Genomic DNA, 98,945 nt, shown 5'->3' with positions numbered 1-98,945 from the left:
TCACGGATGAGCCTCGTAATGGGAAAATAGGGCAGGTTGGTGCCTGTGAGTCCGAAAGACGGATAGTTGCAGATTTGTTGCCATGCATACCATATGATCATGGCTTCATTTGAATAGCAACAGTGACCTTAGTCACTGGGCAGCCGGCAATAGGCGCATTAGAATCTAAAGGAAATTGGTTTGAGAAAAATAGTGGATAGCGTGTACCAAAACTCCTTAGCCCAGAACGTTGAAGGCATGACCGGATACTTGGCTTGGGCCATTGTCTGCTACTTAACCCTCAGTTCTGAGCCGGCCGATACCTTGGCAGGCCAACTCAAGTTATTAACCATCGTACTCTGCCTATTACTGTTTATTCTTGGTTTTTACTTCACCACACGCGAACAGCCCTTTAAACGGATGGACAGCCGAATTCGTCAGCTGTCGGTGGTGGGCCAATTGATTGCCATTTTACTGATCCGCACCCTAACCAACTCAGGGGTGGTGTCGATATTGGCCGTCGCCCTAGCGGCCCAGTTACCGATTCGGTTTAATCACTTGCCGGCGCTAATGGGTGCGTTAGCGCTGATTGCTATCGACTACTTTTACAATGCGTTCTACTGGCAAACGCCTGATGCCTTGGTATGGACCGCTCTAGGTGGGGCTTTTAACCTATTTGCCTTTCGCATGAGTCAGCGGGTTATCCAAGAACAGGAAGCACGCGATGAAATCACCATGCTCAATCGCGAGCTGATTGCCACCCAGGCGCTGTTACAGGAATCAACCAAACAAAGTGAGCGACTGCGCATCTCACGTGACCTGCACGACGGTTTGGGACATCATTTAACGGCTCTGATTCTAAAATTACAGTATTTAACCTATACCACCGAAGGTGAAAACAAGGCCCATGTCGTTGAGGCCCATTGGGTCGCCAAACAATTGCTTACCGATGTGCGCGAAACGGTGCACGAGATGCGTGAAGGCTCCAATATCGGGCTTAAGGATGCATTGGATGCATTGGTCGCGCAAATTCCACGCTTGAAGATCGATCTCGTCGTGGCACCCAATTTTAAGCTCAACGATGCAAAAACCGCCGAAACTCTGTTTCGCTGCGTCCAGGAGGCAATCACCAATACCTTGAAGCATGGCAATGCCAGTGAAATGCATATTAGTCTGGCTCAGCAGCCCCATCAGGTTGAACTGGCGGTCAAGGATAATGGTCATTGCCAACTGAGCATTCACGAGGGTAACGGCCTAAAAGGGATGCGCGAACGCATCGAGAAATTACGCGGCCACATCGATATTAACACCGCGAGGGGCTTTGGCCTGAACATCCGCATCCCAACCATGGAGGCACTATGACTGCTACAGCGCAAAAAATGATTAGAGTAATGTTGGTCGACGACCAAAACCTCGTGCGCGAAGGGATTAAATCCTTACTCAATCTGGCGGGGCATATCGATATAGTCGGCGAAGCGGGTGATGGCGAAGAGGCCCTGAGTCTGTTTGCACCGCTCGCGCCCGATGTGGTGCTGATGGACATCCGAATGCCCAAACTCGATGGTGTATCGACCCTAAAGCAGATGAAAGATACTGGCATCGACATCCCCGTGATTATTCTCACCACCTTCGATGATCACGAGCTGGTGTTAAATGCCATACGAGCCGGCGCGCGAGGCTTTCTGCTAAAGGATGTGTCACTTGAGTCTCTTGTCGAGGCGATCGATTGCGTCCACCGCGGGGAAACCATGATTCAGCCAGCGGTAACGGAACGGGTGATAAAAGGCTTTACCGAATTGCAGAAAGACGGTGGCAGTCGCGTTGAGAAAGATCCGGTGCAAGATCCCTTAACCCAACGTGAAATTGAAATTTTACGCCTGATGGCCGGAGGCTACTCTAATAAAGAGATATCGCGCGCCATTTTCAAATCGGAAGGCACCATTAAAAACCATGTCTCCAATATTTTGGCCAAGCTGGGCGTCCGAGATCGGACCCGGGCGGTACTAAAAGCGTTAGAGCTCGGGATCATATAGGTTGTAAGGCATTAGAGCATTTTCCTCTTGGATCTTTAAATATCGCTCTAAAAGACTACAGTGTAGACGAAATTACCGATATACTCTGATATCAGTCGGCCCTCGGGCCTATTACCAACCCATTTTTTACTGGATAGTTGAATTGTTATGGCCAGGCCACGTTACCAACTCAATGCCAGAGACTGGCTCGATTGCCTCGACTGGCTCGATTATCAGTTGACCCTGCCGGATTGGCTTGGCCACCCGGAGCATCCTATTCATCGCACCGGGATTGCCAGTCTTAAAACGCATCTGAGCCATTGGCGCAGCATTGACCCGCCCGATGACGAACTCTATCAGACGGCTCAAGTGGTCCTAATCGAGGCGCTCGAGGATGACGATTGGGGTCGATTGCGGCGTGCCTTATCGGCCAAAAAACGGCGCCGACGGGACCGAAGACTCGACACCCAACCGGTCAATATCACCCTGAGTGCTCAGGCCCATAGGCTGTTGCTCGATTATAAATTTCTTTCAGGCGCCTTGACGCTCAGCGATGCGATTGAGCAAGGGCTGCAACCGGGGATGCTGGAACTCGAACAACAGCATGAACAGGACTTGTTCGCCGAACTGTTGCAGCGAATGGATCAGTTCAAGGCCTCCGATCTGGTCAAAATCATCGAAAACTATCTAAACCTCGCAGTGACACGGCGCAGCTTGGCTAATTCCTGCAAGATCGCCCAAAAGATGTTCCTCACCCGGCCAGATCGCACCGCCTATGAAATGATGATGGAACGTTTTGTCGAAGATCTGGTCTGGAACAGCGTCCACCTTAAAATCTCCTATCAAACGCTGGAACCCCTGATTGTTGATCCGCAGTCCAGCCCGGTACCTGAAATCGCCGAGCAGGCCCCAGTTGTTGGGCCCGTCTAGCGCGCAACTTGATTGCTGGGCCTGGTTGGGAAAACTTCCTAATGGGCCGCGCGATGGTTATTCTGTATCTCCCTGGACCACAAACGAAACCAGTTTATGAAGCCAATGGCCTTGATCACCGGTGCCTTCCTCGATGTATCCGGCGGTCGCTGAGGTCCAAGCGAACAAATAACCTTTAAAGGAAAGAGGAACAGGGCATGGAAAAACCTAAGATCATGGCTGGGCCCCTGCTGCTGGTCGTAACTATCAGCCTAGTGGCCCTGGTGCAGCTGCTGTCGCCGGTCGATTTGCGCGCTTTTGGCCTACAACCTCGCAGCCTGCACGGTTTCCTCGGGATCCTTACTATGCCGTTTTTACACGGCAACCTGGCGCATTTTTTGGGTAATATTGGCCCACTTGCGGTATTGGCCATAATGGTCAGTGCCAGTCAACGCGGTCGCTTCTATTCGATTACCATCAGTCTCATTGTCACAACGGGCGTCTTTACTTGGCTGCTGGCCAGTCCGGGCTATGTGGTCGGGGCATCGGGACTCATTTTTGCTTATTGGGGTTTCCTTATTGCAGCGGCGTGGCATCGCAGGGATTTAAAATCAATCGTCTTTGCGGCGGTAACGATTCTGATTTACGGTTCGTTGCTGCTGTCGTTAACCGAAATACGCCAGGGTATATCCTTTGCTGCACATTTCTCGGGTCTGATCAGCGGGCTCTGGCTGGCTAAATACATGGCCAAATAGTCTAGGATAGACAAAGGGGCAGGGTAACGGCATTCGACTTAAAGCGCGCCAGAGCATAAAAGAACCCAGCCTAGGCTGGGTTTAATATCTGCGCGGCGGCTGCGCTAGGCAACCTTTTCTTTCGCAGGCTTTTTCTGCGCCGGCCCCATCGGGACTTCCGGAATAAAGACGGTGAACAGTAGACCAATAACAATAATAAAGAAGCCAAACCAGAATATCTGCCGGGTCGCATCGGCCCAGAGCACCCTGAAACTGCGTTGCAGTGTGTCCACCTTTGCCATGGCCTGAGCCTGAGCGGTTGGTTCGGTCACCTGTTCCTGTATCGACCGCCTCAGTTGATCAAAATCGAACGATGCGGCCTGACTCTTGGTATGGGATTGGGCTTCCTCAGCACTCATATCAGAGGTCAAAGCCACCTTAAACTGGGCCGGGATCTGCGGTTCAATCTGAGTTGCAAAACCCATGGCCAGATGCGCGCTGAACACCGTACCGAGAAAGGCTAAGCCCATGCTGCTGCCCATTTGGCGCACAAAGGTCGCCGATGACGAGGCAACCCCCATCTTCTTGCGCGGTGCCGTGTTGATCATCATCTGGGTATAGAGCGGAATGGTCGGCCCTAACGCCATGCCTAAGACCACCAGTTTGATAATAACATTGAGCTGGGTCTGATCCGCGTCGAGGGTTAGGGCTAGCCACAGATAGCTCAGCATCAGAACCACCAGGCTTGGAATCAAGACCGGCTTATAGGAGCCAATGCGGGAGACTAGTTGACCACTGACCACATTACCAAACACCAGACCCAGGGTTAGGGGCGTCAGGGTCGCACCGGAACTGGTCGCGCTGACGCCCAAGACATTGACCATATAGAGCGGAATGAACACGATCGAACCTAAAAAGACGGCACCCAAGGAAAAAGAAGCCAATGCGGTCAGGCTGAAGGCACGATCCTTAAAGAGATCGAGGTCCAGTATGGCACCGTCGTGTTTCAGCTCATGGCGAATAAAGACAAAGGTGGCTAGGAACGATAGGGCAAACATCGAGAGGATCTCCAGCGAGTTCCAGGCATAGCTGACCGGTGCCAACGATAGCGCGATAAGCAGTGGCACAACCGACAACAGGAGCAGGGCCGCACCATAGAAATCGATCTGTTGCCCGGTGGTATGGCGCAACAGCGGCATCCTCTTATAGATAAACCACATGGCCACGCCGCCGACCGGCACATTGACCAAAAATACCCAATGCCAACTGATGTAATCGGTCAAGAGTCCGCCAATCCAGGGGCCAATGACCGAACTCAAACCAAACATGGCACCGAACAGCCCTTGATATTTGGGCCGGTCGCGCGGTTCAAAGAGATCGCCGACAACGGCAAAGGCATTGGCAAAAATAGCCGCAGAGCCGGCGCCTTGCATCGCGCGAAAAATGACTAACTGCAGCGGGGTTTGCGATAGGCCGCAGAGCACCGAGGCCACCACAAAAATGCCCAAACCCCACATCAGCATCGGTCGGCGACCATAGAGGTCGGACAACTTACCCCAGATCGGCAAGAGCGCGGTGCTGGTTACCAGATAAGAGGTGGTTAACCAGGTTATCCAATTGGTTGGAAAGGCCAGATCTTTGATAATCATCGGGGTCGCGGTGGAAACGATGGTTTGGTCCAGTGCGGCCATAAAGAGAGCCAATAAAACACCGACCAACGCTCCTTTGCGTTCGGCCGGGCTGATAACCGGGCCCTGTTCTGTTGTAGTCATTTCTTCTCCAAGTCACAAAAAAGGCGGATGCCGATTTTTAGAGTAATCGATAAAAAAATACCTATACGTCCGGAATCCTATGGAAATAGGGCGGTTTCAGGCTAATACTGCCGTGCGATGATAGATTTTTTCCGTCTGGGCGCCCTAGTGAAACAGTCTTGACACGCATTCTGACCGCCTCAGCGAAGCTACCCTAGGATGCGCGGCCTTACCGCTGATCTGGGCCGGGCATTGGGGACACTCGGCCATAACTTAAGGCCGGACGGTTAAAGCTTTTGTTTGAGTTGCTCTATACGGTTCCACGTTTTGCCATTGATTACCGGATCAAAGCCCATTCGCTTCAGTTCTTCCAGGGCCATCGACGAGCGCATACCCGAAGCACAGCAGACAATAATCGGCACGCTGAGCGTGGCAATCTGGATCTGAGCATTGCCAATGTCGGTGTGGGCTATATTAATAGCGCCGGTAACAGAACCGGAACTGAATTCAGCCGCGGATCGAACATCGATAATGCTGGCGCCTTGGCGCAGTGCATCGAGGAGCGCATCGGTGTCGTCGGCAAATAACTTCTTTAAGAATCCAAACATAGTCTACAGCCTGTGGATTGGGTTAGTATCAACATAAGGTACGCCTAATATAGGGGTAAGAGAAGCTGATTAATCGGTTCATTTTGCTATTTCCTGTAATAAAGATTACAGGAAATAGCGATATATGGTGCTGGTACTCTTCTGGGTCATGGCTGGGTCATACTTCGATCCTGGTCGATTTCGGCATAATTCCTCGGCTTGTCGATGATTATCGTTCACGCCACATCCTTTATCGCTTAAATATAGTCTCTTCGACCGCGCAGACGTGCCAATACAAATTGATATGATGTATCATTTCATTCATCTTACTAACCGAGTGTTTCCCTGTGCGGTTTTTTTACGCTGACTTAAAATATCGACTGCTCTTGGTCTTGTCCTGCCTCGCGATCCTCTGCCTATTGGTTTGGGGCGCGCTCTAATGTTGACCTTTGAGAACCTCACCCTAGGTTACGATCGTCATCCGGCGGTCCATCATCTCAATGCCACCATTGTTGAGGGTGACTTCATCGCCTTGGTCGGCCCCAATGGCGCTGGCAAGTCGACGTTGCTTAAGTCGATTTTAGGCCAATTGACGCCTATTGAGGGTCGGGTGGTCTTTAATGGCATCGGCAAAAACGATATCAGCTATCTGCCCCAAGCTAGCGCGGTCGACCGCACCTTTCCAATCACCGCCGAACAGTTTGTCGCGACCGGGCTGTGGCAGGAATTGGGTGCCTTTGGTCAGGTCAAAAAACATCACCGTGAGCGAATTCATCTGGCCTTGGTTAAGGTCGGTTTGGCGGGCTTGGAGCATCGCACCCTAGATGCCCTATCCGGCGGCCAGTTTCAACGCCTGTTATTTGCCCGCAAGCTGATGCAGCAGGCGCGCTTGCTGCTGTTAGACGAACCCTTCAGTGGTGTCGATGAACAGACGGTTGAGGATCTGATGCAGGTCATCACCGACCTGCATAGTAATGGTGCGACCATTGTCGCGGTGATTCATAACTTGAGTCTGGTCAGACGCTACTTTCCCCGCGCCCTGCTCCTGTCCCGCGAGCTGATCGCCATGGGTGACACGGCGCAGGTGCTAACACCCGATAATTTAAATCGCGCCAGTAGCCTCGGCTTTGCGGACGAGTTAGACCCTGAAATCTGTGCGGTACACGACCATGCTTGATCTATTAATCGGTCCCTTTATCGAATTTGCCTTTATGCGCCGCGCCCTGCTGGGCACCCTGGTTCTATCGGTTAGCTCCGCGCCAATCGGGGTGTTTTTAATGTTGCGTCGGATGAGTCTGACCGGCGATGCCATGTCTCATGCCATCCTACCCGGCGCCGCCGTTGGTTTTTTGTTTGCTGGCCTGTCGGTCACGGCCATGACCATCGGCGGGCTGATTGCCGGCAGTCTGGTCGCCCTACTCTCGGGTTTAACCGCGCGTAAAACCGGCACCGGTGAGGATAGCAGCCTGGCGGCCTTTTACCTGACGTCGCTGGCGATCGGGGTGATGATTATTTCTATGTCGGGCAGCAATGTTGACCTGATGCATGTCCTATTTGGCTCGACCCTGGCCTTGGATAACACCGCTTTGATTCTGCTCTTAAGCATCTGTGCCATCACTCTGATTGCGCTGACCCTGATTTATAGGCCCTTGGTGATGGAGTGCGTCGATCCAGATTTTCTCAAGTCTATCAGTCGCTTCAGTTCCATCGCCCACTATGGCTTTCTGATGCTCGTGGTCTTAAACCTGGTCAGTGGTTTTCACGCTATGGGCACCCTGATGTCGGTCGGCCTGATGATATTGCCCGCCTCGATCGCGCGCTTTTGGGTACGGCAACTGGAGTCGATGATCTTACTGTCGATGTTGCTCGCCTTTGGGGCCTGTGTGTCTGGCCTGTTATTTTCCTACTATATCAGTGTGCCGACCAGCCCGATGATCATCACCAGCCTGGGCGCCTGCTATATTGTCTCGATATTTTTCGGCCTCAACAAGGGCATGTTGACCACCCTAATCAATGCCAAGCGCAAACACCTAACGGTATAGATGCCCGTTAATAATCAATAACTTATAACACATAGTTAATCTTATTTATTAAGATTAACTCGCTTCAGGTTACGTGCTGTCCTTACTGATATAACGCCTCATAGTAGTGTTTCCGACACATCGATACATAGCGTTCATTGCCGCCAATCTCCACTTGAGCTCCGTCGGTCAAGGCCTTGCCGTTTTCATCCATCCGCATCACCATGATAGCCTTGCGTCCGCAGTGACAGACCGTCTTCAGTTCGGTGAGCTTGTCGGCGATGGCCAATAGGCGTTCAGACCCGGTGAAAAGTTCGCCGCGAAAGTCGGTGCGTATGCCATAACAGAGCACCGGTAATTTCATGGTATCCACCATAAAGGCCAGATCATCGACCTGCTTCTTGGTCAAGAATTGGGCCTCATCGATAAAGACACAATCGACCGGATTGCCGTCTTTGTACCAGGCGATCAGATCGGTTTCGTTATTGAAGGTGTCAGCTGGCTTTTCCAGCCCGATCCGGGACGCAATGCGGCCATCACCAAATCTATTGTCGAGTTGGGCCGTCAGTAGGCGCGTTGTCATGCCCCGTTCGTGATAATTGTAGTCCGATTGCAGCAGCGCAGTGGACTTGCCAGCGTTCATTGCCGAGTAGTAAAAATAAAGTTGAGCCATAAGAATGCACACTGTTGGTATTAATTTGGGATCGAGTCGTCAATAATAACGGTCTTCCCTCGTTGGTCTCAATGGTAATCGCGTCTAATGAAAATTATTTCCTTTAATATCAATGGTATCCGCGCCAGATTTCATCAATTGGCCGAACTCAAAACGCGCCACGATCCCGATATACTCGGTCTCCAAGAGATTAAGGTGCACAGCGATATGTACCCGCACGAGGATGTCCAGGCCGCATCCGGCCTGGTGTCTCAGGTTTGGGGTCAGAAGGCGCACCATGGCGTGGCGACGCTGAGCCGCAGTGCCGTAGAGCATCAGTGTGGTTTCCCCACGGATGTCGAGGACGATCAACGGCGCCTCATTATCAGCCGCCATCCGACGCAGGATGGCCGTATTCTGACGGTGATCAATGGCTACTTCCCGCAAGGCGAAGGCGACAGCCACCCAACTAAATGGCCGGCAAAACGCAAGTTCTACGCCGACCTTCTGGACTGGCTGAATAGCGAAGCCAAGCCCGATGACCTGTTAATCGTCCTGGGCGATTTCAATATTGCCCCGGTGGATGAAGATATCGGTATCGGCGAGAAGAATGCCAAGCGTTGGCTTAAGGAAGGTAAATCAGCCTTTTTGCCTGAGGAACGGGTCTGGTTTGAAAAGATCCGCGCGTGGGGCTTGGCCGACTCCTATCGAATTGCGCATCCGCAGGTCAATGATCGGTTCAGTTGGTTTGATTATCGTTCGAAGGGCTTTGCTGATGAACCTAAACGGGGTTTGCGCATCGACCAACTTATGATCTCTGCCCCGCTGATTCCATTGATCCGAGCGACGGGTATCGATTATGACATCCGCGCCATGGAACGACCGAGCGATCACGCGCCGGCTTGGTTGGAATTGAATTTAGACTTGGTTTAACAAAAAAATCCGGCGCCGGAAGGTTACAACCGGCACCGAATGAGTAGCTACGGCTTAGATTTTTTGCCAATCGAAGCCAGCGTCCGCCAGTTTTTGAGCATTTTTGAGATCGGTCACCACCGCCTGTGATCGGTTCTCGGCGCCCAAATAGCGTTCTGCAACGCTCTGAATTTGCTTTTTATCGACCGCAAGCAGCCGTTCACGATAGGTTTCTCGGAACGCATCGGTGCGGTTGAAGAGCCGGTTTTGATAGGCACCCTTCGCCTCGCCTGCGGGTGAACCCGGTCTATCGAGCGACCCCATCACCCCCAAGACCGATTCTTCTACCTGGGCATCGGTCAATTGACCGCTGCTCAACCAGTCCAAACTGCCACTAAAGTCCTGCAGCGTTTCCTCTAAGCGCGGGTCACGATAGGAATAGAAGCGGAACACACCATTGCTGTTATCGTGCGAGGCCCCGCCGCCATAGGCACCCCCCTGCTCGCGAATCGTGCGATGCAGATAATTATTGCGTAAGACCCCGCCCAAAACCGTCAAAGCCGCCGAATCCGGATGACTGGCAGAGACGGTCTTATAGGCCGCCGAACAGAAGTTCACCTGAGTTTCCGTGCTCCAGACAATTTGCCGATCGCTCGACTGGCCGATCTGCTGCCGTTTGGAATGGTTTTCCGCACCCAGCTCGATGCCATGGCGCAATAATTCCTGTTCCAACCCAGCCAAACGAGGGGCTTCGCCAACCAACAACCCGTGCGCCGGCTGGGCCTGAAACTTGTGATGCAAGGCGATCAACTGCTCCAGCCAGACCTCTAACAGCGCCGGATCAGCCTTCCAGTCGCTAACCCAGTTCTGTAGCCGCCGAATCGCCGGCAAGCCGGTCGCATCATAGGTCAGGGAGTTGCCCAGGCTATGACAGGCGGATGCCGCTTGCATCGCCAAACCGTGGCCGCCACCGGTAATGCCCTGAACGCGGCGTGAACTCATTAAACTGAGATAATCGGCGATTCGAGTGCGCTCATCAAAACGCGCCTCGAGCCAATGACTTTTCATAATCTGCGACAGGTCGCCGGCATTGCGCTCCAACGCCTTGCCGGTGAAAACCAGATAGCCATTGATCGCATCGACATCGCCTATTTCCGGCTTGTAGAGGGAGTACAGATTAACATTACCGGTTTTGGCGGCCTGACGTTGCTGGGTGGCCAGGTAATCGAGTTTACCGGCACCGAGTTCCGGCAGCAGCGCAGTATAGAGCGGTAATAGGCGGCGTTCGGCGTCGGTCAGATCGGGAATAGGCCAGTACCACTGCTGATACACCAAACCGTTGGTGCCCGCGGCGTACTGAATCATCGGCCGCTCCTGCACGGAGGTTTGCCGTTTCACGGCCGGCTTGACATCACTGAGCGTGACCTTGGGTAGGATTTCGCTATCGTCATCCTGTTCCTGGCGGGCCTTGAGGGCTAAGGAAGCATCGACTATTGCCTGAGCCTCAGCGTCACTCAGCTGGGCTTGAATGGCATCCAAACGAGCCCGTTCATTGGCCGCTTGGCGCTCTGAGTAGAGCGGATCCGGACGCATAATAAGGCGTACACTGTGGCTGTTATCGAGTAATAGACGATGGATCAGGTCACTGATATAGCCCGGTTGGGCCGATGCGACGCGCAATTGTGCCAGGGCCTTGTCAATATCCAGCGACTCCATTACCGAACCGCCATGAGTGGCCGCACCGGTGACTGAAAAGATCAGCTGTAAACCATAGGGCTGGCCATCACCGGTAATTTCCCGTTGAGATAGCTCCAACTGATGCAGCATGGCATCAACATCGTCCTGACTAACGCCCTGCTCGGCTATGTCGGTCAAGGTTTGGATCACCAGCGCTTCAAAGGCATCGGCTTGGTCGCCATTGCTGCCTTCAATGCCACACATAAACATCATTTCACGATTCGAATCTTCCAGGCCGCACAGGGGCGAGGGATTGGTGCCCAAGCCGCTAGTTTCTAAAGCATGGCGCAGCGGGGATGCGCTGTTATCGAGTAATAGATCGGAGAGCAGATGCGCCTCCAGTTGGGCGAACAGATCGGTACTTTCGCCTAACAGCCAGCCGAGCGATAAGAATGTCTTGTCAGCCACATCGCCTTCGGACGGATAGGCATCTTCGACGCGCAACTTGCGATTGAAGCGTTTTTCCAGCGGCACCGACAGCTTGTGGTTGAGAGGTTCAAAGCGATCTAAGGCCAACGTCTCGATCCGCGCCTGGATATCAGCGGCGGGCCGGTTACCAAAGGTGAAAAAGGTGGCATTGGACGGATGATAATGGGTCGTATAGAACGTCTTTAACTGTTCGTAGGTAAGATCCGGAATATGTTCCGGGTCGCCGCCACTATTATAGTGATAGGTATTGGACGGAAACATATGGCTTTTGAAGACCTGATACAGGTGCGATACCGGCGAGCTCATCGCGCCCTTCATCTCATTAAAGACCACACCCTTGTATTGTAAGGGTGTGCGAGGGTCGCTCATATCTTCAAATTCCAGACGATGCCCTTCCTGCAGGAAATCCAGTTTGTCGAGCCGCGAGAAGAACACCGCATCGAGATAGACCGAGAGCAGATTCTCGTAGTCTTTGCTATTCTCACTGGCAAAGGGATAGGCCGTCCAATCGCTGCTGGTCATGGCATTCATAAAGGTGTTGAGCGAGCGGCGGGTCATCATAAAAAACGGGTCGCGCACTGGGTATTTCTGCGAACCACAGAGCGCGGTGTGTTCCAATATATGGGCCACGCCGGAGGAATCTTGGGGCATGGTGCGTAATGACACCATAAAGACATTTTCGTCGAGATCGCTGGCCAGGTGGAAATGTTCGGCCCCGGTTTTTTTGTGACGATAATGCTCCAAACGTACATTGAGGGATTCAATATAGCGCGAATCCACCGACTCAAACGCGTCGAATGGGGATAGTTCGGTCATCTTAAGATTCAATTCGGTCATAGTTCCTCTATGTTTTAATGACTCAGGTGGCGACGGAATGGCCGCGAACCTGGCTTAGTTGCCTGCTAGCTTAGGTCGGTAAGGCCTTAAGATGCAAGCTTGGCGGGCCTAATGCGGGTTCGATAATGGCTTTGGGCCTTAGCCGGCGCCAAACAGTGCGCTCTTTAGCCGGAAAACGGGGGTTCGATACTCTTTTCGGCCTTTCATAGTTGGTCAGAATAAGTAGAATACCGGCCCTTAATAGTCTGAGAGGTCAATATGACGCAATTCGTGCAAGGTCAACGTTGGTTAGTCGACAGTGAGCCTGAATTAGGCTTGGGTCTGGTTCAGGGGTTGGACCCGCGTGCGGTCAGATTGTTTTTCCCGGATTGCGACACCGAACGTCAATATGCCTTGCGCGACGCTCCGCTCACCCGACTGGTCTTAGAAATAGGCGATACCCTAGAGCACCGTGAACAGGGGCCGATGGAGATAGCCGAGGTCCATCACCTAAACGGTTTGATCATCTATGAGACCACCACCGCTCAAATGGTCACCGAAACCGACCTGGCCGATACGGTCAAGCGCAACAACCCGGTGATGCGCCTGCTAACCGGGCAAACCGATCATCCAAACTGGTTTTCGTTCCGCTCTGCCCTAACCCGCGGTATTCAAGCCATTTGGAATGGCCATATGAACGGCCTACTCGGCACCCGTTCGTCATTGCTGCCGCATCAGCTCTATGTCGCCAAGAAAGCCACCGAACACACCCATGTGCGCGCCCTGCTCGCCGATGAAGTCGGTCTGGGCAAAACCATTGAAGCCGGTCTGATCATCAACCGTTTGGTGCATCAGGGTCGCGCCAAACGGGTTTTGATCGCCGTGCCTGAAGCCTTGCAAGCCCAGTGGCTGGTGGAATTGATCCGCCGCTTCTCGCTCTACTGCGAGCTGTACCAGAGTGAAGAGCACGACTTCGGCATCGGCCAGGTGCATCTGATCAGCCATCGAGAATTGAGCAACATCGACTGTCTGGCGCAAATCATGGAGCAGGAGTGGGATATGCTGGTGGTCGATGAAGCCCACCATCTGCCCACCGAACCCAATGCCGAATTGTTGCATTGGACTATACTGGCCGAACAGACCCCGCATCTTTTGTTAATGACCGCTACGCCGGAGCAACTGGGCATGAATGCCCACTTTGGTCGGCTACAGCTGTTGGATGCCGGCCGTTTCACCAGTATAGAAAAGTATCAGCAAGATGAGTCGAGCTTTACCGAACTGTCCGGTCTGGCACGCGCGCTAGATGACGATAATGTGACGCCGGCCCATATTGCCGAACTGGAAGCCTTGGGCATTCAATGGAATAACGACAATCAACGGGCGCTCAGCGCCCTGCTCGACCGCCATGGCACCGGTCGCGTGGTGTATCGCAATACCCGTAAGGGCGTCGCCGGGTTCCATTCCCGTCAAGCCGATCTAACCCTGTTTGATGATGAGGCTGGCCGTATCGCCGCCCTGGCCAAATGGCTGTTGCTGCATCGGGACCAAAAAATCCTCTTGATCGCACACGATATGGACACCGCCAAGGATGTCGCCTTTCAACTCTTTCAAAAACACGGTCTGGAGGCGACCTCCTTCCATGAAGACCTGGACCTGATCGAACGCGATCGCGCTGCGGCCCATTTTGCCGAAGCCGATGGCGGCGCGCAGATCTTGGTTTGTTCCGAGATCGGCGGAGAGGGACGCAATTTTCAATTTTGCCATCATCTTATTTTATGGGATCTGCCGACTCACCCCGATATGCTGGAACAGCGTATCGGCCGACTGGACCGTATCGGCCAAACCCAAACCATCCAGATTCACGCCTATCTACTGGCCGAATCCGATGATCAACAACGCTTTGAGTGGTATCACAACACATTGCGCTGCGTCGAACAGATTCAACCGGCGGCCAGCGCAATCCATGAACGCTATGCGGCCCAGTGGTTTGATGCACCATCCGATGATTTGAAAGAGCAGATTCAGGGCGAATTAAAAAGTCTGGCCGAACAGCTCGAAAGCGGTCGAGATATATTGCTCGAGCTAAATTCCTGTCGCCAGCCCGAAGCCGATGAGATCAAGGCCGTCATCGAACAGCTGGAACAACACCATCCGCTCGATGTGGTCGAAATGGCCGCCAATCTGCTCAATCTGCATTTTGAGTCGATCGCCGATGGGGTTTATGAATTGATCCCATCGAGCAATATGTTGATTCCGACCCTACCGGGCATTCCCGAAGGCGGGGCCGTGGTCACCTTTGACCGGGCACGCGCCAGCGCACGGGAAGACACCCTGTTTTTATCCTGGGAACACCCCTTTATCCAGGGTCTGATGGACATTCTGCAAGGAACCGAATTGGGTCAAGCGAGCATCGCGGTATTGCAGACCACTCAGGTGCCGGCGGGTCAGTTGCTGATGGAGGTACAGTGGTCTATATCCATGCCCGAACGCTTTGGCCATGCCATTAAGCCCCATATGAGCCACAGCCTGTTCCGAACCTTAGTGTTAGAAGGTGGTGATAAGGATTTGGATGCGGTCTTGGCCGAGGACAGCCTGCAGGCCCAGATCAAGGCCCTACCGGTTAAGTTGGCGCGTAATATGATTCGTCAGGCCAAAGATCGCATCGCACCCCTGTATGAAACCAGTCAACGCCTGGCGCAACTGCGTTTTGATCAGGCTATGACCGAGAGCGGCCAATCGCTAAAACATAGCAATCAGGCCCGCATCGAGCGTCTGACTTATCTGCAAACGGTCAACCCACTGGTCAGCCTCGACGATGTCTCTGCCTTGATCAGCCAAACGGAACAAGAATGGGCCGCACACCAGTCGTGCGAATTTATAACCAGTGGCGTGCGTTTAATTCTCTGTGCCCCACCGGGTTCGCTCTAAGCGTTGGTAGGCCTTGTCGGCCGGCGCCAGCAGAGCCCAAAGGTTCTGTTGGCGCCGCCGGCTAGTCAGATCGGGCTACGCTTCCTGCTCCAACGCTGCTGCCAGAAATGGAATCAACTGGGCCATGACCTGTTCGACACTGGTATCGATGCCGGTATCGGTCTGGGCCATACTTCTCAATACCTCAATACTCGACATGGTGAACACCGCCGCACCGATGGCAAAGTGCAAGCGCCAGAAGATGGCTTCGCTGGATAGATCCGGATGGGCGAGTTTCAAATAACCGATAAAGCGGCCATAGACCTCGGCATAGTTTTCATACAGAAAGCGCCGTAAGTGGCCCTGCGCCTGGGTATAGGCCAGACCGAGCAAGCGCATAAAAACCGATAACTTGTTGTAGTGATCGTTAGGGGCAACGCCGGTGAGCATGGTACTGGCCAGCACCCCTAAGACATCCCGAAAATCCGGATCCCGTTTAATGGCCACGACGGCATCCAGCTCCTTGCTTAACTTGAGCGTAAAGGGTGTTAAAAAACGGGCAAAAACCGCCTGAATCAATTCCTTTTTAGACCCGAAATGATAGTTAACCGCGGCCAGATTGACCTTTGCGCGGGTGGTGATCATGCGCAAGGACGTCTCGGCAAAACCCTTTTCAGCGAACAATTGCTCAGCCGAATCGAGGATGCGGGTTACGGTGTCGGCTTGGCTCATACTGAGTCCCCACTGAATTCAAACGATCGTTTAAAACAATGAGAGTAGTCTTTTTCACTCACTGTTGCAGTACTTTTTTGCCTAAATAACGACCCTTCACCCCTAAAAGGCTGACGTTTACAACGTATAACAACGGAAATAGAATTCCGGCGAGTAAATAAATGGCATAAGTACAGCATAATGCTTGAACAACACCCCTGTTTTGAAACAGACTAGACATAACCCTTGAAAGTAACGGTTCTGACCCGCACTAAGGGAATGTTAACCTGAAGTAATAATTTGGAGGCGTCTTAAATGGCCCAATACGATCAAATCGCTACGGCTCGTCCCGAGTCGGCACTGGCGACCAACAAAGTCTTGCGCAATACCTATATGTTGTTGTCTATGACCCTGCTATTCAGTGCAGCCACGGCGCTTATTTCTATGGCCATGGGCTTGCCTCAGGGTGCATCGATGATCATGAGCCTGGCGGCCATCGGAATTGTCTGGTTCGTTTTACCCCGTACTTATAACTCCAGCATGGGCATCGTCTGGACATTCGTCTTTGCCGGTCTGTTAGGCGCTGGTCTTGGGCCAATGCTGAATCATTATCTAGCCATGGCAAACGGTCCTTCAATCGTTGCCCAAGCGCTCGGTGGCACCGCCATCGTAACCTTTGGTTTATCCTTCTATGCGGTCACCACCAAAAAGGATTTCAGCTTTTTAGGCGGCTTCCTGATGGTCGGCATGATCGTCATGGTTGTGGCGATGATTGCCAATATATTCTTCGCCATCCCGGCCATGAGCATTGCCATCTCCGGTGGTGTTGTGCTGCTGATGTCGCTGATGATCCTGTTTGATACCAGCCGAATTGTGAATGGCGGTGAAACTAACTATATCCGCGCCACCGTTAGCTTGTATCTGGATATCTACAACCTGTTTGTCCATCTGCTGGTTCTGGTTGGTTTTCTGAGCAGCGACGACTGATCGACAGTAATTGTCAAAGGGGCCGCATTTGCGGCCTTTTTTTTGGCTCGCAAAACACGGTAAAAGCCCCCAAACTGGCGCAACCCCGGCTCAGACGGCGAACAAACCGTTCTATTCCGAGCCCGCTCCGTTATAATTGCACTTTGTGTTACGGGCTATTTCATCGATGCGTTTCCAACTCAATGTTTATGGTGCACCCTGGGCGGCCAATAACGCCGCGGATGTGCGCTGCTTTGTCGAGGCGGCCTGGACTGCCGGTCATGATATAGCGCGCGTGTTTTTCTTTTTTGATGGGGTTTATCATGGCTTGCTTAGCCAATCACCGGCCAGCGATGAAGCCAATCCGTTGGCCTATTGGCAGTCGCTGGCGCTGGCCGATGTTGATCTGCTCCTGTGTATCGCCGCCGCCAGCAACCGCGGCGTGCTCGATGAGGCCGAGAGTGCCCGTTATCAGCAAAGCGTGACAACCAGCGCGGCCTGTTTTGAACTGACGGGTTTGGGCCAGTGGGCCACCGGTTTCCACGATGTGGACCGAATTATCACCTTTAAATAGAGTCCTGCATGAGCTTTAACCTGATTATTATTAAACAGAGCCCCTACCAAGGACGCCAAAGTCATGAGATTTTGGAGGCCATCATGAGTTTGGCTCTGTTCGATATCGACCATCGTGTGGTGTTCTTTGAACAGGGCATCAGTTGGCTGTTCGCCCAACAGGCTCCTACAGAGCAGAAATCCCTGGAAAAGCAGCTCTCTGCCCTGCCCCTCTATGGCAGCGAAGCGCTCTTTTATTGTCAGGAGCATCAAACCCTACTGTTCCCCGACCAGCCGCTCCAACAATCGGTGCAACCCCTTGCGCTGCAGGACTTGGCCTTGTGGTGCCAACAGGCCGATCACGTGGAGGTTTTTTAATGCAATTGCTAACGCTCACGCAGATCCCAAGCGAGCTCGAACAACAGCTGTTTCAACAACTACTTGTGGCCGATGATGTGCTGTTACTGACTGGCCGGGCCTTACCCCTATGCTACCGTGCCCGGCCCTATGCGTGTCAGGCGATGGTTCGGCAAGTCGAGATTGACAAGCTCGGCGGTCAACCCGATGGCGACTGGACCCTGATCGATGATGCCCGTTGGGTTGAGCTCAGCGCCCTCAGTGCTAAAACGATCGTATGGTGAGCACATGAGTTTAACCACCGATCACCAGGGTTTTCTGCTTGATGCCCAGCACTGGACCGACGACTGGGCCGGCGCCACCGCCGGCGCGCTCGGCTTGCCCTGGCAAGAGCTTGACCAACAGTTGGTAGCGGCGTTGCGGCAGTTCTATTTCACCTTTGACCTATCCCCGCCGATGCGGCCACTGGTAAAACACATCAAAACCGAATTTGGTCCAGATATAGGCAACAGTATCTGGTTAATGCATCGATATGGCGAGAGTCCAGCCCGAGCGCTGGCGCTCTTGGCCGGCCTCCCCAAACCAAAGAATTGCCTCTAATGACAAATCCGAACACCCTAACCGAACAATACACCATGCCCGCCATGATTCGCGCCCTGGGGCGCGGTAAGAGTGGCTCTCGGAATTTGAGTTTCGATGAGGCAGCCTTTGTAATGGGCGCTATTTTGAACGAGACCATTACACCCGCCCAACTGGGTGCCTTTCTAATGTTGATGCGAGTTAAGGAAGAAACCGCCGAAGAATTGGCCGGCATGGTCAGTGCCTGCATTCAACCGCTAACGCTTGCTCCGACCTGCTCGGTCGATGTCAATTGGCCGGCCTATGCCGGTAAAAAGAAGCAACCGTCCTGGTATCTGTTGGCCGCTCGACTGCTGGCGCGCAATGGCATTTCCATCTTTATCCACGGCGGTGGCGAACACACCGCGGGCCGGCAATATGCCATCGACGTCTGTCGGGTGCTCGATATTGCGGTGGTTTCCAGCCTGAACGCGGCGCAGGTCGAGCTTCAGCGGACTAACATCTGCTATATGGCGTTAGCCGATATTGCGCCGGTACTGTCCGCGCTTATCGATATGAAGGCGGAGCTGGGTCTGCGCTCGCCGGCCAACACCTTGGTCCGACATATCAATCCGTTACAGGCGGGTTTAACCCTTCAAGGCATGTTTCATCCCGCCTATATGGCACTGCATCACCAAACGGCGATTCTTCTGGGCCAGAACAATAACCTGGTGCTCAAGGGCGATGGCGGTGAATTTGAGGTCCGGCCAGACAGCCTAACGGCTATTGCCAGCCATGCCGGCGCTCAGAATGACCAACAAAAGCTTGAACCGGTCTTGGCACGCCGGGCTTTGCGGCCCGAAAAAGCCCAGCTGGATCCGCTCTTGGCGCTCTGGGACAATAATGAAGGGGATGGTTATGGCCAGGCGGCCGTGTTGCAAACGGCAGCCCTTATTGTCTCGGCCTTGCAGCGGATTACGCTGGCCGAGGCCCAGGCCACTGTTGCCCAATGGTGGGCACAGCGCCATTAGTCGCCAGGGCCCTGAGCTGTGGATTGCCCATGGGCATCGTTAGAGGTCGACGGCCCAAACCAACTCAACTTGTCGTGTAACGAGACCACCTCACCGACTATGGTTAGCGTCGGGGCCCTGGGCTTTTCACGTTCGACGATCCCCGGCATGGTCGCCAGGGTACCAATAAAGACTCGTTGCTCAGGGGTGGTACCCTTCTGGATCAGAGCTATCGGGGTGTGCGGATCACGACCGTGCTCGACAAGCTTTTGGCAGATGGTACCGATGCCACTTAAGCCCATATAGAAGACCAGCGTTTGACTGGTTGAGACCAGCTCCGCCCAGGGCAAATTCGCACTGCCATCTTTCAGATGCCCGGTCACAAAACGCACCGATTGGGCGAAATCCCGGTGGGTCAACGGAATACCCGCATAGGCGGCACAGCCCGATGCAGCGGTAATGCCCGGCACCACCTGAAAGGCAATGCCCTGTTCCGCCAAGAGGTCGATCTCTTCCCCACCCCGGCCAAATATAAAGGGATCGCCACCCTTAAGGCGCAACACCCTATTGCCCAGCAAAGCCTGATCCACCAAGAGTTGGTTTATATCGCCTTGTGCAAGGGTATGTTGAGCTCGACGTTTGCCGACATAGATGCGTTCGGCATCGCGCCGAACCAGCTCCATGACCGCATCGGAGACTAAGGCGTCATAAACCACCACATCGGCCTGCTGCATCAGCCGTAAGGCCTTAAAGGTCAATAGATCCGGATCTCCGGGACCGGCGCCGACCAAATAAACTTCCCCGCGCTTGCGCAGCTCCGGATTATGCAGTGTGGCCACCAAACTCTGCTCAGCCTGAGCCATCCGGCCGGCGTAAACGTGTTCGGCGGTAACGCCATTGAGAATTTTCTCCCAAAAGCTGAGCCGATCGGCCGAACGGCTAAAGGTTGCTTTTACCTCGGCACGGAAGCGTGCCGCCAGCGCGGCCAGTTGGCCATAACTGGCTGGGATGGTACTTTCCAGCTTAGCCCGAACCGATCGTGCCAGTACCGGCGCCTGACCGCTCGAGGTAATGGCGATGACCAGCGGATTGCGATCTACGATGGAAGGAAAAATCACATTACAGAGACTGGGCGAATCCACAACATTGACTAATAGCCCCTGAGCCCGGGCCAGAACGCTAATATGACTGTTGAGGACACCATTGTTGGTGGCTACAACCACGAGCGAACAATCCTGAATATCCCTATCGATGAATTCGCGCTCGATACACTCACAGGAGGCGCGGTTTTTGAGCGCAGCCAGGATGTCCGGGGCAATAACTCGAATCCGCGCGCCGCTCTTTTCGAGCAGGGTGATCTTGCGCAGCGCAATGGTCCCACCACCGACTACCACTATTTGTTGATCCGCAAAGCGATGAAAGAGCGGAAAATAATCCACGACGTTCTCCTTTTAAAAAAACGGGCAAGCCAACGATGTTCACTGGAGGCTTAGGGCGGCCCTAAAAAAACCCCTTTCGGGGTTTTTTAGCGGAGCCAAGGCACTTTATTGGGCAACGTACGGAATAAAGGTACAGCCACCCATATAAGGCACCAACGCCTCTGGTACGCTCAAACCAGCCTCTGACTGATAGTTCTCCAATACCGCAACCAGTGTACGACCCACCGCCAAACCCGAACCATTGAGCGTATGGACCAGCTCAGTCTTATTGGTTGTCGAATTGCGATATCGCGCCTGCATGCGTCGTGCCTGGTAGTCAGACATATTCGAGCAGGATGAAATTTCTCGATAGGCGTTCTGGGCCGGCAACCATACTTCGAGGTCATAGGTTTTGGCAGAGCCGATACTCATATCACCGCCACACAGGATGACTTTGCGATACGGCAAACTAAGCTTCTGCAAGATGGCTTCGGCATGGCCGGTCAACAGTTCCAACGTCGCCGTGGCGTCCTCGGCTTTAACGATCTGCACCAATTCGACTTTCTCGAATTGATGCTGGCGGATCATGCCGCGCACATCACGCCCATAAGAGCCGGCCTCGGCGCGAAAACAGGGGGTGTGAGCGACCATCTTAATCGGCAAATCCTGCTCGTTCAGGATGGTGTCGCGCACCATATTCGTCAGCGGCACTTCGGCGGTCGGAATCAAATAGTAGTCTTGATCGAATTCAACCTTGAACAGATCCTCGCCGAACTTAGGCAACTGACCGGTACCAAACAAGGAGTCTTTATTAACCATAAAGGGCACGGCGGTTTCCAAATAGCCATGCTCGAGGGTCTGGACATCGAGCATAAACTGACCCAAAGCCCGGTGCAGCCGAGCAATTTGGCCCTGCATCACGGCAAAACGACTGCCAGTCAACTTGGCGGCCATTTCGAAATCCAAACCATTGAGGGCCGCACCGACATCGACGTGATCTCGAATTGGAAAGCTGAACTCGCCCGGCTGACCCCACTTGAGCACCTCGACATTGTCTGCCTCATCCTTTCCAGCGGGCACCGAGGCGTCCGGTAGATTGGGTATTGAGTAGAGCATATCGTCCAATTCGGCCTGAACCGCTTTGAGAGCGACCTCCTTCTGACCCAGGGTCATGGCGATCTCGTCGAGGACCTGTTGAACCTTGGTTTTAGCGTCGTCGGTGCTCATGCCCTGGCGGATGTAATCACCGATCGCCTTGGACGCTTTTTTACGCTGCGCCTGAAGATCTTCGGTCTCAACCTGTAAGGACTTTCGACTGGACTCCAGCGATTGAAAAGAGACCACATCGAGGTGGAATCCTTTGGTCTTAAGTATCAGTGCTATCGCTTCCGGGTCTTGTCTGAGCTGCTTAATGTCAAGCATCTTGCTGAGTCCTTAATTAGAAAATAAATTTGCCCAATCCGTATCCGGCCGAGACGGCGATCATGCAGACGATCACCGATGCCACGAGATACATCAGGGCTAGAGTTAGCTGTTGCTGTTGGAACAAGGATAACGCTTCCAGGGCAAAACTGGAAAAGGTGGTAAAGGCACCTAACACCCCGACGAGCACGAAAGCGCGCCAGGTACCGGGTAGCTGTGGGTATTTTAGGGTGAAAAAAACAAAAGCCAAGCCCATTATAAAGCTGCCCACGACATTTACGCTGAAGGTGCCCCAGGGAAATTGACTACCGTGTAGTCGATTTAACCAACTGACCGTGGCAAAGCGCGCCATGGCACCCAGGCCGCCGCCCAATCCGATAACCAACCAATGCCAAATTGTTAACGTACTCATCAACGACTGTCCTCTGACCCGGCGGCCTGATCTAGACTGCGGAGGAAATCCAGTTTCTGACCAATTTTGGCTTCTAGGCCACGCTCGACCGGCTGGTAAAATTGCTCACTCTGTAACGAGGGCGGCAGATAGTGCTCCCCTGCTGCATAGGCATGGGGCTCATCGTGAGCATAGCGATAGGCCTGGCCGTACTCCAGATCTTTCATCAGTTGGGTCGGCGCATTGCGTAAATGCATTGGCACCTCTTCGCTCGGCGCACTGCGCACCTGCGCCATCATGGCATTAAAGGCCTTATAAACCGCATTGGATTTGGCCGCACTAGCCAAATAGACAGCCGCCTGTGCCAAGGCCAGTTCGCCCTCGGGACTGCCCAGACGTTGCTGACTGTCCCAGGCGCTGAGCGCCAGTGTGAGGGCCCGCGGATCGGCATTACCGATGTCTTCAGAGGCAATGCGCACCATCCGGCGGGCCAAATAGAGCGGTTCGATGCCGCCATCGAGCATGCGGCATAACCAATAGAGCGCACCGTCGGGCGAGGAGCCCCGAATGCTCTTATGAAAGGCCGAGATTTGATCGTAAAAGTTCTCACCGCCCTTATCGAAGCGCCGCGGTTGCGCCTGCAGCAGATCGCCAATGCTCTGTTTGGTCACCTGTTGGCCGGGCTCGAAAAAATCCAAGGCGATTTCGATCATATTGAGAAAGCGGCGAGCATCGCCATCGGCGTATTGGCACATCAATCCGATGCTGTCGCGGTCGAAATCGATGGCCGCCAGTCTGGGCTCCAAGTCTTGCGCCCGCCGCCACAACTGTTGTAACTCCTCATCACTAAAGGATTTCAAGACATAGACTCGAGCCCGCGACAATAAGGCCGAGTTCAATTCAAAACTGGGATTTTCGGTCGTGGCACCGATAAAGATAAAGGTACCGTCTTCAACATAGGGCAAAAAGGCATCTTGCTGGGCCTTATTGAAGCGATGCACCTCGTCGACGAAGAGCACCGTGCGATCGCCATGACCTTGCGCCTGACGGGCTTTTTCGGCAGCCAGCTTAATATCCTTGACGCCGGCTTGGACGGCCGAAATGCTCTCAAAACGGGCATCGACGGTATGCGAGATAATCTTCGCCAGCGTTGTTTTGCCGACCCCAGGCGGGCCCCAAAAAATCATCGAGTGCAGATTTTTTTGTTCTAGGGCTTTGCGCAACGGCTTGCTCGGTCCCAGTATATGACTTTGTCCTATATAGCCGCTTAGGTCACTCGGGCGCAGCATTTCAGCCAGCGGCCGATAAATATCGCCCTTAGCGAACAGGTCGGCCATTACATTTGCTCGAACATGTCGGTGCCGGGAGGCGGATTAAAAGAAAACAGCGCGTCGTCGAGCGGCGCATTGGCCACCACATCCGTCAGGTTGATCAGCGTTTGTTGACCCAGGCTGTCGAGAATGCGGATTTCGGCGATCAAATTTTGTTTAAAAGTCAGGGTCAGCTCGCTAAACACCGAATTGGTATCGAGCGGAAACAGCCGGTATACCACTAAAGCGTCGGTACTGGCCTCGAGAACGTCATACTGTTGGGTCAGTACTTGGCGCGGTTGTGACAGAATCATCGCTGGAGACTGCTGCACCGAGCTTCCTACGGGTTGATAGGTCGCCTGCTCTAGATCGGGATCAAAGACCCAGAGCGTTTCACCGTCGGAGATCACCTGCTGTTCAAAGGGCTCAAAAACCTGCCAAGCAAAGCGCATCGGTTTGGCGATGCGCATCAGCCCGGTCGACAGGGTCACCGAATTCTGGCTTTCCGAGAAGGTTCGCTGTTCGAAATTGGCGCTTAGGGTTGTCGGTGCCTCCAGTCGTTCGATCAACTGCTGCCGGGCGGCGTCATCGGCCCAGACATTGGTGCCAAGCCATAAAATTTGACTGGTCAGCAACAGTTGGGTCAACAAGTTATTACGCATAAGACTCTCTTCTAATTTGAGGGCGGCGGAGGTGCCAGCACCTCACGTGCGCCGTTATGGCCCGGCGGACTGACAATGCCGGCCGACTCCATGGTTTCAACTAATCGGGCGGCACGGTTGTAACCGATCCGAAGCTTGCGCTGAACCGATGAGATAGAGGCCTTTCGACTCTGGGTTACAAACTCCACTGCCTGATCGAACAGCGCATCGGCTTCGCCATCTTCATCTTCGCCCTCAAAACCCGATGTCCCGGCGGCGTCCTGTTCACTGGCTAGGGCGATTGCCGAGAGATAATTGGGGCTGCCGCGTTTTTTCCAATCGGCAACGATGGCATGGACCTCATCGTCGTCGACAAAGGCCCCGTGCACGCGCACCGGCAGGCTGGTGCCAGGCGGCATATAGAGCATATCGCCATGACCGAGCAACTGCTCTGCCCCACCCTGATCGAGAATGGTTCGGGAGTCAATCCGCGAGGACACCTGAAAAGCGATGCGGGTTGGAATATTGGCTTTAATCAGACCGGTAATGACATCGACCGAGGGTCGCTGGGTAGCCAGAATAAGATGGATGCCGGCGGCCCGGGCTTTTTGGGCGATCCGGGCAATCAGCTCTTCAACCTTCTTGCCGACAATCATCATCATGTCGGCGAATTCATCAATCACCACGACAATAAAGGGCAAGGACACCAGGATCGGGGCCAATTCGGTAGGGTCCATGGCTTGGCTGGGATCATAGAGTGGGTCGCGGATCGGCTCGCCATTCTTACTGGCTTCGGTGACCTTCTTATTAAAACCACCGATGTTACGCACGCCCACTGAGGCGAGCAGCTTGTAACGCCGCTCCATTTCGGCCACGCACCAGCGCAAGCCGCCAGCAGCTTCTTTCATATCGGTAATCACTGGTGTTAACAGATGCGGAATGCCCTCGTAGACCGATAATTCGAGCATCTTCGGGTCGACTAGAATCAGTCGAACCTCTTCGGGCGTGGCCTTGAACAGCAGGCTGCAGAGCATCGAGTTGACGCCCACCGATTTGCCGGAGCCGGTGGTGCCGGCGACCAGCAGGTGCGGCATTTTGGCCAGATCGGCGACCACCGGAGTGCCCCCTATATCATGCCCCAAGCCCAGGGTCAGAACGCTTTTCGAGTCGTCGTAAACGCTGGAACCGAGAATATCACTGAGGCGCACAATGGCCCTTTGCTCATTGGGAATTTCGATCCCAACGGTAGTTTTGCCGGGAATGATTTCCACCACCCGGACACTGACCAGGGCCATAGAACGCGCCAAGTCCTTCGCCAGATTGGTAATCTTGGACACCTTGATGCCAGCAGCGGGCTGAATCTCAAACCGGGTAATAACCGGGCCTGGGGCGACCTCGGTCACCTCGGCCACAACGCCAAAGTCCTTCAATTTAATTTCTAACATGCGCGACATGGCTTCGAGCGCCTCAGCGCTGTAGCCACTGCGTGGGTCCCCGGCCGACGGGGTCAACAAACTGATCGCTGGCAAGCGGCCAGACGGTTCGCTGTCCTCAAAGAGCGATTGCTGCTGCTCTTTGACCACTCGGGTGCTCGGCGCCACGTCTTGCTTAATCAGAGGCTTGATCTGCGGCGGCACGCGCTTGGATTGGATCTCCAGCTGCACCTCCAAGTTCTGCTTGCGCAGCTCAACAACCTGCTTGACCTGCGTTTGTTCAGCGACGGCTTTGCGGTGCAGACGCCAGCGCTGGCTCCAATGGTCTACCTGGGTGAAGATAAACAGACCGATCGCATCAACCACCGCCAACCAGGATATATTGGCCGCTAGGGTCAGGGATAAAAACCCGACTAAGACCAGAATCATCGTGCTACCGGTTAAACCAAAAATCGGAAAAAACCAGTCTGAGAGGGCCAGTCCAAGCCAACCCCCAGCATGGCCGGGCAGATCGCTGGCGGTGTGCACCGCGACCAGGGCACAGCCGACGGCGATAAAAATTAACCAGCCAAGTGCTCGAATCAAGGTAATGAGTGGATTCCAACCCAGAGGATGGGTACGCTCACGAAACACCATCCAGGCTTGGTAGAAGCAAAAAATCGGCAAGAAATAACTGAAGATGCCTATTCCGCTAATCAATAAGGATGCCAGCCAGGCGCCTGCTGAACCCGCCAGGTTGACCACCTGCTGATTGGCGCCGACGATGGCCCAGCCCGGATCTAAGGCGTTATAGGTCATCAAGGCCAGGGACAAAAATAGCCCCACCGTCAACGCGATAATCCACAACGCGTCGAGGACAAATCGATTTTTTATCTCTATCAGCCGATCATCTGCATGATAGGACTTTAGTCTTTCAGCCAAGAAATCACCCTTGTTGCTGTATTGCACCGGAAATTGGTCATAATATACCACAGTATGGCTGCCAACTTATTGAAATAGTGACACTTTTTATGAACCATCTGCACTGGCTCGATCCCCAACTCGATCCCCTATTTCCGAGCATCCATCAGGCGCTCAGCGAACCCAGTGGCCTACTTGCGGTAGGCGGAGCGTTAACCACACCCTGGCTGTTGGAGGCCTATCGACACGGCATATTCCCCTGGTTTAATGACGGCGAGCCGATTCTCTGGTGGTCGCCGACGCCGCGCATGGTAATGCTGCCCGGCATGGCGCATCGCTCCAGGACGCTGCGCAAATTGTTTCGCGCCAGCCAGATTGAGATCACGGTGAATCATTGCTTCGAGCAAGTCATGCACCACTGCGCGCAAAATGACCTGCGCAATGACGGCACCTGGATCACCAGGCCGATGAAACAGGGCTATTTGGCTTTACACCGCGATGGTTGGGCGCACTCGATCGAGGTTCACGATCGTGGCCAATTAGTGGGCGGGCTCTATGGTGTGGCGATAGACCGGGTATTCTTTGGTGAGAGCATGTTTTCTTTGAGCCCCAGCGCCTCAAAGTTTGCCTTCGTGGCATTGAGCGAATGGACGCGGCAACAGGGCATGGCGCTGATTGACTGTCAGCTCTATAATCCCTATCTGGATTCGCTCGGGGCTCAATTGGTCGATCGCCCAACCTTTGAAAGCAACCTACCCCGCACATTAACCCGTCTGGCCATGCTGGATCCGAACGTCCTTCAGCAGCTGTTCGAGCAAAAGATGAGAGCGCCCCACGATGACCGATCCTGAAACCCTGCCTGAGGGCTCGATAAAGTTATTTCGGACCACCGAGCACGATTGCAGCTACCTGGCCGATCGACAGTCTCGCACCCTCTTTCTCGATCCGGACCTGGCTGTCACCCTGGATCTCTACGAGCAATTGACACAGGCCGGCTTTCGGCGCAGCGGCAAACACCTGTTTCGGCCGGACTGTAAAACCTGTCACGCCTGTATCCCATCTCGCGTCCCGATTCAGGATTTTCAGAAGAAGAAATCTCAGCAGCGTATTTGGAACAAAAATCAAGATATTCAGGTCAGCGTTCAGCCCTGCGTCTTCCGCCAGGCCGACTATGACCTGTTTGAACGCTATATCGCGCAGCGCCATGCCGACGGTGAGATGTTTCCGGCGTCCGAAGCCACCTATAGCGATTTCCTGGCGATTAACAATGAATTCAGCTTTCAGCTGCATCTGACCCTCGATGACCGATTGGTTGGCGTTGCCGTGACCGATCAGCTGCCCACTGGCTTGTCGGCTGTTTACACTTTTTTCGACCCCGATCTAGATAAGCGTTCTCTGGGTGTCTTTAGCATCCTGAGTCAGATCCATCTGGCTCAGCAATGGGGCCTGCCCTACCTATATTTAGGCTACTGGGTGCCCGGCTGTCGTAAGATGCAATACAAGACGCAATACCAGCCCACCGAACTATTGATCGATGGTCAATGGCAGGCGCTAGAGCAGCGCGCGTAAATCCGACCCGCTGCTGGCTCAAAATCAGCCACTAAATCTGGTTCCAGTAAAAAAGGTTGCATATTTTTTGCTAATTGCCGTTTTTTCAGGCAGAATGCGCGCCGTTATGAACTCAAAGGTTTCTATAGGAAATATGGCAAAAGAAGATGTGATTGAAATGGAAGGAGAGATCCTTGATACCCTTCCAAATACTATGTTCCGCGTAAAGCTTGAGAATGGTCATGTTATTACCGCTCATATTTCCGGAAAAATGCGCAAAAACTACATCCGTATCTTAACGGGTGACAAGGTGAAAGTTGAACTCACACCTTATGACTTAACGAAGGGTCGCATCGTTTATCGCGCGCGTTAATCACTGCTAAGCCAGAAACCAAAAAAAGCACCCTAGGGTGCTTTTTTTATTGCCGCGCCGGTCACCCGGCGGTCAATTTAAGCTTCAGCCAGCTCGCCGATAACGCTGACATCCAACTCCCCGTCTTTTAACGACACCAAGACAGAGCCGCCGTGGCTGGCCAGCGGTCCAAACAGGATCAGATCGGCCAGTGGCCGCTTGATCTTCTCTTGGATCAGTCGGGCCATAGGACGTGCGCCCATCGCCTTGTCGTAGCCGGTCTCAGCCAGCCATTCGCGCGCATCCTTGTCGACTTCCATATGCACCCGCTTGTCGTCCAGCTGGGCCTGCAACTCAACCAAGAACTTATCGACCACATTCATCACCACATCACGCGACAAGGCGGTGAACTGGACCGTACCGTCCAAGCGATTGCGGAACTCCGGCGTAAAGGTCTTTTTAATCATCTCCATGCCATCGGTCGAATTGTCCTGGGTGGTAAAACCAACCGATCGGCGGCTCATCTCTTGCGCGCCGGCATTACTGGTCATAATCATGATGACATTTCTGAAATCCGTCTTACGGCCGTTGTTATCGGTTAAGGTGCCATGATCCATGACCTGCAACAGCAGGTTGAAAACATCTGGATGGGCCTTCTCAATTTCATCGAGCAGCAACACGCTGTGCGGATGCCGATTGATGCCATCGGTTAGCAATCCACCCTGATCGAAGCCAACATAGCCCGGTGGCGCACCGATTAGCCTGGACGCGGTATGGCGTTCCATATATTCAGACATATCGAAACGCAGCAACTCCACGCCAAGGGACTCGGCCAGCTGCTTGGTGACTTCAGTCTTACCCACGCCGGTAGGGCCGGTAAAGAGAAAGGAGCCAATCGGCTTGTCGGCCGATTTCAGACCCGCTCGCGCCAACTTGATCGCGGAGGAGATATTCTCAATCGCTTCATCCTGGCCAAAGACGGTCATCTTCAGATTGCGTTCCAGATTGGCCAGCAACGACTTATCGTCCTTGTTAACCGATCGCGCGGGTATGCGCGCAATCAATGCGACAACGCGTTCAACATCGCTCACGCCGATCGACTTCTTGCGCTTACTTTCGGACTTGAGTCGCTCGGCAGCGCCGGCTTCGTCAATAACGTCGATAGCCTTGTCGGGTAAATGGCGATCAGTGATGTAACGGTCGGATAACTCAGCCGCGGCACGCAGAGCCTTATCGGTATATCGTAGGTGGTGATGGTCTTCAAAGCGGGATTTCAAACCCTTCAGGATACGGTAGGTCTCTTCGACCGACGGTTCATTGACGTCGATTTTTTGGAAACGGCGGGTTAAGGCCGAGTCCTTCTCAAAAATACCGCGAAATTCCTGATAGGTGGTCGAACCAATGCAGCGCAGTTCACCGGAACTCAACATCGGCTTGAGCAGGTTCGATGCGTCCATAACGCCACCGGAGGCCGCACCGGCACCGATAATAGTATGGATTTCATCGATAAATAGAATCGACTTGTCACGCTTCTTTAACTCGGCGAGCAAACCCTTCAGACGCTTCTCAAAGTCACCGCGATATTTGGTACCCGCCAGCAACGCGCCGAGATCGAGTGAATAGACCTGGGCACCGAGCATAATATCGGGCACTTCGCCGTCTTCGATCCGTTTGGCGAGGCCCTCAGCGATTGCCGTCTTACCCACGCCGGTCTCACCAACCAGCAGAGGGTTGTTCTTACGCCGACGAGACAGTATCTGCACCACCCGATCAACTTCGTAGTCACGCCCAACTAGGGGATCAATACGACCTTTCTTGGCTGCCTCGTTTAAATTGGTGGCAAAGCTATCCAATGGATTACCGCCACTGGCTTCACCGCCGGCCTCTTCTTGCCCTCCATCCTGTTGAAAGTCCTGCTGTTCCGGATCATCCGACTGGACCTTCGAGATACCATGGGCGATGAAATTGACCACATCGATACGCGAGATACTCTGTTGTTTCAGGAAGTAGACGGCCTGACTCTCTTGCTCAGAGAAGATCGCAACCAGCACATTGGCACCGGTCACTTCTTTTTTACCCGACGACTGGACGTGGAACACGGCCCGCTGCAGCACGCGCTGAAAGCCGAGTGTCGGTTGCGTTTCACGGTCTTCATCACCGACCGAGATCAAGGGCGTGGTGGAATCGATAAACTCGATCAAATCCCGGCGTAACTGGGGAATATCCGCCGCACAGGCATTTAACACATCGGCAGCAGCGTGATTGTCCAACAGTGCAAGTAGCAGGTGCTCAACGGTCATAAACTCGTGCCGCTTCGCCCTAGCCTCCTTGAATGCACTATTTAGGGTTAACTCTAAATCTTTACTCAACATATGATTCACCCTTCCTCGACGAAATCAATCGTCTAACTCTTCAACTTCACACATCAGTGGATGTTGGTTCTCACGCGAATAATCGTTAACTAGCGCAGCTTTTGTCTCAGCGATATCTTTAGTGTAGACGCCGCATACGCCTTTACCTTGAGTATGCACTGCCAGCATCACTTGGGTAGCCTTTTCTCGATTCATTGCGAAAAACTGCTCCAGAATGTGCACTACGAATTCCATCGGTGTGAAATCATCGTTCATGAGGACAACACGGAACAACGATGGTTTCTTTAATTCAGGATCCACCGGTTGCACGGCGACATCACCGGTACCATCGGGCGACGATTGACCGTCGTCCGATAGTCTTGTACCCAGAATCACACCAAGGGACGTTGGCCTAGACATTGTTTTGATAGTAGGACGAAATGACATTATCTATAACTCTATTAATGAATACGAACGTCAGAGAATATGGATCGAATAGTTTAGAACCAATCCTCAATTCTAACGCCTGATCGATCATAACTTGATTAAATGGGGGTTGACTTGAAAGTTTCAACGGTATTCCATAGTAGCACGTCGCAATTGTTAGGGATTGAACGTAAATATCCTTCGACATCGGTTGCGCGCAGTTGTTGACAGTTCGGTTCAAGCAGTACGGCAGATCAGCGGTATATCTTAGTATAGTTAGGTCGTAAGGGGTCAGTTATGCCTGTAGGGAAAGTAAAATGGTTTAATAATGCCAAAGGGTTTGGCTTCATCGTTTGTGATGACCATAAGGAGGACTTATTTGCACATTTCTCTTCTATCGAAATGGAAGGTTACAAAACGCTAAAAGCTGGACAAGAAGTGGAGTTCGAAACGGTCAAGTCTGAACATGGTATTCACGCCGTCAATATCCAGGTTGCCAAATCGGAAGCGACTGTCGGAGCATCCATTGCACCTAAGACCACTGCGAAAGAGCCAAACTAGGTTCTGAGTGAGACGAAAAAGCCCGGTTTATCCGGGCTTTTCTGATTTTGGGGGTGACCTTACTTACACCCCAGCAACGCCGATTGGCTTAACGAATGGCGTCCAATATGGCGTTAAAGGTTGCGCTCGGTCGCATTGCCGCAATGATTTTGGCCTTATTCGGTCGATAGTAGCCACCGACGTCTATGGCCTGACCTTGAACGGCGTTCAATTCCGCAACAATAACCGCTTCCTGACTGACTAACGCCGTGGCTGCGGCACCAAAGGCGGCCTTCAATTCCGCATCGCTGTTCTGAGCGGCCAAGGCTTGCGCCCAATACATCGCCAAATAGAAATGACTGCCGCGGTTATCGAGTTCGCCGGTTTTGCGCAACGGGCTCTTATTTTGGTCCAGGAACCGGGCCGTCGCGCTGTCGAGCGTATCGGCTAATATCTGCGCCTTGGGATTGTTAAAGGTCAGTGCCAAGTGTTCCAACGAGACGGCCAGCGCCAAAAACTCGCCCAATGAGTCCCACCGCAGATGGTTCTCCTGGTTAAATTGTTCGACATGCTTGGGGGCGGAGCCACCTGCCCCGGTTTCAAACAGGCCCCCACCGTTCATTAACGGCACGATAGACAGCATTTTCGCCGAGGTGCCTAATTCCAGAATGGGGAACAGATCGGTTAGATAGTCGCGCAACACATTACCGGTCACTGAGATGGTGTTGTCACCCGCTTTCAGACGCGCCAAGGTATAACTGGTGGCGGCAAAAGGTGACATGATCTGAATGTCCAGACCCTGGGTATCGTGATCTTGCAAATAGTGCTGAACCTTTTTAATCAATTCACGATCGTGAGCACGTTGCTCATCGAGCCAGAAGATTGTTGGCCAGCCGGTTGCACGCGCGCGCACGACGGCTAATTTGACCCAATCCTGAATTGGCGCGTCCTTGACCTGGCACATACGGAAGATATCACCGATAGCGACGGCCTGGGACAGCAACAACTGACCGTCTTGATCAACGACCTTGACGGTGCCGGAGGCTGCCAAGATAAAGGTTTTATCATGTGAGCCGTATTCTTCGGCCTTTTGCGCCATCAGACCGACATTGGGCACGGTGCCCATGGTAGTTGGATCGAAGGCGCCGTGCTCGCGGCAAAAATCGATGGTGGCCTGATAGACTCCGGCATAGCTTCGATCCGGCACAACGGCCTTGGTATCCTTAGGCTGACCATCTGGCGCCCACATTCTGCCTGAGGTGCGAATCATCGCTGGCATGGAGGCATCGATAATGATGTCACTTGGGACATGCAGGTTGGTGATGCCCTTATCAGAATTGACCATTGCCATCTCAGGCGCGTGGCGATACACCTCGGCGATCTCGGCCTCGATCTCAGCTTGGCGGGCAACGGGCAGCAGATGCAGTTTGCTATAAAGATCGCCCAAGCCATTATTGACGTCGACACCAATTTGCGCCAACTCTGCACCGAACTTATCGAACACAGACTGATAAAAAACCGTGACGGCGTGACCAAAGATAACCGGGTCACTGACTTTCATCATGGTGGCTTTGAGATGCAATGAAAACAGCAGGTCCTGCTTCTTACTGTCGCTAATTTGCTCAGCATAAAAGGCTCGCAAGGCACTTCGGCTCATTACGGCCGAATCGATTATCTCGCCGGCTAACAGCGCAGAGAATCCTTTCAGAACCGTTACGGCGCCATCGTCTGCATGCAACTCAATCTGGTATTGAGTCGCGGTCTCTAGGGTTATGGACGTTTCCGAGCCATAGAAGTCCCCGGCTGACATCGAGGCCACGTGGGTTTTAGACTCAGTGCTCCACGCGCCCATACTGTGCGGATTTTTGCGCGCATATTGTTTTACCGAAGCGGGTGCGCGACGGTCGGAGTTACCCTCCCGCAAGACCGGATTGACCGCACTGCCCTTGATTTTATCAAAGCGGCTGCGGATATCGCGTTCGGCATCGTTGGTCGGTTCTGCCGGGTAATCCGGAATCTGATAGCCTTTTGCTTGCAGTTCCTTGATAGTAGCGATCAATTGCGGCAAAGAAGCGCTGATATTGGGCAATTTGATAATATTGGCATCCGGCTGCTTGGCCAGCTCACCGAGCTCGGCCAAATCGTCCGAAATACGTTGGTCTTCCGCTAAAAATTCAGAAAAACTGGCGATAACCCGCGCCGCAAGGGAAATGTCTCGAGTTTCGACGGCAACATCGGCGGCCTTCGTAAAGGCAGCCACGATGGGTAACAGCGAGTAAGTTGCTAAGGCTGGTGCTTCATCTGTTTCCGTATAGATTATTTTAGCTTTTGAATCAGTCATGGAATTTCCTAGTAGTCTGCAGAAAATGTCGGCAAAGAGCGCTTACCCACACGTCAATCGCTGTAAATTTGCGCTGGATAATAGCAGCTGAAGGCGCGAAAGTAATCGGACTTTAGGCTAATTGCACTAATAGACCCGTCGCCACACGAGGAAGAAATACCCATTTATGCCGCGCTACCTACTCTTTAATAAACCCTTTCAGGTATTAACCCAGTTTACCGATGATCGTGGCAGAGCGACCTTGGCCGACTATATCAGGGTACCCGACATCTACGGCGCCGGCCGACTGGATTATGATTCTGAAGGCCTGCTGTTGTTGACCGACAATGGCGCCCTGATTCACCGCATGATGCACCCCCTGTTCAAGGTCGCGAAGACCTATCTGGCCCAGGTGGAAGGTCAGGTCACGCCCGCTCAGCTGGCGCAATTAAGCCAGGGCGTGACACTCACCGATGGAGCCTGTGCACCCTGTCGGGCAGAGGCCATAGAACCACCCCTTTGGCTATGGCCGAGAACACCGCCGATCCGCAGCCGACGCCTTATACCAACCAGCTGGATTTCACTCACCTTGACGGAGGGCCGTAACCGGCAGGTACGCCGGATGACGGCCGCGGTTGGGCTACCGACCCTGCGCTTGATCCGATCGGAATTGGCTAACCTGTCTGTCGTTGACCTAATGCCCGGCCAGGTTAAGGAATTAACCGAAGATATGCTCTTAGATAACGGTATAAACTGTGAAGCCAAAAAAGGGGGCCCCAAGGCCCCCCCATCACAGGTTGCGTCGACTAAACGATCGGGTCGACCTCCGCAGCGTAGTCGACTCCTTCAAAACCAAAACCAAAGAGGCGGAAAAACTCGGCCTGGTAACCGTTAAAGTCGGTTACCTCGGTCAGGTTTTCGGTGTTTACCTGCGCCCAGAGCTCAGCAACTCGTTGCTGGACCGAATCCTTTAATTCGTTATCCTCCATACGAATTCGGCCGGTATCGTCCAAATTGAGCGCTTGGCCAGAATAGAGCTGATGGTACATCAGTCCAAAGATCTGCTCGATGCAACCCTCATGGGTGCCCTCTTCCTTCATAACCTTATACAACGCCGATATATAGAGCGGCATAACCGGAATGGCAGAGCTCGACTGCGTAACTAAAGCTTTTAAGACTGACACATAGGACTGGCCGTTTACGCTATTGGCTAGACGTGTGCCAATTGCAGTCGAGGCGCGGTCGAGGTCTTCCTTAGCCTTGCCGATAGTGGCGCCACCATAGATTGGCCAGGTCAGGTCTTTACCGATATAGGTATATGCAGTGGTCTTGGCGCCATCAGCCAGGACATCGGCCGCCAATAAGGCTTCGATCCATAGTTCCCAGTCTTCACCACCCATGACCTTAACGGTATTGAAGATTTCCTCATCGCTAGCAGGTTCTAAGGTGATATCCGACACAACCTTGGTATCGGTGTTTAAATTCTTGCGCGTTACCTGCTGACCAATCGGCTTCAGCGTGGAGGAATAGACCTCACCCGAGACCGGATCCTTCCGCCGGGGGGCGCCCAGACTGTAAACGACAAGGTCAATCTTACCCATATTGGCTTTGATTTCTTCAATCACCGCCGTTTTGGCTTCGTTCGAAAAGGCGTCCATATTCAAAGCCTTGGCAAATAGGCCCTGTTGCTGAGCGGCCTTTTCCAGCGCAACGGTGTTGTACCAACCGGCTGAAGCCGGGCGGCGTTCACTCGGCTCTTTCTCAAACATCACGCCCAGAGTATTGGCACCAAAACCGAACGCGGAGGTGATCCGTGAGGCGAGGCCATAGCCATTGGAACAGCCGATCACGAGGACATTTTTGGGTCCGTCAATGTCGGCCTTATGAGCTTGAACATAGTCAATTTGCTCTTGAACATTTGCCGCACAGCCGGTGGGATGGGCCGTGGTGCAAATAAAACCTCGAATTTTGGGCTGAATGATCATCGATAACTTCCTTTATTTAATCACCTAGGGTGTTTGGCATCGCCAATAACGATACGATTTAATCTATACTTTGTGGTTAGTTTAATGGAACTGCTGACAAAAATCGTCCCGCCACTTGCATAAGACTTGTGAATCCATTGCTATATTCGCTGTTGAATGAAACGATAATCAGCATTAGCTCTACAAAATAGGATTCTGTCCATGTCATACCCTCACCTCACCGTCGCTGTTGTCTGTCTACAGGACAACAAAATGCTTATGGTAAACGAAATAGATAACGGTATAAATTGTTGGAATCAACCTGCCGGTCATGTCGAGGATGGCGAAGATCTAATCGCCGCCGCACAGCGCGAGGCCCTCGAAGAAACCGGCTATAAAGTTGAAATTACAGGTCTCCAGGCGATTTACCAAGGCATTCATGGCACCAGCGGCACGCACTATCTGCGGATTTGTTTTCATGCCGTGGCCCTAGAGCGGTTGAGCGAAACACTCGATCCAGACATCTTGTCGGCTCAATGGCTCGATCTAGACGACCTGCAGGCTAATAAGTATCAATTAAGAAGCGAATTAACACGCCAAACCCTTGAAGATTGCCCGGATGCGCCCATTTACCCTGTCAACCTTATTCATGACCTGTACCTGGGAGATCACCAATGACCACCAATGGCTCAACAACTGTAATAGTCGGCATGTCTGGCGGGGTAGACTCTTCGGTCACCGCCGCCCTGCTGCTGGAGCAGGGCTATCAGGTTGAGGGTCTGTTTATGAAAAACTGGGATGAGGATGATGGCACCGATCATTGCACGGCCAAAGTGGATTTAGCCGATGCCCAAGCGGTCGCAGACAAGCTGGGCATCAAGCTGCACAAGGCCAATTTTGCCGCCGAATACTGGGATGAGGTGTTCGAACACTTTCTCACCGAATATAAGGCCGGTCGAACGCCCAATCCGGATATCCTCTGTAACCGCGAAATCAAATTCAAAGCCTTCCTCGACTATGCCCTCAGCCTAGGCGCTGACAAAATCGCGACCGGCCATTATGCCCGAACCGCGCTGGTGGATGGCCGCGCTCAGCTGCTACGCGGGCTCGATGGCAATAAGGATCAAAGTTACTTTCTCCATGCCGTCGGCCACGAGCAATTTGCCAAAACCCTCTTCCCGGTGGGTGAGTTGGAGAAACCGGTGGTCCGCGCTATTGCCGAAAAATACCAATTGGCCACGGCGAAGAAGAAGGACAGCACAGGCATCTGTTTCATTGGTGAGCGGCGTTTTGCCGACTTTCTAAAACAATATCTGCCGGCCCGGCCGGGTGCCATCGAAACCATCAATGGCGAGACCTTAGCGCAACACCAGGGCCTGATGTATTACACCATTGGCCAACGCCAGGGCTTGGGCATAGGCGGCACGCATTATGGTGAAGCCCCTTGGTTTGTGGCCCATAAGGATCTAGATCGAAATGTGCTGGTCGTCGTGCAGGGCACTGACAACGAGGCCCTATTCACGCAGCATTTACGCATGGATTCTGTCTACTGGGTAGACGAAACAGGCCCCAAATTGCCGATTTCCGTGACTTGCAAGCACCGTTATCGCCAACCAGATCAACATTGTGCGCTGAGCAAAACAGCCGATGGCCATTATGTTGTTGATTTTGATTTGCCACAAAGAGCCATTACACCAGGCCAATCCGCTGTATTTTACAGCGGCGATCGATGTCTCGGCGGTGGTGTAATCGAATCGACCTGGCTTTAACTGCATGGCAAAGGATACCTAATGTCTACCAATCTCTCGCACCAAACCATGGCTCTGGCAGGCATTTTCCAGGCCGCCAGTTTGGTTGATCAACTGGCCAAGTCTGGAGAATTGGACAGCGACCAGCTGACCAATGCGTTAAAGACCGTCCTCAATCTGGCGCCCAGCTCGTTCGATGATGTATTTAATGGCCCGGCCAGTCTCGATCATGGCTTAACCATCTTAAACACCGCCCTGGCAAAGAACGGCCGAGGCGTCGGCCGGGAGGTGTTGCAGTACGCCATGGCTATTATGGCCGTTCAGGCCAAACTCGATAAGCGCTCCGACCTGATGAACGAGCTGTCCAAGGCCTTGACCCGAACGGCTGAACAGCAACGCTATTTCGACAGCTACAGTCATGAAGCCGTGATCGGCTCTGCCGCGCGTTGTTACCAGAACAGCATCAGTCAATTAAACTTTCGCATTCGCGTCACCGGCAACCCAACCCACTTACAGAACCCCAAGGTCGCTGAAAAGGTCCGCACCCTTTTGCTCTATGGCGTCCGCTGTGCCCTGTTGTGGCGACAGTCGGGCGGCCGGCGCTGGCACCTGATGTGGTATCGACAAAAATTGCATCGCGCCGCTCAAGCGATGATCGACGTGGCCTAATGGCGCTTTTAAGGTATACTCGCCGCGTTTTTTCCGCTTGGTTTTAAGGTAGGCTTTAATTATGGATCTGTCAGCACTCACCGCTATTTCACCCATCGACGGGCGATACGGTAACAAAACGACCTCCCTGAGGCCCTATTTTAGTGAATTCGGTCTAATTCGATATCGGGTCGAGGTGGAAGTCCGCTGGTTACAGCAACTCGCGAATCATCCCCAAATTCCGGAGTGTCCGGCGTTTTCTGCCTCCGCTACAGCCTATCTCGATGCGATTGTCAGTGATTTTTCGCTTGCCGATGCGGCCGCCATTAAAGCAATAGAGGCGACCACCAATCACGACGTCAAAGCGATCGAATATTTCCTCAAAGCCAAGTTAACGGCCCAGCCCGAACTGGCGGCCTTGCAGGAATTTGTCCACTTTGCTTGTACCTCTGAAGACATCAACAATCTATCCCATGCCCTGATGCTTAAAAATGGCATGCAACAGGTGATCGTTCCGGCCCTAGTAGAGGTCGCCAACGCGATCGAGCAGGTCGCCCTAGACCTCGCCGATCAGCCGATGCTCAGCCGCACCCATGGCCAAACAGCTTCACCGACCACCGTTGGCAAAGAAATGGCCAATGTTGTCTACCGACTGCGGCGCCAGATCAAGCAGGTTGAACGTATAGAGTATATGGGTAAGATCAATGGTGCCGTGGGTAACTACAATGCCCACCTTGCGACCTACGCCGATATCGATTGGCAAGCCACGGCCGCGCAATTTGTGAGCGATCTGGGTCTTACTTTTAATCCCTATACCACCCAGATCGAACCGCATGACTATATCGCCGAGTTGTTCGACAGCCTGGCGCGCTTCAACACCATATTGATCGACTTCGATCGAGATATCTGGGGTTATATTTCCTTAGGCTATTTTAAGCAGCGCACCATTGCCGGTGAAGTGGGCAGTTCGACGATGCCTCATAAAGTTAATCCGATCGATTTTGAAAACTCCGAGGGCAACCTGGGCATCGCCAATGCGATCCTGGGCCATCTGGGCGCCAAGTTGCCCTTGTCTCGCTGGCAGCGCGACCTGACCGACTCCACGGTACTGCGTTCGATGGGGGTCGGCCTGGCACACAGCCTGATCGCCTATCAGTCATCCTTAAAAGGCATTAGCAAACTTGAGGTGAATCGGGTTCGCATCAACGCCGATTTGGACAATGCCTGGGAAGTCATGGCCGAGGCTATTCAAACGGTGATGCGCCGCTATGGCATCACCGAACCTTATGAAAAACTGAAGGCCTTTACCCGAGGCAAGGCTATTACCGAGGCCATGATGACCGATTTTGTGCAGCAGCTGGACTTGCCCGATGAAGCCAAGTCTCAACTGCTTGCCATGACGCCTGCGTCCTATATCGGCAATGCGGTTACTCAGGCGCGCACGATCGGCGACTACTAGCACCACCCTCCCCGCTCTGGGTCATCGCCGCAACGACGACCCAGGGTTTTGAGCACAGCGTGATCCACTCAATCAAACATCTCCTGCCATTCAAGCCCAAGCCCTTTGAGTCTTCAAAGCCGTTCAATTCTGCTAGACTACCATCACCTAAAACCGGTTAGGATCTGACTATGACAAGACCTTCGATAAATATTGACGCCGATGCCTTTCTGTCGACCTATTGGCAACAGAGTCCCCAATTATTGCGCCAGGCCTTTAACCCTGAGCAACTCATTTCGGGCGACGAACTGGCCGGTTTGGCGATGGAGCCGGAAGTTGAATCTCGTCTGATCAAACATCTACCGGAATCCGATGAATGGTTACTGCGCCATGGCCCCTTCGCCGAAGAAGACTTCGCCGAGTTGGGGCCAGAAAACTGGACCCTCTTGGTACAGGCTGTGGATCACTGGATTCCAGAAATCCGCACCCTATTGAGCGGCTTTAATTTTCTGCCTCAGTGGCGCATTGACGACATCATGGTGTCCTTTGCAACCAAGGGCGGTGGCGTTGGCCCGCACTTTGACCAATATGATGTGTTTCTACTCCAGGTTGAGGGCACACGTGAATGGAGGACCGGCCAACTCTGTGATGAAAACAGTGAAATAAACGCTCAGCTGCCGGTGAAAATCCTAACCGACTTCGAAGAGCAGGACCGATGGGTTTTGCAGCCCGGTGACATGCTCTATATACCGCCCGCCTTCGCCCATTGGGGCACTGCCTTAAGCGACTGCCTGACCGTCTCGGTCGGGTTTCGAGCGCCAGCACACAGTGATCTGATCAGCGATTTTGGTCATTTTTTGGCCAGCAAGGTATCCGATTTCAATCGCTATGCCGATCCAGAGCTTGCCAATCGCAGCAGCGCGCCACATGAAATACGGCCCGAAGATATAGTCCGGCTGCAGACCATTTTGCACGACTACGCCGACAACGCGGCGCTCTTAACCAACTGGTTTGGACAGTATATGACCCAGCCTAAATACGACGATCAGGCGGTTGAAACCGGCGATTGGGCGGTTGAAGAATTTATAAGCCATTGGCGAGCCAATCCGATTTATCGTAATGCCTCCAGCCGCCTGGCTTACACCGACACGGTCTTATTCGTCGACGGTCAGGCCATGGTGACGGACTTAACACCGGAACAGCTCAACAGCCTTTGTGATGGCGATGTCTTTACGCACGCCGCATACGCCGAATCCGAGCCTATGCAGAAGGTACTGTGGTCATTGATTAACCTGGGCGCGGTTTTCTTTGAGGGCTAAGCTGGCCGCTCTGGCCAGCCTACTGATTTACCTTGGCCTAATGTCAGGCGCGACAGGCGCAGAGCTGTTCATCTACCTGTCGCCGACCGGGAACCGAGTGGTCACCGATCGGCCGATCGATCTGGCGGGTTTTGTGCTTGAACAAACCAATATTGATGCGCGTGCCGCAGGTCGGTCGTTGCGTTATCAGGATACAGAAAAGAATCGTGACCTAATCGACCGTTACATTCGCAACGCGGCGTACCTCTATGATATGGATGCGGCCCTGATCCGGGCCGTGATCGCGCAGGAGTCGGCGTTCAAAATCGATGCCCGATCGCCTAAGGGCGCGCTGGGTTTGATGCAACTCATGCCGCCGACCGCGCGCCAATACCAGGTGCAGAATATGCTCGATCCGAGAGAGAATATTAATGCTGGCACCAAGCATCTAAAATACCTGCTGCAACGCTTCAGCAGTCTATCGTTGGCCTTGGCGGCCTATAACGCCGGTGAAGGCGCGGTGGCCAAATACCAGGGCATACCGCCCTACCCGGAGACCGAAAACTACGTTACCCAAGTGTTGGGGCGCTATCAAGACTACCAAAGCAACTGATTGGACCGGTGTGCATTACTGCTAATGCAGACTGGTTTCATCGGAACGTTCATGTTCGGATTCAGACTCGTCTTCGAAGGGTCGATCTGACAGGAAATTGGCTGCTTGAACGCCAGCACCGATCATCGCTTGCGCTACCTGAGCTATCTGATCTTCTAATAACCGCTCCGCTTCGGCAGAAAACTCAATTCGCACCAGGGGTTTCTCGTCTTGGTGTTCTGGGCTCTGCAGCACAAAAGCACCATCCGTCAATTGCACTATTTCCCAATATTTCGCCATAAGAGGTTCCGTTCAATCATAATTATTTAAACTTCGGCTGCTGAAGACCAGATCGGCAAAACCCTGCAACCAGGACACACAGTCGTTCGGGCGGCGCGCAAGCTCCCGATCGACCATAGGAATGAGCTGCGATTCGGTCGGATGTACCACCACCTGGGGTGCCACGGCGGCTGGTTGAAAGCAATGCAGCCGCGCGCTGGACCAGTGATACAGCCAGTGACCGATATCTTGCTGATCATTGCGAATGCTGCTAACCAGAGCGGACCGGCTGGTGTCATCGTCTAGCTCGAGCAACAACGCACTCAAGCCGCCATCGTTGCGAGCACTATCAACTGGCGCCGCCAATTCCCTAATCAGCGCACAGAGGCCCTGCTCCAATAGCAGTATAAAGCTATTTAGCAGAGCAGGCTGAGCCAGGGTATTCGAGGTTGCCTGTAAGGCGACCAGCTGGATCAGCTGGCTGTGAATAATATTAGTCCGTGCGATGGGGCTCATAGGCTTTAGTAAGTCATCCGAAAGCCAAGATGGTAGGTTGAATCGACAACGATATTGCCGTCTGTCTCATAGTTGGCGGTGACATCGTGATAACCGAAGAATATCCGCGCTTGCGGTAATATCTTATAGGTGACACGACCAACGGCCTCATAGGCCGAGTTTAAACCGCCAAAACTCAAGATACTCGGAGCAAAGTAGGTTTGCCCTTCAAATCCGAGCCCATTCATAAACTCAGGCTGCCAGCGCAGGAAACCACCCACTCCGGCGGCAACGGAAAATTCATTTTCCACAGTCGAGAGCAGCAACATCTTAAAGCCGACACCGCCAATGAATTCCTTACTAGACATGCCGGCATCCACGGCATTAAAACCGGCCATAATGGCCCAGTTTTCGGTGTTTTCGTTGTACAGACCACCGAGTGATACATGCGCTCCGGTACCCACTAACACAGCATCGTGTTCAACCCGGATAGAGCTTTGTGATAGGCCCAGATCGATTTCACCGCCGGCCAAAACCGGTGTGGCTGCTAAAATCAATGTGCCAGTCGCTAGAATTTCTTTAAACATGCAGATCACTCACTATAATTTTGCCACATTGTAACCAAAGCTACCCATAACTACACCCCTAACGAACCCCAAGTTGCCACAAGCGACTTGGCGCATTGGCCGCGTTGGGGCTAGGCGCATAAAAAAAGCCACCTAAGAGGGTGGCCTAGTGTTGAGCTAAGGTGAGAATTAGCCCATCATTTCCAAGAGCAGCTTGTTAAGACGGGTGACAAAGCCCGCTGCATCTTTGAGGTTGGAGCCCTCCGCCAGACGAGCCTGCTCCAGTAAGATACTGGCCAGATCGGCAAAGCGGGCTTCGTTCTGTTCCAATTCCAGGCGCTGAACCAGCGGATGCTCTGGATTTAACTCCAGAATTGGCTTGCTGTCGGGCACCTGTTGTCCGGCCGATTCCATAATGCGGCGCATCTGTGCACCCATATCGTTATCGCCGACGACTATACAGGCTGGCGATTCAACCAGTCGATGGGTCATACGCACATCTTGGACCTCGGCTTCGAACAGACCTTTTATGCGCGCCAATAAATCCTTGTGCTCATCATTGGCCTTAACCTGGGACTCTTTCTCTTCTGGGCTTTCGATATCGCCTAAGTCCAAGCCACCCCGGGCCACATCGGCGAATTCGGTGCCGTCGAAGTCTTGCAGGTAGCCCATAAGCCACTCATCGATGCGGTCGGTCAATAACAAAACTTCGATGCCTTTCTTACGAAACACTTCCAGATGCGGGCTGTTCTTCGCAGTCTGGTGGTTATCGGCGCAAACGTAATAGATCTTCGCCTGGCCTTCTGCCATGCGTGCAACATAGTCGCTCAAGGCAACCGTTTGGGCCTCATCGCCGCTCTGGCTGGAGGAGAAACGCAACAACTTGGCGATCGTCTCTTTGTTTGCCATGTCTTCAGCCGGGCCTTCTTTGAGGACCTGACCGAACTCATCCCAAAATTCTTGATATTCTTCAGGCTTTTTCTTGGCCAGTTTGCTGAGCATATCTAGGACGCGCTTACCTAAGCTCGCCTTGATGGTTTCGATCGTGGCATCGTTCTGCAGAATCTCTCGACTGACGTTGAGCGGCAAATCATTCGAATCGACAATACCCTTCACAAAACGCAGATAGAGCGGCAGAAACTGCTCAACATCGTCCATAATAAACACGCGATTAACAAACAATTTCAAGCCGCGCACGCGCTCGCGGTTCCACATATCAAAGGGGGCTTTCTTGGGGATATACAACAGGCTGGTGTAATCGAGCTTACCTTCGACCTTATTGTGGCTCCAAGAACGCGCATCGCCAAAGTCATGCGAAATATGGTGGTACAGCTCTTGGTATTCCTCGTCCTTTATGTCGCTGCGCGGGCGCGTCCACAGGGCCTTGGCACTGTTAACGTTATCCCAGCTTGGCGCCACGGCTGCAGCCTCAACTTTAGGCTCGTCACCCTCAAGCTCGGCATCAGCGTCAGCGTCAGCCGGGTGGTTTTCTTGCAACATCTGTACGGGCACGGAGATATGGTCGGAATACTTCTTGACCAGGCTGCGCAGGCGCCAGTTGTCGACAAATTCGAGTTCATCGGCTTTCAAATGCATAACGATGCGGGTACCGCGTTCTGGCAGTTCAACATTACCGATGGTGAATTCACCCTCGCCCGCGCTGTGCCAATGCACGCCCTCGGAGGCATCAAGACCGGCTTTACGGGTATAGACATCCACCGCCTTGGCCACGATAAAGGATGAATAGAAGCCAACACCGAATTGACCAATCAGCTGACTGTCTTTGCGTTCGTCACCGGAGAGGTTTTGCAGAAATTCCGCGGTTCCCGATCGTGCGATGGTGCCAAGGTTTTGTACCACCTCGGCACGACTCATGCCGACACCATTATCTTCGATCGAAATGGTATTGTTTTCTTTATCGACACTGATGCGAATGCGCAGATCCGCGTCATCAGCCATCAGGGCGTTATCCTTGAGCGCCTGAAAGCGTAACTTATCACAGGCGTCGGACGCGTTGGAGACAAGTTCCCGGAGAAAAATTTCTTTATTGGAATAAAGAGAATGGATCATCAAATGCAGAAGTTGTTTTACTTCCGTTTGAAAACTGAGCGATTCCTGCTTTGTATCAGACATGTTGCCTCTCAACCTTTGTTTATCGACCATAGACTGGCAATAAATGGGGATAATCAGATAGAATTCAAGGTCTTAGTTGAATATCGCCAGCCCCTGTTGTGAACTCATTGGCCTCGGACTAGGCCATAGGGCACACTAACGGTGACCTAAAAAACAACGGGATACGGACCATGATCGGAAACAAGCCGACATTGGCGGTAAAAAAGCGCGAAATATTCGGCTGGGCCATGTATGACTTTGCCAACAGCAGCTATACAACCGTTGTGGTGACCTTTATCTATTCGGCATTTTTTGTCAATTACATCGTGCCGCCGGAGTTGGCACATCTCAAAAACACGTTCTGGTCCATCGCCGTCGCGCTATCGACCGCCCTCGCCATAATCCTCGCGCCCTTTGTCGGTGTATTGTGCGACTTTAGCGGTAACAAGAAACAGTTTCTCGCCTGGTGCACCCTGGCCTCTGTTTTGGGCACCGCGGGCTTGTTCTTCGTCGACCCGGGCCAGGTTGGGCTGGGTTTGCTGTTTCTGGTGATCAGCAACACCGGCTGGATGCTCTCTGAGTCCTTTATTGCCAGTTTTTTACCGGAGTTGGCGACTCGAAAAAATATCGGCAAGGTATCGGGTATTGGCTGGGGTATTGGCTATATCGGCGGCCTGCTGAGCCTGTTATTAATGTTTCGCATCATTACCAGCTCCGCACAGTTGGATGTTGCGGCCTATATCGATGAAAATCAGCTGGCGATGATTTTTATCGCCCTCTTTTATGCCCTTGGCGCCCTACCCACCTTCCTCCTCGTTAGGGAGCGCGCGCAACCGCAACCGGGTTTTGCCAACGCCAAACTCACGACTCTGCTTAAAGCCGGTACCGAGCGCATTTTGGCGATGAAAGGGTTGGTTGAGGAATACCCGGTGCTCTTTCGCTTTTTTATCGCCTTTATGGTCTATAGCGCGGGTATTTCGGTTGTGGTGAAGTTCTTTGGTATCTATGCGCAGGAAGAAATCGGTATTACCGGCAGCACGCTGGTCTTAATCGGTGCAACCTTGCAGCTAAGCTCGATGATAGGCGCTATCGGTTTTGGCTTTTTGGAGGACAGGCTGGGCTGTAAAAGCACCATACTGCTGTCACTGCTCTGGTGGCTACTGGGCATTATCGGTATTTACGGCCTAACACCGCTGGCCACGCTCTTTGGTTTAAGTCAGGAAAGCATGTTTACCGTCCTCGCCTTTGTTGCCGGCAGCGCCTTGGGTGCCACCCAATCGGCCAGCCGGGCTTTAGTGGGGCTATTGGCGCACCCTAAGGATTCGGCTCTGCTATTTGGTCTGTGGGGCACCTTTGGCCGTTTCGCGATCATTATCGGCATGAGCTTCGGCCCGATCAGCGACCTCTTGGGCCGGCATACGGCTCTGCTCTTTATCATGCTTTACTTTATTCTCGGTGCCCTGATGTTGATGGCTGTGCCGATCGGTAAGGCCCTGCGCTCAACTGTCAATGATGTGTCGATATGACTAATGACCCCCGGCTTTTCCTTGAAAAGTAACGCCGTTGGTTTCACTATGGTGTTCAAACGTAATAGACGCATTCGAATATGATACGACAATTGAAGTTTTCCTTTAATCAACGCCCAGCCTGGCAGCGCTTTTTAATGATCGGCGCCACCCTGGTGTTGACCGCGACCCTGTTCTGGATCGGCCTGATCGTCATATTCAGTTTGGCTTTGGTGGCATTGGCCGTTGCCATGGTGAATCGCATCAAGGTGAAATTGACTGGCCGACCGTTATTTGCCGCACCGAAGCATTTTCATCGCTACCAGTCTCAGTTCAACCAAAACCGCGATATAGAAGGTGAGGTCATCGAAGGCGAGGTGATCGAAAAGACGGATAAACAACCTTGATGATGCTGAAGCGCGTGCTGGGCGTCGACAAGATATAAGCTAATACCCTCGCGCAGGCCCTGGGGCTCAAGACGCAAAGCAAAAAAAGGCGACCTAGGTCGCCTTTTTATATTGTACCCGCCTTACCAGCCGGTAATTTCTTTCAGTGCATTACCGATCTCAGCCAACGAACGCACGGTTTTCACACCGGCATCTTCTAAGGCTGCAAATTTCTCATCGGCCGTACCGGTGCCGCCGGAAATGATTGCGCCGGCATGGCCCATACGCTTGCCGGCTGGTGCCGTAACGCCTGCTATATAGGACACCACAGGCTTGGTGACATGGTCTTTGATAAAGGCAGCTGCCTCTTCTTCGGCCGTGCCGCCAATCTCACCGATCATTACGATCGCTTCGGTGGCAGGATCGTCTTGGAACATGCGCAAGATATCGATAAAGTTGGCACCCGGGATCGGGTCGCCGCCGATACCGACACAGGTCGACTGGCCAAAGCCATGATCGGTGGTCTGCTTGACCGCTTCGTAAGTCAGGGTGCCAGAGCGTGAAACGATGCCGACCTTGCCAGGCATGTGGATATGGCCGGGCATAATACCGATCTTACATTCACCCGGTGTAATAACACCTGGGCAGTTTGGCCCGATCATACGGACGCCTTTGCGATCGACATATTCTTTTGCATAAAGCATGTCGAGCGTTGGAATGCCCTCGGTGATACAGATAATCAGTTCTAGACCGCTGTCGGCCGCTTCAACGATGGCGTCCTTACAAAACGGCGCCGGTACATAGATAACCGTTGCCTGAGCGCCGGTAACTTCCACCGCTTCGCGCACGGTGTTAAAGACCGGCAGGCCCAAATGGACCGAACCGCCTTTGCCCGGAGAAACACCACCGACCATTTTGGTACCGTATTCGATAGCCTGTTCACTGTGGAACGTGCCCTGTGAACCGGTGAAGCCCTGACAAATTACCTTGGTATTCTTATCGATCAATATACTCATGCTGCACCTCCTGCGGCGGCTACGACTCGTTCGGCACCCTCGGTCAACGAACGGGCAGCGATAATGTTCAAACCACTTTCGGCCAATTTTTGAGAGCCAAGCTCAGCATTATTGCCTTCCAGACGAACAACCACTGGAACCTTGACACCCACTTCTTCAACGGCACCGATAATACCTTCAGCAATCATATCGCAGCGAACGATGCCGCCGAAGATGTTCACGAAGACGGCCTTGACGTTGGCGTCAGACAAGATGATTTTGAACGCTTCAGCAACGCGTTCTTTGGTGGCGCCGCCGCCAACATCCAAGAAGTTAGCCGGCGAACCACCGTGCAGGTTAACGATATCCATGGTACCCATGGCCAGACCGGCACCATTGACCATACAACCGATGTTGCCGTCGAGGGCAACATAGTTCAGCTCCCATGCCGCAGCTTCAGCTTCGCGGGCGTCTTCCTGGGAAGGATCACGCATCGCCTGCAGGTCTTTGTGGCGATACAAGGCGTTGCCATCGATACCCAACTTGGCATCCAAGCAATGCATATTGCCTTCAGTGGTGATAACCAACGGGTTAATCTCGATCAGCGCCAAATCTTTGTCGACGAACAGTTGCGCCAAACCCATGAAAATCTTGGTGAACTGACCGATCTGAACGCCCACTAAGCCCAATTTAAAGGCTAATTCACGTGCCTGGTAGGGTTGTGCACCGACCAGTGGATCGATGATGGCGCGGAGGATTTTTTCCGGCGTTTCATGCGCAACGGTTTCAATCTCGACACCACCTTCGGTGGAGGCCATAAAGACGATCCGACGCGTCGCGCGATCGACCACAGCACCCAGATAGAGTTCGGTTGCAATATCGGTGCACGACTCGACCAAAATCTTGCTGACCGGTTGACCCTTCTCATCTGTTTGGAAGGTGACCAGGTTCTTACCCAACCAATGAGCGGCGAATTCTTTAGCTTCCGCGGCCGATTTAACCAACTTTACGCCGCCAGCCTTACCGCGGCCACCGGCATGTACTTGGGTTTTTACAACCCACATATCGCCTGGGATTTTACCGATAGCCTCAGCGACTTCTTCCGGTGTATCACAGGCAAAGCCTTCGGATACGGGCAAGCCATACTGCTTGAAAAGTTGTTTACCTTGATATTCATGAAGGTTCATTGCGTGTTCCGTCTAATATTGTTGAGGCTCGACCAAATTTAATTTTTAGAATAGGTTTCGATCGATCACTCTGGGCTTGGAGTAGGAAAAAGAACGACCCAATAGGGATCGTTCTCGATTCGAAAGATTAACGCTTTTTACGATTCATCTTGTGAATGGCTTTATTATCTATCGCTAAAGCCGCTTCGTGCACCGCTTCCGACATGGTCGGGTGCGCAAAACAGGTCAATTGCAGATCTTCGGCGCTGGACGCAAATTCTAACGCAATCACCCCTTGGGCGATCATTTCAGACGCACCGGCGCCGAATATATGCATACCCAAGACTCGATCAGTCTTAGCATCTGCCAGAATCTTGACCTGGCCGGTGGTGTGGTTTGCTGCCATGGCTCGACCGATAGCGGCAAAGGGGAACGCGCCCGACTTATAGTCGATGCCTTCGGCCTTCAGCTCTTCTTCAGTCTTACCGACCCAGGCAATTTCAGGATGGGTATAGATTACGTTGGGTACGGCGTCATAATTCATCTGAGCATTGTGGCCGGCGATAATTTCGGCCACCATAATGCCCTCTTCCGAACCCTTGTGAGCCAACATCGGACCGCGCACGACATCGCCCACTGCATAGACACCGGGCACCGTGGTGCGGCATTGCTCGTCGACAAAGATGAAGCCACGCTCATCGAGTTTTACGCCGCTGTCATCGGACAAGCAGCCTTGGGTGTAGGGACGTCGACCAACCGCAACAACCAGCTTATCGAAAATTTCTTTCTTCTCGCCATCAGCATCCTGAAAGGTCACTTCGACTTTTTTGCCCTTACGCTCGGAACCGGTCACACGCGCGCCCAATCGGATGTCGAGGCCCTGATCCTTGGTGAAGGACTTAAACGCATCCTTAGCAATTGCCCCATCGGCGGCCGCTAGGAACTTATCCATCGCTTCTAAGACGACCACTTCTGAGCCCAATCGAGCCCATACCGAGCCCAATTCCAGACCGATTACACCGGCACCGATAACGCCTAAGCGCTTGGGTACTTCACTGAATTCCAAGGCGCCAGTGGAGTCGACAATCACGTCACCGTCAGTCGGCGTAGGCGGAATCTCGACGGGGATCGAGCCCATTGCCAAAATCACGTTTTCAGCTTCAAGCAGCTCAATACTGCCGTCTGCCCCAGTCACTTCAACGACCTTATTAGCCTTGAGCTGACCCTTACCTTCGAATCGAGTCACGCCATTGCCTTTGAGCAGACCGGCAACACCGCTGGTCAACTGACTCACGATGCCGTCTTTGCGGGCTAACATCTTAGGCACGTCGATTTTCGGTGCATTCACGATAATGCCGTGAGTATCAAAGCCATGAACGGCTTCGGCATACAATTCGGATGAATAGAGCAAAGCCTTGGATGGAATACAGCCCACGTTCAAACAGGTGCCGCCCCAGGTCGTTTCGCCATCTTCTTTGAGCCATTTTTCAACAATGGCGGTTTTCTTACCTAACTGTGCGGCCTTTATGGCGGCTACATAGCCGGCCGGTCCTGAACCTATTACTACCACTTCAAATTGATGTGACATGGCAACTAAACCCTTTGTAGTCAATTTATAAACAACCAGGCTGACGGATCAGCCTGGTCTTAAATGCAATTCCGAACTTAAAGTTCCAACAAAATTCGCGCTGGATCTTCCAACATGTCTTTAATGGCGACCAAAAATTGCACCGCCTCTTTGCCATCGATTAGGCGGTGGTCGTATGATACCGCGAGGTACATCATTGGCAGTATCACCACCTCACCATTGACGGCCATCGGTCGCTCTTGGATTTTGTGCATACCCAAGATAGCAGTTTGTGGCGGGTTCAATATGGGTGTCGACATCAGAGAACCAAAAACACCGCCATTAGAAATGGTAAAGGTACCCCCTTGCATGTCTTCCAGACCCAGCTGGCCGGCTTGTGCCCGCTCGCCAAAGGTCCGGATTGAGCTTTCAATACCGGCTAGACTCATCTGGTCGGTATCGCGCAAGATCGGTACTACTAAACCACGCTTGCTCGAGACGGCCACACCGATATCGTAATAACCATGGTAAACCACATCGTCGCCATCTATCGATGCGTTGACTTCTGGATGACGCCGCAAGGCTTCGGTCGCCGCCTTGATGAAAAAGGACATAAAGCCCAAACGGGTGCCGTTGTGCGTTTTCTCAAACTTATCTTTATATTTGGCGCGCAATTCCATGATCGGCTTCATGTTAACTTCGTTAAACGTGGTTAACATGGCGGTATTGTTTTTCGCATCGAGCAGACGCTCGGCGATGCGCTTACGCAGGCGCGTCATCGGCACGCGTTTTTCGGAACGAGGGCCGGTAACAACCGAGGCGACTGGGCTTGCAGCCGACGGCGCAATCATGCCGGGCATGCTTTGGCTCGCCGACGCAACCGGCGCAGCTGCTGGCTGACTGGCTTTGTCGCTGGTCGCCTTGACCACGTCTTCTTTGGTGATACGACCGCCCTTGCCCGTGCCGACTATGTCGTCTTGGGTTAGAGCACTCTGGCTGGCCAATTTGCGAGCTGACGGGCTCATCGGAGTCGCCTCGGCGGCATTTGCTGCGGCCGGTGAGCTGACCGGAGCACCACTGGATGTTGAAACCACTTCAACGGCGGCACTGCCGGCTACGAACGCGGCGATGACTTCTAAACTGAGGACGGTGTCGCCCTCATGTTTGAAGATCTCAGTGAGGTTACCGTCTTCCGGCGCCACCACCTCCAGTACGACCTTGTCTGTCTCGATGTCGACTATTATTTCGTCGCGTGCAACAAACTCACCTGGTTGTTTATGCCACGTTGCAATACTGCCGTCTGCAACGGATTCTGGGAACTGCGGTGCTTTAATTTCGATTACCATGCGTAAATCCTTTAGTCTCCGCCTGCCGATTACTGAATATTCAGAATCGCGTCATTGAGGAATTTTTCAAGTTGCTCTAAATGCAAGGACATATAGCCTGCTGCTGGTGACGCTGATGCTTCTCGACCGGCATAACGAAGGTATAGCTTTTCGCTCTGTCGATGCAATATTCGTCGCATATGGTGCTGGCTCGAGTACCAAGCGCCCTGATTCATCGGCTCTTCCTGACACCAGACAACATCGTTTACGTTGCTATAGGGGGCCAGAATTTCTGACAGACGTTCCTCTGGGAACGGATACAGCTGCTCGATCCGAATAATAGCGACATTAAACGCCGATTCTTTACGGCGTTTATCGACCAGGTCGTAATAAACCTTGCCGGAACAAAGCACCACTCGATCGACCTTTTCGGTCAGTACGGCCGCATCTTGGTCACCAATCACTGTTTCAAAACGGCCCTGAGACAGCTCTTCCAGTGTGGATACGGCATCCTTATGGCGTAACAGGCTTTTCGGTGTCATCACGATCAACGGCTTGCGCAGATTGCGCACGGCCTGTCGACGTAACATATGAAATACTTGGGCGGGCGTGGTCGGCATGCACACTTGAATGTTCTGCTCGGCACACAACTGCAGGTAACGCTCTAGACGTGCGGAGGAATGCTCCGGCCCTTGTCCTTCATAACCGTGTGGCAAGAGCATGGTCAAGCCACACAGCCGGCCCCATTTGTGCTCGCCCGAGGTAATGAACTGATCAATAACCACCTGAGCGCCGTTAGCAAAGTCACCAAATTGCGCTTCCCACACCACCAAGGCACTGGGCATGGTGGTTGAATAGCCGTATTCGAACGCCAGTACAGCCTCCTCCGACAAGAAAGAATCGTAAATCTGGAAGCGTGGCTGATCGACGGACAAATTGGCCAGCGGGACATAGGTTGAACCGTCTTTCTGGTTATGCCAGACCGCATGTCGATGCACGAAAGTGCCTCGACCGACATCCTGCCCGGTAATACGCACCGGCAAGTCTTGCTTGAGCACCGTGGCATAGGCCAACATCTCGGCAAAGCCCCAATTAATGGGTAAGGCGCCCATCGCCATCTTGACCCGATCTTCGAGTATTTTATTCACCTGGCGCTGAACCGGAAAGCCCTCTGGAACCGTGTTAATTTCCAGTGCCAAGGCTTGCAAGGCTTTGAGGTCGTAACTGCTATCAAAATCATCAACCACCGGTTGATTCAGATAGGGTGTCCAATCGACAAACAATTCGCTGTTTGGCTCTTTGACCAGCGCCTTGGCAACGTGTTCACCATTGGCGAGCGCATTACGATAGTCATCGGACACGCGTTTCACGCCTTCAACGGTGGCGATACCCTTGCTAATCATTGCGGCGGCATAGAGTTCAAAGGTGGTTTTATGGCTGCGAATGACCTGATACATCATCGGCTGCGTCATGGCCGGCTCATCGGCTTCGTTATGACCGCGACGGCGGTAGCAGATTAGATCGATCACCACGTCACGCTTAAACTGCTGACGGTAATCGACCGCCAATTGCGTGACAAAGACGACCGCTTCCGGGTCGTCACCATTGACGTGAAAGATTGGCGCTTGAACCATCTTAGCGATGTCAGTGCAATACTCGGTTGAACGACAGTCTTCCTGACGTGACGTGGTAAAACCAACCTGGTTATTGATCACGATATGGATCGTCCCACCGGTGCCATAGGCACGGGTCTGGGACATCTGGAAGGTTTCCATGACCACGCCCTGCCCTGCGAAGGAGGCATCACCGTGGATATTAACCGGAATAACCTGTTCCCGACTGTGGTCCCGACGTCGATCCTGACGGGCGCGCACCGAACCTTCAACGACAGGCGCAGCAATTTCCAGGTGAGACGGGTTAAAAGCCAAGGCCAGATGGAGCTCACCGCCAGAGGTCATTACATTGGAGGAGAAACCCTGATGATATTTAACATCGCCGGAACCGACCGAGAGGAAGGACTTGCCTTCAAACTCTTCAAACAGATTGGTGGGGTTTTTACCGAGGATGTTGACCAACATATTAAGCCGGCCGCGGTGGGCCATGCCAATTACGATCTCTTTCGTGCCGTAAGAACCGCTGCGCTGAATCAACTCGTCCATCAGCGGAATCAAGGATTCGGCGCCTTCTAAACCAAAGCGTTTGGTACCTGGATATTTAGAACCAAGGTATTTTTCCATCCCTTCGGCCGCGGCCAGTCGTTCTAGTATGTGGAGTCGAGCATCGATCGAATAATCGGGTTTAGAACGCACCGATTCCATTCGCTGTTCAATCCACCGACGCTCCGATGTATTAACGATATGGGTAAACTCGGCACCAATCGATGAACAATAGGTTGTGCTCATCGCGTCATGAATTTCTTGTAAGGTTGCTTCTTTTTTGCCGAAGTAAAGATTGCCACATTGAAACACAGAGTCTGAGTCGGCATCTGTCAGACCGTGGTATTTGAGCTCCAGGTCGGGTACCGATTTGCGTTGACTGAGGTTGAGTGGATCAAGATTGGCGTTTTGATGACCACGAAAACGGAACGCAGTGGCCAATTGATGAACCCGAACCTGTTTGCGTTCGTGCTCAGTCACTAGAGACGGGGCTAGGGTATCGGCCGCAATTTTATTGGTTTTGCCCATCAGTAAAAAATGGTCGCGGACCGGCTGATGAGGCGTGTCGGTGGTTATTTCATCGTTTAGGTTGGGCAGCTTATCGAACACGGTACGCCACTGTTCCGGCACCGAATTAGGATCGAGCAGATAAGCTTCATACATTTCATCGAGATAGGTTTGGTTGCCACCTGAAAAATGAGAAGACAGCCACTGTTCTTCCATTGAGGCGTTTTGCATTATTAAACCTTATAGAATCATGCCGGCATTACCAACGCCGGCGTTCGGGTTAAAGTCAAAAAAGGGCACCAAGTGCCCCTTTTATCGTCGGTTAGATTGCTCTATTTAACAGCATTGACCGAATATGCCCGATAGCACGGGTAGGATTCAAGCCTTTTGGACAAACATTCACACAATTCATGATACCACGGCAGCGAAACACGCTAAACGGATCATCTAAATTGGCCAAACGCTCGTCGGTTGCGGTATCCCGACTGTCGGCTAGGAACCGATAGGCCTGGAGCAAGCCGGCCGGACCGATAAACTTGTCAGGATTCCACCAAAACGATGGGCACGATGTTGAGCAGCAAGCACAAAGAATACACTCATACAGACCGTCCAACTTCTCACGCTCGGCCGGCGACTGCAGTCGTTCTAAGGCAGGTGCCGGGGTATCGTTGATCAAAAACGGCTGTACTTTCTCATACTGCTTGTAAAAAGTACTCATGTCGATGACCAAATCGCGAATCACGGGCAGACCCGGCAGCGGACGCAACACCAACTTTGTGCTGCCACCAGGCACATCCGACAAAGCGGTAATGCAGCCGAGACCGTTTTTGCCATTAATATTCATACCATCGGAACCGCATACGCCTTCACGACAAGATCGGCGAAACGACAGGCTCACATCCTGTTCTTTGGCCAGATTCAGTACGTCCAGCACCATTAGGTCTTTGCCGGCCGGGACATCAACATCATAGTCCTGCATGTAGGGCCGCTTATCAACCTCAGGATTGAATCGATAAATACTCACTTTCATAACTCAATATCCTTAGTAGGTGCGAATCATCGGCTGGAAGGTTTCAACGGTCTTCGGTGTGAAGTTCACAGCACGCTTGCCGACAGTCTTATCGACTGGGTTATAGAGCGAATGGCACAACCAGTTTTCGTCGTCGCGTGAATCAAAGTCATAACGCGCATGCGCGCCCCGGCTTTCAGTACGCTCATCGGCAGAAATAGCGGTTGCCTCAGCGACTTCCATCAAATTAGCCAATTCCAGTACTTCGATGCGCGCCGTGTTAAAGGTCAATGACCGATCGGCCAGGGAAATCCGACTGATGCGCTCACGGATCTCAACCAACTTCTGACGGCCTTCAGCCATTTTCGGACCATCTCGGAAGACACTGAAGTACAGTTGCATGGTGTTTTGCAGATCTCGTTTAACATCGGCAACGTTCTCGCCACCCTTACGGGCGTCCAGTTCGCTCAAGCGGGACAATGCCTGGTCAATATCACTTTGGCTGGCTGCCATGCTGTCGTAGCCTTGGCGGATAGATTCTTCAATCTGGATGCCAGCGGCGCGGCCAAATACCACCAGGTCGAGCAGTGAATTACCACCGAGTCGGTTGGCACCATGGACCGATACACAGGCCGCTTCACCGCACGCATACAAACCATCGATGATCTTATCGTTGCCATTGGCGTCTAACATAATGGCCTGACCGCCGATATTGGTTGGAATACCACCCATCATATAGTGGCACGTTGGCACCACGGGGATCGGCTCTTTAACTGGATCCACGTGAGCAAAGGTTTTCGACAATTCGAGAATGCCCGGCAAACGACTTTTCAACAACTCTTCGCCTAGGTGGTCCAATTTCAACAGGACGTGGTCCTTGTTGGGACCGGCACCACGACCTTCGAGGATTTCCAGCACCATGGAGCGCGCCACAACGTCTCGGCCGGCCAAGTCTTTGGCATTGGGCGCGTAACGCTCCATAAAGCGCTCGCCTTCGCCATTGACCATGTAGCCGCCCTCGCCTCGGCACCCTTCGGTAACCAGCGTTCCAGCACCATAGATGCCCGTCGGGTGAAATTGCCACATTTCCATATCTTGTACTGGAAAGCCAGCGCGCAAGGCCATGCCGATGCCGTCGCCGGTATTGATCATGGCATTGGTAGTCGAGGCATAGATACGCCCTGCTCCGCCGGTCGCTAAGACAGTTGCCTTGGCACTGACATTAACCACATCGCCAGTTTCAATTTCAATCGCGATACAGCCAACCACTGCACCCTCGGCATTCTTTACCAGGTCAACAGCGTACCACTCGTTCAAGAAGTTGGTGCCGGCCTTAATGTTTGCTTGATAAAGCGTGTGTAACAAGGCATGACCGGTTCGGTCCGCCGCCGCGCAGGTACGAGCTGCTTGACCGCCCTTGCCGTAGTCTTTTGACTGACCACCAAAGGGACGCTGATAGATGCGGCCCTCTTCAGTCCGGGAAAAGGGCAGACCCATGTGATCTAGCTCGAAGATCGCTTGCGGGCCGACTGAGCACATATATTCGATAGCGTCCTGGTCACCAATATAGTCGGACCCTTTGACGGTATCGTACATATGCCAACGCCAATCATCATTCGGATCGTCACTGGCGATCGCGCAGGTGATGCCACCTTGAGCGGACACAGTATGGGACCGTGTCGGGAAAACTTTGGAGACAACTGCTGTATTTAAACCAGACTCAGCCAATTGCAGGGCAGCGCGCAAACCAGCACCGCCACCACCTATCACTATTGCATCGAAATTCATGGTTTTCATTTTAGCCATTTCTTAAACACCCCAAACGGCGGAAAAGCCGATCACAAAATAGACAAAATTGGTCAGCGCTATAACCGCTAAAACAATGAAACGTACCCAGATATTCTTGACATAATCGGTTGCAACGGTCCACATACCGATCCAGATATGCCCAACCAACGCTAACAACGCGGCTAGGGTGTATATTTTGAACCACATAGCACTAAACAAGCCTTGCCATTGCTGATAGTCCAGATCGCTGGTCAACGCAAAGAAACCGAACATGAAAAGTGTATAGGAGCCTAATACGACGGCCGTTACACGTTGGACCATCCAGTCCGACAGACCGTTGCGAGTCAAATTTGTGATGCTGCTTACCATATCCAAACTCCTACTAAAATAATGCCGACGAGCGAGGCACCGAGGACCGCTTGAGAGGCCAGGGCACCGCCTTCGATAGTTTCAAAGTTACCTGCATCCATTAACAGATGTTTAATACCGGCAAACAGATGGTATACGACGAAGGATGCAATTCCCCAAGCGATTAATTTTGCCAACGGATGGGTCAGTACACTCTGAACTAAGGCAAAACCTTCGGGCGAGTCTAAGCTTGCAGATAAAGCCCACAGCATAAAGCCGATTGCAACAAATAGCGCCATACCGGTGATGCGATGTAGCAAGGATGCTATCGCCGACACTGGATAACGCATGGTCATCAGATCGAGGTTTACGGGTCTATTATTTTTCACGGCAGCAGTCTCTCATCTTAGCAGCCCCAAGGATGGGGATTAATTGAGGAGGAGCCAGCAGCGCGCCGGACCCCCAAGAAGCGACGGAGATTATAGGCACCGTCGATTATAATTACAATTGATAACAAGCATGGTGTAGCAATTAAAAAAAACCCTGTATCTCAGGTATTTCGCGTGCTGGCGAGGATTCAACTCCCCCTACGACTTTCATCTCTGCGACTATTTGACGAGTCGCTGAAAACCGAAGGTCAAATTGACTTTCGACACCAAAACTTTATAGTGATGTGCAAATTCGCCCCTGGAAAACCCAGGTCAGGCGAAAATACCACTCTACCCCCGCGTCACAGAGACGTTAAACCCTGCATACTATAGAGGAGACCTCATGGCTGAGAAATTCGCCAAGTTGGTCATTGAAGGACATGACCCCATCGAGCTGCCCATCTATTCAGGTACGTTAGGACCTGATGTAATAGATGTTAGTTCATTAACTGCCAAGGGTTATTTCACCTACGACCCTGGCTTTATGTCTACCGCCTCGTGTGAATCTGAAATCACCTATATAGATGGAGATAAGGGCATTTTATTGCATCGGGGCTACCCGATCGATCAACTTGCTGAGCAATGCGATTACCTTGAAGTTTGCTACCTGCTGCTGCACGGTGAGATACCGACTGCCCCGGAAAAAGCTAAATTTCAGAAGATCGTGATGCACCACACCATGGTCCATGAGCAGTTGCATGAATTTTTTCAGGCTTTCCGCCGCGATTCACACCCTATGGCCATCATGGTCGGTGTCGTCGGTGCCCTGTCAGCCTTTTACCATGATTCTCTCGATATTAGCGATGAGCGCCATCGTGAAGTCGCGGCCCATAGACTGATTTCTAAGATGCCGACCCTGGCGGCTATGGCTTATAAATACTCGATCGGCCAGCCCTTTATCTATCCTCGCAACGATCTAAGTTATGGTGGCAATTTCCTCCATATGATGTTCAGCACCCCATGCGAACCTTATGTGGTTAGCCCTACCTTGGCCCGCGCTATGGACAAGATCTTTATCTTGCATGCCGATCATGAGCAAAACGCCTCGACCTCGACAGTGCGCCTGGCTGGCTCGTCCGGCGCGAACCCCTTCGCCTGCATTGCCTCCGGCATTGCGGCCTTATGGGGGCCCGCACACGGCGGTGCAAACGAAGCTGTCTTAACGATGCTGGAAGAAATTGGCGACGAATCCAATATCGATGACTTCATCAAGCGCGCCAAAGACAAGGACGATCCGTTCCGCCTGATGGGCTTTGGCCATCGGGTCTACAAGAACTACGACCCGCGCGCCACGGTCATGAAGCAAGCCTGTGATGAAGTCTTGGCTGAACTCGGCATTGCCGATGATCCACTGCTGAAGATAGCCGCTCGCTTGGAACAGATTGCGCTCGAAGATCCTTACTTTGTTGAGAGAAAGCTCTATCCCAATGTCGATTTTTACTCCGGCATTATTTTCAAGGCCATGGGCATCCCAACCGAGATGTTTACCGTGCTGTTTGCGGTCGGACGCACGCCGGGTTGGATTGCCCACTGGAAAGAGATGGTCTCTGGCCCTTACCGTATCGGTCGGCCACGTCAACTCTATACCGGCGAAGTCGCCCGCAACCTGAAAAAATAACCCTCAACCGGCGCAAGCCGGTTTTTTTTGCCTGCCAGATACTAATCCATGACCCTAGCCGCGCCATCCCGCCCGACTCAGTAACGGTGCGCAGCTAGCAGGTGCCTTGCTCAACCGGTTTATCGATCCGATTGCAAATATCAGACAAAAAAAACCCGCCAGAAGGCGGGTTTTTTTGTGCCAGACCAGCGGTCGCTATTCGGCGACCGGGGCCTTAACTGCGGGCTTGGCCTTGGCCTTGGCCTTGGCTTTCGCGGTGGTTTTGGCCTTCGGCTTAGCCTTGGCCGCAGCAGTCTTGGGTTTCGTCGCCTTATCGCTAACCTGCCAACTGTTGCCGACAAAATAGGCGGTCCAGCCCGTTGCCTTGCCGTCGACCTCCGACATCACATACTGCTCCTTGGTCTTGCGACTGAAGCGGATCACTGCCGGATTGCCATCCCCATCCGCAAGGGGCGCTTCGGTTAAGAAATGATACTTCTCCGGCAATTCACTGCGGTGCGGGATGATCTCCGCCACCAAGGGCGGCCGAGTTTCCCGATTTTTCGGGAACTGACTGGCTGCGAGAAACATGCCCGCCGCACCATCGCGTAAAATATAGGTGTCTTCGACCTTGACGCAGACCAATTCTGGAGTCGGTATCGGGTCCATCTTCGGCGGCGCTGCATCGCCTGAGCGGAGCAACTTACGAGTGTTTTTGCAGCCCTCACCGGTACAGCCAAAATATTTACCAAAGCGACCGGTTTTAAGCTGCATCTCATGGCCACACTTGTCACATTCCAGTGATGGCCCTTCGTAGCCTCTGAGCTTGTATTGTCCGGCTTCGAGCTTAAAACCACTGCATTCAGGGTTGTTGCCGCAGACATGCAGTTTGCGATTTTCGTCGATTAGATAGCTGTCCATCGCCGTGGCGCAGGTATCGCAGCGCTCTTTCTGGCGCAGCTCATTGACTTCAGCCTCATCGTCATCGGTCGAAATGGCCTCTTCCCCTGGTACCAGGTTGAGCGTGCCCTTGCAGCGCTCTTTGGGCGGCAAGCTGTAACCTGAACACCCTAAAAACACGCCGGTGGTACCGGTGCGAATCATCATCGGTCGAGCACAGGTTGGACATGGAATATCGGTCAGCGTCGGCTCGTTCAACTTCATGCCGCCGTTTTCTTCGCCCTCGCCGGCTTGTTCTAACTGGGCAGTGAACTGCTTGTAGAAGTTATTAAGGACCACCTTCCAGTTTTCACGACCTTTGGCGACCTCGTCGAGTTGCTTCTCCATTTCAGCGGTAAACTCATATTGCATCAGGTCCTTAAAGGACCCATCGAGTCGTTCCGTGACAATATCGCCCATCTTCTCAGCATAGAAGCGCTTGCTCTCGAGTTTGGCATAGCCACGCTCTTGAATGGTGGAAATAATGCTGGCATAGGTCGAGGGTCGGCCAATACCCAACTTCTCCAATTCCTTAACCAGGGATGCTTCTGTGAACCGAGCTGTCGGCTTGGTAAAGTGCTGCTTAGGCTCCAACGCGATCAGGCCCAAAACGTCCCCGACATGCAAATCCGGTAACTCAATGATGTCTTCACGAACCCCGGGGCGCATGACTCGGGTGAAACCATCGAACACCAATACTCGGCCCTTGGCACGCAGTTCGTAGTCGCCGGTCCTAATAATCAGGTTCGAACTCTTATACTTAGCAGGCAACATCTGACAGGCGACAAAGCGTTGCCAGATCAGCTCATAGAGTCTCTGAGCATCTCGCTCAAGCTCGGTTAACGACACACTGCTGCGCGTTACATCCGACGGGCGAATCGCTTCGTGGGCTTCCTGGGCGCCGTCTCGGCTACCATAGACAACGGCAGTCTCCGGGAGATACTGGCTGCCGTATTGCTCGCTGATATAATCGCGTGCAGTCGCCACCGCTTCGCCACTCAGGTTGGTTGAGTCGGTCCGCATATAGGTTATATGACCGGCCTCATAGAGCCGCTGGGCCATCATCATGGTTTTCTTAACCGAATAGCCTAGGCGTGTGCTCGCGGCCTGCTGCAGGGTAGAAGTAATAAAGGGCGCCGAGGGCTTGGAACTGGTGGGCTTATCTTCCCGGTCGGTCACGATGTAAGGCAGCTGATCAAGCCGCTGCACATGGCCATCCGATTCGGACTTCTGAGTCGGCCTAAAGCGCTCATTTTGGTAACGTGCAACCTCAAAGCGCACCGGTCCCTTGTTGGAACTGACATTGGCGTGCAGGTCCCAGAATTCCTCCGGGATAAAGGCACGAATTTCGCGCTCGCGCGATACAATCAATTTAACGGCGACGGACTGCACCCGGCCTGCACTCAAACCACGGGCAACCTTGGCCCATAACAGCGGCGACACCATAAAACCCACAACGCGGTCGAGAAAGCGACGCGCCTGTTGCGCGTTAACCCGGGCTATATCGAGCTCACCCGGGCGTTCGAAGGCCTCGTTGATCGCTTTTTTGGTAATTTCATTAAAAACCACCCGCCGGTATTTCTCCGGTGCCTGACCAATCGACTCCTGCAGGTGCCAGGCGATGGCCTCTCCCTCCCTGTCCAAATCCGTCGCGAGGTAGATGCAGTCTGCATCTTTGGCCAGACGGCGTAATTCATCGACAACCTTTTCCTTACCCGGCAATATTTGATAATTGGCGCGCCAATCATCATAGGGGTTGATCCCCATGCGCGCGATCAGTTGATCTTGCGATTTGCGTTTCTGGTAGACTGCCTTTTCGTCAGGCGGCATTTTTCGCGTCAGGGCCGCAGCTTTGGCGCGCGCCTTGGGGTCGACCGGCTTAGTCTGACCGCTCATGGGCAGATCGCGAATATGCCCGACAGAGGACTTGACGACAAAATCAGGCCCCAGATATTTGTTAATGGTTTTTGCCTTGGCCGGCGATTCCACTATGACCAGTGATTTACCCATGTACTATAATTCCGCTATTAACTTGTTTTTTATATAAGTAACCTAGCTTAACAAATTGCGCAAGCGGCCTCGGTTATATAGATTGTTTTTTTCTCGTCCAGCACCTAAACACAGAGCAGGTTAAAATCATGTCTTTTTTCGATATTTTAGGAACTTTAGCGATTTTAGGCATCTTATTGGGTGCTTTATACGCATCTAAGTCGGCAATCAAGAAGTCCGAGGAGGCTCAGTTTATGCGCCAAAAAAACCGCGAACTACACAACAGCCTGGCCGATAATGACGAGTTATTACACACCCTTATGCTTTATGACTGCAACACCGACCTACTCGAGTCGTTGCACAGCCGCATGTTAACAGATTTCAATGAGGGATTGAGATTATTGCCAATCAACGATGACTTTAATGATGATTTACAGGTATTTGAGGCGCTTAAGTTGCAGATTGAACAGCTCAAAGCGAACCCGGTAAAACCGGCAGCACCCCATTCAGATCGGCAGATATTTTTGCTCAAAAAACACTTCGTCCAAGCTATTAACCTGTTAGGCAAGATGAAATACCAAGGCGATATAGATCAGCGCGCCAGTGATGTGCACCGGGTGCGGTTGCGGGTAAACTCCCTCATGCTCGAAGTGTCGGCCTATCACAAGCAGGGCGACGACGCTAAAGAACAAGGTGATGACGATAGTGCCGGGCGCTTTTACAAACACTCCAAAGATATTTTGTCGAAAAGCGATTTACGCTTTGACGAGCGCAACGAATTATTGAAAACCCTTGCGCGCAAAATCTCCACTCTCTATTCGGTCATCCGCAGTCCTGATAAAGATAAGCAGAACGCAAAGTAGAAGGCCCTGCCCTGGGCATAGATTAGCCCGGACTAGGGCTTAAAGGCCCGATAAGGGCTCTTCCGCCGGGCGTTGCGCGCCATGCGACTTGCTTAGGACCGCGCTACCTCAGACCCGCTCGATAACAGTACTGATACCCTGCCCTAAGCCGATACACATGGTCGCCAAGCCAAACTGAGCGTCGCGCTGCTCTAAGACATTTAATAGGGTCCCGGTGATACGTGCCCCGGAACAGCCAAACGGATGCCCCAAGGCAATGGCGCCGCCATGAATATTGACGTGGTCATCCATCCGATCGAGTAATTTCAGATCCTTCAATACCGGTAAGGCCTGGGCCGCGAAGGCCTCATTAAGCTCAATGTAGTCCATATCCGCGATCGTCATGCCGAGCTTTTTTAGCGCTTTTTGGCTCGCCGGCACCGGGCCATAACCCATAATAGAGGGATCGACCCCGGCCAGGCCCATAGCGCGAATAACGGCCCGAGGCTTGAGGCCTAATTCTTGGGCTTTTTTATGAGACATCACCAACATGGCGGAGGCGCCATCGGTAATCTGGCTCGAGGTTCCGGCGGTCACGGTGCCGCTTTTCGGATCGAAGGCGGGCCGTAATTCGGCCAAGCCTGCCAGGGTCGTTTCCGGTCGAATAGTTTCGTCGTGGATCATTTTGTAAGGGTTGCCCTGCGCATCGTGGCCAAGCATCGGTAAGATTTCGGCGCTAAAATCCCCCGCCAGTGTGGCTTGCTGCGCCCGTTGATGGGAGCGATAGCCGAAGGCGTCCTGTTGTTCACGCGAGATGCCATGCATTTTCGCTAACAGTTCTGCCGTTAAGCCCATCATACCGGCGGCCTTAGCGGCCCCTTTGGACAGTGCCGGGTTGGCATCGACGCCGTGCATCATGCTGACATGGCCCATATGCTCGACACCACCGATCAAGTAAATGTCACCATTATCGGATTGAATATTGGCCGTTGCTATATGCAGCGCCGACATCGAGGAGCCACACAGACGGGAGATGGTCTGCGCCGTGGTGGTGTGTGGAATACGAGTTAATAGCTGCATCATCCGCGCGACGTTCCAGCCCTGCTCCAGAGTCTGATTGACGCAACCCCAGATAATGTCGTCTATATCCGCCGGATCGAGCGCTGCGTTGCGTGCCAGCAGGCCATTGACCAGATCCGCGCTCAGGCTTTCGGCCCGGGTAAAGCGGAAACTGCCGCCCTTGCTGCGACCCATGGGAGTACGGGCAAAGTCTACGATTACTGCATCATTGTCTTGAAGTTTCATATTGACCGTCTCCTGTTAGGCGTAAAATGTTTGCTTGTTGGCTGCCATCTCGCGTAGCTTTTGGGTCGGCTCGTAGAGCTTGCCAAGGTCTTGATAGCGGTCACACAGGGCGACAAAGGCCGCCGCGCCGAGATCATCGACATACTTCAGGGCACCGCCACGGAAAGGCGGGAAACCGACGCCATAGATCAGACCCAGATCGGCCTCGGCCGCACTGGCGACGATGCCATCCTCTAGGCAGCGAATGGTCTCCAGACACATGGGTAGCATCAGCCGATGGATAATGTCATCGTCGCTCAGCTCCCGCTGGTCCAAACGCACCGCAGCGACCAGCTCATGTGCACTGGGATCGGACGTCTTTTTTAGCTTGCCCTTTTTATCGAGCGCGTATTGATAAAACCCGCTGCCATTCTTCTGACCATAGCGTTCGGCCTCGAACATTACATCCATCGCGGTGCGATAGTCCTGCTGCATGCGATCCGGGAAGCCCTCCGCCATCACTGCCTGGGCATGGACACCGGTATCGATACCCACCACGTCCATCAGATAAGCCGGGCCCATCGGCCAGCCGAAGCGTTCCATCAGCTTATCGACCCGTTCAAAGTCGGCGCCGTCACGCAATAGACCGGCAAAACCACCAAAATAGGGAAAGAGGATTCGATTCACCAAGAAACCCGGGCAATCATTGACGACAATCGGGGTTTTGCCCATTTTCTGGGCATAGGCCACCACGGTTGCGATGGTTTCTTCGGAAGTTTTTTCACCCCGAATCACTTCCACCAGCGGCATCCGATTGACCGGATTGAAAAAGTGCATGCCGCAGAAGTCTTCCGGCCGGGTCAGGACGCTAGCCAACTCTGTAATCGAGATGGTTGAGGTATTGGACGCTAAGACGGCACCGGGCCGCAGATGCGTTTCGGCCTCGGCCAAAACCGTCTTTTTAACCCGGACGTTTTCCACGACCGCCTCTACGCAGACATCTACCTGGTTAAAATCGCCATAACTCAGGGTCGGTCTAATGCGCGTTAGCGTCTGGGCCACGCCGCGCACGTCCAAACGTTTGCGCTCCACCGCGGCGAGTAAAATATTAGTGGCCTCATCGAGGCCCAATTGCAGCCCGGCTTCATTGATGTCCTTCATCAGGATCGACGTGCCCTTGTAGGCACTCTGGTAGGCGATACCGCCGCCCATAATGCCGGCGCCTAGCACCGCGGCCTGCTTAACATCGCGCGCGGCTTTCGCGTGCTGTTTAGCGATCTTCTTGATTTTTTGATCATTTAAAAACAGCCCGATGAGGTTTTTCGCCACAGCCGTCTTGGCCATCTTGGCAAAACCCTTAGCTTCAATAGCCAGCGCCTTATCGCGCTCGAAACCGGCGTGTTTTTGCATGGTTTTAATGGCCTCAACTGGGGCCGGATAGTGCTTACCGGCCTTGGCCGCGACAAAGCCCTTAGCGGTTTCAAAAACCATCATGCTTTCAATTGGATTGAGCTGTAATTTGCCCTGTTTGGCTTGACGCCGCTGCAGGTAGTCCAATTCACCACTGGCTACCCGATGCAATAGCACCAAGGCCTCGGCCTTAACCTGCTCGTGCTCGATGACCGCATCAACTGCACCATCGCTGAGGGCGGCGGCGGCATTCTTTTCGGCACCAGAGGCGATCCATTCGATGGCATTATCGGCGCCGATCAGGCGCGACAGGCGCACCGTGCCGCCAAAACCGGGAAACAGGCCGAGCTTGACCTCCGGCAGGCCGACCTTGGCCTGGGTCGACATCAGACGATAATCACAGGCTAAGGCCATCTCCATGCCACCGCCTAGGCAGATGCCATTGATCGCGACGACGGTGGGAAACGGTAAATCCTCAAAGGCGCTAAAAATCGCGTTGGCCTTGAGCACATCGACAATAATGCCCGCCTCGTCTTGTTCAAACCACTGTTGGAATTCGTTAATATCGGCGCCGACGATAAAGCTCTGTTTTGCACTGGTCACCAACAATCCCTTCAGCTTTGCCGCACGCATGTGCTCAGTTGCTGCACCCAGCTCAGCCAGGGTCAGTTGATCGAATTTATTGACCGACTCGCCGGCCAGATCAAAGACCAGCTCGGCTAAATCCCCGGCGAGCGAGGTCACGGTGATGTTCTTGCCCTGGTAGATCATGTTTTGTCTCCATTAGTGTTGTGACACGAACCGGCCTAACAATGTGTCCCGATCTAGTCGTTTGGCTCAACAATCGCATGATTGTCTGGCAATAAATGCGCAAAACGACTTTATCAAACGAAAGTTTCAAACGCTTGTTTGATTTATCAAATACAATAGCCTTACGCCGCCATATGTCAACCAATGAACGGTCTGAATGCCATCGCACGGCGCTGCGTTGTGGAAGGAAAGTTCGGCCCGAATGGGCCTTAGGCAGAGCCCACTAGTCGTTGCTGGGCCACCTGAGCAATATCGGTTAAGACCCGCTTCAAGCGTTCGAAACTCAGCTCTGGATCGCTTTCGTCCCAACTTAGGCCGATAGAACCGGCACTCAAGGAAATGAGCTGGATCGACACGGGTAAGGCCGTCAAAATATTCTTTAAATGCTGGTATTGGCTTTCGTTCAGCCCGTCTCGTTGGTCCCATGCCCAACCGTCGGGCAAATAGGCACCGGCTTCACCGGTGGTTCGCAGCACCGTAAAATGCCCCTCTGAGCTGGCGCTCAACTGAACGGGCAGCTGGTATAGGGTGACGATTTGAAAGCGCTGATTGACGCGGCCGTGTGCACTGGTATCCGGCACGCGAAGGCTGCCCAAACTGAAGCCCTGCGCGAGTGCGCGCGAGCGCAGTTTGGCCAGAAACTGATCCCGCGGCGAGGGCTTGAGCCACATAAAGGACCCGACGAGCAACAGTACGGCTAGGATCGGTAGCCAAATGGCCATATCTTAGGTCTCCTTTTGGCCAGCAATAGCCTGCAATGAATCGGTTTCGTTTAAGAACCGGCTTTTAATCTTGTTTAGCTGTGTCTCCAGTGAATAGGACACACTCGACGATAGGGTGAAAAAGCTCAACAAGGCTTTCAAGTTACTGTCCCGTTCACACGCACTATGAACCCGCTGCCAGAGCGCTTGATTGACCAACTGCAGCTCCCGGTTCAAGTTCACCAGACCCTCGAGATTCCAGTCAGTGGCTTGGTTATCTTTGAGGTTAAAATACTGGCGCAACAGATAGGTCCCGGCGCTGCGGATGATAAATTCATCCTGATTGGCAAATGGCAAATGGGTATGCGCCATCGGCCGCAGTTTTTTGAGTATCGGGCATTCACTGTTGGCCAACACCAAACCCATCAGCGAGCGCAAGCCCTCCTCCAAGCCGGTTGTTTTCCGATATTCACGCTCGGCCGACACTACCGTCACCTCAACCTTGGTAAAGCCCGGCATCTTGCGAAAGTCTTCGATAATGGGCTGAATGTCCAGCGCCGCCGGGCAGTGTTCGACCTGCTCACGCTTGAGCGGGCAGTTTGAACACTGACAATAAGCCAATTGGGTCCAGGCCGCCGGCGTCACCGCCGCTCGGTCCGGCTTGGTTTCCGACGCTGAGGCTGTTTCAATCTTCAGTTCAGAGCCATCTTCTAAGAACTTAAACAGATACGTGATACTCATTTGTCGCTCCGTTGGCAATCTCTAATTACCCGACCATATCCTCCAGTTCAGCCCAGCGCTCAAAGGTGGTGTTGAGCGTGCTTTCAAGCTGGAGCAAATGTTCAAGTTTTGGGCCGGTCACCGTCGAGGGGCTGCTATAGAAACCTGGCGCTGCGATCTCTGCGGTCAGGGTCGCAATATCCGACTCCAACTGTTCAATCACCGGCTGCATCTGATCAAACTCGCGTTGATCTTTATAGCTGCGCTTCTTGGCCTTAACCGGCGCTACTGCGGCCACATTTGCGACCGTTTCATCCTTAAGCGTAGCAGCTTGCGCAGTGGGTGTGGTGGTTTTAGCCTCGGGCCATTTGCCACCCTGAGCTTTCCAATCTTCATAGCCACCAGCATAGGCGCGGACATTACCGTTACCTTCGAAGGCCCAGGTTTTGGTCGCCAATTGGTCGAGAAAATAACGATCGTGACTGACCAATAGCACCGTCCCGGTGAAGTCCGACAACCGATCGATCAACAGTTCCAAGGTGTCCATATCCAGATCGTTGGTCGGTTCATCCATCACCAATAGATTGGCCGGCAGGCTGAACAGCTTAGCGAGCAGTAATCGGTTGGTTTCCCCCCCGCTGAGCTGGCGAACCTTCATCCGGCTGCGTTCTGGCGCGAACAAGAAATCCTCTAAATAGCTGATAACGTGTCGGCTTTTGCCGCCAATATCGATAAAGTCACGACCTTCAGAGACCGAATCGACCAAGGTTTTTTCCGGATCGAGAGCCATTCGAGCTTGATCAAAGTAGGCTACGTTGAGCTTAGTGCCCTGGGTGACCACGCCATGCGTTGGCGCCAACTCTTCCAACATCATCTTCAGAAGCGTCGATTTGCCGATACCATTGGGGCCAATTAGGGCGATCTTATCGCCACGCAGCACAACCTCGGTAAAATCCTTAATAACCGGCTCGAGCTCGGGTCTGTAGCGGAAGCTGGCGTTGAGTAACTCAACCACCATCTTGCCGCTCTGGGCCTGGGCATTGATGCTGAACTTCGCTGTGCCCTGTTGAAAACGCCGTTCGCCCAATTCACTGCGCATAGCCTTCAAGGCTCGGACGCGACCTTCATTACGGGTCCGACGGGCCTTGATGCCTTGGCGAATCCAGACCTCTTCTTGGGCCAGCACCTTGTTTTGCAACGCCCGCTGAGTGGCTTCAACTTCCATAGCCTTTTCCTTGCTTTCAAGGTACAGCTCATAGGGCGCTGGAAAGGACGTGATATCGCCGCGGTCCAGGTCGATGACGCGGGTCGCCAAGCTATCGATAAAGGCCCGGTCGTGCGATACAAATATAAGCGTACCCTTGAAGTTGCGCAGCAGCTCCTCGAGCCATTCGACCATACGAATGTCCAGGTGGTTGGTGGGCTCGTCCAGGATCAACAGATCCGGCTCGCCGACCAGCGCCTGAGCCAGCAATACGCGCCGCCGCCAGCCGCCGGATAGGCTATCAAAAGCCTGTTCCGGATTTAGATCGAGACGGGTAATGATGGTCTCGGCCTTGGTTTGAAAATGCCAACCGTCATTTTCTTCGATGATATGTTGCAGCACCCCCATGCGATCGAAATCCGGATCCGGATCGCTGATCAGCTGTTGGTACTCAAACAAAGCATCGCCGGTCGCGGCGGCACCGGACAGCACCACCTGCATTACGCTGCGTTTATCACCGGCAGGCAGTTCTTGCTGTAGGTGACCGATCCGTATCCCCTGGGAGAACTTAATCACCCCATGGTCGGGCAGATGCTGGCCGAGAATCAATTTTAGTAGGGTTGATTTACCCGCCCCATTGCGACCGACGAGCGCCAAACGCTCGCCCTTCTCTACCGCAAAGGAGCACTTATCCATAAGTGGAGCGGCCCCTAATGCGAACTGTACTTGATCAAATATTATTAGACTCATAAACACTGACTTATGGCACTAGGTGCCCAAAAGAATTCGGATTAATGTTCGGCGCAATTTTATACTGAGGTTAATTGTGTGTCTAAAAGTAGATTAGCAGGACCCATTCTAGCGGTCTTAATATCCGTAGCCTTTATAGTGTGGATGGTCTCAGGCGCCTCAAAAGAGGCCGATACTGTGATTACCAACGCCGGCACTGTCAAGTCACTTATTCCAAGTGTGCAAGTAGTGACCAGTATTTCACGCCAAGTTCAGCAATCTTTAGCGATTAATGGCATCACCGAAGCCGATCGGTTCGTCACGATTCGCAGTGAGGCGACCGGTAAGGTGCTCAACGTTTACAAGCAGGATGGCGACACGGTCAAAGCCGGTGAAGTTATCGTTCGGCTCGACACGCAAGACCTGCCCGCCCGGATTCGTCAGGTCCAGGCCTTCTTGGATCAAACCCGCCTGGAATACGAGGGCGCCAAGAAACTGCGCTTGCAGGGCTTGCTCAATGAAGCGCAACTTGCCGCCAGCCTGACCAATCTTGAACAGGCCAAATCACAATTAGCCAGTTTGACCCTACAATTGGACAACTTTACCATTCGCGCCTCCTTTGCTGGGCAGATCGAAAACACCCATATAGAGCTCGGTAGCTATATCCGCCAGGGCGATGCCATTGCCGATGTCTATGATTACAGTCAGCTTAAGTTTGTTGGTGCGGTCTCGGAAAAAGACATCCAATCGCTTAAATTAAAACAACCGGCCACCGTTGAGTTGATCAGCGGTGACACGGTTGGCGCGACGGTGAGCTATATCGGCTCCGTCACCAACCCGGCGACGCGAACCTTCCAGGTCGAATTGACGGTTCCCAAGGTCGGTCGCTTTGTGTCCGGTGTGACCTCGGTTGCCAGCGTCGAACTGGGCCTGCTCCAAGGCCATTATATTAGTCCCGCCCTGCTCTTTATTAACGAAGATGGCCTAATGGGCCTGAAGACGCTCGATGCGGCCGAGACGGTACAATTTCGTGAAATCAGCATTATTCATTCCGATCCGAATGGGGTTTGGGTCGAAGGCTTGGACAACCAGGCTGACATCATTGTCGTTGGGCAGGGGTTTGTGACCATTGGCGACGTCACCAATCCGGTCAGGGTTCCATTCGACGCTGATATTGCGGTCGGAATTTAAGGGGAACTGTTGTGATTGGTATTATTAATGCGTCGTTAGACCGGACTCGCACGGTTATTTTGTTGTTTTTATTGGTCTTTCTGTCCGGTGTGGTCGCTTTGATTAACATCCCCAAGGAAGCCCAACCCGACATCACCATTCCCTATGTCTATGTCGGCACAGGGCTGGAGGGCATTTCGCCGGAGGACTCCGATCGGCTGCTGGTGCGGCCGCTCGAACAAGAGTTAAATTCGATCGAAGGCTTGAAGGAAATCACCAGCACCGCCAGCGAAGGCCGGGCAACCCTGACCTTGGAATTCGGTTTAGAGGTTGATATCGATGTCGCGCTCACCGACGTGCGCCAAGCTGTGGATGCAGCCAAGGGTAAACTGCCGGCCGAAGCGGATGATCCGACCGTCCAAGAAATCAACCTAGCGCTGTTCCCGGTGATCAATATTTCCCTCGCTGGCAACGTCGATGAACGCGTCCTATTCCGGGTGGCCGAAGACCTGAAAGAGCGTCTTGAGTCGCTATCGGGAATTCTCGAGGCCACCATTAACGGCAAGCGCGAGGAAGTGGCCGAGATCATTATCGATCCGGCTCAGATGTCCAGTTACAACATTTCCCATAGCGAGCTGTTCAACCTAGTGTCGCGGAATAATCAGTTGGTCACCGCCGGCAATCTGGACACCGGAGCCGGCCGATTCTCGTTTAAGGTGCCGGGCCTGATTGAGACCTCGGAAGACATTTTAGACCTGCCGATAAAGGTTTCCGGCGATACGGTGGTGCGCTTTAGAGATATAGCTGTGGCGCAACGGACCTACAAGGACGCCAATAGTATTTCCCGGGTCGACGGACAACCGGCGGTGACCCTGGAAGTCAAGAAACGCGTTGGTGAAAACGTCATCGCCACCATCGATCAGGCCAAGGAAGTGGTCGCGGCGGTCAGCCCCTTTTGGCCCGAAGGCATTACCGTGACCTTTACCCAGGATAATTCGGTGATGATCAAGCAGCAGTTAAACGACCTGTTTAACTCGGTGCTGACCGCCACCCTACTGGTGTTTGTGGTCATTGTCTGGACCCTGGGCGTGCGCAGTGCCGTGCTGGTCGGTTTGGCGATACCGGCCTCGTTTTTAGCGGCTATTTTAACTCTCTCGTTAATGGGTATCACCCTCAATATCGTCGTGCTGTTCGCCTTGATCCTATCAGTTGGTATGTTGGTCGATGGTGCCATCGTGGTCACCGAATATGCCGACCGACGTATGTCGGAAGGCGCCGATAAGAAAAGTGCTTATCGCGAAGCCGCTACGCGCATGGCTTGGCCGGTCATTGCCTCGACAGCCACAACATTGGCGGTGTTTATGCCGCTATTATTTTGGCCGGGTTTGCCCGGCGAATTTATGGGCTTTCTACCGAAAACCGTGTTGATCACCCTAACGGCCTCTATGGTCATGGCCTTGATCGCCGTGCCGGCCTTCGGTTTTATGTTTGGCAAACCTATCGCGGTATCGAAAAATCAGAAAAAGACCATGGATGCCATCGATCATGGCGAGTTCCATAAGATCCCCGGCATCCTCGGTATGTATGTGCGCTTTATTGGCTTGCTTTTGCGCCATGCCGGTAAGGTGACGCTGATGTTTATTGCCGGCTTTGCCTTTATCGTCTTCGCCATCGGTGAGAATCCGCCCACTACCGAGTTTTTCCCCAATGTCGATGCCGACTTCGGCTCTATTGTCGTGCGCGCGCGGGGCAATCTGTCCCTAGCCGAACGGGACACCCTGGTCAAACAGGTCGAGGCTAAGGTGCTCAAGGTGGCCAATGTCAAGACCGTGACCACCAAGGTCAATGCCTCGCCGCTGCGCGACTATCGGGAAGACACCATCGGCGTGATGATGCTGGAATTTGTCGATTGGACCCCAGCCCGTCCGGGCACGTCCATTATCATGGAACAGGTCGTCAACTCGGCCAATGATGTGCCGGGTATCGTGGTCGAAAGCAAGGAAGCCCAAATGGGGCCGACCACCGGTATCGACATCCAATTGCAGTTTTTCTCCGATGACTTGGTCGCTCTGCGCGCCGCCGTCGATCTGGTCGTCAAGCGAATGCAGGCTGACGTTCGCATTAAGGATGTGTCCGACAACCGACCCTTGGACGGTTTGGAATGGCGCATCGATGTCGATCGAGAAGCTGCGACCCGCTTTGGCACCGACGTTGCCACCGTGGGCTCATCGATCAGGATGATCACCAATGGCCTGAAGATTGGTTCCTACCGACCGGACGATGCCGACGACGAGGTCGATATTCGGGCCCGTTATCCCTTTAATGGCCGAGATCTGGACCAGATCGATGAACTGACCATCACCGTGCGTGGCCAACAGGTGCCGATCAGTAACTTTATCGAGCGCAAGGCGCAAAACAAGCAGGGCGACCTGTTCCGCACCGATGGTAAATTAACCTTTAATGTCGAGGCCAATCTGGCCGTCGGGGAGACCGTCTCGGTCGTGGTGGCCGATCTGGGCGTTGATCTACAAGCCCTGTACGACAGCGGTGAGTTCCCTGAGAATGTCGCGTTCCGCTTCGTCGGTGATCAACAAGAGCAGCAGGACACCATGACCTTCTTGGGCAATGCCTTCCTGATAGCGCTCTTTGCGATGTTTATTATCCTGGTTACCCAGTTTAATAGCCTGATGCAGGCGGTGTTGATCCTATCGGCCATTATCACCTCAACCTTGGCGGTATTTGCTTCCATACTGGTGACCGGGGGGACCTTCGGGATCGTGATGAGTGGTGTCGGCATCATTGCGTTGGCGGGTATCGTGGTGAATAACAACATCGTCTTGATCGATACCTACAATGTAATTCGCAAGCAAGGCTTGGCCCCGGTCGAGGCGGCCATGGTTACCTGTGCCCAGCGCATACGCCCTATCCTGCTGACCACCATCACGACCATCCTCGGTCTGATCCCGATGGTGATGCAGTTGACCATCGATATGGTGAATCGCGATATGTCCATCGGTGCCCCGTCATCCCAGTGGTGGACGCAGTTGTCCTCGGCGATCGCCGGCGGTTTGACCTTCGCCACGCTGTTAACCTTACTGTTGACGCCCTGTCTATTAATACTGATAGAGCGGCTTAAACGGACCAAGACCTAAGGCTTAGATCGATCGACCGATCACCTAATTGGCCAGCTTTGCTGGCCCTTTTTTTATGCTCAATTTGGTTAGATAAGTCGTTTGTGGGCCGAATAATCCGGTTCGAAACTTGTATTCTGAGTGAAATCCTTTAGCCTTGAATCAATCTTTTGCCAGCAGTGGTCATCATGCGTCTCACCCTAAGTTGTATATTGTTGTTCGGGTCCAGCCTGGCCGTGGCAAGCACAGATTTCGACGCCAAGCTTGAGCGCATAGATCAGGCTAAGCTCACCGAAGCCCAGTTGTTCGAATGGCAGGAAGAACTGCTCTTTCCCCATTATCATGAACATTGGCTGACTCAGAACATCACCACGCTGGACGCAGGCCAGGTTAAGCGTTTTCGTCAAAACCCAGCCAATAGAGCCGCCAATTGGTTTTTTCAACCGAAATGGCGTGATGAACTCGTGCGCCGCCAGGACTGGGTCACGATCAATCGTGTCTTTGCCAACCAAAGCGACCCAGAACGCATTTGCTATTATTTTGAATCCCGTCAGGCATTGGATCAACCGCTCGATACGGATGCCATTGAGAAACTCTGGCTGTCTGGACGGTCCCGGCCAGACAATTGCGACCCCTTCTTTAAGGGCTGGTTGGACGGTCTAAGCGATCCCACCCCGGTGGTGTGGCAACGTCAGCTCGCGGCCTTCTACGCCCGCAACGGCACCCTTTTGCGCTATTTGAACCGCTTCTACAGAGACCAAGAATCTCAGCAGCTCGGGCAATTTCTGGTTCGGGTCTATGACGACCCAACCGCAATTATCAGCCAACGCTACGATCCCAGCTCAGAACAGATGCGCGGGTTGGCGCTGGCAGCGGTGAATCGCCTGGCCTACCGAGATCCCCGCTCAGCCTCGAATCTTTGGTCACAAATTGTTAAGGCCAGTCCGGCAATCGACCCAGCCGATGTACGCACCGCATCTCGTTATCTGGGTATTGCCATGGCCAAACTGCCTTTACCCGAGGCGGCCTACTGGCTGGCCATTGCCGATCCCGATAAGGACGACGAGCTGGTTCAGCATTGGCGCCTACAGATCGCCCTAAGCCAAGAGGACTACCCGGCAATAGTGGCGTATTACCAGGACCTCAGTCCGAGCTTGCAACGCTCCGATCAATGGCTCTATTGGTATGGTCTGGCACGCTATAAGACTGAGGGCCAGCTGGCTGACGACAACAGCCTAATCGCCCTAAGTGGCCAGCGACTCTACTATGGTTTCTTGGCCGCCGGTGTCCTAGGTACCGAGCCGAGCTTAAATGCCAATCCACAGTATCCCCCACGGGATAGCAGCAAATTGGCGCAGCAGCCGGAACTGCGCCGCGCCAAAGCGCTATTTTTGGCCGGCCAGACAGCCCGAGCGCAAGTAGAATGGAATCTTTGGGTGCGCGAACAGGCCAACGGCGTACAACACAGCGCCGCCGAATTAGCGTTGAACTGGGGCTGGTATGCCAAGGCGTCACAATCCGCCGGTTGGAGCGGTCGCTATGATCTAATTCACCTGCGTTATCCCGATGCCTACGGTGCCTTTATCGAAGATCAAGCGGACCGTCTGAACTTACCCGCGTTTTGGCTTTATGGCGTTATGCGTCAAGAGAGCCGATATCAACACGCGGCGGTCAGTCCTGCCGGCGCCCATGGCCTAATGCAACTAATGCCGCGAACGGCGCGACAGGTCGCTACGCAACACAAGGTGCCCTATGCGACCACAGCGGATCTGCAACAGCCGGGCACCAATATCGCCCTGGGCAGTAATTACCTGAGTGATCTGATAAAAAGATTCGAGAACCCCGTTTATGCCACCGCAGCCTATAATGCCGGCCCGAGTCGAGTCATCCAATGGCGCGAACGCTTCCCAACCGAGATGACCATCTGGATCGAAAGCATTCCGTTCGATGAAACTCGTGGCTATGTTAAGTCGGTATTGGCCTACAGTCAGATCTATGCCCTTACCACTAAGACGGGATGGCGTATGTCAGCCTGGACAACCCCTGGCATTAGCTTTGTGAGCAATGATTCGATGGCCTTGGTGCCTCAATAGACTAGGGCCATCGGGGCAAACTTAGCCCGGGACTGTTACTAAAACTTGTCCGACCGACAATTGTCGACAGTGAATGGCGCAGGCGTTAAGGCCGAAGACCACCTTACTGTCGCGCTTAAGCTGGGCTTTTAACTGGGGATGTAAATCTTTTTGATAGACGCCGGTGAGCGGATCGATGGCCGGAACATTACAGCGCACACAGGGCTCGGCAAAGAGCAACTGGCCACCCTCCTCGCACTTTAGTGCGCCAATCTGATACTCGCTATCGGCCGGCACATCGATCACCACATTGGGCCGAAATCGGGCCATGGCCAAGGGATACTTAACCGCCTGGCTCAACTGTTTGAGACTCTGCACATTACAGACCAGTAAGGGAAAAACATCGGCGAAGCCAAAGGGCATCTGGTGTTGATCGACTGGGCAATAACGGCTTTCCAGATCGTCGAATTCCACCAGCCGCACCCATTCATCCAGCTGTTCAGAAAACCAGGCGGAAACCTCGAAGGATTTTTCTCGCGTCCGGATGGGCGTCGACCAGACCTCGGTGTCGATCAGCTGCTCGGTGCTCGCGTTATCCGCGATCAAGATGCCAGAGCCCTTATGATTACTGACCTGCCAGCCCCCCTCAAGCTGTGCAAGATGAAATTGTGACAACTGAGAATGAGAGCGCAGCGTCAGCATGCGGTTTTTTCCATCGACCAACATATAGCGCCGATCGTTGACCACCCCGGCGCTATTAAAACGCAGCGTCGCAACACTGACACCCCCGAGCGACTTCACCGGGTACACAAAGAGCGCCTTAATGGCCGTGGTCTGAGGTTGCATGCACATCACTCTGTTGGCTATTGGGCTATTCTAACGCAGCGCCTCGATCAAGTCACAAGCGACCGCTCGCCTGAGCTTGATCTCTGTCACCGGGGTAACTGGGCTCCCCGCGCTGGGGATTCGAATCGGCCTAGGCCTTAGGGCGTCAAGCAACGACAGGTCTGAACGTTCAGGCCGACCACCCGATGCTGAGGTAAGGCCTGCGGATCGGCAATAAAGCTATTAACCAGGCTGTCGCCACTGGCGCAGCGAATACCATCACTGTAGGCCCCGACATAGCGGACTTGCCCGCTGGTATCGGTAATTAAAATGGTCGGGCTGGCGCCAAGGACTGGCTCTAATAACACCGATCTGATCTCACCCAAGCCCCGATCGGCGCCATTAAACTGGTAAATATTAAAACCGTTTTCGGCGGCCTCGGCACTAATCTGCACCGCATGTGGCAGCGTCAGCAAGCGACACAGACAAGCACTGGGCAGCCAGTGAATGACCGCCGGATGGCGCAGCTGTTGCTGGCCATCGACCGTCTCTTGCCAGGCCGCAGCATAGGCGTTGGCGTCGGGTATCGATTCATTCAGCCAGCCCAAATAGGCCTGATTAAACCAAAGGCCGGCGCCCAATGGGCTGACCACCAGCGCAAGGGCCAATAACCAGGCGGATAGTGACTTCATTGTCTGCTCCGAAGGCTGATCAACGATTGATGGCACATCGGCCCCATTCACAACGAATCAATTGGTAATCGTCCTGACTGCAGAAGGCAGCATAGACTTCCACTGGCCAAGCGTTGCGCAATAGGGCGATGCTGGGCTGGCTAACCAAATACCAATAGCGTTTCACTGATGACCGGCTCCTATGGGTTTGAGCGGGTTTAGCTGGGCGAGCTACTAGCTTTGCCCCGCTCTGTTTGCGCTCAGATAGGCCGCTACCATTGAGGGCTCAAAAGGCCAACCGAGTATCTCATCGGCATGTTCCAACCTGATCACCGGAATGGTCTCGCCATAACGGGCGAGTAATTGCTCATCTAAGGCAATATCGATCTTTTCCACTTGCAGCGGTTCGATGAATGACGCTGCATCCAAGACCTGTTGAACGGCCGCTTCGGCCAACTCACACAGGTGGCACCCGAGCGTGTGATAGAGAAACAAGCGCATAGTAAACTTCCTGCCACAATGGCACCGGATGAATTTACGATTGTACACAAATCCTCAGGATATTGGACCGTTTTACCGGTCCCCTTGGCGGTTAGAGGCTACTAGGCTAGCAGGAGCTGGGCAATCTGACCCAGTCGACCGTGGTTAGTCGGGTGATTTTGCAGCGTCTGCAGAAACGCTTCTGGGGCGTTGAATTTCTCGGCCCAATGCAGCTGAGCCGCCATGAGTTTTTCGGCATATTGCTGCAACGGCTCTAGGCCTTTTGGCAAACGCCCCGGCAGGTCAGCGGTTTGGCTGTAGACCGAGACAGCTTTTTGCTCGACCTCTCTCATCGACAAATCGAGTGATTTTAGGCTCGAGCCATCTATATTCAGATCAGCGGCCATCTTGAAGGCGGTATCGTAGTCGCCGTCATAAAATTCCGCCGCCAGTTCATTGACTTGAGCCAGCAACAGATCTAGATCGGCCGCCTCTTGCTCGTTTAGGTCACCCTTGATGACCAGGCTGAACTCATTCGATTGGCGCGAGCCCCAGTTAGTCGAGGAATTACGCCCGAACTGCTGGTCTTCTAAACGGGCTTCTTGCTCGGCAACGGAGCGAATCAGGATCTGGTCGCCCTGCTCTGTGGTCAGGTTTAGGGCAAAGGTCTGCCGTTGGTATTGATACCGGCTGGCCCCGCGCTGCTGGGCAGGCTCGGCCCGGATCGGCGCTGCTATCGGTGTCTCCGCACTGGCGGCAACGGTGCTCAGATCGCGAGCATTGAGTTTATCGATAATTTGACCGAAGGCGGAATTAATCTTTAGGGTAAGCGGATCATCTAATGCATCCATGCCATCAAGGTAATCTTTGGCCTCGCCAAAACCCTGCTTGACCCCCTTCTCCGCCGATTGCCAGAGCGAGTCCAGTTCTGCGTCAGTTGCCCCATTAGCTTGCGCGGTGGCAATGCGCGCACTGGCAAAACCCCAAATCTGCTCGACGAGAGCCTCCACATTAAAGTTTTCCGCACGCGAGATCGGTGCCGATGGGGCCATCGCCTCGGTGGCAATTGGCTTGGCGTTCGAGTCGGTTTTCGCCGTGCCAGGCTGACTGGAGCGATAGTCGGCCGGGCTCATGGGGGCGCCTTGGGGATAGTTGAGATTTGAAATCATAAAAATTCCTTCTAGCTCGTGGCGGATGTATCATCGACCTGGTCGACCCATACCTACCCAATGAACCAACTTAACGATAGAAGGGTTAACGACTGCGGAGGTAAAAACTGAACCGCTAAAAGGTATCTATTTGTAAGCAAATACCCGCGCCAGTCCGATTAGGCCGCTGCCAGGCGCGCCCTTTTTACCGATGAATTTTCCGCTACTACGGCATTGTGAAATTATTTTCATCAATACCTCTGGATTATTATAAATAGAGGCTCTATTATTTTGCACTATTCTTCGAACTATCCTCAGGAAATAGCACTATGGCGCGCTTGGACTCTCTGATCATCTTCACCACCGTCGTCAAAGCCAACAACTTTACCAATGCCGCCCATCAGATTGGTCTGACGCCGTCGGCGGTCAGTAAGCAAATCAGCTTGTTAGAGGATCGCCTCGGGGTGCGTTTACTAAACAGAACCACCCGTTCGGTGAGCCCGACAGAGGCCGGCCAGCTGTTTTTTAATCGCTGCAGCCGCCTGCTCGAGGATTTGGAAGAGGCCGAACATATGGTCAAGGATCTTGAAACCAGCCCGCGCGGCACACTCAAGATTTCCGCTACCCCGACCTTCGGCCGATCGATGCTGATGAAAATCTTTGCGCAGTTCCTCATCCAGTATCCGAATGTGAACTTTGACCTTACCTTGGCCGACAAAGGCTTGGACCTGGTGCGCGAGGGCATCGATCTGGGCATTCATTTGGGCTCGCTGCAAGACAGCAGACTGGTGGCCCGGCCAGTGGCCCGGCAGAAGGTTATCTTGGCCGCGTCCAAGGAATACCTGGCCAAGCAAGGCAAGCCAGAGGCTTTGAATGAATTGGTTAATCACTTTATTTTGATGGTGTCGGGCATCGATTTCGCCGAACCGCGCTGGATCAAGCGCTTTATTAAGGAAGCCGGCCTGACCAACAAGGACCGGCGCTTTACGGTAAATGACTTGGACACACTCTGTGAAGCCACGCTCAATGGTATGGGCATCGCTGCCCTGCCCATCTATATGATTCGGGAACACCTAGATTCCGGTAAGCTGGTCCATATTCTGCCCGAAATCAACTTTCCAGTGCGCACCATCCATGTGGTCTATCCGGAAAATCGCTATCTGTCGGCCAAAAGCAGAGCCTTCGTCGATTTCATGGCCAGCTATTTCAGTGAACACAATCTCGACGATCTCTAGGCTCAGTGTCGCCATCGATGGCCGATGGCAGGGGTTGTTAGTTGCTCAAGAAGGTTTCCAGCCCCGCATCACTGAATAAATTCTCCAGCACGGTGTCAAATACCTCATTCAATAAAACCGAATTCTTCTCTTCGCTGGCATAGCCCACCGTATCGATATATTGGCTGGTGGTATGATTCTTCACATAGGTCATATTGCCCCGCTCGACCTTAACGCTGATCTCGGCCGACGCCGTTGAGCGTTTGATGCTCGCCCGCAATGGGGTCACCGCATAGGTCAGTTGCTCAAGCGAAATGTCGATGCGCGTCTCCGGTAGGCTGGTGGTCACCGTCATGCCAGATTTTGCCAACACTTGCGTGGCCAAACGTTCGATCAGCTCTCGCAATGGCGCTTGCGCGGTAATAGTCGCGCTCTGGGCATAGGCCCCCCCGCGCAAGCCGATGGTACTGCCTGGGCGCTTGTCGCTGACCTCTAGGCTAACCGTTCCTTGTCCTTGGATGAGCCCGTCGGTGCGGATTGTGGGCGCAAAGTCTACCTGTTGAGGTGACAGTTGAGCACAGCTCGCCATGAGCAGCACAACGCTAGTAGCTATACAGGCCTGCAAAGAAATTCGCATAAAAGTCCTTATTGGTGGGTGTTTATTGGCTGGGCCGTTTAAAGGTCCAGATCTGCTGATCCGAATCGGCCGCACTGAATTGATAACCGCCATAATTAAAGGCTTTGATATCATTCAGTTCGGCGATGCTCCCTTCTAATAGGTAACGAATCATCATACCGCGCGCCTTTTTGGCAAAAAAGGAAATTATCTTGTATTCGCCATTCTTCTCATCCTTAAAGACCGGCGTCACCATCGGCACCGTTACCAGGCTGCGGTTTATGGCCTTGCCGTACTCCAGTGACGCCAGATTGATCAAGATATCGGCTTCGGCAGCCTGTAGATCGGCATTTAACAGTTCGGTAATGTGATTGCCCCAAAATTGATACAGATTGGTACCCTGCTCAGTTTTTAGTCGGGTGCCCATCTCCAAACGATAGGGTTGAATGGTATCCAGCGGCCGCAACAGTCCATAGAGACCTGAGATGATGCGCACCCGTTGCTGAGCCGTGTCGATCTGTGGCTCGGTCAGGGTATTGGCACTCAGGCCGGTATAGACATCGCCCTGAAAGGCAAATAAGGCCTGTTTGCTGTTGGCTCGTGTCATGGTCGACTGCCAAGCGTGATACCGATCGACATTGAGTTGCGCGAGCGGCTCGCTTAAGTGCATCAAACTCCGTATTTCCGCCACCGAAAGCCCCTCCAAGTGGCCGATTAGGGCACTTGCCTGGTCGCCAGAGCGATAACGGGTGCGAACATCGGTCGGCGCCTCGGATTCAAAATCCAAGGTTTTAGCCGGTGAAATAACGGCAAAAAACTTCACCATAAGGGTTAGAACCTCTACACTAATTTAAATTAAGTTAACGTGAATAATATGCAAATACTCCGTACTCATGTGCCAAACTCCGCCAATAACTATAACCACCTGGTCTATTGTCCCCAGACCCGGGTCACGGCGGCCGTGGATCCGTTCTCGGCGGAACATCTAATAGCCTTGGCACAGGCCAATAACTTAGTTATTGAACAAATCTGGGTTACCCACGAGCACCACGATCATATTCGACATGTGCACAAACTGAAAGAGCTGACCGGTGCGCCGATCTTTGCCCCGAGCACCTGCCAGGCTAAGTTCGAGGCCGATCATTGGCTCGACGACGAACAGCAGGTGGTGCTGGGTCGACACTCGATAACCCACCTGTTGGCACCGGGTCATACGCCCGGTCACAGTGTATACCTCTATCAGGACGCGGACCGACCGAGTGAGGATTTCATCCTCAGTGGCGATACGCTCTTCAATGCCGGCGTCGGCAATGTCAAATCCGGCGATGCCAACACCCTGTTCGATACCGTTATGCGTCTGAGCAAACGGCTAACGCCGACCAGCAGACTGTACAGCGGGCACGATTATCTGGTGACCAATCTGAAGTTTACCCTGCACCATGGGCCCCAAAACCAGGCGGCGGCAGAAACCTTGCTGGCCGTTGAGAAGCAGAGCCCGGACCAGCGTGCGATACAAAGCTGGCACGAGGAGTGTCGCTACAACCTTTTCCTAAATCTGGATTCGGACCAGGTCAAGCATATCACCCAGATCCACGAAACCAATACCGAGTCTACCCGCCGGCGCTTTCTGGCACTGCGCCAACTCAGGGATCAATGGTGAGGATCGGCCAAAATCACAGCAATCCTTTAACCTATTCGGTCATTTAAGGCCTTATGGACGATGACCAACGACAGCATCCGCGCACACCGATCAAGATGATTGTTCAGATGACCCTGGATCAGGGTCAGGGCCTGCGGGTCGAAACCCGGGACATCTCGAACGGCGGCATCGGCATCCATCGACCTACGACCCCGGTCACCGACTGGTGCGTCGGCATGAAGGTCCAAGCCAAGATCGTTGGCTTGCCAATAGAGGGCCCGGAACTGACGCTGTCGGTGGTCAATATTAGCGCTGCGCGCATCGGTCTTAAGATTCTCTAGCCCTTAGGGACAAGGGTTCGGCTGACTGGCATGAACGGCCTCAAGCGCACTCAGCACCTCGTCACTCAGGCTCAGCTCGGCGCTGGCAATATTGCTCGCCAGCTGCACCAGATTGGTGGCGCCAATAATGTTACTGGTCACAAAGGAGCGGCTACTGACATAAGCCAGTGCCATCTGAGACGGGTCGAGACCGAACTGATCGGCAATGGTCAAATACTGCTCCGTGGTATTTTCCGCCAAGGTCGAGTTATAGCGTTGAAAACGGGTAAACAACGACAGTCGGGAACCCTCCGGCTTAGCACCGTGACGATATTTGCCACTGAGCAGGCCCATGGCCAACGGCGAATAGGCCAGTAGACCAACCTGTTCACGATGCGCAAACTCCGCCAGTCCCACTTCAAAGGTCCGATTCAACAGGCTGTAAGGGTTTTGAATTGAGACCACCCGGGCCAGGCCGGATTCGCGAGACACCCGCAAGAATTCGGCGACACCCCAGGGCGTCTCATTGGACAGACCGAGATGGCGGATCTTGCCAGCCTGGATCAGGCGATCGCAAGCGATCAGGGTTTCTTCGATGGCAACGTCTTGGTCCGCGTTGTCACTAGCGCTATAGCCCAACTTGCCAAAGAAATTGGTCGAACGGCTTGGCCAATGCAATTGGTACAGATCGATATAGTCGGTTCTTAGGCGCTCCAAGCTGCTTTCTACCGCCGCGACAATCTGCTCGGCGCGCAGATTGGCATCGGGCCGAATATAGTCCATGCCGGTCGAGGCCACCTTTGAGGCCAGGATTAATCGTTGGCGATGACCGGTTTTGGCGAGCCAGGTGCCTATATAGGATTCGGTCCGGCCCTGGGTTTCCGGCCTGGGCGGGACGGGATACATCTCAGCGGCATCGAAGAAATTAATGTCATGCGCTAAGGCATAGTCCATCTGCGCATGGGCTTCGGCTTCGGTATTTTGCTCGCCCCAAGTCATAGTACCTAGGCAAATTTTAGACACTTTTAGATCTGTACGCCCTAATTGACGGTATTCCATAGATAGTTCCGATATTTATGATTCAGAACAGTCTATAATAGCCCAATTATTAACACATTAATGGACGAAGTATGCCACGCAAGTCAAAATCCCGGTCTATGAAAGGCCTACTGGGTGTAAAAACAGGATCGAAGAAAGACTTTATCAAGCAGGGCGAGATGGGCAAAATACCCAGCCACAACCGCTTGGAAAAGCATAAACATAAGCGCATGAAGTCGGCTTATCAACAATTCCTGGAAGAAAACGGCCTGAAGGACAGCAGCTCCGGTCTCAATACGGCGAATCAACGTTTGGCCCAAGCTCAGGCCGACGCCAAAGCCAAGCCGGAAGTTGTCAAACCGAAGAAACCAGAACGGGTCCTGAAGGACTTTAATACCTTATCAGGCGATGAACTCCTTGATCTGTTTAATTAGCCGGCTGCATAAGTTGCAGAGAGTCGGCCTGGCTGCGCTTTGCCTAATGGTGCTGGGCTTTGCTCCAGTTCATGGGGCAGACTTTGGTGAGGCCGCGTGGGGCATGTCGCCGGCCGAGATCCGCGCGCTTGAAAGCAGGCTCAATCTGACGCCCATCGGTGAACTGGACTATCTAATTTACCAGGCTGATATTCCCGGTGTTGAGCAGGCGCGTATTGTTTATCAGTTCAAGGACCTGATGCTGATCGAGGGACGGTTCCTATTTACCACCAACGATCCGGCGAATATTCAGCAGGCGGTAGACCAATATCAGCAGATTTTGGCGCTGATGAACAGCCAATATGGCCCGGCCGTCACGCAGCGGGTGCTTTCCGACCCTAGCGCTGAGGCGCAACCGGCATCGGCCGATTACGCCAACGAACTGGCTGCCGATCGGTTGATCCTCAAATCCTCTTGGCGCTCTTCCACCGCAACGGTGCAACATCAACTGGCTTGGCAGGTAACGCAACCCAACCACCAACTGGTCTATCTGCCCAGTGTGCCGATGCCAGACCTCAAAGACGCGAACTAATGGCAACTTTGCTCACTATGCCGTTTTTTGCCTAATGAATGTCAAGCATGTCTGATGTGAACTCCGGTGCAGTTCACACTGGCCAACGCATCCCGTTAGTCGATGAGCTCAGGGGGCTGGCCGTTCTGTTGATGGCCGGTTTCCATTTTTGCTATGACCTAAGCGCTTTTGGCTTCCTTCGGTTCGAAATGAACGGCGGATTTTTCAGTTGGTTTCGCTACCTCATCGTCACACTCTTCTTTATCGCGGTCGGCGCCGGCCTGTATCTGGGCCACAGCAAAGCGATCCAATGGCGCCATTTCTATCTGCGTGAAGTAAAAATTATCGCTGGCGCTCTGGTGATTAGCCTAACCACCTACCTGATGTACCCGCAGTCCTGGGTTTGGTTTGGCGTGCTGCATTTTATTGCCGTGGCATCGGTCTTGGCCCTGCCCTTTATCAAAGCCCCTAGGACGGCCTTGATTACTGGGGTGGCAATCTTCCTGCTCTACAATCTGCTGGACTGGTTTAACCTGGCACCGCTCTACCAAGCACTCCAACCGACCCTGCATCTGCCGCGCGGCACTCAAGATCTGACGCGTCTGATTCCCTGGCTCGGCATGGTGTTGATCGGCATATATCTGGCCAAGCGCGAGTTTTGGGGCGTCTATTCGATGCCGTTGGGTTGGCTCAGGCGGCCCGTTGCTTGGTTGGGCCAACACAGCTTGCTGTTTTATCTGCTCCATCAGGCGCCGTTGTTCGGTCTGGCTTGGCTGCTGGATCGGCTATTGCATTAAGGCCTAGGCCACTAAGTGCCCAGCCTGGCGTTGGGCAAGTTGGTTCCCATTAGGTATCTTGGCGTAAATCGTTTGGAATGGGATACGACGGTTCTTGTGGTTTTTCCTGCACGTTGCCTTTTTTCCATTGCTCCACCTGATAGATATAAGCCAAGACCTGGGCCACGGCAATATAGAGCCCTTCGGGGATTTCGCCACCAATCTCGGTGTGGTGATAAATAGATCGCGACAAGGCCGGCAGCTCCAGAATTGGCACCTTATACTCTCCGCCAATTTCACGAATCTTCAGTGCCACCATATCAACCCCCTTGGCGACCATCAGCGGAGCCGGCATCTCGTTCGGCTTATATTTTAGCGCTACAGCATAGTGCGTTGGGTTGGTGATGATCACATCGGCCTCGGGCACATCGCTCATCATGCGTCGATTGGCCATATCGCGCTGCAACTGACGAATTTTGGCCTTAATTTCCGGCTTACCCTCAGAGCTCTTATATTCGTCCTTAATTTCTTGCATGGTCATGCGCAGTTTTTTGGCATGACTGAAAATCTGAAACGGCACGTCAATAAGGGCAATTATCAACGTGCTACAGGCCATCAATAGAAAGGACCAGGCCAGGGTTCTACTGGCGTGAGCAATGGCGTTTGGGGTCGGTTCAAAAATCATCGATAGAAACTGATCCTTCAGGCCGAATAACACCAGGATGGCGGATGTGGCGACAACGATGACCTTACCCCAGCCTTTGAGCAGTTCAACTAAGGAATTCATTGAAAACATCCGTTTGAGCCCCGAGAAGGGATTCATACGCGATGCTTTCGGGGCTAAGGCCTTGGTCGAAAAGTTCCAGCCACCCAGGCTCATCGGCGCAGCCAGCGCGGTTAACAGCAGCAGAGCAAAGAAAGGTAACAGCGCGGTAAAGGCGGCATAGATAGAGGCCAAGAAATATTCACCGCTGATATTGGTGTCCCAACTGGCACGGGCATCGAAATCAAAACAGAAGCGCATCACTTCCATTAGGGTGTTGCCCATCAACGGACCAAATACCAGAATACAGATTGCCGACACGATCAAGATAGCGCTGGTGTTGAGCTCTTTCGAGCGCACGACGTTGCCCTCCTCGCGCGTTTTCTCGAGTTTCCTGGACGTGGGTTCTTCTGTTTTTTCCTGGGAGGAATCTTCCTCAGCCATCACAAGCTCCTATAAACCGACTAAGGTTCTCATTAACGTGACATGGATGGTTAGAAACTGTTCGACCAACGGGCTGGCTGCGGCGTAGCTGGCCCAAACAATGATCAGACCGCCGAGCATGGTAATTGGAAAACCGAGTGCAAATACGTTCAACTGCGGTGCCGCACGCGTCATCACACCGAAGGCAATGTTTACCAAGAGCAAGGCTGAGGCCGCCGGCAAGGCTAACATCAAGCTGGCGCGAAAGACCCAAGCGCCGAAATCGGCCAAGGTTTTCCATGCGTGTGCGGTAAACAGACCTTCGCCGACGGGCAATGAGTAGAAGGAGTCCACGACCACCTCAAGCGTAATCAGATGACCGTTAATGGCCAGATAGACCAGCGTCACCAAGGCCTGATACCACTGACTCAAGACCGCGACCGACACCCCATTGGCGGGGTCGACCATCGACGCAAAACCCAAGCCCATCTGCATGGAAATGGTTTGGCCGGCGAGGATAAACACCTGCATGATACCGAAGACCAGAAACCCTAGGGTTGTGCCGATAAGCACCTGTTCGAGAATTATGACGATTGTTTGAGTGTTAAGCGCTTCAATAATGGGCATCGGCGGCAGCACGGGATAGATCGCGGTGGTCATCACCAGCGCCAGACCCAAGCGCAAACGCACCGGGATGAGCCGTGAACCAATCACCGGAACGATGACGAGAAAAGAACTGATGCGGAAAAACGGCCACATAAAGTGACTGACCCAACTGGCGATCATGGCATCGGAAATTTCCAGCATCCGGCTAACCTATCATCAGGGGGATGTTGAGAAATATATTATTGACGTAATCCACAAGTTTACCGATCAAATAGGGTCCTGAGACCAGCATCATCAACAATGTCACCAGCAAGCGCGGTAAAAAACTTAGGGTTTGCTCATTAATTTGGGTCGCCGCCTGAAAGGTGGCCACGATCAAACCGACCAACAAGCTGGGAACGATAATCACACTGACCATCAGTACCACTATAAAGAGCGCTTCTGAGAAAATATCACCGATATTCATCGCATTCATTGGTTGGCTCCTACATATTAAAGCTGGACGCGACCGAACCCATAACCATGGCCCAACCGTCGACTAGGACAAACAGCATGATTTTGAACGGCAAGGAGATAATAATGGGCGACAGCATCATCATACCCATGGCCATCAGAATGGAGGCAATAACCAAATCGATGATCAGGAAGGGTATAAAGAGCAAAAACCCGATCTGAAAAGCGGTCTTCAATTCGCTGGTCACGAAGGCTGGCATCAAAATATTAAGCGGCACGTCTTCGGGCGTGTCAAAATTATCCACCTCCCCGGCCAAGCGAATAAACAACGTCATATCGCTGTCACGAGTCTGCTCCAACATAAAGGTCTTTAACGGCGCGACGGCCCGATCTAGGGCCTCTAACGGGAGAATTTCTTCGGCCATATAAGGCTGGATGGCATCGACATTGATCTGGTCAAAGACCGGTGCCATAACAAAAAAGGTTAGGAACAGGGCCAAACCAATCAGCATCTGGTTGGACGGTGTTTGTTGCAGACCGATGGCTTGGCGGAGGATGGCGAAGACAACGATAATGCGCGTAAAGGCTGTCATCATCATGAGAATCGCCGGAATGAAGGTCAGGGCCGTCATCAGGGCGAGAATTTGGATGGTCACTGAATAGCTGGTACCGCCATCGGCGGCGGTATTGAACTCAATCGCCGGAATGCCGGCACCATAGACTGCAGGAGTTAAGCAACAGAGCAGTATGAACGCGAAGGGAACCTTACTTGCACGGGCTAACGCCACCCAGGACTCAGTCTTTGCGCCCGTCGTTGGGTGAATTTTTGTGTTGAGACATTGGTTCACTATCGAAACCCTTTAACAGACCTTTAAGTCGGTCGGCAAACGGGCTGGTTTGAGCAGGGCCGTTCAAGTCTATCGGTTCTTCAAAACGATGTAGCGTTTGAATCCCATTAGGCGTCACACCGATCAATAAATATTCCGATGCTGCTCGAATTATCATCAATTTTTCGCGCGTACCCAAGGGCATTACCGATAACACTTGAATGTGCTTCTGGTTCAGACCAACACCGCCAGACATCCGTCGTATTAACCATGCACACGCAAAGATAAGGCCAACTACTAAGATCAGCATTAAAATTACTTTAAGATAGTCTTGGCTGGCCGTTGAAACGCCCACTTCGGCATACACCCGACCGACCGACCCCAGGCCTAACAACCCCAGCCCTAAAGGCTTTTGACCCCAACCGACCATGAACTTAACCTCTTAGCGACTTGCCGATACCTAAAACATCGGGCTTTAACTCAGCTTTTGAATCCGCTCTTGTTGGCTAACCACATCGGTCAAGCGAATGCCGAACTTTTCATTGACCATGACTACCTCGCCGTGCGCGATCAGTCGGCCATTGACCAGGACATCCAACGGCTCACCCGCCAATCGATCCAATTCAATCACACTGCCCTGGTTCAGCTGAAGCAGATTCCGAATCGGAATCTTGGTCGCGCCCACTTCCATCGAAATGGTGACTGGAATATCGAGTATGACTTCCAAATTAGGATTATTTTCACTAAAGCCTTTTCCAGCCCTGTCTTTGAATTGCTCAAGCGGCGCGACTTCAACATCGCCGTTTGCCGAATCCCCCATGGCTCCCCATTCATCTGCGGAATCATCGGTTTCCGGGCTAAGACCATCAATTAGCGCATCAACATCAATACCATCTGGGTTGTCATCACTCATCTTTACATCTCCTAAAACTGGGTGTCTGATGGGGCTTAGCTGGCCTTTTCAGGTTTCTTTTTGGTACGCATGGACTTCAGCTTGCTTTTCATGCCCCCTAGATCGACTGTGACCGGTTTACAGATGGCTTCAATCCGCAGCGCGAGATTGTCACCGGACTGGCCCAACGTGGTATCGAATAGGGGAATCGAATTGGCCGTCATGGTAATAAAGGGTGGCAAATCGATCGGGATAATGTCACCGGCCTGGAGGCCTACCAACTCTTTCAATTTGATCTCGCGCTTGGCTACCGTAGCGTTAATTTCTATTTTAGCATCGAGCATATCGTGTCGCAGGGACTCAACCCAGCGCTCGTCGATCTCGTCAATATCCGATTGAACGCCGGCATCCAGTACTTCGCGCACCGGTTCAATCATCGAATAGGGCATGGTCATGTGTATGTCGCCACCACCACCGTCCAGCTCGACATGAAAAGTACTGACCACCACGACCTCACTGGGTGAGACGATATTAGCCATGGAGGGATTGATCTCCATCGCTATATATTCAAAATCGATGTCCAGCACCGCGCTCCAGGCTTCCTTCATGTCTTCGAAGACCTGATCTAAGACCTTCTGCACGATGCGGACTTCGGTAGGGGTGAATTCCCGACCTTCAATTTTTGCGTGCCGCCCGTCTCCGCCGAAGAAGTTATCAACCAACTTAAACACCAGGCCGGCGTCGAGGATAAACAACGCCGTGCCGCGCAATGGCCGTATCTTGACTAAATTCAGGCTAGTCGGAACGTACAGAGTGTGCAGGTATTCGCCAAATTTGAGGATCTGCACCCCACCGGCGGCCACATTGCAGCTGCGCCGCAATAGATTGAACATACTCACACGCGTGTAGCGAGCAAACCGCTCGTTAATCATTTCCAGCGTCGGCATTCGGCCGCGCACGATTCGATCCTGACTGGTCAAATCGTAGGAGCTGGTCGCCTTTACTTCTTTTTCTTTTGCTCGCTCTTGCTCTTGCTCTGCTTCAGCGTCATCTTCGGCGCCATAGTCGTCATCTAGAGCGCCATCATCGATGCCATGTAATAAGGCGTCAATTTCGTCTTGCGAAAGTAAATCTTGCACTACTTCACCCTATTGCAAAATAAAACTGCGATATAAAACGGACTCAATACCAGGATCGTCCATTTCGGCCTTCATAATATCTTGAACGGAGGCGGTTAATTCATCGGCCAATTTTTGTTTGCCCGCAGCACTGCCTACTTGCGCGACATCTTGGCGACTGAATACATCCAATAAGTTATTCCGGATCAATGGATTGTGCAGCGCGAGCAACGCAATAACGGCCGGATCTCGGGTTAATACGGACAACTCTACCTGTAAAAACCGCATTTTGCCGTTTTGGGTATAATTGATCACAAAGGCAGGCTGCATCGCATGATATAAAGCTGCGATCGGCATCTGCGCCGGAATGGCCATGCCATTTGCTGCCGTTGCCAAGGGCTCGGCGGCAGACATCTTGTCCTTCAACAGGAACCAGGTACCCCCAACAGACAGGATGGCAATAAGCAAAACACCGAATACGATCATCAATATCAGCTTGAGTTTGCCTCCGCCCTTCGCCTCGCCCTCAGGGACTGGGATATCTTCATCGGCCATAATTCGGTCCTAACATTCGGTTATTTAAAAAACAGCAAGCAGTGTGCCATAAGGTGGCCCGGAGTATATCAAAGTTTCGTCGAAGCCCGTCATGTCTATTACCTGCCAAGGGACAAATTCATTGTGCGTTATCTGATTCAGATTGGGGGTTTTTGAAACCGTCAAAATGCTGCCACCCTTAAACGTATTGATCGACCAGGCTGAGGTTCTGGATAACCTCGGCGGCCGGTTCGCTCACGCCATCGAAACCAGGCTCGGCCGGAGCATTATTGACACCAGAGCCACCGTCGCGCGTCGCGCCCCCCTGCCCCTGGCTAGATGAGTCCTGTACATCCAAATTAGCCAGCGCCATACCTTGTTCCGCCAAGGATTCTCGCAGTCGAGTAGACTGTTGCTCCAACAGGTCGCGTACCACACTTGAACTGGACACTATTTGGACCTGAGTTTGATCCTGCTGCACCAGTATGCGCACTTCTAAAGCACCCAGCTCTGGCGGATCGAGACGGATCACCGCCTGTTGCAAGCCGCCTCGGGTCATCATTTGAATCTTGTCAAACAGTTCACTGCCGGCATAATCGAGCTTCATGGGACGATTGAGGAGTTCATCTGTTTTGGCGGCCAGAGGATTAGGAGTGGCGGCCAACGCGGGTCGAGCCGACGGCTCATTGATCGAGCCGAGGCCTGATAAAGGCCTTAATACCGGCGCCGCTGGGCTGTCGGTTGCGGCGCTCAGCGCCATGGTGTTGACCCGTTGCGCGTTGGCGACCGTCACCGCCGGCGTATTGGGTTTAGTATCGGCGCCCAGTAGGTTGGCATCATCGCCTTCTGTCGAACCTGCCTGCACATCCGTGGTTTCTGCAGACGGCGAAGACGATGGCGTTAGCGATGGTGATGGTGGTCCGGCGCGCGCGGCTTCTGAACTGGAAGGCGCCAGCAGACCAGCATTTGCCATCAGATAGTTCAAGAATCCTTCACTGTCCATCTCTTCTACCGGATCGGACAAGTCAGATTGCGGCAAATCCTCACCGCTATCCTCCCGCAGCTGTGCATCGTCAGCGGCCAATTTTGTCTGCCGATCGGCAACCCGAGCCACCGATTCGGTCTTGCTGAGCAACTGATCGAAACGCCGCTCATCAGCCCGCTCGTGATCTTCTAAGCGTTTGGCGGCGACGTTTCGCGCTGTAGCCGGGGTGTTTTGGTTCTTTACTTCGATGGCCTGCATCAGATAAGACAGCATAATCACTAAGACCTAAGTTGAGCGGTTTCATTAGTTAATGCAATCCTGGGGCCATGTTTAAGAATTTTAAAATGCGCGCAAACTACGGTGGGGAGATCAATAATACGGGGAATATATAGATCCCATTAGCATGCAACAGGGATCGATGGTGGCTAACAGGGGCCTGTTCATGGGTTTATCAGCAGGCCATTCAACTCGCCAAAAACCCATTCAGCCTCCTGCACCAAGACCGGCATAAGGGCCTCGCAGCGCTCCAGCTGACCGGCTTTGGCGTAGTCTTCCATCTGATCACTGAGTTGGTTAAATTCGACGCAGCCCATATTGCCGCTCGATCCCTTTAAACTGTGCGCCGACATCCGCGCAGTGCTAAGGTCCTGTGCTGTGATGGCCGCCCTCAACTGCTCGAGTCGGTGCTGGGCATCCCGAATAAAGATCGCGATCAGGTCTGAAAAGTCGTCTTCCAATAGACTCTGTAATTCTGTTAAGACTTGCCTATCCACGCGCGCGCTCGACATGGTGCGGCCTACCGGCTCGAAGGCCAACGCAGTAACGCGGTGACTGCGTTGCCCGTTGGGTTGTAATAAAAATCTTCACAGATGCCATCGATCAAACGCAAGCCACGACCACTGCAACCGTCGTCGGAAACGTCGCGGGCTAAAAACAGCTGGTGATCAAAGCCCTGCCCGCTATCGCTAATAGTCACTTCAAGCACACCGCCGGTCGCTTCAGGATAATGGCTGACGCTAATGATGATTTTGCCTTCGGTGAGTACCGACAAGCGTCGCTCGCGTTCGGCATAATAGGCGCTGAAGCCATCTGTCGATGATTTAAGCGCAGAGGACAGTGATAAGACACCGTGTTCAAGAGCATTAGAATAGAGTTCGGCCAACAGGGTGTAGAGTTGACCACTCAAACCGCGCAAGCCCTCGACTTCGGTTATGATATTTAACACCATGGGCAGGGGATTGAAGCCGCGCAGTGTTAAAGGCCCCAAGGTATAGGACAGTTCCCAATCCTGGGGCCCCACCAGCGAGCCCCGTTTATTTTCCAGATCAGGCAGGCCAAGTACATCCATATCGACCATCTTAACGCTGAGCAGCGTCAGATCGTCATCTGCGCCCGTTTCACCAACAAACCGCTCGACCGCCGTCAGGATCGAGCTGAACAGGGTGTCGACGGCAGACTGTTTAAATATCGCCTGCAGACGGTCTTCGCCAAAGAACTCCCCGGCCTCATTGCGCGCTTCAATAATGCCATCGGACCAGATAAAAAGTTCATCATTATCGGCCATGGTTAAATTGATAAATTCAGGCTGAAATTGATGCGCGTCGAGCACACCCAAGGGCAAATTGCTGGCTCTAAAGGTTTCGATTGTTTGGCTTTCAGCGCGGAAACACACTATATCGGGCAAACCACCCAACCATATCTTGGCATGCTTTTCGTAAAAATTGAGTTCGACAAAGCACCCACAGCAAAATACACCGACCGGTAAGATCCCGCGTAACTTACTGTTTATTTCCCGCAACACCTCTTCCATGGCAAAACCCTTGGCGGTCATACCATAGAAAATCTCCGCCAGCGGCATCGCACCAATGGCCGCAGGCAGACCGTGACCGGTAAAATCACCCAAAAACAGGTGCAGACCACCGTCTGGTTTGCGCTCGGCCAATACCGTATCGCCGTTAAAGACCGATAAGGGCGACAGGCTGTGGGAGATATTGGCCAGATCAAGACAACCGGAATGGGCCACATTATCGAAAATGGTTTTCGCCACCTGTTGTTCGATCAACATCTGACGATTGTGCGCCTGCAGTTTCTCGTGCATAAGACGCATACGGCCAAAGGCCTTGATCTTGGCTTTTAAAATCACCCTATTATAGGGTTTGGAGAGGAAGTCGTCTCCGCCAGAGTCTAGGCATTTAGCCAGTGACTCCGGGTCTTGCAGAGAGGTCAAAAATACAATGGGAACATAGTCTTCTGCGAGCCGGCTGCGCAGCTCTTTGGCGACGGATAGACCGTCCATGATAGGCATAATAACATCGAGTAGGATGAGATCGGGTCGGTGCTCCCAAAACAGACGAATGGCCTCTTCACCATTGGCCGCCAGTATGACCTCGTGGCCCTCCTTGCTGACAATACTGCGCAATATCATCCGATCGGATTCGTTGTCATCAGCGATCAAAATGCGCAGTGAAGAGTTCATCCGTATCTCGTCTTAACTAATTTTAAACAATTGCCCAAAGTTTGAGATGGTTAAGATTTTTTTAACATCTTCATTACAGTTGACTATATCAATATTGGCGTTATCGCCACCGGCGTGGTCGCGCATTAGCAACAGCATGCCCAGGGCTGAGCTGTCCAAGTAGGTCGCTTCGGCCATATCGACTATATAGTTGGTGACCTCGACCGAGACCGATTCGTAAATTTGCCGGAATTCTTGATGGGAACTGAAATCAAATCGACCTGAAACCTTCAATTTGATCGTGTTACCGTTCGTTGATGCAGTGACTGCCATGTTCAATCCTCGTTTATGTGCCACATTTCCTATAACTGTAGTTCCTTCTCCATTATTCTCCATCAGGGCAAGGAACTAAGCTCAGAACGTCCATTTCATGCTGTGATTATTTTAACGACATTTAAAACAGTTGCCCACACCCAGTAAAACGCTTTTAACGGCATTTTAGGCAGAACTGCCGGATCTAGGCCCTTATCGCTTAAGGACTAATTTGCTGCAATTGCCTAACTCAGCAATACTCCACCGCCTAAAGAGCGTTAGCGATACTTATACGTAACCTAGGAAAAATTTTAGATTGTGCGCCTGCGCACCAGAAAACTCAACGAAAACGCTGACTGATCAATTCATCGATCACCTTTTGTTCTTTTTTGTCCTCGACCAAGACTTCTTCGATAGACAACTTGTCGATATATTGGCCAATATTCTTGCGTCTCTGATAGAGCAGCTGCCACTTGTCCAAGACTTGCTGTTCACGTGCGTGCCAGCCGTCAATAGTAATCTGTTGGCGTTGCGCCAAATCCGCCAGCTGATCAATAAAGCCCTGCGTTCGGCGCCACTGCTGCATACTGATGCCCAATGCCCCCTGCTGATCGAGATAGCCGAGGTACTCTTCGCGATATTGACCCAACTCCAACAACCGGTTGTTCTCAACGTCCAGTTGCGCGCGCACCTGGGCCAAAGCCTGCGCAGCCTGGTCTTCACGCTGCTTGGCCAATTTTTCGACAATCCCCAGCCGGACCGAGCGCTTCACTGTGGCTTAGCCGGGGCCGCCGGTCGATTCTGACGCAAGGGTCGACCACCGGCCATACCCGCTCCGGCAGCGGCTGCGGCCGGGGCTGAGTTGACAACACCCGTCAATAGCTGAACGGACTGTTTGAAAGGCACCTGTTCACGCAAACCCTGGCGCAAAAAATCGCGCAAGGTCGGATACAGGCTGATGGCCTTATCGATTTCTGGATTGGTACCCTTGGTGTAGGCACCAATGGCGATAAGATCCTTGTTCTGGGCATAGGTCGACCAGAGCTGCTTGGCCGACTGGGCCGTTTTCAGGTGTTCATCCGACACCACCTGAGGCATCGCACGACTGATGCTCTGTTCAATATCGATCGCCGGATAGTGGCCCTCTTCGGCCAGCTTCCGATTGAGCACAAAGTGCCCGTCCAAGATGGCGCGTGACGCGTCGGCGACCGGATCTTGCTGGTCATCGCCTTCCGTGAGCACAGTATAAAAGGCGGTAATGGAGCCGCCGCCCACTTCGGCGTTGCCGGCCCGCTCAACCAGTTGTGGAATGCGTGCAAAGACTGACGGCGGATAGCCCTTGGTCACCGGCGGTTCGCCGATGGCCAAGGCAATCTCGCGCTGGGCCTGAGCGTAACGGGTAAGGGAGTCCATCAGCAGTAGCACAGACTTGCCTTGCGAACGAAAATATTCGGCAATCGCCGTGGTGTATTGGGCTGCACGCAAGCGCAGCAATGGCGCATCATCGGCCGGCGAGGCGACAACGACGCTGCGCGCCAAGCCATCCTCGCCTAGAATATCTTCAATAAACTCCTTAACCTCACGGCCCCGCTCCCCGATCAGCCCGACGATGGTGATGTCGGCATCGGTGAATTTGGTCATCATGCCAAGCAAGACCGACTTACCCACACCCGACCCGGCAAACAGTCCCAAACGCTGCCCGCGACCCACCGTCAAGAGCGAGTTAATAGCGCGGATGCCGACATCCAATGGCTGACGTATGGGGGCCCGATGAAGTGGATTTATAATTGAACCATTCAAACTTTGTTGCACGCGGCAGCGCAACTCACCCTTCCCATCGATGGCCTCGCCAAAGCCGTTCACTACTCGTCCGAGCAATTCATCGCCCAATACCAGATCATTCCCAGTTTCCAATGGCACCACACGCGCGCCGGGGCGCAATGAATGCACCGCTTGGATCGGCATTAAGAAGGTTTTCTCATCGTGGAAACCGACCACTTCGGCCTCGATGACTTGCTGTTGATCGATGACCTGACAGCGCTGCCCGACGCTGGCGTTGAGACCAACAGCTTCTAAGGTTAGGCCAACCATTCGGGTTAAACGCCCCTGGCAGATTGGATGAATTTCTGTGTCGACCCGCTGCTCGCAATCGGCGATAAAATCGCTTAGCGGCTGTTCACTCATGGACGGGTTCCGAATCGGCCTCGGGGCTTTGATCGATAAGCGTTTCCGACTCAGAAAACGTCTCTTCCGGGGGTTCGGTTGTGATCGCCGACGGATCAGCCACTGCTGGTTC

Annotated in this window: 94 protein-coding genes; 38 read left to right on the top strand and 56 right to left on the bottom strand. The window is 53.1% G+C overall.

The genetic code is table 11. From position 1 onward, the window contains the following. Nucleotides 1-180: 180 nt before the first annotated feature. From AC4FIC_RS03825 to AC4FIC_RS03810, 4 genes are all read left to right on the top strand, one after another. Nucleotides 181-1,341 (top strand): sensor histidine kinase, encoded by a 1,161-nt coding sequence (locus tag AC4FIC_RS03825; RefSeq protein WP_145980264.1) that lies wholly within the window; start codon nt 181-183, stop codon nt 1,339-1,341. Then, a complete protein-coding gene (locus AC4FIC_RS03820; RefSeq protein WP_227003801.1) occupies nt 1,338-2,012 on the top strand; it encodes a response regulator in 675 nt (224 codons plus the stop codon). The genes AC4FIC_RS03825 and AC4FIC_RS03820 overlap by 4 nt, the downstream gene beginning before the upstream one ends. Before the next feature lie 147 nt (nt 2,013-2,159). Then, a complete protein-coding gene (locus tag AC4FIC_RS03815; protein WP_273284370.1) occupies nt 2,160-2,921 on the top strand; it encodes a hypothetical protein in 762 nt (253 codons plus the stop codon). Nucleotides 2,922-3,118: 197 nt separating this feature from the next. Further along, nucleotides 3,119-3,655, top strand: a complete 537-nt coding sequence (locus AC4FIC_RS03810; protein WP_100257071.1) for a rhomboid family intramembrane serine protease — start codon at nt 3,119-3,121, stop codon at nt 3,653-3,655. 104 nt (nt 3,656-3,759) lie between these two features. On the opposite strand, the gene AC4FIC_RS03805 is transcribed toward AC4FIC_RS03810, so the two are convergent. Next, nucleotides 3,760-5,406 (bottom strand): MDR family MFS transporter, encoded by a 1,647-nt coding sequence (locus tag AC4FIC_RS03805; RefSeq protein WP_100257070.1) that lies wholly within the window; start codon nt 5,404-5,406, stop codon nt 3,760-3,762. Between the two features lie 266 nt (nt 5,407-5,672). Continuing rightward, nucleotides 5,673-5,993: a rhodanese-like domain-containing protein gene (locus AC4FIC_RS03800; RefSeq protein WP_100257069.1), complete on the bottom strand. Its 321-nt coding sequence runs from the start codon at nt 5,991-5,993 to the stop codon at nt 5,673-5,675. Nucleotides 5,994-6,411: 418 nt separating this feature from the next. Between AC4FIC_RS03800 and AC4FIC_RS03795 the strand changes: the two genes are divergently transcribed. Together AC4FIC_RS03795 and AC4FIC_RS03790 are read left to right on the top strand one after the other, a co-directional pair. Then, nucleotides 6,412-7,149: a metal ABC transporter ATP-binding protein gene (locus AC4FIC_RS03795; RefSeq protein ID WP_100257068.1), complete on the top strand. Its 738-nt coding sequence runs from the start codon at nt 6,412-6,414 to the stop codon at nt 7,147-7,149. Further along, a complete protein-coding gene (locus tag AC4FIC_RS03790; RefSeq protein ID WP_100257067.1) occupies nt 7,142-8,014 on the top strand; it encodes a metal ABC transporter permease in 873 nt (290 codons plus the stop codon). Before AC4FIC_RS03795 ends, AC4FIC_RS03790 begins: the two co-directional genes overlap by 8 nt. Nucleotides 8,015-8,096: 82 nt before the next feature. Here AC4FIC_RS03790 and AC4FIC_RS03785 read toward each other — a convergent pair whose 3' ends face one another. Continuing rightward, nucleotides 8,097-8,666, bottom strand: coding sequence for a thymidine kinase (locus AC4FIC_RS03785; RefSeq protein WP_100257066.1), 570 nt, complete (start codon nt 8,664-8,666; stop codon nt 8,097-8,099). A gap of 87 nt (nt 8,667-8,753) precedes the next feature. Here AC4FIC_RS03785 and xthA point away from each other — a divergent pair, with 87 nt between their 5' ends. After that, nucleotides 8,754-9,578 carry an exodeoxyribonuclease III gene (gene xthA, locus AC4FIC_RS03780; protein ID WP_287419089.1) on the top strand — a complete coding sequence of 275 codons (825 nt, stop codon included), beginning with the start codon at nt 8,754-8,756 and terminating at the stop codon, nt 9,576-9,578. Between the two features lie 54 nt (nt 9,579-9,632). On the opposite strand, the gene AC4FIC_RS03775 is transcribed toward xthA, so the two are convergent. Further along, complete coding sequence (locus AC4FIC_RS03775; protein ID WP_100257064.1) at nt 9,633-12,560, bottom strand: insulinase family protein; 2,928 nt, start codon at nt 12,558-12,560, stop codon at nt 9,633-9,635. A 258-nt stretch (nt 12,561-12,818) separates the two neighbouring features. On the opposite strand from AC4FIC_RS03775, the gene AC4FIC_RS03770 reads away from it, so the two are divergent. Further along, nucleotides 12,819-15,467 carry a helicase-related protein gene (locus AC4FIC_RS03770; protein ID WP_100257063.1) on the top strand — a complete coding sequence of 883 codons (2,649 nt, stop codon included), beginning with the start codon at nt 12,819-12,821 and terminating at the stop codon, nt 15,465-15,467. 75 nt (nt 15,468-15,542) lie between these two features. Here the strand turns inward: AC4FIC_RS03770 and AC4FIC_RS03765 are convergent, their stop codons facing one another. After that, a complete protein-coding gene (locus AC4FIC_RS03765; protein ID WP_100257062.1) occupies nt 15,543-16,178 on the bottom strand; it encodes a TetR/AcrR family transcriptional regulator in 636 nt (211 codons plus the stop codon). A 294-nt stretch (nt 16,179-16,472) separates the two neighbouring features. On the opposite strand from AC4FIC_RS03765, the gene AC4FIC_RS03760 reads away from it, so the two are divergent. The 6 genes from AC4FIC_RS03760 (at nt 16,473) to AC4FIC_RS03735 (ending at nt 19,621) form a co-directional block, all read left to right on the top strand. Then, entirely contained in the window at nt 16,473-17,144 is a 672-nt protein-coding gene (locus AC4FIC_RS03760; protein ID WP_100257061.1) for a Bax inhibitor-1/YccA family protein, read from the top strand. Between the two features lie 166 nt (nt 17,145-17,310). Then, a complete protein-coding gene (tusD, locus tag AC4FIC_RS03755) occupies nt 17,311-17,697 on the top strand; it encodes a sulfurtransferase complex subunit TusD (protein ID WP_100257060.1) in 387 nt (128 codons plus the stop codon). 8 nt (nt 17,698-17,705) lie between these two features. After that, entirely contained in the window at nt 17,706-18,053 is a 348-nt protein-coding gene (locus AC4FIC_RS03750) for a DsrE family protein (protein WP_273285551.1), read from the top strand. Then, the gene (locus tag AC4FIC_RS03745; protein WP_100257058.1) at nt 18,053-18,316 is read left to right on the top strand and encodes a hypothetical protein; all 264 of its coding nucleotides are present in this window, start codon (nt 18,053-18,055) and stop codon (nt 18,314-18,316) included. The genes AC4FIC_RS03750 and AC4FIC_RS03745 overlap by 1 nt, the downstream gene beginning before the upstream one ends. 4 nt (nt 18,317-18,320) lie before the next feature. Then, complete coding sequence (locus AC4FIC_RS03740) at nt 18,321-18,632, top strand: TusE/DsrC/DsvC family sulfur relay protein (protein WP_158524328.1); 312 nt, start codon at nt 18,321-18,323, stop codon at nt 18,630-18,632. Further along, nucleotides 18,632-19,621 carry a glycosyl transferase family protein gene (locus AC4FIC_RS03735; protein ID WP_476194129.1) on the top strand — a complete coding sequence of 330 codons (990 nt, stop codon included), beginning with the start codon at nt 18,632-18,634 and terminating at the stop codon, nt 19,619-19,621. The genes AC4FIC_RS03740 and AC4FIC_RS03735 overlap by 1 nt, the downstream gene beginning before the upstream one ends. On the opposite strand, the gene cysG is transcribed toward AC4FIC_RS03735, so the two are convergent. The 6 genes from cysG to AC4FIC_RS03705 all read right to left on the bottom strand — a co-directional run bounded on the left by cysG (nt 19,618) and on the right by AC4FIC_RS03705 (nt 27,136). Beyond that, nucleotides 19,618-21,039 (bottom strand): siroheme synthase CysG, encoded by a 1,422-nt coding sequence (gene cysG, locus AC4FIC_RS03730; RefSeq protein ID WP_100257055.1) that lies wholly within the window; start codon nt 21,037-21,039, stop codon nt 19,618-19,620. The genes AC4FIC_RS03735 and cysG overlap by 4 nt on opposite strands. Before the next feature lie 105 nt (nt 21,040-21,144). Continuing rightward, the gene (gene serS, locus AC4FIC_RS03725; RefSeq protein WP_100257054.1) at nt 21,145-22,440 is read right to left on the bottom strand and encodes a serine--tRNA ligase; all 1,296 of its coding nucleotides are present in this window, start codon (nt 22,438-22,440) and stop codon (nt 21,145-21,147) included. 16 nt (nt 22,441-22,456) lie between these two features. Continuing rightward, entirely contained in the window at nt 22,457-22,852 is a 396-nt protein-coding gene (crcB, locus tag AC4FIC_RS03720) for a fluoride efflux transporter CrcB (RefSeq protein ID WP_100257053.1), read from the bottom strand. Continuing rightward, the gene (locus tag AC4FIC_RS03715) at nt 22,852-24,168 is read right to left on the bottom strand and encodes a replication-associated recombination protein A (RefSeq protein ID WP_100257052.1); all 1,317 of its coding nucleotides are present in this window, start codon (nt 24,166-24,168) and stop codon (nt 22,852-22,854) included. Before AC4FIC_RS03715 ends, crcB begins: the two co-directional genes overlap by 1 nt. Then, nucleotides 24,168-24,803: an outer membrane lipoprotein periplasmic chaperone LolA gene (gene lolA, locus AC4FIC_RS03710; RefSeq protein WP_100257051.1), complete on the bottom strand. Its 636-nt coding sequence runs from the start codon at nt 24,801-24,803 to the stop codon at nt 24,168-24,170. The genes AC4FIC_RS03715 and lolA overlap by 1 nt, the downstream gene beginning before the upstream one ends. 11 nt (nt 24,804-24,814) lie before the next feature. Beyond that, nucleotides 24,815-27,136, bottom strand: coding sequence for a DNA translocase FtsK (locus AC4FIC_RS03705; RefSeq protein WP_476194744.1), 2,322 nt, complete (start codon nt 27,134-27,136; stop codon nt 24,815-24,817). Nucleotides 27,137-27,225: 89 nt separating this feature from the next. Between AC4FIC_RS03705 and aat the strand changes: the two genes are divergently transcribed. From aat to infA, 3 genes are all read left to right on the top strand, one after another. Beyond that, nucleotides 27,226-27,966 (top strand): leucyl/phenylalanyl-tRNA--protein transferase, encoded by a 741-nt coding sequence (gene aat / locus AC4FIC_RS03700; RefSeq protein WP_273285564.1) that lies wholly within the window; start codon nt 27,226-27,228, stop codon nt 27,964-27,966. Next, a complete protein-coding gene (locus tag AC4FIC_RS03695) occupies nt 27,953-28,684 on the top strand; it encodes an arginyltransferase (RefSeq protein WP_100257048.1) in 732 nt (243 codons plus the stop codon). The genes aat and AC4FIC_RS03695 overlap by 14 nt, the downstream gene beginning before the upstream one ends. A gap of 133 nt (nt 28,685-28,817) precedes the next feature. Next, nucleotides 28,818-29,036 (top strand): translation initiation factor IF-1, encoded by a 219-nt coding sequence (gene infA / locus AC4FIC_RS03690; RefSeq protein ID WP_008043370.1) that lies wholly within the window; start codon nt 28,818-28,820, stop codon nt 29,034-29,036. 77 nt (nt 29,037-29,113) lie between these two features. Here the strand turns inward: infA and clpA are convergent, their stop codons facing one another. Together clpA and clpS are read right to left on the bottom strand one after the other, a co-directional pair. Beyond that, complete coding sequence (gene clpA, locus AC4FIC_RS03685) at nt 29,114-31,387, bottom strand: ATP-dependent Clp protease ATP-binding subunit ClpA (RefSeq protein WP_100257047.1); 2,274 nt, start codon at nt 31,385-31,387, stop codon at nt 29,114-29,116. A gap of 24 nt (nt 31,388-31,411) precedes the next feature. After that, nucleotides 31,412-31,813, bottom strand: a complete 402-nt coding sequence (clpS, locus tag AC4FIC_RS03680) for an ATP-dependent Clp protease adapter ClpS (protein WP_273285569.1) — start codon at nt 31,811-31,813, stop codon at nt 31,412-31,414. Between the two features lie 276 nt (nt 31,814-32,089). Between clpS and AC4FIC_RS03675 the strand changes: the two genes are divergently transcribed. After that, nucleotides 32,090-32,353, top strand: coding sequence for a cold shock domain-containing protein (locus AC4FIC_RS03675; RefSeq protein WP_100257046.1), 264 nt, complete (start codon nt 32,090-32,092; stop codon nt 32,351-32,353). A gap of 88 nt (nt 32,354-32,441) precedes the next feature. Here the strand turns inward: AC4FIC_RS03675 and AC4FIC_RS03670 are convergent, their stop codons facing one another. Then, nucleotides 32,442-34,673 carry an NADP-dependent isocitrate dehydrogenase gene (locus AC4FIC_RS03670; RefSeq protein ID WP_273285572.1) on the bottom strand — a complete coding sequence of 744 codons (2,232 nt, stop codon included), beginning with the start codon at nt 34,671-34,673 and terminating at the stop codon, nt 32,442-32,444. A gap of 166 nt (nt 34,674-34,839) precedes the next feature. Between AC4FIC_RS03670 and AC4FIC_RS03665 the strand changes: the two genes are divergently transcribed. Next, nucleotides 34,840-35,547: a pseudouridine synthase gene (locus tag AC4FIC_RS03665; RefSeq protein WP_476194743.1), complete on the top strand. Its 708-nt coding sequence runs from the start codon at nt 34,840-34,842 to the stop codon at nt 35,545-35,547. Here AC4FIC_RS03665 and fabV read toward each other — a convergent pair. Then, nucleotides 35,459-36,637: an enoyl-ACP reductase FabV gene (gene fabV, locus AC4FIC_RS03660; protein ID WP_273285576.1), complete on the bottom strand. Its 1,179-nt coding sequence runs from the start codon at nt 36,635-36,637 to the stop codon at nt 35,459-35,461. The genes AC4FIC_RS03665 and fabV overlap by 89 nt on opposite strands. 201 nt (nt 36,638-36,838) lie before the next feature. On the opposite strand from fabV, the gene AC4FIC_RS03655 reads away from it, so the two are divergent. The 6 genes from AC4FIC_RS03655 (at nt 36,839) to AC4FIC_RS03630 (ending at nt 42,361) form a co-directional block, all read left to right on the top strand. Further along, nucleotides 36,839-37,294: an NUDIX domain-containing protein gene (locus AC4FIC_RS03655; protein WP_100257042.1), complete on the top strand. Its 456-nt coding sequence runs from the start codon at nt 36,839-36,841 to the stop codon at nt 37,292-37,294. Next, the gene (gene mnmA / locus AC4FIC_RS03650; RefSeq protein ID WP_100257041.1) at nt 37,291-38,385 is read left to right on the top strand and encodes a tRNA 2-thiouridine(34) synthase MnmA; all 1,095 of its coding nucleotides are present in this window, start codon (nt 37,291-37,293) and stop codon (nt 38,383-38,385) included. The genes AC4FIC_RS03655 and mnmA overlap by 4 nt, the downstream gene beginning before the upstream one ends. A gap of 21 nt (nt 38,386-38,406) precedes the next feature. Beyond that, nucleotides 38,407-39,033 (top strand): high frequency lysogenization protein HflD, encoded by a 627-nt coding sequence (gene hflD / locus AC4FIC_RS03645; protein ID WP_100257040.1) that lies wholly within the window; start codon nt 38,407-38,409, stop codon nt 39,031-39,033. A 61-nt stretch (nt 39,034-39,094) separates the two neighbouring features. Continuing rightward, nucleotides 39,095-40,471, top strand: coding sequence for an adenylosuccinate lyase (gene purB, locus AC4FIC_RS03640; RefSeq protein WP_100257039.1), 1,377 nt, complete (start codon nt 39,095-39,097; stop codon nt 40,469-40,471). Between the two features lie 170 nt (nt 40,472-40,641). Then, nucleotides 40,642-41,769, top strand: coding sequence for a cupin domain-containing protein (locus tag AC4FIC_RS03635; RefSeq protein ID WP_100257038.1), 1,128 nt, complete (start codon nt 40,642-40,644; stop codon nt 41,767-41,769). Between the two features lie 40 nt (nt 41,770-41,809). Beyond that, nucleotides 41,810-42,361 carry a lytic transglycosylase domain-containing protein gene (locus AC4FIC_RS03630; protein ID WP_273285583.1) on the top strand — a complete coding sequence of 184 codons (552 nt, stop codon included), beginning with the start codon at nt 41,810-41,812 and terminating at the stop codon, nt 42,359-42,361. Nucleotides 42,362-42,382: 21 nt separating this feature from the next. On the opposite strand, the gene AC4FIC_RS03625 is transcribed toward AC4FIC_RS03630, so the two are convergent. The 4 genes from AC4FIC_RS03625 to htpG form a co-directional block, all read right to left on the bottom strand. Beyond that, nucleotides 42,383-42,640 (bottom strand): hypothetical protein, encoded by a 258-nt coding sequence (locus AC4FIC_RS03625; RefSeq protein ID WP_100257036.1) that lies wholly within the window; start codon nt 42,638-42,640, stop codon nt 42,383-42,385. A gap of 12 nt (nt 42,641-42,652) precedes the next feature. Further along, nucleotides 42,653-43,135 carry a hypothetical protein gene (locus tag AC4FIC_RS03620; RefSeq protein ID WP_100257035.1) on the bottom strand — a complete coding sequence of 161 codons (483 nt, stop codon included), beginning with the start codon at nt 43,133-43,135 and terminating at the stop codon, nt 42,653-42,655. A gap of 5 nt (nt 43,136-43,140) precedes the next feature. Then, complete coding sequence (locus AC4FIC_RS03615) at nt 43,141-43,701, bottom strand: YfaZ family outer membrane protein (RefSeq protein ID WP_273285586.1); 561 nt, start codon at nt 43,699-43,701, stop codon at nt 43,141-43,143. A gap of 168 nt (nt 43,702-43,869) precedes the next feature. Then, nucleotides 43,870-45,813 (bottom strand): molecular chaperone HtpG, encoded by a 1,944-nt coding sequence (gene htpG, locus AC4FIC_RS03610; protein ID WP_100257033.1) that lies wholly within the window; start codon nt 45,811-45,813, stop codon nt 43,870-43,872. A 170-nt stretch (nt 45,814-45,983) separates the two neighbouring features. Here htpG and AC4FIC_RS03605 point away from each other — a divergent pair, with 170 nt between their 5' ends. After that, a complete protein-coding gene (locus AC4FIC_RS03605; RefSeq protein WP_100257032.1) occupies nt 45,984-47,318 on the top strand; it encodes an MFS transporter in 1,335 nt (444 codons plus the stop codon). A gap of 80 nt (nt 47,319-47,398) precedes the next feature. Next, entirely contained in the window at nt 47,399-47,704 is a 306-nt protein-coding gene (locus tag AC4FIC_RS03600) for a hypothetical protein (protein WP_100257031.1), read from the top strand. 122 nt (nt 47,705-47,826) lie between these two features. Here AC4FIC_RS03600 and sucD read toward each other — a convergent pair whose 3' ends face one another. From sucD to sdhC, 9 genes are all read right to left on the bottom strand, one after another. Then, the gene (sucD, locus tag AC4FIC_RS03595) at nt 47,827-48,699 is read right to left on the bottom strand and encodes a succinate--CoA ligase subunit alpha (RefSeq protein ID WP_100257030.1); all 873 of its coding nucleotides are present in this window, start codon (nt 48,697-48,699) and stop codon (nt 47,827-47,829) included. Then, nucleotides 48,696-49,865 carry an ADP-forming succinate--CoA ligase subunit beta gene (gene sucC / locus AC4FIC_RS03590; protein WP_100257029.1) on the bottom strand — a complete coding sequence of 390 codons (1,170 nt, stop codon included), beginning with the start codon at nt 49,863-49,865 and terminating at the stop codon, nt 48,696-48,698. Before sucC ends, sucD begins: the two co-directional genes overlap by 4 nt. A 127-nt stretch (nt 49,866-49,992) precedes the next feature. Further along, nucleotides 49,993-51,432: a dihydrolipoyl dehydrogenase gene (gene lpdA / locus AC4FIC_RS03585; protein ID WP_273285591.1), complete on the bottom strand. Its 1,440-nt coding sequence runs from the start codon at nt 51,430-51,432 to the stop codon at nt 49,993-49,995. A gap of 77 nt (nt 51,433-51,509) precedes the next feature. Further along, a complete protein-coding gene (gene odhB / locus AC4FIC_RS03580; protein WP_100257027.1) occupies nt 51,510-52,757 on the bottom strand; it encodes a 2-oxoglutarate dehydrogenase complex dihydrolipoyllysine-residue succinyltransferase in 1,248 nt (415 codons plus the stop codon). A 29-nt stretch (nt 52,758-52,786) separates the two neighbouring features. Continuing rightward, nucleotides 52,787-55,630 carry a 2-oxoglutarate dehydrogenase E1 component gene (locus tag AC4FIC_RS03575; protein WP_100257026.1) on the bottom strand — a complete coding sequence of 948 codons (2,844 nt, stop codon included), beginning with the start codon at nt 55,628-55,630 and terminating at the stop codon, nt 52,787-52,789. Between the two features lie 91 nt (nt 55,631-55,721). After that, nucleotides 55,722-56,429 (bottom strand): succinate dehydrogenase iron-sulfur subunit, encoded by a 708-nt coding sequence (locus AC4FIC_RS03570; RefSeq protein WP_100257025.1) that lies wholly within the window; start codon nt 56,427-56,429, stop codon nt 55,722-55,724. Between the two features lie 12 nt (nt 56,430-56,441). Then, a complete protein-coding gene (sdhA, locus tag AC4FIC_RS03565) occupies nt 56,442-58,214 on the bottom strand; it encodes a succinate dehydrogenase flavoprotein subunit (protein ID WP_100257024.1) in 1,773 nt (590 codons plus the stop codon). 3 nt (nt 58,215-58,217) lie between these two features. Continuing rightward, entirely contained in the window at nt 58,218-58,565 is a 348-nt protein-coding gene (gene sdhD, locus AC4FIC_RS03560; RefSeq protein WP_100257023.1) for a succinate dehydrogenase, hydrophobic membrane anchor protein, read from the bottom strand. After that, entirely contained in the window at nt 58,559-58,933 is a 375-nt protein-coding gene (gene sdhC, locus AC4FIC_RS03555) for a succinate dehydrogenase, cytochrome b556 subunit (RefSeq protein WP_100257022.1), read from the bottom strand. Before sdhC ends, sdhD begins: the two co-directional genes overlap by 7 nt. A 382-nt stretch (nt 58,934-59,315) precedes the next feature. On the opposite strand from sdhC, the gene gltA reads away from it, so the two are divergent. After that, nucleotides 59,316-60,590: a citrate synthase gene (gene gltA / locus AC4FIC_RS03550; protein WP_273285595.1), complete on the top strand. Its 1,275-nt coding sequence runs from the start codon at nt 59,316-59,318 to the stop codon at nt 60,588-60,590. A gap of 195 nt (nt 60,591-60,785) precedes the next feature. Here the strand turns inward: gltA and topA are convergent, their stop codons facing one another. Next, nucleotides 60,786-63,518, bottom strand: coding sequence for a type I DNA topoisomerase (gene topA / locus AC4FIC_RS03545; RefSeq protein ID WP_273285597.1), 2,733 nt, complete (start codon nt 63,516-63,518; stop codon nt 60,786-60,788). 233 nt (nt 63,519-63,751) lie between these two features. Between topA and AC4FIC_RS03540 the strand changes: the two genes are divergently transcribed. Next, on the top strand, nt 63,752-64,360 hold the full coding sequence (locus AC4FIC_RS03540; protein ID WP_145980263.1) for a hypothetical protein: 609 nt from the start codon (nt 63,752-63,754) through the stop codon (nt 64,358-64,360). A gap of 108 nt (nt 64,361-64,468) precedes the next feature. Here AC4FIC_RS03540 and fadA read toward each other — a convergent pair whose 3' ends face one another. The 5 genes from fadA to AC4FIC_RS03515 form a co-directional block, all read right to left on the bottom strand. Next, nucleotides 64,469-65,644: an acetyl-CoA C-acyltransferase FadA gene (fadA, locus tag AC4FIC_RS03535; protein WP_273285599.1), complete on the bottom strand. Its 1,176-nt coding sequence runs from the start codon at nt 65,642-65,644 to the stop codon at nt 64,469-64,471. 15 nt (nt 65,645-65,659) lie between these two features. Further along, a complete protein-coding gene (gene fadB, locus AC4FIC_RS03530) occupies nt 65,660-67,804 on the bottom strand; it encodes a fatty acid oxidation complex subunit alpha FadB (RefSeq protein WP_287418286.1) in 2,145 nt (714 codons plus the stop codon). Between the two features lie 248 nt (nt 67,805-68,052). Next, nucleotides 68,053-68,565, bottom strand: coding sequence for a hypothetical protein (locus tag AC4FIC_RS03525; RefSeq protein ID WP_100257016.1), 513 nt, complete (start codon nt 68,563-68,565; stop codon nt 68,053-68,055). Nucleotides 68,566-68,568: 3 nt separating this feature from the next. Beyond that, nucleotides 68,569-69,285 carry a DUF6901 family protein gene (locus tag AC4FIC_RS03520; protein ID WP_100257015.1) on the bottom strand — a complete coding sequence of 239 codons (717 nt, stop codon included), beginning with the start codon at nt 69,283-69,285 and terminating at the stop codon, nt 68,569-68,571. Nucleotides 69,286-69,310: 25 nt separating this feature from the next. Further along, nucleotides 69,311-71,164 carry an ATP-binding cassette domain-containing protein gene (locus AC4FIC_RS03515; RefSeq protein WP_227003799.1) on the bottom strand — a complete coding sequence of 618 codons (1,854 nt, stop codon included), beginning with the start codon at nt 71,162-71,164 and terminating at the stop codon, nt 69,311-69,313. A 132-nt stretch (nt 71,165-71,296) separates the two neighbouring features. On the opposite strand from AC4FIC_RS03515, the gene AC4FIC_RS03510 reads away from it, so the two are divergent. From AC4FIC_RS03510 to AC4FIC_RS03500, 3 genes are all read left to right on the top strand, one after another. Beyond that, nucleotides 71,297-72,388, top strand: coding sequence for an efflux RND transporter periplasmic adaptor subunit (locus tag AC4FIC_RS03510; RefSeq protein WP_145980262.1), 1,092 nt, complete (start codon nt 71,297-71,299; stop codon nt 72,386-72,388). A gap of 11 nt (nt 72,389-72,399) precedes the next feature. Beyond that, the gene (locus AC4FIC_RS03505) at nt 72,400-75,519 is read left to right on the top strand and encodes an efflux RND transporter permease subunit (RefSeq protein WP_227003798.1); all 3,120 of its coding nucleotides are present in this window, start codon (nt 72,400-72,402) and stop codon (nt 75,517-75,519) included. Nucleotides 75,520-75,686: 167 nt separating this feature from the next. Continuing rightward, complete coding sequence (locus tag AC4FIC_RS03500) at nt 75,687-77,591, top strand: lytic transglycosylase domain-containing protein (RefSeq protein ID WP_100257012.1); 1,905 nt, start codon at nt 75,687-75,689, stop codon at nt 77,589-77,591. Nucleotides 77,592-77,612: 21 nt separating this feature from the next. Here the strand turns inward: AC4FIC_RS03500 and AC4FIC_RS03495 are convergent, their stop codons facing one another. From AC4FIC_RS03495 to AC4FIC_RS03475, 5 genes are all read right to left on the bottom strand, one after another. Further along, nucleotides 77,613-78,416, bottom strand: coding sequence for an MOSC domain-containing protein (locus tag AC4FIC_RS03495; RefSeq protein ID WP_158524326.1), 804 nt, complete (start codon nt 78,414-78,416; stop codon nt 77,613-77,615). Between the two features lie 137 nt (nt 78,417-78,553). After that, the gene (locus AC4FIC_RS03490; RefSeq protein WP_100257010.1) at nt 78,554-79,087 is read right to left on the bottom strand and encodes a DUF6436 domain-containing protein; all 534 of its coding nucleotides are present in this window, start codon (nt 79,085-79,087) and stop codon (nt 78,554-78,556) included. Between the two features lie 19 nt (nt 79,088-79,106). Further along, nucleotides 79,107-79,253 carry a hypothetical protein gene (locus tag AC4FIC_RS03485; protein WP_158524325.1) on the bottom strand — a complete coding sequence of 49 codons (147 nt, stop codon included), beginning with the start codon at nt 79,251-79,253 and terminating at the stop codon, nt 79,107-79,109. A 47-nt stretch (nt 79,254-79,300) separates the two neighbouring features. Beyond that, nucleotides 79,301-79,567, bottom strand: coding sequence for a glutaredoxin family protein (locus AC4FIC_RS03480; protein WP_100257009.1), 267 nt, complete (start codon nt 79,565-79,567; stop codon nt 79,301-79,303). 101 nt (nt 79,568-79,668) lie between these two features. Beyond that, nucleotides 79,669-80,715, bottom strand: coding sequence for a DUF5610 domain-containing protein (locus AC4FIC_RS03475; protein WP_100257008.1), 1,047 nt, complete (start codon nt 80,713-80,715; stop codon nt 79,669-79,671). Nucleotides 80,716-81,023: 308 nt separating this feature from the next. Here AC4FIC_RS03475 and AC4FIC_RS03470 point away from each other — a divergent pair, with 308 nt between their 5' ends. Next, the gene (locus tag AC4FIC_RS03470) at nt 81,024-81,929 is read left to right on the top strand and encodes a LysR family transcriptional regulator (protein WP_100257007.1); all 906 of its coding nucleotides are present in this window, start codon (nt 81,024-81,026) and stop codon (nt 81,927-81,929) included. Between the two features lie 37 nt (nt 81,930-81,966). Here AC4FIC_RS03470 and AC4FIC_RS03465 read toward each other — a convergent pair whose 3' ends face one another. Next, the gene (locus AC4FIC_RS03465) at nt 81,967-82,497 is read right to left on the bottom strand and encodes a YajG family lipoprotein (protein ID WP_158524324.1); all 531 of its coding nucleotides are present in this window, start codon (nt 82,495-82,497) and stop codon (nt 81,967-81,969) included. 70 nt (nt 82,498-82,567) lie between these two features. Continuing rightward, on the bottom strand, nt 82,568-83,350 hold the full coding sequence (yaaA, locus tag AC4FIC_RS03460; protein ID WP_100257005.1) for a peroxide stress protein YaaA: 783 nt from the start codon (nt 83,348-83,350) through the stop codon (nt 82,568-82,570). Between the two features lie 48 nt (nt 83,351-83,398). Between yaaA and AC4FIC_RS03455 the strand changes: the two genes are divergently transcribed. Further along, a complete protein-coding gene (locus tag AC4FIC_RS03455) occupies nt 83,399-84,184 on the top strand; it encodes a hydroxyacylglutathione hydrolase family protein (RefSeq protein ID WP_145980261.1) in 786 nt (261 codons plus the stop codon). A 53-nt stretch (nt 84,185-84,237) separates the two neighbouring features. After that, nucleotides 84,238-84,504 (top strand): PilZ domain-containing protein, encoded by a 267-nt coding sequence (locus tag AC4FIC_RS03450; protein WP_100257003.1) that lies wholly within the window; start codon nt 84,238-84,240, stop codon nt 84,502-84,504. Between the two features lie 3 nt (nt 84,505-84,507). Here AC4FIC_RS03450 and AC4FIC_RS03445 read toward each other — a convergent pair whose 3' ends face one another. Next, nucleotides 84,508-85,542, bottom strand: coding sequence for an NADP(H)-dependent aldo-keto reductase (locus tag AC4FIC_RS03445; RefSeq protein WP_273285620.1), 1,035 nt, complete (start codon nt 85,540-85,542; stop codon nt 84,508-84,510). Between the two features lie 71 nt (nt 85,543-85,613). Here AC4FIC_RS03445 and AC4FIC_RS03440 point away from each other — a divergent pair, with 71 nt between their 5' ends. Genes AC4FIC_RS03440 through AC4FIC_RS03430 form a run of 3 tightly spaced genes read left to right on the top strand, consistent with a single transcriptional unit; the run spans nt 85,614 to nt 87,302 of the window. Then, nucleotides 85,614-85,955: a hypothetical protein gene (locus AC4FIC_RS03440; protein ID WP_145980260.1), complete on the top strand. Its 342-nt coding sequence runs from the start codon at nt 85,614-85,616 to the stop codon at nt 85,953-85,955. Further along, nucleotides 85,939-86,526: a hypothetical protein gene (locus AC4FIC_RS03435; protein WP_273285623.1), complete on the top strand. Its 588-nt coding sequence runs from the start codon at nt 85,939-85,941 to the stop codon at nt 86,524-86,526. The genes AC4FIC_RS03440 and AC4FIC_RS03435 overlap by 17 nt, the downstream gene beginning before the upstream one ends. A 47-nt stretch (nt 86,527-86,573) precedes the next feature. Beyond that, complete coding sequence (locus tag AC4FIC_RS03430) at nt 86,574-87,302, top strand: heparan-alpha-glucosaminide N-acetyltransferase (protein WP_158524323.1); 729 nt, start codon at nt 86,574-86,576, stop codon at nt 87,300-87,302. 49 nt (nt 87,303-87,351) lie between these two features. On the opposite strand, the gene flhB is transcribed toward AC4FIC_RS03430, so the two are convergent. The 14 genes from flhB to fliI form a co-directional block, all read right to left on the bottom strand. Further along, nucleotides 87,352-88,488, bottom strand: a complete 1,137-nt coding sequence (flhB, locus tag AC4FIC_RS03425; RefSeq protein ID WP_100256998.1) for a flagellar biosynthesis protein FlhB — start codon at nt 88,486-88,488, stop codon at nt 87,352-87,354. Nucleotides 88,489-88,497: 9 nt separating this feature from the next. Then, nucleotides 88,498-89,274: a flagellar biosynthetic protein FliR gene (fliR, locus tag AC4FIC_RS03420; RefSeq protein WP_100256997.1), complete on the bottom strand. Its 777-nt coding sequence runs from the start codon at nt 89,272-89,274 to the stop codon at nt 88,498-88,500. A gap of 4 nt (nt 89,275-89,278) precedes the next feature. Beyond that, complete coding sequence (locus tag AC4FIC_RS03415) at nt 89,279-89,548, bottom strand: flagellar biosynthetic protein FliQ (RefSeq protein WP_100256996.1); 270 nt, start codon at nt 89,546-89,548, stop codon at nt 89,279-89,281. A gap of 10 nt (nt 89,549-89,558) precedes the next feature. Then, on the bottom strand, nt 89,559-90,314 hold the full coding sequence (gene fliP, locus AC4FIC_RS03410; RefSeq protein WP_100256995.1) for a flagellar type III secretion system pore protein FliP: 756 nt from the start codon (nt 90,312-90,314) through the stop codon (nt 89,559-89,561). Between the two features lie 7 nt (nt 90,315-90,321). Further along, complete coding sequence (gene fliO, locus AC4FIC_RS03405) at nt 90,322-90,783, bottom strand: flagellar biosynthetic protein FliO (protein ID WP_100256994.1); 462 nt, start codon at nt 90,781-90,783, stop codon at nt 90,322-90,324. A 45-nt stretch (nt 90,784-90,828) separates the two neighbouring features. Next, the gene (gene fliN / locus AC4FIC_RS03400) at nt 90,829-91,266 is read right to left on the bottom strand and encodes a flagellar motor switch protein FliN (RefSeq protein WP_100256993.1); all 438 of its coding nucleotides are present in this window, start codon (nt 91,264-91,266) and stop codon (nt 90,829-90,831) included. 35 nt (nt 91,267-91,301) lie between these two features. After that, on the bottom strand, nt 91,302-92,384 hold the full coding sequence (fliM, locus tag AC4FIC_RS03395; protein WP_273285657.1) for a flagellar motor switch protein FliM: 1,083 nt from the start codon (nt 92,382-92,384) through the stop codon (nt 91,302-91,304). A gap of 9 nt (nt 92,385-92,393) precedes the next feature. Further along, nucleotides 92,394-92,918, bottom strand: a complete 525-nt coding sequence (locus tag AC4FIC_RS03390) for a flagellar basal body-associated FliL family protein (RefSeq protein WP_100256991.1) — start codon at nt 92,916-92,918, stop codon at nt 92,394-92,396. 178 nt (nt 92,919-93,096) lie between these two features. Then, nucleotides 93,097-94,155, bottom strand: a complete 1,059-nt coding sequence (locus tag AC4FIC_RS03385) for a flagellar hook-length control protein FliK (protein WP_100256990.1) — start codon at nt 94,153-94,155, stop codon at nt 93,097-93,099. Between the two features lie 167 nt (nt 94,156-94,322). After that, nucleotides 94,323-94,670, bottom strand: a complete 348-nt coding sequence (locus tag AC4FIC_RS03380; protein ID WP_273285662.1) for an Hpt domain-containing protein — start codon at nt 94,668-94,670, stop codon at nt 94,323-94,325. Between the two features lie 8 nt (nt 94,671-94,678). Continuing rightward, nucleotides 94,679-96,358, bottom strand: a complete 1,680-nt coding sequence (locus AC4FIC_RS03375; RefSeq protein WP_475844215.1) for an ATP-binding SpoIIE family protein phosphatase — start codon at nt 96,356-96,358, stop codon at nt 94,679-94,681. 12 nt (nt 96,359-96,370) lie between these two features. Further along, nucleotides 96,371-96,670 carry an STAS domain-containing protein gene (locus AC4FIC_RS03370; protein WP_100256987.1) on the bottom strand — a complete coding sequence of 100 codons (300 nt, stop codon included), beginning with the start codon at nt 96,668-96,670 and terminating at the stop codon, nt 96,371-96,373. Between the two features lie 319 nt (nt 96,671-96,989). Beyond that, entirely contained in the window at nt 96,990-97,421 is a 432-nt protein-coding gene (gene fliJ / locus AC4FIC_RS03365; protein WP_100256986.1) for a flagellar export protein FliJ, read from the bottom strand. Beyond that, nucleotides 97,418-98,833, bottom strand: a complete 1,416-nt coding sequence (gene fliI / locus AC4FIC_RS03360) for a flagellar protein export ATPase FliI (RefSeq protein ID WP_100256985.1) — start codon at nt 98,831-98,833, stop codon at nt 97,418-97,420. Before fliI ends, fliJ begins: the two co-directional genes overlap by 4 nt. Nucleotides 98,834-98,945: the final 112 nt, after the last annotated feature.

The organism is Reinekea sp. (assembly GCF_982785585.1).
The sequence above is the reverse complement of the archived record's forward strand: the minus strand, read 5'-3'. Positions and strand labels throughout refer to the sequence as shown.

Coding starts and splice junctions, on each gene's coding strand:
- AC4FIC_RS03675 (WP_100257046.1), top strand. CDS start 32,090: ATGCCTGTAGGGAAAGTAAAATGGTTTAATAATGCCAAAGGGTTTGGC.
- AC4FIC_RS03695 (WP_100257048.1), top strand. CDS start 27,953: ATGACCGATCCTGAAACCCTGCCTGAGGGCTCGATAAAGTTATTTCGG.
- serS (WP_100257054.1), bottom strand. CDS start 22,440: ATGCTTGACATTAAGCAGCTCAGACAAGACCCGGAAGCGATAGCACTG.
- AC4FIC_RS03495 (WP_158524326.1), bottom strand. CDS start 78,416: ATGCAACCTCAGACCACGGCCATTAAGGCGCTCTTTGTGTACCCGGTG.
- AC4FIC_RS03745 (WP_100257058.1), top strand. CDS start 18,053: ATGCAATTGCTAACGCTCACGCAGATCCCAAGCGAGCTCGAACAACAG.
- lpdA (WP_273285591.1), bottom strand. CDS start 51,432: ATGTCACATCAATTTGAAGTGGTAGTAATAGGTTCAGGACCGGCCGGC.
- aat (WP_273285564.1), top strand. CDS start 27,226: ATGAACCATCTGCACTGGCTCGATCCCCAACTCGATCCCCTATTTCCG.
- sucC (WP_100257029.1), bottom strand. CDS start 49,865: ATGAACCTTCATGAATATCAAGGTAAACAACTTTTCAAGCAGTATGGC.
- AC4FIC_RS03465 (WP_158524324.1), bottom strand. CDS start 82,497: ATGGCGAGCTGTGCTCAACTGTCACCTCAACAGGTAGACTTTGCGCCC.
- topA (WP_273285597.1), bottom strand. CDS start 63,518: ATGGGTAAATCACTGGTCATAGTGGAATCGCCGGCCAAGGCAAAAACC.
- xthA (WP_287419089.1), top strand. CDS start 8,754: ATGAAAATTATTTCCTTTAATATCAATGGTATCCGCGCCAGATTTCAT.
- infA (WP_008043370.1), top strand. CDS start 28,818: ATGGCAAAAGAAGATGTGATTGAAATGGAAGGAGAGATCCTTGATACC.
- AC4FIC_RS03490 (WP_100257010.1), bottom strand. CDS start 79,087: ATGAAGTCACTATCCGCCTGGTTATTGGCCCTTGCGCTGGTGGTCAGC.
- AC4FIC_RS03430 (WP_158524323.1), top strand. CDS start 86,574: ATGTCTGATGTGAACTCCGGTGCAGTTCACACTGGCCAACGCATCCCG.
- AC4FIC_RS03390 (WP_100256991.1), bottom strand. CDS start 92,918: ATGGCCGATGAAGATATCCCAGTCCCTGAGGGCGAGGCGAAGGGCGGA.
- AC4FIC_RS03635 (WP_100257038.1), top strand. CDS start 40,642: ATGACAAGACCTTCGATAAATATTGACGCCGATGCCTTTCTGTCGACC.
- purB (WP_100257039.1), top strand. CDS start 39,095: ATGGATCTGTCAGCACTCACCGCTATTTCACCCATCGACGGGCGATAC.
- AC4FIC_RS03525 (WP_100257016.1), bottom strand. CDS start 68,565: ATGGCCATTTGGCTACCGATCCTAGCCGTACTGTTGCTCGTCGGGTCC.
- sdhA (WP_100257024.1), bottom strand. CDS start 58,214: ATGGCTAAAATGAAAACCATGAATTTCGATGCAATAGTGATAGGTGGT.
- fabV (WP_273285576.1), bottom strand. CDS start 36,637: ATGATCATTCAGCCCAAAATTCGAGGTTTTATTTGCACCACGGCCCAT.
- tusD (WP_100257060.1), top strand. CDS start 17,311: ATGCGTTTCCAACTCAATGTTTATGGTGCACCCTGGGCGGCCAATAAC.
- AC4FIC_RS03715 (WP_100257052.1), bottom strand. CDS start 24,168: ATGGCCGACCTGTTCGCTAAGGGCGATATTTATCGGCCGCTGGCTGAA.
- AC4FIC_RS03570 (WP_100257025.1), bottom strand. CDS start 56,429: ATGAAAGTGAGTATTTATCGATTCAATCCTGAGGTTGATAAGCGGCCC.
- sdhD (WP_100257023.1), bottom strand. CDS start 58,565: ATGGTAAGCAGCATCACAAATTTGACTCGCAACGGTCTGTCGGACTGG.
- AC4FIC_RS03620 (WP_100257035.1), bottom strand. CDS start 43,135: ATGAGCCCCATCGCACGGACTAATATTATTCACAGCCAGCTGATCCAG.
- AC4FIC_RS03375 (WP_475844215.1), bottom strand. CDS start 96,358: ATGAACTCTTCACTGCGCATTTTGATCGCTGATGACAACGAATCCGAT.
- AC4FIC_RS03815 (WP_273284370.1), top strand. CDS start 2,160: ATGGCCAGGCCACGTTACCAACTCAATGCCAGAGACTGGCTCGATTGC.
- AC4FIC_RS03820 (WP_227003801.1), top strand. CDS start 1,338: ATGACTGCTACAGCGCAAAAAATGATTAGAGTAATGTTGGTCGACGAC.
- AC4FIC_RS03470 (WP_100257007.1), top strand. CDS start 81,024: ATGGCGCGCTTGGACTCTCTGATCATCTTCACCACCGTCGTCAAAGCC.
- AC4FIC_RS03440 (WP_145980260.1), top strand. CDS start 85,614: ATGCCACGCAAGTCAAAATCCCGGTCTATGAAAGGCCTACTGGGTGTA.
- AC4FIC_RS03475 (WP_100257008.1), bottom strand. CDS start 80,715: ATGATTTCAAATCTCAACTATCCCCAAGGCGCCCCCATGAGCCCGGCC.
- AC4FIC_RS03480 (WP_100257009.1), bottom strand. CDS start 79,567: ATGCGCTTGTTTCTCTATCACACGCTCGGGTGCCACCTGTGTGAGTTG.
- AC4FIC_RS03630 (WP_273285583.1), top strand. CDS start 41,810: ATGTCAGGCGCGACAGGCGCAGAGCTGTTCATCTACCTGTCGCCGACC.
- AC4FIC_RS03450 (WP_100257003.1), top strand. CDS start 84,238: ATGGACGATGACCAACGACAGCATCCGCGCACACCGATCAAGATGATT.
- AC4FIC_RS03805 (WP_100257070.1), bottom strand. CDS start 5,406: ATGACTACAACAGAACAGGGCCCGGTTATCAGCCCGGCCGAACGCAAA.
- AC4FIC_RS03795 (WP_100257068.1), top strand. CDS start 6,412: ATGTTGACCTTTGAGAACCTCACCCTAGGTTACGATCGTCATCCGGCG.
- AC4FIC_RS03445 (WP_273285620.1), bottom strand. CDS start 85,542: ATGGAATACCGTCAATTAGGGCGTACAGATCTAAAAGTGTCTAAAATT.
- AC4FIC_RS03750 (WP_273285551.1), top strand. CDS start 17,706: ATGAGCTTTAACCTGATTATTATTAAACAGAGCCCCTACCAAGGACGC.
- fliO (WP_100256994.1), bottom strand. CDS start 90,783: ATGGTCGGTTGGGGTCAAAAGCCTTTAGGGCTGGGGTTGTTAGGCCTG.
- AC4FIC_RS03575 (WP_100257026.1), bottom strand. CDS start 55,630: ATGCAAAACGCCTCAATGGAAGAACAGTGGCTGTCTTCTCATTTTTCA.
- AC4FIC_RS03740 (WP_158524328.1), top strand. CDS start 18,321: ATGAGTTTAACCACCGATCACCAGGGTTTTCTGCTTGATGCCCAGCAC.
- AC4FIC_RS03775 (WP_100257064.1), bottom strand. CDS start 12,560: ATGACCGAATTGAATCTTAAGATGACCGAACTATCCCCATTCGACGCG.
- AC4FIC_RS03520 (WP_100257015.1), bottom strand. CDS start 69,285: ATGAGTATCACGTATCTGTTTAAGTTCTTAGAAGATGGCTCTGAACTG.
- AC4FIC_RS03625 (WP_100257036.1), bottom strand. CDS start 42,640: ATGGCGAAATATTGGGAAATAGTGCAATTGACGGATGGTGCTTTTGTG.
- AC4FIC_RS03655 (WP_100257042.1), top strand. CDS start 36,839: ATGTCATACCCTCACCTCACCGTCGCTGTTGTCTGTCTACAGGACAAC.
- AC4FIC_RS03735 (WP_476194129.1), top strand. CDS start 18,632: ATGACAAATCCGAACACCCTAACCGAACAATACACCATGCCCGCCATG.
- AC4FIC_RS03370 (WP_100256987.1), bottom strand. CDS start 96,670: ATGGCAGTCACTGCATCAACGAACGGTAACACGATCAAATTGAAGGTT.
- gltA (WP_273285595.1), top strand. CDS start 59,316: ATGGCTGAGAAATTCGCCAAGTTGGTCATTGAAGGACATGACCCCATC.
- AC4FIC_RS03540 (WP_145980263.1), top strand. CDS start 63,752: ATGCGCCAAAAAAACCGCGAACTACACAACAGCCTGGCCGATAATGAC.
- lolA (WP_100257051.1), bottom strand. CDS start 24,803: ATGCGTAATAACTTGTTGACCCAACTGTTGCTGACCAGTCAAATTTTA.
- hflD (WP_100257040.1), top strand. CDS start 38,407: ATGTCTACCAATCTCTCGCACCAAACCATGGCTCTGGCAGGCATTTTC.
- mnmA (WP_100257041.1), top strand. CDS start 37,291: ATGACCACCAATGGCTCAACAACTGTAATAGTCGGCATGTCTGGCGGG.
- sucD (WP_100257030.1), bottom strand. CDS start 48,699: ATGAGTATATTGATCGATAAGAATACCAAGGTAATTTGTCAGGGCTTC.
- AC4FIC_RS03415 (WP_100256996.1), bottom strand. CDS start 89,548: ATGAATGCGATGAATATCGGTGATATTTTCTCAGAAGCGCTCTTTATA.
- clpS (WP_273285569.1), bottom strand. CDS start 31,813: ATGTCATTTCGTCCTACTATCAAAACAATGTCTAGGCCAACGTCCCTT.
- fadA (WP_273285599.1), bottom strand. CDS start 65,644: ATGAAACTTCAAGACAATGATGCAGTAATCGTAGACTTTGCCCGTACT.
- yaaA (WP_100257005.1), bottom strand. CDS start 83,350: ATGGTGAAGTTTTTTGCCGTTATTTCACCGGCTAAAACCTTGGATTTT.
- AC4FIC_RS03765 (WP_100257062.1), bottom strand. CDS start 16,178: ATGAGCCAAGCCGACACCGTAACCCGCATCCTCGATTCGGCTGAGCAA.
- AC4FIC_RS03385 (WP_100256990.1), bottom strand. CDS start 94,155: ATGCTGTCTTATCTGATGCAGGCCATCGAAGTAAAGAACCAAAACACC.
- AC4FIC_RS03790 (WP_100257067.1), top strand. CDS start 7,142: ATGCTTGATCTATTAATCGGTCCCTTTATCGAATTTGCCTTTATGCGC.
- crcB (WP_100257053.1), bottom strand. CDS start 22,852: ATGAGTACGTTAACAATTTGGCATTGGTTGGTTATCGGATTGGGCGGC.
- clpA (WP_100257047.1), bottom strand. CDS start 31,387: ATGTTGAGTAAAGATTTAGAGTTAACCCTAAATAGTGCATTCAAGGAG.
- AC4FIC_RS03500 (WP_100257012.1), top strand. CDS start 75,687: ATGCGTCTCACCCTAAGTTGTATATTGTTGTTCGGGTCCAGCCTGGCC.
- AC4FIC_RS03615 (WP_273285586.1), bottom strand. CDS start 43,701: ATGTTTAAAGAAATTCTAGCGACTGGCACATTGATTTTAGCAGCCACA.
- AC4FIC_RS03605 (WP_100257032.1), top strand. CDS start 45,984: ATGATCGGAAACAAGCCGACATTGGCGGTAAAAAAGCGCGAAATATTC.
- AC4FIC_RS03785 (WP_100257066.1), bottom strand. CDS start 8,666: ATGGCTCAACTTTATTTTTACTACTCGGCAATGAACGCTGGCAAGTCC.
- AC4FIC_RS03810 (WP_100257071.1), top strand. CDS start 3,119: ATGGAAAAACCTAAGATCATGGCTGGGCCCCTGCTGCTGGTCGTAACT.
- fliI (WP_100256985.1), bottom strand. CDS start 98,833: ATGAGTGAACAGCCGCTAAGCGATTTTATCGCCGATTGCGAGCAGCGG.
- odhB (WP_100257027.1), bottom strand. CDS start 52,757: ATGGTAATCGAAATTAAAGCACCGCAGTTCCCAGAATCCGTTGCAGAC.
- flhB (WP_100256998.1), bottom strand. CDS start 88,488: ATGGCTGAGGAAGATTCCTCCCAGGAAAAAACAGAAGAACCCACGTCC.
- AC4FIC_RS03800 (WP_100257069.1), bottom strand. CDS start 5,993: ATGTTTGGATTCTTAAAGAAGTTATTTGCCGACGACACCGATGCGCTC.
- AC4FIC_RS03760 (WP_100257061.1), top strand. CDS start 16,473: ATGGCCCAATACGATCAAATCGCTACGGCTCGTCCCGAGTCGGCACTG.
- AC4FIC_RS03600 (WP_100257031.1), top strand. CDS start 47,399: ATGATACGACAATTGAAGTTTTCCTTTAATCAACGCCCAGCCTGGCAG.
- fliN (WP_100256993.1), bottom strand. CDS start 91,266: ATGAGTGATGACAACCCAGATGGTATTGATGTTGATGCGCTAATTGAT.
- AC4FIC_RS03455 (WP_145980261.1), top strand. CDS start 83,399: ATGCAAATACTCCGTACTCATGTGCCAAACTCCGCCAATAACTATAAC.
- AC4FIC_RS03670 (WP_273285572.1), bottom strand. CDS start 34,673: ATGACTGATTCAAAAGCTAAAATAATCTATACGGAAACAGATGAAGCA.
- fadB (WP_287418286.1), bottom strand. CDS start 67,804: ATGATCTACCAGGGCAAGAACATCACCGTGACCTCGCTCGCCGGGGAT.
- AC4FIC_RS03380 (WP_273285662.1), bottom strand. CDS start 94,670: ATGTCGAGCGCGCGCGTGGATAGGCAAGTCTTAACAGAATTACAGAGT.
- AC4FIC_RS03770 (WP_100257063.1), top strand. CDS start 12,819: ATGACGCAATTCGTGCAAGGTCAACGTTGGTTAGTCGACAGTGAGCCT.
- AC4FIC_RS03515 (WP_227003799.1), bottom strand. CDS start 71,164: ATGGATAAGTGCTCCTTTGCGGTAGAGAAGGGCGAGCGTTTGGCGCTC.
- fliR (WP_100256997.1), bottom strand. CDS start 89,274: ATGCTGGAAATTTCCGATGCCATGATCGCCAGTTGGGTCAGTCACTTT.
- AC4FIC_RS03665 (WP_476194743.1), top strand. CDS start 34,840: ATGCCGCGCTACCTACTCTTTAATAAACCCTTTCAGGTATTAACCCAG.
- htpG (WP_100257033.1), bottom strand. CDS start 45,813: ATGTCTGATACAAAGCAGGAATCGCTCAGTTTTCAAACGGAAGTAAAA.